This window comes from Acidovorax delafieldii, from assembly GCF_007993815.1.
Lineage (GTDB): Bacteria > Pseudomonadota > Gammaproteobacteria > Burkholderiales > Burkholderiaceae_C > Acidovorax > Acidovorax delafieldii.
The window spans coordinates 1-113,178 of record NZ_VJWE01000001.1; the positions used below are offsets into that span (position 1 = coordinate 1).

The following is a 113,178-nucleotide window of genomic DNA, read 5'->3' on the forward strand; positions in this document are numbered from 1 at the left end:
CTGGGGGTGCTGTAGTGCTGGGCGCCGTCCAGGTCAAAGGGCTGGTTCAGGCTGGCCAGGAGTTTTTCGGCGACGGTTTCTGCCTGGGTGGCGGCGTTTTGCAGGTCGGGGGCCAGGGCTTCGAGCATGACGACGAATTCGTCGCCGCCGAAGCGGGCCACGGTGTCGGCTTCGCGCACGCTGCCCACCAGGCGGGCGGCGACCTGGGCCAGGAGCTGGTCGCCCATGTCGTGGCCCAGGGTGTCGTTGAGGTCTTTGAAGTTATCGAGGTCGATGAACAGCAGGGCCCCGAGGTTCCTGGTGCGTTGGCAGGCGGCGATGGAGCGTTGCAGGCGGTCCAGCAGCAGGCGGCGGTTGGGCAGGCCCGTGAGCGCGTCGTAGAACGCCAGGCGTTCGATCTCTTGTTCTGCCAGCTTGCGATCGGTGATGTCCATGGTGAAGCCATGGGACACCACCGAGCCATCGGCCTCGCGGTGTGGAATGGCGTTGGTCATGTGCCAGCGCACGCTCCCGTCATTCATCCGCACACGGTATTCGCACTGCCAGGGCACCAGCTTGCGCACCGACATCATGGCCGAGCGCTGCACCAGCGGCAGGTCTTCGGGCACCACGCGGTGCATGAGCACGCCATGGTCGGCCGTGACCTCGTGCGGTTCCACGCCCATGAATTCGCGCACGGCATCGCTGATGTACTGCACGCTGGTGCCACCATCGGTATGCAGCCGGTATTCGTAGATGAAGCCGGGGATGCGGCTGGCAATGCGCTGAATGAACAAGAGTTGTTCGCGCAATTGCTCCGCAGCGCGGTGCTCGTCCGTCACATCCTGCACCACCCCCATGACGACCTGCACACCGTCGCGCGGCAGCGTGCGTTGAACCCGCGAGCGCATCCAGCGCACTTCGCCATCTGGTCGTCGCCAGCGGTACTCCACATCCAGGCCAGATCCCCGTTCTCGGATCTTGTCGAACACGTGCCGGTCTTCCGGCAGGATGCCACTCACCGCGCGCTCGGGGTCCACCCATTCCTGCTGCTCAAACCCGGCGATGTTGCACAGCCCTGGCGACCAGAGCAGCACCGTTTCGCCCGGGTCTTCAATGCGCCGCCAGTGGCCGGTGCGCGCCAGGCTCTCCATGGTGTTGAACACGTCGGTCTGCTCGCGCAACTCGCGCCGCACTTCTTCCAGCGCACGCTCGGACGCGGCCAGTGATACCCGCAGATTCTCGGCTTCAGAGGCATCGCGCACCGTGACAACGATGCAGTCATTGGTCACGCGGCGGGCCGACAAGTCCCAGGCCAGCAACAGACGACCGGGCTCGCGCACCACCTGGCGGCACTCCAGCGGAGCCCCCACGCGCACCACGCCGAGCAACTGGTCCAGCAGCGGCGTGTTGGCCAGCAGGTCAAACACCTCGGACGCATCCACGCCCGGATGCCGTACCGCTCCCAGCCCTGGCATGCGCCGTGCCGCAGCGTTGGCGGCCAGCAGCAGCAGGCGGCCGTCTTGCAGACGAAACTCCATGAGCGCCACCGGCACCGCGTCCACCAGCGCTTGAAGGCGCGCCTGCGCCATGGGCTCGATGAGGCCTTCCCCGGTAGGGGCGAGGAGGTCGGTCAACAGTTCGGACGAAATCACGGTCGCTCTGAAGCCTCTGAATCCTGGGGTTGAAACACCAACTCTCGACGGAGGGTGGCTCCGTTCAGGGTCAAGCTGCCAGCATACAGCCAAGAGTATGTCAAAACGTAACATCTTGGCAGAACGCAGTGGAATTGCCCAGGGGGAAACCCGATGATCGAACTGCTACAGTCCACGCCTCATTCCTGCCACCCCCTGCATGTCCGACACGCTCGAACACCACACACCCATGATGCAGCAGTACCTGGCCCTCAAGGCCGGGTACCCCGAGACGCTTCTGTTCTACCGCATGGGCGACTTCTACGAGGTCTTCTGGCAGGACGCCGAGAAGGCCGCGCGCCTGCTCGACATCACGCTCACACAGCGCGGCCAGTCGGGCGGCCAGCCGGTGGTGATGGCCGGTGTGCCCTTCCACGCTCTGGAGAACTATCTGGCGCGCCTGATCAAGATGGGCGAGTCGGTGGCGATTGCCGAGCAGGTGGGCGAAGTGGGCGCCAACAAGGGCCCGGTGGAGCGCAAGGTGGTGCGCGTGGTCACACCCGGCACGCTGACCGACACCGAACTGCTGTCCGACAAATCCGAATCGCTGCTGCTGGCCGTGCACCAGGCGCCCCGCGCGCGCTGCGGCCTGGCGTGGCTGAGCGTGACCCAGGGCCGCGTGTTCCTGGCCGAGTGCGCGCACGACGAACTCGGCGCCTGGCTGGCGCGCGTGGCGCCCAGCGAACTGATCTACAGCGCGGGCGTGACCGAGCGCTTTGAACAACAACTGCAGGTGCTGCGCCAGGGCGGCGCCTTCACCTGCCCCATGAGTCTGCGGCCCGACTGGCAGTTCGACAGTGCCCTGGGCGAGCGCAAGCTGCTCGAAAACCTGGGTGCCGCCAGCCTGCAGGCCTGGGGTGCGCAAGACCTGGGCGAGGCCCACGCCGCCGCCGCCGGGCTGCTGACCTACGCCGAACACACGCAGGGCCGCACACTCACCCACGTGCACAGCGTGCAGGTGCAGCGCAACGACGACCTCATCGACCTGCCCACCACCACGCGCCGCAACCTGGAGCTGGTGAAGACCCTGCGTGGTGACGACGCGCCCACGCTGTTCTCGCTGCTCGACACCTGCATGACCGGCATGGGCAGCCGCCTGCTCAAGACTTGGCTGCTGGAGCCGCGCCGCGACCGCGCCGAGGCACGCCAGCGCCTCTCGGCCACCACGGCCTTGCGGGGCGCGGGCGGCGCAGGCGGCGGCGCGGGCCCCTGGTCCACGCTGCGCGGCGAACTCAAGGGCGTGAGTGATGTGGAACGCATCACCGCCCGCATTGCGCTGCGTCAGGTGCGCCCGCGCGAGCTGGTCGCGCTGGGCAAAACGCTACAAAAATCAGAGCTGCTTGCGCTGAACGGAAGGGCACCAGAGCCATTTTTGATGCAGATTTTCAGCCACCTGCAACCACCCGAGGGTTGCATGGCACTGCTGCAGACCGCGATTGCCGAAGAGCCCGCCGCGCTGGTGCGCGACGGCGGCGTGATCGCCAACGGCTTCGACACCGAGCTGGACGAGCTGCGCGCCATCCAGACCAACTGCGACGCCTTCCTGCTGGACCTGGAAACGCGCGAAAAGGCGCGCACCGGCATCCCCAACCTGCGCGTGCAGTTCAACAAGGTGCACGGCTTCTACATCGAGGTCACCAGCAGCCATGTCGAGAAGGTGCCTGATGACTACCGCCGCCGCCAGACGCTGAAGAACGCCGAGCGCTTCATCACACCCGAACTCAAGACGTTTGAAGACAAGGCCTTGTCTGCCAACGAGCGCGCCCTGGCCCGCGAGAAATGGCTGTACGAGCAGATCCTGGACCAGCTGCAGCCCCACATCCCGCAGCTGACCCGCCTGGCCCAGGCCCTGGCCACGCTGGATGTGCTGTGCACGCTGGCCGAACGCTCGCTCACCCTCCACTGGTGCGCGCCGCAGTTCGTGCCCGAGCCCTGCATCGAGATCGAGGGCGGCCGCCACCCGGTGGTGGAGGCGCGCCTGGCCGAGACATCCAGCGGCAGCTTCATCGCCAACCACACGCGGCTGAACGCCAACACGCGCATGCAGATCATCACCGGCCCCAACATGGGCGGTAAATCGACCTACATGCGCCAGGTCGCGCTCGTCGTGCTGCTCGCCAGCATGGGCAGCCATGTGCCAGCCGCCAGTTGCCGCCTGGGGCCCATCGACGCCATCCACACCCGCATCGGCGCGGCCGACGATCTGGCCAATGCGCAGTCCACCTTCATGCTGGAGATGACCGAGGCTGCGCAGATATTGCACGCCGCCACGCCCCACAGCCTGGTGCTGATGGACGAGATCGGCCGGGGCACCAGCACGTTCGACGGCCTGGCACTGGACAGCGGCATTGCCACCCACCTGCACGACAAGACCCGCGCCTTCACGCTGTTTGCCACGCACTACTTTGAGCTGACTGAGCTTCCCGCCAAAGCGCGCCACGCGATCAACATGCATGTGAGCGCCACCGAGTCCGGCACCGACATCGTGTTCCTGCACGAGATCCAGCCCGGCCCGGCCAGTCGCAGCTACGGGATTCAGGTGGCCAAGCTGGCGGGCATGCCCTCGCCCGTGCTGCACCACGCCCGCCATGCGCTGGCAGCGCTCGAAGAGCGCGCGGGCGAGGATGAGTTGCAAGTGGACCTGTTCGCCGCCCCCGAGGTGCCCGAAAGCGCGGGCGCCAGCCCGCTCGAGGCCGCGCTGGCCGGCATCAACCCCGACGCCCTGAGCCCGCGCGAAGCGCTGGATGCGCTGTACCAGCTCAAGAAGATGGCAGGCTGAAGCGACGCCCACCCCGGCTGCGCTGCAGGCTGCTGACCGGGCTCTGGGCACACCGCCAGCGCATTTTTGAGTCCCAGGGGCATCAGGCGCTACTGCCATATGCCCTGGCCGCTATCATTTTTGAGTATCCACACCCCGCAACAACTGGGGGCCGCCTGCAGGGCACACAGGCCGCCCATGCCACAGGCGACTAAACTCGCGGGTTACCCCCAAACAACAACCCCCATTGCTCCATGACGTACTGCGTCGCCATCAAACTCAACGCCGGGCTGGTTTTCCTGTCCGATTCCCGCACCAATGCCGGCCTGGACCAGATCAGCTCATTTCGCAAGATGATGGTCTACGAGAAGGCGGGTGACCGTTTCATGGTGCTGCTGTCGGCGGGCAACCTGTCCATCTCGCAATCGGTGCGAGAGATCTTGCAGACCGAACAGATCAAGGACGGCGAGTCGGGCGAAGCCATCACCATCTGGAATGCCAAAAGCATGTTCGACGCCGCCCGCGTGCTGGGCGCCGCCGTGCGCCACGTGCACGAGCGCGACGGCGCGGCGCTCAAGCGCTCGGGCGTGGACTTCAATGTGTCCATGGTGTTTGGCGGCCAGATCAAGGGCGAGGGCATGCGCCTGTTCCAGGTGTACTCGGCAGGCAACTTCATCGAGGCCACATCCGAAACACCATACTTCCAGGTTGGCGAATCCAAATACGGCAAACCCGTGCTCGACCGCGTGCTCACGCCCGAGACCCCACTGGACGAGGCTGCCAAGTGCGCGCTGGTGTCGATGGACAGCACGCTCAAGTCCAACCTGTCGGTCGGCCTGCCGCTGGACCTGGTGGTGTACGAGGTGGACCGCTTTGCCACCGACAAGGTCATCTGCATCGACGAGAACAACCCGTACTTTCGGATGCTGCACGACAGCTGGGGACAAAAGCTGCGCCAGGTGTTCGACAGCATCGAAGACCCCGCCTGGACCGGCGGCGCTACCGAGGTGCCGATCATGGTCAGCCCGGCGCGCAGCAAGCCACTAAAGAAGATCACCAACCATACCGACCGGCTGATCTGACGCCCTGCAGGCCAGCGCACCCCACGGCACCCGGCCGCGTGCGCGCCTGCAGCCCGGCCCTGCCACCCCGCCATGCCCTCCATGCTCCCCATCGTTTTCTCGCACGCCAACAGCTTTCCGGCCAGCACCTACCGCGTGCTGTTCAAGCACCTCAAGACCCGGGGTTTTGAAGTCAGCGCGGTCGAACGCTATGGCCACGACCCGCAGTACCCGGTGACCAGCAACTGGCCACACCTGGTGCAGCAGCTGGCCGACTTTGCAACGGTGCAGGTGCAGCGCCTGGGCCAGCCGGTGTTTCTGGTGGGACATTCGCTGGGCGGCTTTCTGAGCGTGATGGCCGCCGCCCGCCACCCCGAACTGGTGCGCGGCGTACTGCTGATCGACTCGCCCCTTATTGGCGGCTGGAAGGCCAACGTGGTCAGCGTGGCCAAGCGCACCCAGGTGGTGGGTTCGATATCGCCGGGCCGGGTGAGCCGCCAACGGCGGTTCAGCTGGGCCAGCAACGAAGAGGCGCTGGAGCACTTTCGCAAGAAGAAGGCTTTTGCACGCTGGCACCCCGAGGTGTTGCACGATTACATCACCCACGGCCTGCAAGACCAGGACGGCAAGCGGGTGCTGGGCTTTGACCGCGCGGTGGAAACCGCCATCTACAACACCCTGCCGCACAACCTGGGCCGCCTGCTCAGCAAGCACCCGCTGCAGTGCCCGGCCGCCTTCATCGGCGGGCGCGATTCCGAAGAGATGAAGCAGGTCGGCATGGCCATGACGCTGCGTGTCACCGAGGGCCGCACCATGATGCTGGACGGCAGCCACCTGTTTCCCATGGAGCAGCCCGTGGCCACTGCAGCAGCCATTGAAGCAGCGCTGCTCAACCTGGCCATGCTCACGCCCCGCCAGACTTAAGTCGTACTGGCAGATCCCCGCGCAGGGTCTCCTGCGTTCCGCCTTACCACCGAATTCGGACCGCAAGGCGCGAAAAAACGCCCCACACCGCCCCCCGATCAGGGCAAACAGGGGACACACACGCCGCGCCAATCCCCTACACTGGCGAAATTGTTACAGCGTGATACACCCAACATGTCTGCACAGCCCCCGACGGCCGGGCGCCTACCCGCGCTCAGCTTTGCCTTGCTGGCCGCCTTTGTCATCGCAACAGCGGTGCGCACCCACAATGACACCACCATCGCCATCGTCATCGCCTCGGTGCTGATGTTTGCCTGCTGCTGGACCAGTGCAGCGCATCTGCTGGGCACCCGCGCTGCCCTGCAGTTTGTGTTGATCGCGGTCAGCCTGGGCTGGTTTGCCGAACAGATGGGCTCCAGCCGGGGCTGGTTCTTCGGGCACTACACCTACACCGATGTGCTGGGCCCCCGTCTGCTGGACGTGCCACTGGTCATTCCGATGATGTGGTTTGCACTGACGTATGCGGGCTATGTGATCAGCAACCTCATCGTCTGGCAATCGGCGGTGGACGGTGCTCCCGGCCTGGGCAACGCCGCCATGCTGTCATTTCTGGCTGCCATGATCGTGACCGCGTTCGACCTGGGCGCAGACCCCTACTTTGTTTACACCCTCAAGGCGTGGATCATGGCCAAGACCGATGGGGCCTGGTTTGGCGAAACCGTGCAGGGCTTCTTCGGCTGGGTGTTCGTGGCCTTTGTGATCATCTTCGGCTTTCGCATGTCGGCGCGCCAGCTCCCCTTGCAACCCGCCAGCCCCTTCCTGCGGCGCCACGCCATGGTGCCGCTGACCATCTACGCAGCTGGCATGGTGTTCCAGATGATTCTGGGCAGCCCGGTGGAAATCCGGACCATTGCAGCCTTTGCCATGGGGATTCCGCTGCTCTGCGCGCTGGCGGGCTTCCAACGCTGGCGCGCACCGGGTAAGGTCGCGGCATGACCAGCAAGCTCCACAACCCTCTGCTACCAGCTGCCGATCTGGCACCCATGCAGCACCACGCCGACCCTCTGGCAGACGCTACGATTGCCAGGATCCTTGGGCACTGGCCCCCCGGCGACGTCGCCGCCGACGCTCCGCAATGGGCGCACATCAACACGGTGAACCTGCTGTTCAGCCAGTGGACCGACAACGCCACGCTGGCCACCTGGCAGGCAACCGAAGGCCCGGTGCAGGTGGGGGATGGTGACAAGGCCGCCAAAGGCTATGTGACCGCCGAGATGGCCAAGGCGCTCAACGACTATGTGCAGGCGGCGCAGGTGCTGCCGCCCTGGGCCGATGCCCGCAAGATCGAGCGCGCCGAAAAACTCTTCATGGACCACGGTGCGCTGTCTTGCATCCTGCTGTTCTGTGCCAGCCTGCCCGAGTGTTACGTGGTCCCGGACCTGTCGAGCGTGTTGCACACGACCGGCCAGCTGGAACAGAACACCGAATACCGCATCCGTTCCACGGCGGCCATGATCTTCCCGGTGATGCTGCACGGAGGCCTCAGCCCACGGGGTGCCGGTGTGGCGCAGGTACTCAAGGTGCGGTTGATCCACGCCACGGTGCGCAATCTCATCCTGCACGGCAGCCCCGAACATGCCATCGCGCAATGGAAGGCTGGCGGAGACGGCCTGGTGGTGCCGCGTGCAGCCCCCGCTGGTGGTGGCCGGTCCGTGATGTACCAGACCCTGTATGCACGTGGCTGGAATCTGGCCGCCAAAGGTCTGCCCTGCAACCAGGAGGAGCTGGCCTATACGCTGCTGACCTTCGGCTACGTGTTCCTGCGCAGCATGCGTCGGCTGGGTCTCGGTCTGCCGCCCGGGGACGAAGAAGCCTACCTGCACGCCTGGAACGTGGTGGGTCACGTGCTTGGCATCGACCGCTCCCTGATGGTGGAAACGATGGCGCAGGGCGATGCACTGATGGCACTGATGCAGGCCCGTGGCCGCGCAGAGCCGGTCACGCCCGACCCGCGCCCAGCCCTGGGGCAGGCCCTGATGCAGACCATGGCCAACGCGCTGCCCTGGCGCATCGTCAAGCCCTTCCCGCAGCTCATGACCCGCTACCTGTGCGGGCGAGAAACCGCCGAGGACCTGGGGTTGAATCAGCCCGTGCCGTGGCTGTCGGCCTTGCTGTTCTGGTGCGTTCTGCTGCTGGCCCGCGCCATCGATGCGGTGGTGGGTTTGCTGCTGCCGCGTTTTTCGATCGTGCGCATGCTCACGCGGGCGCTGGGCTACCACTTCATGAGCCGGGTGTTGATGAGCCAGACGCGCCCGCTGCAACTGCCCACCGAACTGCTCAACCAGGTGGACACCGTGGTGCACAGCTGGAGCGACGACCCCCATGCCCCCGGCTGGCTCAACCGCATCGAGGATCGGCTGACCACCTCTGGCAGCTGGAGCAGGGGCCTGGCTGGCAAGGCAAAGCCCGCGCAGGCGGGCCAGACAGGCCAGGCACAGCAAGCCACATCGCCGTAGCCGCCACGCCAATGCAACCGCTGCCGCGCAACCTCCCGATGCTGGCCCGCTTTTGGCGCGCGCGTTGCGGCGTGGCAACGTGGGTGCTGTGTCTGCTGGTACTAGTAACTGCAGTCTTGCCCCGGGGCGCACAGGCGGGCGAACCCCTGGTGCTCACACAGGACAGACCGCAGGTGGATGCCTGGGAGGACATCACCCTCAAGGCCGACCCCACCTACGAGCTCTCGGTACAGGACATGCTGGACCGCCTGGACGAGTTCAAGGCTCCAGCACGGAGCAACAACTCGCTGGGCGTACACAAGGCGGCCATGTGGCTGCATATCCCCCTGGTTGCGCCCGAGGCGCTGCGCACCCCGTGGGTGGTCAGCATTGGCTACAGCTCGCTCAGGGCCGATTTGTACCTGGCCCGGGGTGGCAAGCTGCTTCAGCAGGCCCGAGCACGCCAGTCCGATCCAGCGCAGCTGGCTGGCCGCACGCCTGCGATGGCCTTCGATCTGCAGCCGGGGCAACGTTACGACCTGCTGATACGGGTCCAGGCCACCGGCCCGCTGATTCTGCCCATCACAGTCAGCGAGATGCCCATTCACCTGCGCCAGGCCCTGCGCGAGCAGATGCTGCAGGGCCTGCTCAACGGGCTGGCCTTCTGCCTCTTCGCGTACAGCCTGATCCAGTGGGTCACGCAGCGTGATCGCATGTTCGGCTTTTATGCGTTGGTGGTGCTGGGCAGTGCGGGCTTTTCGCTGCAGTTCTTTGGCGTCGGCCCGCAGTATCTTTGGCCCGACAACCCGTGGATGGACCGGTATTCGGGTCCGGCTGCAGGGCTGATGGCGCTGGCGGGATCGTTTCTGTTCCTGGGCCACACGCTGGCCGGCGACACCCCTGGCAGCCGGTATGCGCGCACCATGCGGGTGGGCGCGGCAGTCACCGCAGCGGTCTGTATCGCGTTGGTGGTGGGCTGGTTGACCGTGCCCCTTGCCATTGCCTTCATGAGTCTGGCGGGGGCCCTCCCCTCGCTCATCAGCCTGCCTGCCGCCATGGCGCGAGTGCGGGACAAGCACCCCATTGGCGCCACCCTGCTGGTGGCGTGGATCGCCTTTGGCGTGGCCGCCGGAACGATGGTGTGCCTGGTGCAAGGCTGGATTCCTGCCAATTTCTGGACACTCCACTCGTTCCAGATTGGCGCCACGCTGGACATGCTGCTGTTCTTCCGCGTGATGGGCTTGCGCGCCCGCGCGGCCCAGGCACAGGCCCAGGAGGCCATGCGCGAGCGGGATCTGATGCAGTCACTGGCCAACACCGATCCACTCACCGGCCTGAGCAACCGGCGCGGCCTGCAGCATGCTTTGCACGCTGCGCTGGCCCATTGTTCCCCGCAGCGGCTGGTCGCGGTCTACTTGATGGACCTGGATGGATTCAAGCCCGTCAACGACGCGCACGGCCACGATGTGGGCGACGACCTGCTGGTGGCCGTGGGCCACCGCCTCCTGGCCAATGTGCGGCACCAGACCGACCTGGTCGCCCGGCTCGGCGGTGACGAATTCATCATCATGGCCCGCGACCTGGCCACGCCCGAGCAGGCGGAGGACCTGGGCCGCTCGCTCCTGCGGGCCTTTGAGCACCCTTTTACGCTGAGCCATCTGCGCATCCAGGTGGGCCTGACCATCGGGTACGCGCTGGCCCCCCTCGACAGTGACGACCCGCAGGGCTTGCTGCGGCATGCAGACGCCGCGATGTACGCGGGCAAACAAGGCGGCAAGCACTCGGTGCGGCGCATCCCCGCCACGGCAGCACTGGCATGACGACGATGCATCGCAACGCACTGCTCCCCAGTCGGCCGACACCCTGGCACCCCCTGCTGTGGCTGCTGGTGCTGGCAATGTGGCAGGTACTGGCCCTGCCCACTGCGCGGGCCGCTGAACCCGGCCCGCTCGTGCTGCCAGCCGATGCCCGCCCGGTGAACGTGTGGTCGGTGGCCACGTTGCTGGCCGACCCATCTTTGCAATGGGGCGTGCAAGACGCACTGGAACGCTTGCCTGACTTTGCAGAGCCCCCCAGCCGTGGCGGCAGCCTGGGTGTGCGCAAGGAGGCCATCTGGCTGCGCGTGCCGCTGATGTCGCGCGTGGCGTCGGGCAATGAATGGATCGTGAACATCGATTTTGCGGTGCTCAACGAAGTCGACATCTACCTGACCCAGCAAGGCCGTCTGACTCAACACGCCGCGCTGGGCAACCTGCGCCCCTATTCCGAGCGCCCGCTGCGGGGCCGCACCCCAGCGATGACGCTGGACCTGGCAGCCGACACTCCCTATGAACTGCTGATCCGCGTGCAGACCTCGGGCGCGATGATCGTGCCCATCACCCTGAGCAAGGCGCCCTACCTGGTGCACCGGTCGCTGCGGGAGCAGATGTTCCAGGGCGTGCTGGCCGGGCTGGCCCTGTGCCTGGTGGTCTACAGCTTCACCCAGTGGGTCAGCCAGCGCGAAAAGCTGTTTCTCTACTACTGCATGCTGGTGGTGGGCAGTGCCGGGTTCTCGCTGCAGTTCTTCGGCGTTGGCACCCAATTCCTCTGGAGCGACCGGCTCTGGATCGAAGTCCACGCAGCTGGGGCGGCGGGGCTGCTGGCCATTGCGGGCTCGTTCCTGTTCATGGGCCATGCGCTGATGGGCCACATGCCACACAGCCGGTTCCTGAGGGTGATGCAGGCGGGGGCAGCGCTGAGCCTGGTGCTGCTCGTGGCCTTCCTGGTCGATCTGATCAACACCCGGACCACCACCGCCATCATCAGCGTCCTGGGCCCCCTACCCTCTCTCATCAGCCTGCCCATCGCCGTAGCGCGGGCACGCCGGGGGGACTCCGTCAGCACCACGTTGCTCGCGGCCTGGGTTGCGTACTTCACGGCGGCCGTGACCATGGTGTGCCTGGTGCAAGGCCTGCTGCCGGTCAATTTCTGGACGCTGCACTCCTTCCAGCTCGGCGCAGCGGCTGACATGCTGCTGTTCCTGCGGGTGCTGGGTCAACGCTCTGCCGCCTTGCGCCACGCGGCCTCTGAAGCGCTGCGCGAGCGCGACACCATGCGCTCGCTGGCCTACACCGACTCACTGACCGGGCTGTGCAACCGCCGCGGCATGCAAATGGCGCTGCAATCGGCGCTGGCGCAGGCCAGCCCCCAACGGCTGGTAGCGCTCTACCTGATGGACCTGGACGGTTTCAAACCGGTCAACGACACCTACGGCCACGATGTGGGCGACGACCTGCTGGTGGCGGTGGGCCACCGGCTGGAGGCCAATGTGCGACAGCACACCGACCTGGTGGCAAGGCTGGGCGGGGACGAATTCATTGTCATGGCGCGCGAACTGGCCACCCCCGAACAAGCCCAGGAACTGGGGCGGGCCTTGCTGCATGCATTTGAAAAGCCATTCCGGCTGAGCCACCTCTCCATCCAGGTGGGCCTGACCATCGGCTACGCGCTGGCACCGCTGGACAGTGACGATGCACAGCACCTGGTCCGGCTCGCGGATGCAGCCATGTATGCAGGCAAGGAGAGTGGCAAACACTGCATCCGCCGCAACCCGGGCGAACTGGCGCTGGCCTCATGACGTACACGCGCTTGAGTGGGTTTGTGCATCGCCCGGTTCTTGCCAGCTGGTGGCGAGTGGCCTGCCTGCTGTCGGCACTGTGTCTTCTGCTGGCAGCCCTACCGACCAGTGCGCGGGCAGCCCCTCTCGAACTGCGGGATGACCTGCTTTCCATCGAGGCCTGGCCCGCCGTCACTGTGCTGCCAGACCCCTCCGGCACCCTGCTCGTGAATGATGTCCTTGCGGAGTTGTCACGCTTTCAGGCCCCACCCGGCACCAGCGGTACCCTGGGCGTGCGGGCCGAGCCGGTGTGGGTGCGCATCCCGGTCACCGTGCCCGTTTCATCCAGCGGCCTGTGGGTGCTGGACATCGACTACCCCGTGCTGCAACGCATCGAGGTGTACCTGGCTGCAGACGGCCATGTGACCCAGCAGGCCACGCTGGGCAGCATGCAGCCTTACACCCAGCGCCCGCTGCGCAGCCGCACCCATGCACTGCCCCTGGCCATGTTGCCCGGACACACCTACGACCTGCTGCTGCGCGTGGAGACCCGGGGTGCAATGGTGCTGCCCATCACACTGAACAAGCCCACCACCTGGCACAGCAAGGCTCTGAACGAGCAGATGCTGCAAGGCATCCTTACTGGGCTGGCGCTGTGCCTGCTGATCTACAGCCTGGCGCAGTGGCTCAATCTGCGCGACGTGCTGTTCATACAGTACGCACTGCTCATTGCGGGGAGCCTGCTGTTTTCGCTGCACCTGTTCGGCCTGGGCACGCAGTACCTGTGGCGCGATATGCCATGGGTGGAGTTGCATGCAGCCAGTCTGGCTGCGCTCACGGCCACCTGCGGCTCCTTTCTCTTCATCAGCCAGGCCTTGGCGGGTGACAGGCCCCGCAGCTGGCTGCTGCGCAGCATGCGTGGCGGCGCAGTGCTGTGCGTGGTGCTGGCTGCTCTGTATGCACTTGACCTGCTCAGCACCCGCGCAGTGACAGGCATCGTCAGCATCCTGGGGCTGGTGCCAGCGCTCATGGGCATTCCGGGGGCGGTGCGCCGCGCAAGGCTGGGCGACCCGGTGGGCTCCACCCTGCTGCTCGCCTGGCTGTTGTATTTTTTGGCCACCGCCACGGTCATTGGCGTGATCCAGGGTTGGGTGCCGGTGAACTTCTGGACCTTGCACTCGTTCCAGTTTGGCGCCACGCTGGACATGCTGCTTTTCATGCGTGTGCTGGGCTTGCGCACCAAGGCGCTGCGGTTGGAGGCGCTGGACGCCAACCGCGAGCGCGACGTGATGCGCTCACTCGCCCACACCGATCCGCTCACCGGCCTGCCCAACCGGCGCGGGCTCAATATCTCACTCGCATCGGCCCTGTCGCGCTGTAGCGCAGAAAAAATGCTGGCTGTGTACGTGATGGACCTCGACGGATTCAAGCCCGTCAACGATCAGCATGGCCACGACGTGGGCGACGAGCTGCTCGTGGCCGTGACCCGGCGCCTGCAAGGCCATGTGCGCCAAAGTGACCTGGTGGCTCGCCTGGGTGGCGACGAGTTCGTGGTGATGGCTGGACAGCTGCACAGCCTGCAGCAGGCGCAAGAGCTGGGCCACAAACTGCTGGATGCATTCCGCTCACCGTTTTCACTGAACAACGTGCAGGTGGAGATCGGTCTGACCATTGGGTATGCCATCGCGCCGCACGACAGCACCGACGCCATTGGCCTGCTCAAGCTGGCCGATGCCGCCATGTACAGCGGCAAACAGGGCGGCAAGTTCTGCCTGCGGCGCAACACGGGCGACCTCGCGCTGTCCTCGTCCTGAGATCGTTTTCACGATCCAGAGGTGGCTGCCCAGCAGCGGGCTGAAAGACACGCCTGCCATTTCCCTCTGGTCAAAGCGCTCCTGCTCCGGTACACCCGGGGCTTCGCAACTTCCTGAAGGATCGCTCGCCATGGCCCATCGCAAAAGTTCGGCCCGTCTCGCCAAAGACGCACGCGTCGCGCACTTTTTATCTTTGGCGGAAAAACAGTCGGCGTTGAGCGCTGCGCAGGCCAGCACGCCGGTGCTCACATGGGAGGCGGTGGCCGCTCTGGAGGCGCGCATCGTAGGGCGCATCGTGCTGCCCTCCAGCCCCGACTACAACGCAGCGCGGCAGGAGTCAAACCCCGCCTTCCAGTCGTATCCGGAGATCATCGTCTTCTGCGCCTGCGAGAACGATGTGCTGGAGTGCCTGGCCGTAGCCCGCACCTATGGCGTGTGGGTGGCCGTGCGTTGTGGTGGCCACAGCACTGCGGGCTACTCGGTCAACAGCGGCATGGTGGTGGACCTGAGCGACTTGCAGGGCGTGGTGCTGGACCCTGCACGCGAACGCGTGCACGTGCTGCCGGGCACCGACTTCGACCACTTTAACGGCGCCATGAACCACACCGGCTGGCACGTGCCCACGGGCGCCTGTGGCAGCGTGTGCGTGGGGGGCTTTGTACAAGGTGGCGGCTACGGCTACACATCGCGCGCGTTCGGCATCCAGAGTGACCTGGTCGATTCCTTCCGTGTGGCGCTGGCCGACGGCACCATCGTCACCGCCAGCGCGCAGGAGCATTCCGACCTTTACTGGGCCCTGCGCGGCGGCACGGGCGGCAACTTTGGCGTGGTGCTGCAGGTGACCTACCGCATGCAGCGGCTGGACCAGGTCTGGGCCTGGGCCATCAGCTGGGACGCCATGCACGCGGCCCAGGTGCTCACGCTGATGCAGGCCGGCTACATGAAGACCGGTGCGCCCGACGCATTGGGCTACATGATGAACCTGGGCTTCCAGAACGGTGTGCCGGTGTACATGGTGCAGGGCATGTTCTGCGGCAGCCGCGAGGACGGGCTGGCAGCCATTGCACCGCTGATGGCCATCCCCAGCGCGCAGCTGCTGGTGGACAAGACCGGCACCTATCCGGACATGAACGTGTGGCTGGAAGACCACCCCTACACCCTGCCCGACAACCTGCCGGACGGGATCGCCGAAACCAAGGCCAGCGGATACATCAACACCCAGCTCTCGCCCGCCGACTGGCAGCGCATCATCGACTACTTCAAGACGTCACCCAACCCCTGGTCGTTGGCCTATCTGGAGCCCTATGGCGGCGCCATCAACCGCTACCCGGTGGCCGACAGCGCCTTTGTGCATCGCAATGTCGACGCCGACCTGGTGGTGGATGTGTTCTGGCGCAACCCGGCGGAGCGCGCCCAGATGGAAGCCTGGCTCGACGGCTTTATGCAGCTCGTGCGGCCCTTCCTGAACGGCCACGTGTACCAGAACTACCCGGATGCGCGGCTGGCCGACTTTGCCTCCGCCTACTGGGGCCCGGCCTACCCGCAGCTTCAGCGGATCAAGGCGGCCTACGACCCCGGCAACTTCTTCCACTTCCAGCAAAGCATCCGGCTGCCGTGATGCCGTGCCCCTGCTCTGCGGGGGCTCCGAGGGAGGAAAAGGGCTCAGGCTGTCAACGCGTAATGCAGACGGCCCTTACCCGCCCGTTTGGCAGCGTACATGGCCTGGTCGGCACGGTTCATCAGCGCGTCGATGTCTCCCTCCAGCGGAGGGTACACCGCCACACCAATGCTGGCGCCAATGCGCAGCTCGCGCCCGTCCACCGTCATGCCCTGCTGCAGGGCGTCGATGATGCGGTGGCCGATGGTGTCGGTCACTTCGCGGGTCACCTCATGGTCCAGCATCACCAGAAACTCATCACCGCCCAGCCGCGCCATGGTGTCACCCGCGCGCACCGTGCTGGCGATGCGCTGGGCCACGATGCGCAGCACCTCGTCGCCCGCGCGGTGGCCTTCGGCGTCATTCACGTGCTTGAAACCGTCCAGGTCAATGAACAACAGCGCCACCGACCCCTCGGTGTGCCGCGCATGCAGCAGCGACTGCTCCAGCCGCCCCTGGAACGCGGCCCGGTTGAGCAGCCCGGTCAGTGAGTCGTGGTTGGCCAGGTAGTGCTGCTGCCGCGCGATCTGGATCTTGGCGGAAACATCCTGAACCAGCGCCATGATGGAGGTCACCTGGCCGTCTGCGTCGGTCAGGGCAGAGTTGAACCACTCGCAGTGCACCTCTGTGCCATCGCTGCGCACAAAACAGGTTTCGGCCCGGTTCTGGGACTCCTGGCCGGACTGCAGCCGCTGCAGCGCCTGCTGCAGGCTGTCGTCCATCGAGGCAGGTGCCAGCAGGTCCGTCAGCAGCCGCCCTTCCAGTCCCGCCACATGCAGCCATCCCAGCAGCTGCACCGCGCGCTGCGAGCAATGCAGCAGCTGCAGCTGGTGGTCCATCTCCACCACGGCCAGGGGGCTGTTCTCCATGTGGGAAGACAGGCGCTGGTTGGCAGCGCGCAGCGCATTCATGGTGACCTGCAGCTCGTGCACGTCCAGCGCCGTGGTGATGAAACCGTCAATCGCGCCTTGCGGGTTGTGCCAGGGCGTCAGGCAGATGGTGCGCCACTCGTCAAAGCCGTAGGGCGTGCGCAGCATGCGCTGGTACTGCACCCGCTCGCCGTTGAGCACGCGGTTCACAAACGGCATGAACCGGGCGCAGTCCTGCTCGCCATAGACCTCCACCAGTGTCTTGCCGACCAGCTCCTCCGGCACCGTGCCGAACCAGCGCGCGTATTCGTCGTTCACATAGATCATCGACAGGCTGCGGTCGATCACAGCCATGGTGGCGCCTGCGCTGCGAGTGATTACATCAAGCAGGTCCGCCTTGGACCACACCTTTTGGCGGGCGGTCTCCAGGTGCGAGGACAACTCAGGCGCTTCTGGCGTCATGCGGCAATACCCCAGTGGGGGAAAGGATCAGCGGAGGGGCAGCTTCACACACCACGACAGGGTGATGGCACGGGGTGCGGCCGCCTGGGCGTAACTGTCTGTGAGCGGCAGCTTAGCACTTTCGCCAGGCACAACCGCTCCCGTTGAACCCTTGCTACAGCGGATGCGCCTAGCGGCAGCACCGGTAGGCCAGCCCCACGGAGACCGAATAGCCCACCGGCTGCACGGTCAACGGGCTGCGGCGCGCATCGCCCTGCAGCTGCGACACGCGGGCCGCGCCCAGCACCACCCAGTGCCGGTTGAGCGCCGTCATCACCTCCACCCCGGCATCTACGCTGTACAGCCCGCCGCGTGGCTCGAACGCTGGCAAGGGGCTGCTGCCACCGGCCGGCACCCCAAAATGCCCCCGCACGTAGGTGCGGTCCCCAAAGCTCGCGCCCGCCCCGAAGCTGACCTTGGTCTGCTCCGTCACGGGCCAGGTGTAGCCAATGCTGGTAGACCATTGCGCGCCACCGTCGCGGCCCAGGATGTCTTGCGAAACCCCGGCCCCCACGGCCCAGCGGTCCGTGATGGCATAGCCCGCGCTGATCCGTGCCCGCAGGGTGGACCGCACTGACGGCAACCCCACCAGGATGGGGGCATCCGAGCCGTCACGGCCCTTGTCAATGCGCAAGGCTGCACTCAGGCTGAAGCGGTCGCTTTGCGCCAGCGTGGCGCTGGCGCCGGACTCGCGGGGCCCCAGGCCGTGGCCCATGAAGGCGCTGCCGCGCGAAGTGCTCAGGCGAAACCGGCCGTACTCGATGGCCCAAGCTGGCCGCAGGCTGTTCTTGCGGCCATCGCCCCCGGCGTAGTCGGGGCTGCTGCCCACGATGGCACCAATCGCGTAGTTGAATTTGGGCGCTGCGGCCTGCTGGCTCTCTGCCTTGTCGGACACCGTGGTTTCGGTGCTGGCCGCCTCTGGCAAGCCCTGGGCGCCCACCCAGGGGCTGACCGACAAGCCGGCGAGCGCCAGCGCCCGCAAGGAAATCAAGGGAAAGGAGACCCGACCGGTAGTGAAACGCATGGCCCGATTATCAGTCGGCCCACTGCACCCAGCCGGTCCACGCGGTCACCAGAACGATGACGCCGAACACGATGCGGTAGTAGGCAAACGGCACAAAACTGTGACTGCTGATGTAGCGCAACAACCAGCGCACACACAGCCACGCGCTGAGGAAGGAGAACACCAGCCCCGTGGCAAACAGCGGAATGTCGGCCGCCGACAGCAGCGCGCGCTCTTTGTACAGGCTGTATACCCCGGCGCCAATCAACGTGGGGATGGCCAGGAAGAACGAAAAGTCCGTCGCCGCCTGGCGCGACAGGCCCAGCAGCATGCCTCCGATGATGGTCGCGCCGCTGCGGCTGGTGCCAGGAATCATGGCCAGGCACTGCACGAGGCCGACCTTGATGGCATCGAGCGGCGTCATTGCGTCCACGCTGTGGATGCGGGTGGCCGAGGGCGGCCGCCGCTCGGCCCACAGGATGATGAAGCCACCAATGATGAAGGTGCTGGCCACGACCACCGGTGTGAACAGGTGTGCCTTGATGGCCTTGCCAAACAGCAGCCCCAGCACCACGGCAGGCACGAAGGCGATGAACACGTTGAGCGCAAACCGCTGGGCCTGGCGCTCGGTGGGCAAGGCGACCAGCGTGGAGCGGATCTTGGCCCAGTACACCAGAATCACCGCAAAAATGGCGCCCGTCTGGATGGCAATGTCAAACACCTTGGCCTTGGCATCGTCAAACCCCAGCAGCGACCCGGCCAGGATCAGGTGCCCGGTGGAAGAGATGGGCAAAAACTCCGTCAACCCCTCGACGACCCCCATGATGGCGGCCTTGACCAGCAATACAACGTCCACGCGCACTCCTTGCAAATAGGTGCGGGATTATCCGCCGTGGGCTCCAGCCCCCCTGGCAAAAAGCCCGCCGCGTTGCTTCTGGCGGCCCAATCCGCCCACCACTCACTCCGCGTGGCGGCATTTCACGCCCGGTGGGCTGCATTTCGTCGCAGGGCTGTGGCGCCCTGGGAAGGGCATCGGCACAGTTCGTTCCATCGAACCCGCCAGGAGCCCCGCCATGCAAATCACCCCCGTCATCGCCATCCATCTTGCAGCCGCGCTGGCGGCCGTTGCCATCGGCCCCATTGCCCTGTGGGCCCGCCAAGGGGCCACGCAGCGCCCCCGCCTGCACCGCGCGGCCGGCTACGCCTGGGTCACGCTGATGGTTGCCACCGCCGTGTCAGCCCTCTTCATCACCGGCGGCCCCGGCCCGCGCTGGGGCAGCTTCGGTCTGATTCACCTGCTGATCCCCGTCACCCTGGGCATGCTGGCCATGGCCTTTGTGTTCCTCGCCCGCCGCAACATCGTCGGCCACCGCAAGATGATGCAACGCACCTACATCGGCGCCTGTGTGGTGGCTGGCGGCTTCACGCTGCTGCCCGACCGTTTTCTGGGCCACACGGTCTGGTCCGCACTCGGCCTGATCTGACCCAACCCCTCCATTCATTGTTTACAACAGGACGACCACCATGCTGCTCAACCTCCTTGTCCAACAACCCCAGATGCTGGGTCGCATCATCGAAAACACGCCCTACTGGGTCTGGGCCCTGCTGGCCGGTCTGCTCTGGCTGGGCGGCAGCCAGCTGCTGGCCCGCAACGTGAGCCTGGTGCGGGCCATGGTCATGCCGGTGGCGATGACCGGCCTGTCGGTGTATGGCATCGCCTCGGCCTTTGGCGGCGCTGGCCAGGCCCTGCTGCCGGTGGTCGCCTGGCTGGTGGCCGCCGTGTTCATCGCCAGCGTGGCGCTGTGGCTGCAACCTGCAGCGCCCCAGGGCACGCTGTACGAAAGCAAGTCACGCTGCTTCTACATTCCGGGCAGCGCCATGCCGCTGGCCCTGATCTTGGGCATCTTCCTCACCAAATACCTCGTGGGTGTGGAGCTGGCCCTGCAACCCGCCCTGGCACGCGACAGCGGCTTTGCACTGCAGATCGCTGCGCTGTATGGCGTGTTCAACGGTCTGTTTGCGGCCCGCGCGCTGCGGCTGTGGAAGCTGGTGCAACGCAGCGCCCCCTTGGCCACATCACCCGCCACCGCCTGAGCCTCCCGTAACGATCCCTCAGCACAGGAGCACACCATGCGCAACCACACCTTCACTACCGATCCCCTCGAACGTCTGGCACGCCGCCGTGCCGGGGCCAAAATGGGCTGGTATATCCATGCCAGCGTGTACCTGCTCGTCAATCTGCTGCTGGTCGCACTGTCGGTGGGCAGCGGGCGGCACTGGGCGGTGTTCCCGGCCCTGGGCTGGGGCATCGGCCTGGCCATCCATGGCGTGGTGGTGTTCGTTCTTGCGGGTGGCAGCGACCTGCACGAGCGCATGGTGCAGGCGGAACGCGACCGACTGGCTGCTGCACAAAACCCCCGCTGATCGGCTGATGATGACTCCTCCCAACAAAAACACGGCCATGACAAAAACCTGGATGGCCTGGTGCCTGGCCTTGCTGGCCGCAGCCGTCATCACGGCCAGCCCCGCCCATGCAGGCGTGGGCCTCGCAGAGTTGCCCGGGCAACAGGGCGACGGCCCCGTCACGGTGTTCTATCCGGCACAAGAGGCCGACCAGCCCGTGCAGCGCGGCCCTTTTGGGCTGCAGCTGGCCTGGCAGGGCACACCTGTGGCGGGCAACGGCCGTCTGGTGGTGGTGTCGCACGGCTCGGGCGGCAGCCCCTGGGTGCACACCGACCTGGCCCGTGCGCTGGTGCAGGCCGGCTTTGTGGTGGCCCTGCCCGAGCATGCGGGCGACAACTACAAAGACCACTCCACCCCCGGCCCGGAGAGCTGGAAGCGCCGCCCCGCCGAGGTCTCCCGCGCAGTAGATGCCGTCGCACAGGATGCGCGCCTGGCGCCGCTGCTGGCGCTGGACGAGGTGGGCGTGTTCGGTGGTTCGGCCGGAGGCCACACCGCCCTGGTGTTTGCCGGGGGGCAATGGTCTCCCGCCCGCTTCAAGCAGCACTGCGAGGCCCATCTGGCGGAGGATTTTTCGTCCTGCGTCGGCTTCACCACCCGCCTGCACGGCAACTGGCTGGACGGCATCAAGAAGGCCGTGGCCATCACCATCATCCGCCACCGCTTTGGCGACGAAACGCTGCATGCACACACCGACCCGCGCGTGGCGGCCACGGTGGCCGTGGTGCCGTTTGCGGCCGACTTCGACATGGACAGCCTGACTGCCCCCCGCATCGCGCTGGGGCTCATCACTGCGGGCAAGGACGTCAACCAGATTCCACGCTTTCACAGCAGTGCCGTGCTGGCCGCGTGCCAGGACCGCTGCACGCACATTGCCGACCTCCAGGACGGCAGCCACGGCATCATGCTGTCGCCCATGCCACCGCTGGACCGCATGAACGACCTGACCCGCGCGCTGCTGGGCGACCCGCCCGGTTTTGACCGCAGCGTGCTGCCGCAGGTGGACGCAAGCACCGTGGCATTCTTTGCCAAGCACCTGCAGCCGCTCAAGCCGGTCTCACTCACGCCACGCCCATGACAGCACCCGTGCGGACGCGTTGCTGCGCCCATTGAGCCGCCTAGAATGCAAAGCTCCATGCCCATGACACCCGAAGACCTCGACCAACTCGCCCGCCGCCGCGCCAACGCCAAGCTGGGCTGGTACCTGCATGCGATGGCCTTCGTGCTGGTCAACGCCCTCATCTTTGCCATGTCGCGCTATGCGTTTGGCACACGCCCGTGGTCGGTGTACCCGCTGCTGGGCTGGGGGCTGGGGCTGGTGCTGCATGGGGTGTCGGTGTTTCTGCTGGGCTCCGGCAGCGGCCTGCGCGAGCGCATGGTGCAGCGCGAGCGCGAGGCCCTGCAGCGCCGCCAAGACCGGCCATGAAGCTGCGCCACGAGTTCAACGGGGTCAGCAAGCTGCGGCACTACCTGCAGGTGGTGGCCTTCACACTGGTCGTGGCCACCATCCAGTGCACGTTCATGCCCGACAAGCCCTATGGGCCGCCCGTGGTGTATTCGGTGCTGATCGGCACCTTCACCTGGGCCATCATCGACCTGGGGCGGGAGTTGATACCCTCCGCCGCCGAAACGGGCTGGCCACACGGCTGGCAGGGCATTGCGCTGGTCCTGGTGGGCATCGTCGTGGGTTACCTGGCGGGCACCTTGCTGGCCGACGCGCTGTGCGTGCACTACTTTCACTTCTATCCGCCGGGGGCGTTGATCTCCGGTGCAGACCAGCGCACGTCCATCCTCATCACGGCCATTGCGGGGCTGGTGGGCACGTTCTACTTCTACGCCGTCAACAAGTCGGCCTACTTGGAGAGCAAGATGGCCGAGGCGCGCATGCACGCCAGCGAATCGCGCCTGAAGCTGCTGGAGACCCAGCTGGAACCCCACATGCTGTTCAACACCCTGGCCAACCTGCGCGTGCTCATCGGCACCGACCCGGCCCGGGCGCAGCACATGCTGGACCGCATGATTGCCTACCTGCGCGCCACGCTCAGCGCATCGCGCAGCACCCAGCACCCGCTGGCGCTGGAGTTTGAGCGCCTGCGCGACTATCTGGAGCTGATGGCCGTGCGCATGGGCCCACGCATGGCCTACACACTGGACCTGCCCGACACGCTGCGCGACGTGCCCGTGCCACCGCTGCTGCTGCAGCCGCTGGTGGAAAACGCCATCCGCCACGGGCTGGAGCCCCAGGTGGAAGGCGGCCACATCACCGTGCGTGCCAGCACCCAGGCAAGCCCCCAAGGCCTGTTGCTGGTCATCGAGGTGCAAGACACCGGGGCGGGCCTGCCCGCCACCCTGCCCGTCCCAGGCCCCGGCCAGAGCTTTGGCCTGGCCCAGGTGCGCGAGCGTCTGGCCACGCTGCACGGTGCTGCAGGCGCTCTTGAATTGATAGCAATAGAGCCAAATGGCACTAGCGCTACCGTCACGTTTCCCTTGAAATCTGCCGCCACAACATGACAGACCGAGCCCCGCGTGCCCTGATTGCCGAAGACGAACCGCTGCTGGCCGCTGCCCTGCAGCAAGACCTGGCCCGCGCATGGCCAGAGCTGCAAGTGGTGGCCCTGGTGGGCGACGGCCGCTCGGCGGTGCGGCAGGCGCTGGACGTGCGGCCCGACGTGCTGTTCTTCGACATCCGCATGCCCGGCCAGAGCGGCATCGAGGCGGCCGCCGAACTGGCCGACGCCTGGCCGCATGACCTGCCCTTTCCGGCGCTGGTGTTTGCCACGGCCTACGACCAGTACGCCGTACAGGCGTTTGAAGCGCAGGCGGTGGACTACCTGCTCAAACCCATCCAGGCCGACCGGCTGGCGCGCACCGTGGCCAAGGTGCAGGGCCTGCTGGCCCAGCGTGCCTCAGCCGTTGCAGCAACCGGTGCGCCACCCGCTGCACCTTCGACAGCGTTGTCCTCACCCGAACTCGAAGCCACCATGGCCCAGCTGCGCGCGCTGCTGGGCGCGCCCGGCGTGGGCACTGCACCCGCCGCCGCGCCTGCTACTGCCGTTACGCGGCTGAGCGTGATCCAGGCCAGCCACGGCACGCAGATCCACATGGTGCCGGTGGCGGACGTTGTGTACTTCGAGGCGGCCGACAAGTACGTGCGCGTGCTCACGGCTGAGCGTGAATACCTGATCCGCACCGCGCTCAAGGAGCTGATCGAGCAGCTCGACCCGCAGGAGTTCTGGCAGGTGCACCGCAGCACCCTGGTACGCGCCACGGCCATTGCCACCGTCACGCGCGACGAGGCGGGCAAGCAGCACCTGAGCCTGCGCGGGCGGCCCGAGCGGCTGCCGGTGAGCCGCCTCTACGCGCACCTGTTCAAGGCCATGTAGGGGCCTGACGCGGGCTTCAAGCGGGCGGCAGCGCCTCCCAGCGCCCAGCCACATTCTTCAACAGCGCATTCACTGCCGTCAGGCGGCGGCTCTTCACGTCGATCAGGCTGCGCTGTGACGACAGCACGGTGGTCTGGGCCGCGAGCACATTCAGGTAACCCACGGTGCCCGCACGGTACTGGTTCTCCACCACGTCCAGCGCACGCTGCGCAGCGGCGGTGGCCTCGCGCTGCAGTTGTTCCTCCTGCGCCAGCGCAGCGGCGGCCGTGAGGTTGTCCTCCACCTCCTGCAGCGCGGTCAGCACCGTCTGGCGGTAGGCGGCCGTGACCTGCGCGTGGTTGGCGCGGGCCGTCTCTACGGCGGCACTGCGCGCGCCGCCATCAAAAATCGACGCCGCCAGCGCAGGCCCCAGCGACCAGAACAGGTTGGGCGCGCTGAACAGGTCGGCCAGGGGCGATCCCCTGAAGCCCCCCGCTGCCGACAGCGTGAGCGTGGGGAAATACGCCGCACGCGCCACGCCGATCTGCGCGTTGGCCGCGGCCACGCGGCGTTCTGCAGCGGCAATATCGGGGCGGCGCTGGAGCAGGTCGGACGGCAAGGCCTGGGGCACGTCTGCCGGTGCGGGCAGCGCGGCGGTGGGCTCCAGCGCAAAGGCGGCAGGCGCCTGCCCCAGCAGCGCCGCCAGCGCGTGCTCCAGCTGGCTGCGCGTGGTTTGCGCCTCCAGCAGCTGCACCTGGGTGGATTTGTACTGCGCCTCGGCCTGCGCCACATCGGCGCTGGAGGCCACACCGGCCGCCTGGCGGTTGCGCGTCAGCTCCCAGCTGCGGTCGTAGGCCTTGAGCGTCTCGCCCAGCAGCGCCGCCTGGGCTTCGGCCGCGCGCAGTGAAAAATATGTCTGCGCCACAGCCGCCTGCAGCGACAGGCGCGCAGCAGCCAGGTCGTCGGCACTGGCCTGGGCGCTCGCCTGCGCGGCACTCACCCCGGCGGAGACGCGCCCCCACAGGTCCAGCTCCCAGCTGGCGGTGAGGCCCAGCGAATGGCTGGTGCTGATGCGCGCGGTGCTGCTGCCATCCCCCTGATTGCTCAGCTGCGTGCCGCTGCGCGCGCGGCTGCTGCTGGCATTGGCCCCCACGGTGGGCAAGGCGGCCGCGCCACTGCTGGTCACAGCCGCCTGGGCCGCACGCAGGCGGGCAGCGCTCTGCGCCAGGGTGGGGCTGTGGGCCTCGGCCTGCTGCTGCAGGCGGTCCAGCACGGCGTCGCCGTAAACCGTCCACCAGGTCTCTGGCAAGGCGACGGAGGCCTGCGGCTGCGCGGGCTTCCAGATGCCCTGGGCCTGGGCGGCGGTCTGCTCTTTGTAAGCGGCCGGAATGTCCATGGTGGGCCGCTCGTACGGCGGCGTCTGCGCGCAGCCTGCCAGCCACAGGCCGCTGGCCAGCAACGCAGGCATGGCAGCCCGGCTGACCTGCGCCGCAGGCCAGGTGACCTGGCGTGAAAAAGTGAAAGAGGTCATCCGTCGTTTCCTTGCAATACCACCGGGGCTACGGGCATGGCGCCCGCCGGCTTGCGGCGCCGCTGCACGGCACGCAGCACGCGCGCACGCAGCCGGTCGAGCGCCACATACACCACCGGCGTGGTGTAGAGCGTGAGCCACTGGCTTACCAGCAGGCCGCCCACAATCGCAATGCCCAGCGGCTGGCGCAGCTCGGCACCATCACCCCGCCCCAGTGCCAGTGGCAGGGCCCCAAAGATGGCGGCCACGGTGGTCATCAAAATGGGGCGCAGCCGCAGGTTGCATGCGCGGTAGATGGCCTGCGCTGCGGTGACGGGCGCCCGCCCATGCTCGCCCTGCTGGCGTTGCCGCGTGAGGGCAAAGTCGATCATCATGATCGCGTTCTTCTTCACGATGCCGATCAGCAGGATCACGCCAATGAGCGCGATGAGCGAGAACTCGGTCTTGAACAACATGAGCGCCAGCAACGCCCCCACGCCCGCAGACGGCAGCGTGGACAGGATGGTGATGGGGTGCACCAGGCTCTCGTACAACATGCCCAGCACCAGGTAGATGGTGATGATTGCTGCCAGGATCAGCAGCGGCTGGCCCGCCAGCGCGTCCTGGAACGCCCCCGCCGTGCCGCTGAACGAGCCACGCACCGACACTGGCACGCCCAGCTCGGCCACCGCATTGTTCACCGCCTCGGTGGCCTGCGACAGCGATACCCCCGGCGCCAGGCTGAAGCTGATGCTGCTGGCGGGTGTGCCCCGGTCGTGGTTGACCGACAGCGGCGTATTGGTGGTGGTGATGCGCGCAAACGCTGTGAGCGGAATCTGCTGGCCCTGGCTGTTGACGAAGAAAAATCCGCGCAGCGTCTCGGGGTTCTGCAGGTAGCGCGGCGCGGCCTCCATGACCACGCGGTACTGGTTGAGCGGGTTGTAGATCACGCCCACCTGGCGCTGGCCGAAGGCGTTGTTGAGTGTGGCGTCGATCTGCGCCATGGTCAGGCCCATCCGGGTCACGGCATCGCGGTCGATGACCAGCGAGGTCTGCAGGCCAAAGTCCTGCACGTCGCTGTTCACGTCCTCCAGCTCGGGCAGCTGGCTCAGCACCTGGCGGATGCGTGGCTCCCAGGTGCGCAGGTCGCCAATGTCGTCGGCCTGCAGGGTGTAGTCGAACGAGGCACCGCTCTGCCGCCCGCCAATGCGGATGTCACGCTGCGGCACCATGAACAGGCGCGCGCCCGGCTCGTTCTTGAGTTGCTCGCGCAGCCGCGTTATCACGGCCTCCGAACTCTCCTGCCCGGGCCCACGCTTGAGGGTCATGAACATCTGCGCCGCATTGCGCTGCCAGCCCCCCGTGAAGCCGGTCACATGCTCCACGGCCGGGTCGGCCTGCACGATGGACAGGAAACGCTGCAGCCGCTGCTCCATGGCCTGGTAGGACGTGGCCTGGTCGGCCCGGATGAAGCCCGAGATGCGCCCGGTGTCCTGCTCGGGCATGAAGCCCTTGTCGATGGCGGTGTAGAGGTACACGTTGAGCCCCACCACACACACCAGCGCCAGCAGGGCCACGGGCTGGTGGCGCAGGCACCAGGCCAGACTGCGGCGGTACAGGCGCATGCCCCGCACCTGCATACGATCCACCCAGCGACCGATCCGATGGCTGAAGGCCGCAGCCCAGCCCCTGCGCCGCGCCGTTGCCGGGCTGTGGGGCTTGAGCAGCGCGGCACACATCATGGGCGTGGTGGTGAGCGACACCACCATCGACACCAGGATGGCCGAGGACATGACGATGGCAAACTCGCGGAAAAACCGCCCCACGATGCCGCCCATGAACAGGATGGGAACAAACACCGCAATCAGCGAGATGCTCATGGACACCACGGTGAAGCCGATCTCACGCGCGCCGTCGAGCGACGCCCTTAGCGCGGTCTTGCCCCGCTCCATGTGGCGCATGATGTTCTCCAGCACCACGATGGCATCGTCCACCACAAAGCCGGTTGCCACCGTGAGCGCCATCAGCGAGAGGTTGTCGAGCGTGTAGCCCGCCAGGTACATCACGCCAAACGTGCCTGCCAGCGACACCGGCACCGCCACGCTGGGGATCAGCGTGGCACGCCCGTTGCGCAAGAACAAGAACACCACCAGCACCACCAGCGCCACGGCAATCAGCAGCGCGCGCTCCACCTCCTTGACGGAAGCCCGCAGCGTGGGTGTGCGGTCGGACACCACCTCGATGTCGATGGCCGCCGGGATGGAGGCCTGCAGCGCGGGCAGCAGCGAGCGCACGCGCTCTACGGCTTCAAGGATGTTGGCGCCGGGCTGCTTGTACACCTGCAGCAGCACCGCCGGCTTGCCATTGGCCACGCCGAAGTTGCGCACGTCCTGCACCGAGTCCACCACGTCGGCCACGTCCTGCAGGCGCACGGCCTGCCCGTTCTTCCAGCGCAGCACCAGGGGCGCGTAGTCGGCCGCCACACGGGCCTGGTCGTTGGTGGCCACCTGCCAGTAGTGGTCTTCCCGCTCCACCGCGCCCAGCGGGCGGTTGGCGTTGGTGCTGACGATGGCGCTGCGCACCTGCTCCAGCGAGATGCCATTGGATGCGAGCCGCACCGGGTCCAGCTCCACACGCACGGCAGGCAGCGCGCCGCCGCTGACCGTGGCCTGGCCCACACCCTCGACCTGCGAGAGCTTTTGCGCCAGCACGGTAGAGGCCGCGTCGTACATCTGCCCGCGTGTGAGCAGGTCCGACGTGAGCGCCAGGATCATGATGGGCGAGTCGGCCGGGTTGACCTTGCGGTAGGTCGGGTTGCTGGGCATGCCCGTGGGCAGCAGCGTGCGCGCGGCGTTGATGGCGGCCTGCACATCGCGCGCTGCGCTGTCCACGTTGCGGTCCAGGTCGAACTGCAGCGTGATGGAGGTGCTGCCCAGAATGGAGCGCGAGGTGATCTCGGTGACACCCGCGATGGCGCCCAGCGACCGCTCCAGCGGCGTGGCGACGGTGGCGGCCATGGTGTCGGGGCTGGCACCGGGCAGGCTGGCGCTGACCGAGATGGTGGGGTAGTCCACCTGCGGCAGCGGCGCCACGGGCAGCAGGAAGAACGACACCGCACCCGCCAGGGCCAGGCCCAGGGTGAGGAGCATGGTGCCGATGGGGCGATGGATGAAGGGGGTGGAGAGGCTCATGGGAGGGCTCTCCGGGTGATTTTTGGGTGTTTTTGGCTGACTGCGCTAGTGTCTATTGGTTTTTTTGCTATCGATAACGTAGCGCACGATGTGCCTTTGTTGGCGGCGGAGGCCGGGCGTCGCCCGGCTCCCGCGCTCAAACTAAGCACGCCATTCAAAAACAGCAACGCTTCAGGCATTCACAACCTCGGAACGCCCACGCCACCGCTGCGCCCACCCCTCAAAAGTGAGGTAAATCACCGGGGTCGTAAACAGCGTGAGCAACTGACTCAGGATCAGCCCGCCCACCATCGTCACCCCCAGCGGATGCCGCAGCTCGCTGCCCACCCCCGTCCCCAGCATCATCGGCAAGGCACCCAGCAAGGCCGCCAACGTCGTCATCAAGATGGGCCGGAACCGCAGCAGACACGCCTGATAAATCGCATCGCGCGCACTCAGGCCTTCGTCCCGCTGCGCCTCCAGCGCAAAGTCGATCATCATGATCGCGTTCTTCTTCACGATGCCGATCAGCAGCACGATGCCGATGATGGCAATGATGTCCAGGTCCAGCCGCGCTGCCATCAACGCCAGCAACGCCCCTACCCCGGCCGAGGGCAGCGTGGACAAGATCGTGACCGGGTGCACCGTGCTCTCATACAGCACGCCCAGCACGATGTACATGGTGACCACCGCCGCCAGGATCAGCAGCAGCGTGTTCGACAGCGACGCCTGGAACGCCAGCGCCGCCCCCTGAAAGCTCGTCTCCACCGACAGCGGCAACTGCCCCCCGGCCTGCACGGCGGCCTTCTCGCGCTCGATGGCCGCCACAGCGTTGCCCAGCGACACCCCCGGCGCGGTATTGAACGAAATGGTGGCGGCGGGCAACTGGCCCACGTGGTTGACCACCAGCGGCATGTTGCGCTCCTCGATGCGCGCCACCGATGACAGTGGCACCGGCGCACCAGCGCTCGACGGCACATAGATGCTCTGCAACGCCTCGGGCCCCACCTTGAACTGTGGCGCCACCTCCAGCACCACGCGGTACTGGTTGGACTGCGTGAAGATGGTCGAGATCAGCCGCTGGCCAAAGGCGTTGTAAAGCGCCGCGTCAATGCCAGCCACCGTCACACCCAGCCGGCTGGCCTGGGCGCGGTCGATCTGCACATAGGCCTGGCGGCCCTGGTCCTGCAGGTCGCTGGCCACATCCGTCAGCTCGGGCAAGGCGCGCAGGCGGCGCAGCAGCTCGGTGGTGCTGGTGGTCAGCTGCTGCATGTCGGGCGATGACAGCAGCCACTGGTACTGCGTGCGCGCCACCCGGTCTTCAATGGTCAGGTCCTGCACGGGTTGGATGAACAGGCGGATGCCCGGCAGGTTCTGCACGCGCTCGGCCAGGCGCTGCTGCACCACACCGGCCTTGTCGCGCTGTGCATGCGGCTGCAGGTCGATCAGCAGGCGGCCGGTGTTGAGCGTGGTGTTGGCGCCGTCGACGCCGATGAACGACGAGACGCTGCGCACGGCGGGGTCTTGCAGCAGCCGTTCGGCCACGGCCTGCTGGCGCTCGGCCATGCCAGCAAACGAGATCGACTGGTCGGCCTCGGTGGTGGCCTGCAGCGTGCCGGTGTCCTGCACCGGAAAGAAGCCCTTGGGGATGAACAGATACAGCACCACGGTGAGCGCCAGCGTGGCCGCAAACACCAGCCAGGTGGTGCCCCGGTGGTTCAGCACCCAGCCCAGCATGCGGCCATAGCCTGCGATGGTGCGATCAAAAAAATGTCCCGTGGCGCGGTACAGGCGGCCATGGCTCTCCTCGGGCGTGTGGCGCAGCAGGCGCGCGCACAGCATCGGCGTGAGCGTGAGCGACACCACGGCCGAGATCAGGATGGACACGGCCAGCGTGATCGCGAACTCGTGGAACAGCCGGCCCACCACATCGCCCATGAACAGCAGCGGGATCAGCACGGCGATCAGCGAGATGGTGAGCGAGATGATGGTGAAGCCGATCTGCTGCGAGCCCTTGAGCGCAGCCGCGAGGGGTGCCTCGCCCTCTTCCACATAGCGGGCAATGTTCTCGATCATCACGATGGCATCGTCCACCACAAAGCCGGTGGAGATGGTCAGCGCCATCAGCGTGAGGTTGTTGATGGAAAACCCCGCGAGGTACATCACGCCACAGGTGCCGATGAGCGACAGCGGCACAGCCACGCTCGGGATCAGCGTGGCCGAGGGGCTGCGCAGGAAGACAAAGATCACCGCCACCACCAGCAGCACAGCCAGGCCCAGCTCCACCTGCATGTCGCGCACCGAGGCACGCACCGTCACCGTGCGGTCCGTCAGCACCTGCACATCCAGCGACGCGGGCAAGGTGCTTTGCAGCTGCGGCAGCAGGGCCTTGATGCGGTCCACCGTGTCGATCACGTTGGCGCCGGGCTGGCGGCGGATGTTGAGGATCACGCCGGGCTTGGCCCCGGTGTCTGCCGTGCCCGCCCAGGCGGCGAGGCGGGTGTTCTCGGCATCGTCCACCGTTTCGGCCACGTCCTTCAGGCGCACGGGGGCGCCATTCTTGAAGGCAATGATGAGGTCGCGGTATTCGGCCGCCGACTGCAGCTGGTCGTTGGCATCGATGGTGGAGGCACGGGCCGGGCCGTCAAAGCCGCCCTTCGCCTGCTTGACGTTGGCGGCTGCGATGGAGGTGCGCACGTCCTCCAGCGTGAGGCCCAGCTGCGCCAGTGCCGTGGGGTTGGCCTGGATGCGCACGGCCGGGCGGCGCCCGCCCGCAATCGCCACCAGGCCCACGCCCTGCACCTGCGAGAGCTTGGGTGCCAGGCGGTTTTCCACCAGGTCGTTCACGCGGATCACAGGCAGCGATGGCGAGGTGATGGCCAGTGTGAGGATGGGCGCATCGGCCGGGTTGACCTTGCTGTACAGCGGCGGCATGGGCAGGTCGCTGGGCAGCAGGTTGCTGCCCGCGTTGATGGCCGCCTGCACCTGCTGCTCGGCCACGTCCAGTGCCATGTCCAGCGCAAAACGCAGCGTGATCACCGAAGCCCCGCCCGAGCTGGTGGACGACATTTGCGACAGCCCCGGCATCTGGCCGAACTGCCGCTCCAGCGGGGCCGTGACGTTGGAGGTCATCACGTCGGGGCTGGCGCCCGGGTACAGCGTGGTGACCTGGATGGTGGGGTAGTCCACCTCGGGCAGGGCCGAGGTGGGCAGCAGCCGGTAGGCCATCAGCCCCGCGATCAGGATCGCCACCATCAGCAGCGCGGTGGCGATGGGGCGCAGGATGAAAAGGCGCGACAGATTCATGGCGGCGGGTGCGCTGGCAAGACAGGCAGGGGAGAAACCGGGGTGCCGCTGCGCTCAGCGCGCCGGGCTGGCTGCGCCACCCTGGGACGGCGGCTGCTGTTGCAGCCGCTCGCGGATGTAGGCACGGCGCTCCTCCTGCGGTAGGGCCATCACGCGGGCGCGCTCGTCGGCGGGCATCTGGTCCAGCAGTGCCTTCACCTGCGGAGGGATGCCCCGTGGGGGGGCGGAGCTACGGTCTGCAGGCGCTGCGGGGGCGGCGGGCGGTGCAGCGCCTGGGGATGCTTGTGGTGCAGCTGCTCTGGGTGGTGCTTCGCTGCGCTGCTGTTGTGGCGCAGCAGAGGCCTGCGGGGCAGACGCAGGGGCAGCGGCGGGAGCACCCACACCCGACACCGAAGAGGCTGCAGCAGACGCCGCCGACGCTGGAGCCGCTGCGCCGCTCGCGCCCATCTGCGCTCGCCGCTCGCGCAAGAAGGCGCGACGCTCTTCGGGGCTCATCTTCTGCAGCTTTTCACGTACATCGGGGGGCAGGGATGCCATGAAGGCGCGGCGCTGCGCGGCCTGGTCCTGGGCTGCCTGGTCGGCGCGGGTGACGGCACCGGCATCGATGACGGCGACCTTGGCGCCTTCACGCAGGCGGTCGATGCCGTCCGTGACCACCTGCTCGCCCTCGCGCAGCTCGCCTTCGACGCTCACACGGTCGCCATCGGTGACGCCCACGCGGATGCGGCGCTGGGTCACGGAACTGTCTTCCTGTACCAGGTAGACATAGTTGTTCTGCACGGCCGTGGCCGGTACGGTCAGCACGCCCTGGAGCAGGTTGACCTGCAGGCGCACGTTGACGAACTGGTTGGGGTACAGGGCGCCGTCTTCATTCGCAAAAGCGGCCTTCACCTTGATGGTGCCGGTGGCGCTGTCGATGGCGTTGTCCAGCGCCACCACGCGGCCCTTGGCCAGCTGGCGGCGGCTGTCGCGGTCCCACAGCTCCACGCTCAGCTCTTCGCCTGCGGCCATGCGGCGACGCATCTGGGGCAGGTGCGCCTCGGGCACGGAGAACGCTGCGTCGATGGGCCGCACCTGGTTGATGGTGACGATGCCGTTCGCGTCGCTCGGCCCCACCACGTTGCCCCGGTCGGCCTGGCGCAAGCCCAGGCGGCCGGCAAAGGGTGCGGTGACCTGGGTGTAGCTCAGTTGCAGGCGCGCGGCGTCCACCTGCGCCTGGTCCGAGGCCACGGTGCCTTCCAGCTGCCGCACCAGTGCGGCCTGGGTGTCTACCTGCTGGCTGGCGATGGAGTCGCGCGCCAGCAGGTCCTGATAACGCTTGAGGTCGAGCTGAGCATTCTTGAGCAGCGCCTGGTCACGCTGCAGCGTGCCCTGCGCCTGCGACAGCGCCGCCTGGTAGCTGCGCGCATCGATCTCGGCCAGCACCTGGCCTGCACGCACCTCGTCACCTTCCTTGAAGCGCACCGACGTCAGCTCGCCGCCGACCTTGGCGCGCACCACGGCGGTGGCGCGTGCGCTCATGGTGCCGATGGCGCTCACCACCACCCGCACATCGCCCCGCTGCACGGTGCCTACCGACACGGGCTGTACGTTGCCCCCACCAAAGCGCCCGGGCCCACTGCCGGGCTTGCGCGCCGCGTTAGGTCCCGTGGCGGCACCGCCAGCGCTGGCCGCGGCCGATGCATCCTGGCGCTGTTTCCACCACCAGGCACCACCTCCCACCGCAGCCAGCGCCACGGAGGCCAGTAACAACGCGGAGATCCAGCGCAGCTTGCCGGACTGCAATCTTGCGGGCCTCTGTGGACGGGTCAACGAACGGTTCAGGGGCATGGTGGGGCGCAACGAGGAATGAGCGAACGGGTATGGTAGCCAGCGCACCCCCCGTGGCTGCCGCCCGGCGGGTACCCTTTACCGGGGATTTACGCGCGCTTTGGGCGGGGTTTACCGATGTATCGGCTCAGCCCCGCCAGGGGGCAGCAATCAGCGGTTGGTGGCCAGCAGAAGGCCGCCAGCACCCATGAAGAAACCGCCGGTGGCCTTGTTCAGGCGGGCCACACCGCGCGAGGTGCGGATGAAGCGGCGGATCTGGCGCCCGAAGCTGGCGTAAACGGCCGTCGAGACGAATTCGCTGCCCAGATAGATGGAGCCCAGCACCAGAAACTGGCGCGCTGCAGGCTGCGCGGGGTCGATGAACTGCGGAAAGATCGCCGCGAACAGGATGATCGCCTTGGGGTTGGTGATGCCCAGCAAAAACTCCTGCGCAATGAGAGCACGCAGATGGAACTGGACCGGTTGACCCGATGCCTGGCCACTGCCAGGTGCATCCTCCAGCGCCAGGCCGCTGAACTCGCGGCTGTGCCAGGCCTTCCAGCCCAGCCAGAACAGGTAGGCAGCACCCACCCACTTCACAGCCGTGAACGCCGCTTCGGACGCCAGCAGCATCGCCCCCAGCCCCACCGCAGACACCGTCAGAAAGATCGCGAACGCCGCTGCCCGGCCCACCGTGGCGATCATCGCGGGGCCCACGCCTGCGCGGATGCCGTTGTTGAGGCCACAGAAGTTGTTGGGCCCCGGGGTGAGCGAGATGGCGATGGCAACCGGAACAAATAGCAGCGCATCCATGGGACAGTCCTTGCAGGGTGAGGCGTGTGTGAGGGGGAACGGTCAGCACCGCAGTCTACGGCAGACCCTGCCTACACGGCCGACCCCAGGGCACATGCCCCCAAGGCGCCCTCTACCACCTCACAACGCCTTTGAACAGGTTCTTACAGATCCAGCACCGAGCCCCAGGTCACATCGGGCAGGGCTTCGTAATGCGCCACAACGGTCAGGCGGTCTGGTCTGGCCGCTTGGGATGCCAGGGCCTGCGCCAGGTAGCGAATGGAGGGCTTGTCCAGCCCGCCCACAGGCTCGTCGATCAAGGTCAACGGTGCATTCGAGGCCAAGGCCCCTGCCATGAGCACCTTGCGCTTGCTGCCGGTGGACAGGGCGTAGAAAGGCTTGTCCAGATGCTCGTGCAGGCTGAACCCGTCGATGTGCTCCACCAAGGCTGCCACATCCCATTGGGGGTAGCGTGCGGGCAGGCTGTCGAGCCAACCCCTGGCAGTGAGCGGGTCCCACTCGCTGGATCGCGGGTCCGCCCAGAAGACCCATGGTGCCGAGGCCTTTGCGGCCTGGTTCAGGTCCACCCCTTGCAGCGTGATGCTGCCAGCCTGCGCCGTCAGCTCGCCAGCCAGCAGACGCAGCAACGTCGTCTTGCCGGTGCTTTCATCACCCCGCACCAGAGCCAGGCCCGGGGGCCAGGCCAGCGACAGGTTGTCCAGCACTGCACACTCCGGGTACGCAAACCGCAACCCCTTCACCCACAAAAACACGCTCTCAGCCACCCTGTCTCCTCGATGCGGAAAGCGAACATTCTAGGAAGCTGCAGCACGCCGGGCCCACCACAAGCCTCCCACCTGGTTCACCACCAGCCCGCAGAGCACTGCGGCTGCGCCCAACCACTGCAGAGGCGCCGGGGTTTCACCCAGAAAGGCATAGGCCGCCCACAGCCCCACCACCGGCACCAGCAGCGAAAACGGCGTGACCCGCCCCGCTGCATGGCGTTGCAGCAGCTGCGTCCACAGCGTGTAGGCCAGCAGCGTGGCCAAGAAGGCCAGGTAGGCCACGGCCAAGAGCCCCGTGCCACTCAAAGACTGCAGCTGTGCCCACACGGCGGTGGAGCCCTCGCTCCACAACGCCAGCGCAAAGAACGGCCCAATAGGCACCACACTGCTCCACACGATGAACGGAAACGGCGCATACGCCCCGGCCTGTGCCGCGCGGCGCGCCACCAGATTGGACACCGCCCACATGAATGCGGCGCCGAGGGTGAGCACAAACCCCGCCAGCGTCATCTGGCCCGGCCCCTCGCCATGCGCGAGGCCGATGGTCATCAAGCCGCCGAACGCCAGCAACAAGCCCCCCCACTGCCAGGGCTTGGCACGCTCACCCAGCAACGGCGCGGCCAGCAGCAAAGTGAAGAACGCCTGGGTCTGCATCACCACCGACGCCATGCCCGCCGTCATGCCCAGCTGCAGCCCCAGAAACAGAAAGCCGAACTGCCCCAGCCCCTGCGCCATCCCGTAGCCCACCACAAAGCGCCAGGGCAAGGCCGGACGCGGTACGAACAACAAGAAGGGCAGCGATGCCGCCGTAAAGCGCAGCGCGCCCAGCAGCATGGGACTCAGGCCCTGCAGGCCGAGCTTCATCACCACAAAGTTCAGCCCCCAGATGACCACCACCGCCAGGGCACGCAACAGGTCGCCACGGCTCAAGGCCGCTGGCGTACTCATGCGGCCGCCACGGACACGCCCGCAGCTATGGGGCGGCCCTGCAGCGCCCGGGCAGCGACGAAGGCCTCAAACGCCTGGGCGCTGGTCTTGCCCGGCACATAGCCCAGCACCTCCTTGAGTGCAGTGTTCAGCAGCACAGGCCGGTAGCGCAGAAAGTCGAGCTGCTCGGGGCCGTAGCGGCTCACACCCAGCGCGGAGCCCACGGCCAGCGCGGTGCGCAGCAGCCCTGCAGGTAGCTCCAGCACGGGCTTGCCCAAGCGCTGTGCGATCTCGCGCAAGGGCAAGGCACCGTCGCCCGCCAGGTTGAAACAGCCAGCCCGCTGCGTGCGCAGCGCATGCAGGATGGCACCAGTCACGTCTTCGTCCCAGATGAACACAAACGGGCTCTCGCTACCCCGGATGGCGAGCAGGCGCGGCTTTTCAAACAAGGCGGTGATCTGGTTGTCCACCCGCTCTCCCAGGATGGTGCCGATGCGCAGCACCGTCTGCGCCAGCGCCGGGTGCTGCGTGCGGTATTGCGCCAGCATCTCTTCCACCAGCCGCTTGTGGTGCGAATAGGCAAAGACCTCGTTGCCCCGCAGCGCGTCCGTCTCGCGCAACCACGCGGGGTTGTCGGCGTGGTAGCCGTACGCCGCGCCACTGGAGCTGACGACTAACTGCTTCACGCCGGTGGCCACACAGGCATCCAGCACGTTCTGGCTGCCCAGCACGTCCACCGAATATTCAAACTCGCGGCTGGAACCCTTGCCGGGCGTAACGATGGACGCCAGGTGCACCACGCTGTCGATGGCGGTGTCTGCCAGCGTCTGCGCAAGACCGGGGTCGCGCACGTCCTGGACCCGGTAGGTCACACCGGGCAGGCGACGCTCGGCGGGCACCTCGCGCACGTCGGTCGCCACAATGGTCCCGACCCCTTCACGCGCCAGTGCAGCCACCACGCTGCGGCCCAAGAAACCGTCTGCTCCGGTGACCAGAATGCGGCGGCTTTTCCACCCCATGCCGGTCATGCGCGCTGCTCCTTGCGGGCATCGGCCGCCGGTAGTTCGGCGGGCCTGCGCCCCCACCAGCCTGCCAGTGCCAGCCCCGCGATGATGTCCCAGAAGCCCCACACGCCCGCCACCACGGCCATGCCCCCCAGCCCGCCAAAGAAGCTGAAGATCAGCACCAGACCCAGACCTGCGTTGCGGATGCCCACCTCGATGCTCACCGCGCGCCGGTCGTAGTCCGGCAAGCCGCTGAGCCGCGCGCAGGCGTAGCCGGTGCCGAAGGCCAGCGCATCGTGCAGTGCCACGGCCAGCAGCACAAGGCCCACGTAGTCCAGAAAGTAACGCCAGTTGCCCGCCACCGCGCCCACGATGAAACCGATGAGGCACAGAAAGCTGAGGATGCGCACGGGCTTGTTCACGCGCTGTGTGAAGCGCGGCAGCTTTTCTGCGCACAGGATGCCCAGCACAAAGGGCAGCCCGATGATCACCACGATGTGACCCGCCATCTCCAGCGGGTCAAGCGCAATGCTGCGCAGCAGCGGCGCCGCCGTGGGGTGCATGCCGCCCCAGAACGCGAAGTTGAGCGGCATGAGCACGATGGCCAGCGCGTTGGAGATGGCCGTCATCGACACCGACAGCGCCACATTGCCTCCCGCGCGGTGCGTGAGGATGTTGCTCACATTGCCGGGCGGGCAGCAGGCGACCAGAATCATGCCCAGCGCGATGCTGGGCCCGGGCTTGAGCAGCAGCGTGAGCACAAAGGTCACCGCAGGCAATACGATGAACTGCGCGGCAATGCCCACCGCCATGGCACCGGGCATGCGCAGCACGCGCTTGAAGTCCGCCACGCGCGTATCCAGCGCAATGCCGAACATGAGAAAACCCAGCACCACATTGAGCACCACCAGCGACGCGGGGTTGAAGTTGAGGCGTATTTCGTCCACAGGCAGCATGGCGTCAGTCCTTTCTGGCGAGGGCTGCGGCGGCAGCGCGCACCGCGTTGCGGTAGGTGTCCTTGTGCACGTAATACGCCATGCGTTCGAGCTGGAGGTACTTGAAGCCACCCGACAGATCGGGCGGCGGCCCGGCCTTGGCCTGTCGTAGCGCCTCGGCGCGCGGCGATCCCTCGGCCTGCGCCTTGAAAAAGCCCGCCACCAGCTCCGCTTGTTCATAGCGGCCCTGCCAGCCGATACCGCTGGCTTCGATCATGCCCATTACGGCCAGGTTGTCGAAACGGGGTGACAGGATGTTGAGATAGAGCTGCGGCGCCATGCCCTGCCAGTTGAGCAGGCTGTGGTCGATGAAGGGGTAGTGCAGCTTGTAGCCCGTGGCACAGAGCACCAGGTCATAGTCCTGCGCGCTGCCGTCCTTGAAGTGCACCGTATGGCCTTCAAAACGCGCGATGTCGGGCTTGACGTGGATGTCGCCATGGCCCAGGTGGTGCAGCACCAGCGAGTTGACCACCGGGTGCGACTCGTACATCTTGTAGTCGGGCTTGGGCAGGCCAAAGCGCGCAGGGTCGCCAGTGAACCATTGCAGTACCACGCTGTCCACCTTTTGCTTGAGCCAGGGCGGCATCTTGAACTTGCCGCCCAGCATGTCTGCGGGCTTGCCGAACACATACTTGGGCACGAAGTAGTAGCCGCGCCGCACCGAGATGTCCACGCTGCGCGCGTAGTGCACCGCGTCCACCGCAATGTCGCAGCCCGAGTTGCCCGCACCCACCACCAGCACACGCTTGCCTTTGAACAGCTCGGCGCTCTTGTAGGCGCTGGTGTGCAGCAGCTCCCCGTCAAAGTGCCCCTCAAAGCGCGGCATGCTGGGTTCGGCCAGCGTGCCGTTGGCAATGACCACGCCCTTGAACTCTGCCGTTTGCGCGGGCCCACCGTGCTGCGTCCACGTCACGCGCCACAGCGGCGCAGTGCCCTCCCCCACCGGTTCGACCCGGAGCACGCGCGTGCCAAACCAGAAGTGCTGGCGCAGGCCAAAGTGCTCTGCAAAGTCGAAGAAATATTGGCGCATGTCCCGGTGGCTCGGATAGTCGGCCACTTCGGGGCGCATGGGGAACTCGGTGAACTCGGTGGTGTGCTTGCTGGAGATCAGGTGCGCCGATTCGTAGACCGTGCTGCGCGGGTTGTCGATGTTCCACAAACCACCCACGTCGGTGTGTGCTTCAAAGCCCTGGAAAGGCACGCCCAGCTTCTGCAGGTTGCGCGCGGCGGCCAGCCCACTGGGGCCGGCGCCGATGAGGGCGATGTGGCCGCGCATGTCCTGTGCGAGCGGCGTCGAAGGGCTTGTCTCCAGCATCGTTGTTGTTGTCGTCATTCGGTTTTTTCTCTCTCAGGTGTCGATGTTCTTGTCTGCGCGCACTGGCAACCCCGGAATGGCGGTGGCCCCCGCCTCGCCCACGCGCGGCTTGCGCGGCTGGCCCAGCAGCAGCCGGTCGTGCAGGGCATCAGGCAACAGGTTCAACAGGCGCGCCAGCCAACCGATGCGCGCAGGCAGCACGATGTGGGTGCGCCCCCGGGCCACAGCGGCCAGCAGGGCACGCGCGGCGTCCTCGGGCTCCATCAGGCCGGGCATGGCAAAACGGTTGCCTGCCGTGAGCGCGGTGCGCAGGTAGCCAGGGCTGACCGTGCTCACCACGATGGAATCGCCGCGCAGCTCGGCACGCAGACTCTCCAGGTAACGGATGAGCCCGCCCTTGCTGGCGCAGTACGCGCCATTGCCCGGCATGCCCCGCCAGCCCGCAATGCTGGCCACCCCCACCAGCGCGCCGCGCCGCTGCGCGCGCAGGGCCGACACAAAGGGCTGGAAGGTGGTGGCGGCGCCCAGCAGGTTGATCTCCAGCATGCGCCGCATCACAACCAAGTCGTCGACCTGGGCGGTGTCAAAACCCCCGGCCACCCCGGCATTGGCGATGACGAGGTCCGGCGTCCCTCGGCGGCCCATCCAGTCGGCGGCCATGGCCTGCATGGCGGTAACGTCCGCCACATCGGGCGTATAGACAGCACAGCGCTCTGGCGCCAGTGCGGCCAACGTTTCCAGCGCGGGCCGGTTCAGGCCCACCAGCGCCACGGCGGCGCCCTGGCCGATCAGCTCGCGCGCCAGCGCCTGGCCCAGCCCGCCACAGGCGCCGGTGAGCACTACGTTCTGGAAAAAGGCGGTCATGAAGCTCCCGGTGAATTGGGTTTGCAGCTTAGCCACAATGCTGAATAATCCCGAAATGTTTTATGAATTCGTCTCGAATTCCGAGATTTATGACCAACACACCGCCCAGCCTGCGCTTGTTTGAACTGCTGGAAACGATGTGCGCCCAGGGCCAGCCCTTCAGCCTGGGCGATGCCATCGAGGCCACCGGCTGGCCCAAGCCCAGCGTGCACCGCATGCTGGGCCAGCTGGAGGCCGGTGGCCTGCTGGCGCGCGAGCCAGACGGGCGGCGCTACACCCCCGCACCACGTCTGCTGCGCCTGGCCGAAAGCACGCTGAGCGCGGGCACCCAGCATGGGGTGCGCCACGCCGTGCTGCGGCAACTGGTGGCCGACATTGGCGAAAGCTGCAACCTCACGGCGTTGAGCGGCGCTGGAGTGATCTACCTGGACCGGGTGGAGTCAGCCTTTCCGCTGCGCATGGAACTGCGGCCTGGCACCCGCGTGCCCATCCACTGCTCGGCCAGCGGCAAGCTGTTTCTGGCTCACCTGTCGCCCGCACGCCGGGCCGCCATCCTCGACGGTCTGCCCCTCACCCGCCACACGGCCACCACCCTGACCGACCGCGCCGCGCTGGAGGGCGAACTGGAGCAGATCCTGCGGCAAGGCTATGCCACGGACGCCGAGGAGTTTGTGGACGGCCTCGTCTGTGTGGCCGTGCCCGTGTTGGCCGGCGGGCGGCGCCAGGTGCGCAGCGCCGTGGCACTGCAGGCACCCTCTGCCCGCATGCCGCTGGGGCGGGCGCTGCAACTGGTGCCCCGGCTGGGAGAAGCAGCGCAGGCCTTGGGCCGGACCTGGGCTTGAGCCATCACGCAACAACCCCTGACGCATTCACCATCTGCTCTCACCATGCCACTGAACTACCTCGACTTTGACTACAGCGAAGACGCTGACGGCAACGGTACCCTGGATGCCATGGCCAGCGTCCTGCCCGCGCAACTGCCTGCCTTGCAGAACGAGATCGCTGCCGTGCTGGCCTGGGCGCATGCACACTGGCCCGGCGCCTGCGCACCGCAGGAAGACGGCGGCGCGTGGCACTATGACCTGCACGGCGTGCAAGAGGTGCAGAGCCCCTTGACCTTGTCCTTTGACGATGCGACGGGGCAACTGCACATGACTACAGGCAGTGCCGCGCCACCGCGCACCACGCTGACCCTCACCCTCAGTGGCAGCAGCGACTTCTGTACCGCTTTGCGCGAAGCCTTCGATATGGAATGAGCCTCCTCCTCATGGCCTCTTCCCCAGCCAATTCAAAGGGTTAACCCCAATTAGCGACCAAAAGCCCCACGTTGCAAACAGGTTAGTGCGCCAGCCCACGCTTTCCTGAGGTCCAGCGCTACAGTTGCGACTCGTTAGTTCAACCCGAGACTGGAGAGTTTCATGCTGTCACGCCGTCACTTCCTGGGCGCAAGCCTGGCCACCACCGTTTACGCTGCGGGCTCGTTCGTGCCCGTGTGGGCGCAGAACGCACCCAATTTCGGCACGCCCACCTTGCCCAGCCCTGGTTTCCGTCGCATGAAGGTGGGGGACGTGGAGGTGATCGCACTGAACGATGGCATCACTCGCCGCCCTTTGGGGGAAGAGTTTGTGAAGAACGCACCGCTGGCCGAAGTGCGTGCGCTGCTCGCATCACAAGGCCTGCCCACCGACTACATCGATGTGCCGTACACCCCCTTCCTGGTGGTGGCGGGCGCGCGCAAGATCCTGATCGATACCGGCCTGGGCGAGTTTGGTGGTGCCACCACCGGCAAGCTGCTGGACAGTCTGCGCGCTGCTGGCATGCAGGCCTCCGACATCGATACCGTGCTCGTCAGCCACTACCACGGCGACCACATCAATGGAATCCGCAACAAGGCGGGTGAGCTGGTGTTCCCGAAGGCCAAGGTGATGGTGCCTGCAGCCGAACATGCCTTCTGGATGGACGACGCGCGCATGGCCGCCGCCCCCGCAGGCATGAAGGGTGCGTTTGACAATGTGCGTCGCACCTTTGCCACCATGCCCGCCGATGCGCTGGTGCGGTTTGAAGCGGGCACCGAGGTTGCGCCAGGCATCCAGTCGGTGGCCGCCTACGGCCATACGCCGGGCCACACGCTGTTCGAGCTGAAGTCGGCAGGTCAGAACTTCTTCTATGTGGCAGACCTGACCAACGTGCCCGCATTGTTCGCACGCAATCCTGACTGGGCCGTGACCTTTGACATGGACGCAGAGGCTGCGCGAAAGGTCCGCCGCGAGGTGTTCCAGCGCATCACCACCAGCAGCGCCATGCTGGGCGGCTTCCACTTCCCCTTCCCTGCGTTTGGCCGCGTAGCAGCAGCGGGCAATGGCTATGCCTTCCAGCCAGCTGCCTGAGGCCGAAGCAGCCGGGGATCAGGCTGCGACGCAAGGTACGCGCGTCACACGGCGCACCTTGCTGGGCAGGGGAGCGGCAGGCGCATTAGGTAGCGGACTGGCCCTCACAGCCCTGCAGACCTGGGCAGCCCAGGAAGCGGGTGCCGAGGTCTTGCTGCGCCAGGGCGGAGTGGTGGCGTTGTTTCGCCACGCGCTGGCCCCCGGCACCTTTGATCCCCCGGGTTTCCGCCTGGGCGACTGCAGCACCCAGCGCAACCTGAACGATGAAGGCCGGGCCCAGGCCCGGCGCATTGGCGAGTGGTTCCAGACGCGGCAATTGCGTCCGGAGAAGGTGCTGTCAAGCCCCTGGTGCCGTTGCATCGACAGTGCCACCCTGGCTTTCGGTGCACCACAGGTGTGGACGGCTCTGGGTTCGCCCAGGGGCTACTCCGAGACCACGGGTGAGAGCCACCTGCGCGAACTGCGCCAGGAGCTGGCCGCAGCGTCTGCGCACAATGGCCGGTTTGAGGTGTGGTTCAGCCACATGTTTGTGCAGTCCGATCTGGCACGCGACAGCACCAGCTCGGGCGATGCGCTGATCTTGCGAGCCCCCCGAGGTGGCGACGTGCAGGTGCTGGCGAAACTCTCGGTCACCGGATCAACCTGACCAGCGCCTGCTGATGCTGGCGGCAGATCGCGCTCCCGTGCACCGTGGTGCACGGGCCATCGGACTACACGCTGGCGATGCCCTGGGGCGTATCCTGAAGATTCCCAGCCCTGCCAGATACCCCGGCGCGGCGCACACCCAGGAGCCGCCGATGACACCGTCCCACACACTGGGTGAACCCGCAGCCTGCAGGCCCCGTCGCTGAGAGCTGCTATGGCCTTCCTCTCCAGCGCCCCCCGCCTTACCACCGCGTCCAACGAGCCTGCGCGATGGCCCGCGAATGCCGGCGCGCCCCTGGCGCAGGCAATCCCAGGCAGCCAGCGTGGTGTTCGCATGGACCTGCAGATTGACCTGCGCTACGAGATCGACAGCTACGGCGCCGATTTCGTGTTCAACATCCACGCCGCACAAACACCCCACCAGATCGTCCACAACGAGCGCTTGGTGCTCAGCCAGGACATTCCCCACCAGATCCACACAGACCCTGCGACGGGTAACCGCTATCTCCGGCTGCATGGCGAGCCCGGCATGCTGGAGCTGACCTACAGCGCTACGGTGGACATCCGCCACCACCGTGCCGACCCCACCCAACTGGCCGAGGTGCCTGTGCGGCACCTCCCGCCGCATGTGATGGGCTACATCTACCCCAGCCGATATTGCCAGTCTGACCGCCTGCTGCGGCTGGCACTGAACGAGTTCGGCGCCTTGTGGCAGGGCCACAGCCGCGTGCAGGCTATCCGTGACTGGGTGAATCGGCATGTGGCGTTCACGTCCAACACCTCCAACTCCAACACTTCGGCCGTCGACACGCTGGTGGAACAGGTCGGGGTGTGCCGGGATTTCGCCCACCTGATGATTGCACTGTGCCGCGCCGTGAACATTCCAGCCCGCTTCACCACGGGCACCGACTACGGTGCCGACCCAGCGCTGGGCCCGCCGGACTTTCATGCCTACGTGGAGGTGTATCTGGGCGACCGCTGGTATCTGTTCGACCCTTCGGGCACGGCCATCCCCATGGGGCTGCTGCGGTTTGGCACCGGCCGAGATGCCGCCGACGTGGCGTTTGCCACCATCTTTGGCGGAGTGCGGGCACAGCCCCCTACCATCCACACCCGCGCGGTGGAGGACCCTGCCCAGGGGTGGGTGCTGCCGCACCACTGCGCCGAGGCGCTGTCCACCGACCAGGGGACGTCGTACGGGGCGCGTTTCGTCGCGCAATAGGGAGTTTGACCTTCCGTTTGCTGCCTCTGGCGGGTGCGGCAGAAAGGCCTGTTGGCCACCCCTGATTGCGGCTGTGGCCTAATATGCCCCTTTTCTCCACTTTCTCAGAGACCTACCATGGGCAACAAGATCGTCACCGAAGCAGACCGCAAGCGCACCCCCCAACCCAAGCCAATGCCCGGCGTGACGCTGAACACCCCTGGCCGTGGTCAGCGTGTGAGCCTGGAGCGTGGTGTCGCCACGCGCAGCAAGAAGAACCCTGGCAAGCGCTCGCGCAAGGGCGGCTGATCAGCCCTCCGGGGGCGCTGCGGCGCCCCGCCAGCACCCACAAAAAAAGCCCTCGTCTGAGGGCTTTTTTTTGGGCGATACAGCCGTTTATTGCAACGGGGCCGGCATGGTTTCCACGTGGCCTCTGGCGGGCAGGATGATGTGAAACGCTGCACCGCTGGCCGGAACGTTCTCGGCAAAGATCCGCCCGCCCATGGCCTCGACGATCTTGCGGCAGATGGCAAGGCCCAGGCCAGTGCCCCCAGATCCATCCTTGGTCTTACTGGACTGCACAAAGGCCTCAAAAATGCTCTGCAGCTCTGAAGGAGGGATGCCCGGGCCCTCATCCCGTACCACCAGATGTGTCTGGCCCTGCGGGTCCGCGTAGCCCTCCAGGGTGATCGTGCTGCCAGGCGGCGAAAACTTGATGGCGTTGGCCACCACGTTGCGGATCACCTGCTGAAACCGCAACGGGTCGGCCTTCGCCACCAGCGGAAGGTCAGGCATGCGCAAATCCATCATCAGGTGGCTGCGTTCCAGCAAAGGCTCCAGCTCCCGGATCACCGGGCGCACCACGCCGCGCAAGTCGATGCGCTCCATGTGGAACGTTCCCACCGTGCTTTCCAGTTTGGACACTTCCAGCAGGTCGTTCACCAGCGTGAGCATGCGCTGGCCAGCGGAATGGATGTCTTCAAACATGCCCGCCAGCTTGGGCTGCGCGCGACCACGCAGCATGCCCAGCTCGGCAAAGCCCAGAATGGACTGTAGCGGCGTGCGCAGCTCGTGGCTCATGTTGGCGACAAACTCCGACTTGGTGCGGGATGCCTCTTCGGCCGCGTCACGCGCCTCCCGGGTGGCGCGCTCGGCCTCACGGAACTCGCTCACATCCATCAGAATGGTGAGCACACCGGTGACTTGGCCGTGCTCATCGGCAATGGCCGCCTTGGCCAGGCGCGTGTCGCGGCGCGATCCGTCGCCATGGCGCACCTGGGTCTCGACGAGGGCACGCCCCCCCCAGCGCAGCAGCTGCTTGTTGGCCGACTTATGTACGTTTGCCTCATCTGGCGGCAGGCACTCGTCAAAGGCCTTGCCCAACACGGCGGTGCGAGTACGGCCTTTGTATTCCTCCCAGGCCTTGTTCACGCGCACAAAGCGGTTCTGCGCGTCAGTCACAGAGATGGGCAACGGGTTGGTGTCCAGCAGCAGATCCTGAAACGCAATTTGCGCCTGTAGCTGTTGTTGGGCCATCCAGCGCTTGGTCTCGTCCACCGCGCTGCCCGCAAAACCAATCACACGCCCGGCAGCCACCAGAGGCACCACTGCCACCTGGAACATCAACTCCTTGCCCTCGGCAGAGCGGGACACCACCTGGCATACCCGTACCCCATCCGGCGACCGGGGGTCGATGGCACGCGCCACATCATTGCGGCTTTGTGGCTCGACCAGGTCGTGCAGACGTTTGCCAATGGCACGGTCAGGCGCCGTGCCCGTCATCACAGTCCAATGCGCATTCACATAGGTGATCACGCCCTGCGCATCGGTGCGGAAAATCAGCTCTTGCACGCTGCGCATCAGCACCGACAGATCCCGCTCGTTGCGGGCAATGCGGGCCTGTGCAGCGTCAATGGCCAGCCGCGCCCGCTCACGGGTGCGCAGGCCACGCCACACGGCAAAGGTCAGGCCCAGCACCAGGGCCACCAGGGCCAGGCCAATACCGATCAGCGCACGGGCATCCGCCAGCCAGCTCTGCACGGCTGTTCGGTACGAGGTCTCGACCACCACCACCAGCGGCATGGCGGCAGAGGCCCGAAAACTGACGATCTGCCGCTCACCCAGCACACCCACGCCCAGGTACGTGGCGTGCTCCTGCCGGGGCAGGAACTGGCTGAAGACGGGGATGTTGTTCACCCGCGTACCTGCCAGAGCAGCTGCTGCCCCCGAAGTGGCCAACACCTGGCCGTTGTATGAGGTCACCACCGAGTCAAAAACCTCAGACTCCAGCGTCAGGTGCTGAAAGTTGGACAGTGAATCGGGATTGACCAAAGCCACCAGCACCAGCGCCTGCCCGGCTTCATTCTTGTAGCCGTGCATCACAGGGATAAAAGCGACACCCGCAGGGGCCGCCGCCGCTGCGCCTCCCAGCCGCACACTTTGCAGGCTGCGGCCCGGTGTGAGGCCGCCCTGAACCGTCCGCCCCATGGCCACCAGGGGGCCGAGCTTGGCCAGGTCCACAAAACTCTCGGCATCGCCGGGCTGGGTGCTGGCGACCACTCGCCCACCGGCATCCACCACGGCCAACCCCCGAAGAAATGACAGCGCCGCCAGCGCCTGGCCCAGGGCATCTTGCATACGCCGGGGTTCCGAGGCCACCGTCGTGAGGGCTGGAGACGTGGCCAGCGACTCCAGCGCCAGTTCGGCCGTCTGCATGGTGCGCGTGGCCTGATCCTCCAGCACCCGCGCCAGCATGGCGGCATGGTTCTGGTGGCTGGTACGCACCGTGCGAAAGTCGTTCACGGCCAACGCGCCGACGGCCACCAGTGCCGCCAATGCCGACAGCCCTCCGGTGATGAGGACCAGATGGCTGGTCTGCAACACCCACGCGCGCAGCCTGGTCCAGACCGAGGGAAGCGCCTGGAGGTCGGCCATATCAGCGCACCACGATGGCGTTCAGGCCATTTTGAGAGGCCGCGCGCTGCAGGCGGCCGTCGGCCTTGATGCGCGCCACGAAGGCATCCACCGTAGCCAGCCAGACGGCATCGCCGCGCTTGACTGCATAGCCATAGGGCAGCACCGAAAATGGTTCGGGAGACTCGATGAGCCGGGCCCAGTCAGCGTTGTCCATCAGGCGCCGGCTGTAGGGGTAGTCGGTCATGAACACGTCAATGCGCCCGGCCGTCAGTTCGCGCTCGCGGGTAGTGGGCAGCTGGATGCGCACCAGCGTGGCCTGCTTGAGGCGCTGGGCCATGATGGGTTCCATGAACGTGCCTGCCTGCACGCCCACCAACACACCCGGCTTGTCAATGTCGGCCCACTGCTTGATGACCGTGTTGGATTTGGTGGTGATGCCGTAAATGTCGCTGCGCATGTAGGGCTGGGTAAAAGCCAGCTTTTCCATCCGCTGGGGCAGCATGCCAATGGCAAACATGGCCAAATCGCAACGGTCCTGGTTCAGGTCGTCAATGAGGGTGGGAAAAGAAGAGTCCACATATTCGACCCTGGCCTTGAGGTCTCGCGCCAGCTCGGCAGACAGGTCGATGTCGATACCCGCGAGTTGCTGTGTACGCGGGTGCCTGTAGGTCACGCCGTAGTAGTCCGGCCAGACACACACACGCAACACCGACTGGATCTGGACCCGCTCGGCCACAGGCCCCGCCAGCGCGCTGGTCGCACACACGGCCAGCGCCACGCGGGTGACGGTCAAAGCCCACGGTTTCAGCCACTGCATCATCGTCATCATCATTGAGAATCCTTGGATCAATAACACCACCGTGCCCGCAGTGGCCTGCCGCTGAGCGGTCAGAAAAAAGGGGATCAGGGCGCGTCGATCAGTGCATCAAAAGACGGACATTCCTGCGTGATCTTGCACCGCAGCGCATCGATGGCTTCAGCATGCGCCAAAAACGTGTCCACGATCACCGGGTCAAAAGCACGGCCGCGCTCGGCCGCCAGCATCTCCAGCGCCACCGGCACCGCGAAGGCGGGGCGGTACACCCGGTCCATGGTCAGCGCGTCAAAAAAATCCACCACGGCGGTGATGCGGCCCGACAAAGGAATCGCCTCGCCCGACAGGCCCGCCGGGTAGCCCTGGCCGTCGTAGCGCTCGTGGTGCGTGAGCGCCACCTCGGCCGCCATGCGAAACACCGGAATGTTTGAACGCCCCAGGATCTCGGCACCCATCGCAGCGTGGCAGTTCATGGTCTGGCGCTCCTCTGGGGTGAGCTTGCCAGGCTTCTTGAGTACGCTATCAGGGGTGCCGATCTTGCCGATATCGTGCATGGGCGCGGCCTTGCGCAGCATGCGTGCGTAGCCCACCGTCTGCCCCAGAGCCAGGGCCAAGGCCTCGGCCAGGTAGCCGATGCGCACGATGTGCACGCCGGTGTCGTCGTCCTTGAGGTCGGCCGCAGCCGACAGGTGCAACAGTGCGGCATGGTGCGCGCGGGTGACCTCGCGCAGGGCTTCGTTGCGCTCTCGGTACATGCGTCCGAAATCTCGCACAAACCGCTCCATCTGCGCCGCCGCGGCCTCGTCAAAGCAGCGCGTGTCTGGCGGCACCTGAGACGCAGGCTCCAGCAATGGCAGTGAGGTCAATGCGCTGCCTCCATGCGGTAGATGGTCTCCAGCACCTGCAGGGTGCTGAAGGGCTTCATCAGATAGTCGTCGGCCCCCGCCGCGAAGCCCGCCGCCCTGTCGTCCGACTGCACCCGGGCTGTCAACATGATCACCTTGGTGTGGCGCATGCCCGGGTCGGACTTGATGCGTCGGCAAACGTCCAGGCCATTCAGGGTGCCCGGCATCATCACATCCAGCAGCACGATGTCGGGCTGCAACTCGCACGCCAGCACCCAGCCCGCATCGCCCGTAGCTGCTTCGTGGATCTCAAAGTCATCAAACTCCAGCGTCATCTTGAGCAGTTTGCGGATATCGATGTGGTCTTCGACGATCAGGATCTTTTTCATGGCGGTAGCCTTTGTGGGGCCGGGAATCGGCTTGGAATACAAAAAAACACGTTTTAACGTGATTTCTTGCCATTGATTGAATCATATCAATCATTTTTATCAAATGCAAGTCGAGTAAAAATTAAAATTAGGAGAAAATGCGCGATCTATGCAATCTGACAATTCCCTCGCGGAGCACGCCATGGCCGACCACTACACCACGCTGGAAGTCGCCAAGATGCTGGGCATGGCCGTGCGGTCGGTTCAGCTGATGGTGGACCGCAACGAACTTGAGGCCTGGAAGACCCCTGGCGGGCACCGCCGCATCTCGCGTGCATCGGTGGAACGCTGGATGACCGCCCATGGCGCCAGTGGCGCTGCCCAGGTAACCGCCGTCGGCACTCCGGTCGCCGCCCGCCCGCCCCTGGCCGCACCCGTGGGACCAGCCAAAGGGCGTGCACCACAAATCCTGCTGATCGAGGACTCCATCCATTTCCAGAACCTCGTGGGCCTCATCGTGCAGCAGCACCTGCCAGGAGTGCAGCTGCAGGTGGCGAACGATGGCATCACCGGCCTTGCGCTGTATGGGCAGATACAGCCCGAGGTGCTGATCGTGGACATCCTGCTGCCAGGCATCGACGGCGCCACCCTGATCACCACGCTGCGCTCGCACCCTCAATTTGCGCGCAGCCACCTCATCGTGGTCACCTCGCTCGACGAGCAACAGCGCGAGCCTTATGCATTTGCCTTGCAGGGTGTGAAGGTGATCCACAAGCCCCGGCTGGTGGCCGAGTTACCCAGCGCTCTGGCCGCGTGCATTCCACAGGCCCAGGTACCCGCATGAGCGCGCCCAAGGTCCTGCTCGTGGAAGACGACAGCTCCATCGCACGCTTTGTGCAGATGGCGCTGGAGGAACTTCCCATCGAGCTGGTGACCTGCGCCAACGTGCCTGACGCCATGCAGGCGCTGCATGCAGGGGGTGTGGAACTCATCATCACGGACCTCATGCTGCCGGGCGAATCCGGCATTGACCTGGTGCAGCGGCTGCTGCAGGAGCCTGTGCACGAACGCCGAATTCCGGTGGCGGTATTCAGCGCGGGCCTGACGCCGCCAGTGCGCGAGCAACTCCAGGCCATGAAGGTGTGGCGCATGCTGTCCAAACCTGCGTCGGTGGCAGAGCTGGAGGCCTGCGTGACGGATGCGCTGGCGTTGGTGGCGGATACCCCTGCCAATGCGCCAGCCACAACAGCCACGCCTGCCGATGAAGCGGCCGACGATGAGGCAAAGGCCATTGCCACCCACTTTGCGGGCGACGAGTTTCTGTTCAAGGCGTACCGCGCCAGTTGCCTGCAGCAGTTCCCCGCCGACGTGCGGCAAGGTGACACGGCCAGCGCAGCGCAAGACTGGCCGGCGCTGCGGCGCCTGGCTCACAGCCTGGCCACCGTGCTGCTCACCCTGGGCCACCCGACCCAGAGCGTGCGCGCCCGCCAGCTGGAAAACTCAGCCGCCCAGTCTGCCGCAGAGGCATGCCAGGAACATTGGCGCATGCTGCGCGCTTTCCTGCTGCAGCTCTGACCCAACGCCAGCAGCGCGGCTGGCTGAACACCCTTGCCTTGAGAACCCCGATGGCGGGCGATTGACCCACCCCATCGCCTTCTGGAAGGCGAATGTGAAGACCCATGAACAAGCCGGGGTGGGCTCTTATTTCTGAAACATAACCATTCAGAGCAAAAAATAACCAATTGGTCTAATATAGAAACAATTGGTTTCAATCGCCTCAGATGCGGTGTGAAGCTCTCCTCCACCCCCTTCTCAGGCAGCGCTCCATGGACCCCACCGTCGTTTCCGAATACCGCCCCCACCTTGTCGCCATCTCGTTCGCATTGGCGTTCATTGGTTCATTGATCGCACTAATGGTCACACGCCGCATCCGCCACAAGGACGGATCGCTCAACCGCGCAGCGACTTTGACGGCCGGCGTGGCGCTGGGCGGCATCGGGGTGTGGTCCATGCACTTTGTGGGCATGGTGGCGCTGCGGCTGGATGTGGCCAGCAGCTACGGCATCGTTGAAAGCGCTGTGTCTCTGCTGGCGGCCGTGGGCTGCACCTCGGCTGCACTCATCGTGGTGTCCAAGGCCCCCCGGGAGCCGGCACGGATTCTGGGCGCAGGACTGCTGCTGGGCCTGGGTGTGGCGGGCATGCACTACCTGGGCATGTCCGGCATGAAGATTGGCGGCTACATCCACTGGGACCTGCGCACCGTGGCGCTGTCGGTGCTGATTGCGGTGGCAGCAGGCACGGCCGCCCTGTGGCTGGCCTTCAACACCCGCCGCCTGGGCAGCCGCGTGGGGGCCTCCCTGCTGATGGCCGCCGCCGTGTGCGCCATGCACTACACCGGCATGGGCGCGGCCGAGTTCGTCTGCACCACCCCCAACCGCTTTGCCACCGTGCAAGGAGTCGGGCTGGTCAGCTCGCTGGGCCTCGGCCCCATCGTGGCCGCCTGCGCTTTTGCCATGGCCGTACTGATTTCGGTGGATCTGTATGTGCAATGGATGCAACGCTCCATCGGCCAGCAGCGCCGCCGTACGGCCTGAGCCAGACAGAACCCGCGCAAAACAAGGGCTGCACCAGGGTGCATTCGGCCCACTCTTCAATAAGATGGCGACCATGATCACCCTGCACCACCTCGAAACCTCGCGCTCGCAACGCATTCTCTGGCTGTTGGAAGAACTGGGCGTGCCCTACGAGCTCAAGATCTACGCGCGCGACAAGGCCACCAAGCTGGCCCCGCCTGCGCTCAAGGCCATTCACCCCCTGGGCAAGTCGCCAGTCATCACCGATGGTGAGGAAGTGATTGCCGAGTCGGGCGCCATCATCGAATACCTGGTGGAAACCTATGGCGAGCAGGCCCGGGGCGACCTGGCCCACCTGCAGCCAGCACCCCGCACCGCTGAGCACCGCCAGTGCCGCTTCTGGATGCACTATGCCGAGGGCTCGCTGATGAACTGGCTGGTGATGAAGCTGGTGTTCAAGACCATCCCCACGCAGCCCATGCCGTTCTTCGTGAAGCCCATTGCACGCGCCCTGTGCGGCACGGTGCAGCAAAAGCTCATCGACCCCAACGTGGACACGGCGCTGGCGTTCATTGAAGAGCACCTGGGCACCCACCGCTGGTTTGCAGGGGAGCACCTGACCATGGCGGACTTTCAGATGAGCTTTGCGGTGGAGGCGCTGATGTCACGCGCCAACGACGCAAGCCGCTGCCCGCACCTGCAGGCCTACCTGGAACGCATGCACGCACGCCCGGCCTACCAACGGGGCATCGCCAAGGGCGGCCCGGTGGTGATCGAGGCCTGAACGCACGCCACCACCATGTCTCGCTACGCGATTCTCTTCGTGTGCATGGGCAACATCTGCCGTAGCCCCACAGCCCACGGCGTGTTCCGCCACAAGATAATCCACAGCGGCCTGGCGCACAGCGTGGTGGTGGACTCGGCAGGCACGCACAACTACCACCCCGGCGAGCCGCCCGACACCCGCACCCAGCACCACGCGGCGCAGCGCGGTTATGACCTGTCAGACCTGCGGGCCCGGCAAATCATTGATGCAGACTTTGCCCGATACGACTTGATCCTGGCCATGGACTGGGACAACCTGGCCCTGGCGCAGGACCAATGCCCGCCCGCACACGCGCATAAGCTGCGGCGCATGACGGAGTTCTGCCTGCAATTCGACAGCCCGGTGGTGCCTGACCCGTACTACGGCGGCAGCCAGGGGTTTGAGGAGGTGCTGGACCTGGTGGAAGACGCGTGCGAAGGGCTGCTCAGGCACGTGCAGCGGCAACTGCAGGCGCACGCGCAGGAACCCAAAGCCCGACACTGACCTGCTTGCGTGGCTACCGCACCCCGCACACCAGAGCGCCGGGGTCGTTGTGCGCCTGCTCGCGGTCGTTCTTGGCCTGGGCCACTTCCATGTCGCGCGGCAGGGTCACGCCGTTCTTGACGGCCAGGATCTCGGCCATCACGCTCACCGCGATTTCGGGCGGCGTCTTGCTGCCGATGTAGATGCCGATGGGCCCACGCAGGCGTTGCAGGCTGGCTTCGGTCTGGTCAAAGTGCTCGATCATGCGGGCGCGCCGCGCCTCGTTGTTGCGGCGCGAGCCGATGCCGCCCACGTAGAACGCCTCGGTGCTCAAAGCCTCCAGCAGCGCCAGGTCGTCCAGCTTGGGGTCGTGCGTGAGGGCCACCACGCAGGTGCGGCGGTCGGGCTTGAAGGCCAGCACCACATCGTCGGGCATGTCGCTCACCACGGTGGCACCCGGCACGCTCCAGCTGCCCCGATACTCCTCGCGCGGGTCGCACACCGTCACGGCAAAGCCGTTGAACAAGGCCATGGTGGCCAGGTACTCGGTGAGCTGCCCCGCCCCGATCAGCAGCATGCGGTACTCGGGCCCGAAGGTGTTGGTGAGCTGCTGTGCATCCACCTTCAGATCCTCGGGTGCCTGCGCAGGCGCCAGGGTCACGGCGCCATCGGACAGGCGCACGGTGCGCTGCACCAGGCGCCCAGCGGACAGCTGGGCAATCAAATCGGCCAGCAGCGCGGGATCTGGGTCGTATTCCAGCAGCAGCTCCAGCGTGCCGCCACAGGGCAGGCCAAAGCGGTGGGCTTCGTCGGCGCTGATGCCGTATTTGACAAACGATGGCGGCCCGCTGGGGATGCGGTGCTCGGCACCGTCTGCCGCAGCGCCCGCCTGGGCATAGGCGCGGGTATGGCGGTCGATCAGGTCGTCCTCAATGCACCCGCCCGACACCGAACCCACCACCGCGCCGTCTTCGCACAGCGCCATGATCGAGCCCACCGGCCGGGGCGACGAGCCCCAGGTGCGCACCACCGTGGCCAGCAGCGCACGGCGCCCTGCGGCACGCCAGCCCTGCAGCGTGCGCAGCACGACGACGTCCAAATTTTCCATGACTCACTTCCTTCCGGTACCCATAGCACTCAACCCCGATTGAACCACCAGGCCAGCAGTACGAGGGCCGCCACGCCAACACCCCACATCCACGCAGGGATACCGCCGCCCTGGGTGGCACTCCCTCCTTCCACGGCGCCCGGCTGGGTGATGGCATCGGCACTGGCTGCTGCATCTGCCGGGGGGGCTTCTGCGCGCGGAAAGCGGCGCTGCATCTCGTCGTCAAACCGCTTGAAGAAGTCTTCGGCCATGCTCTTGGCGGCGCCGTCGATGAGGCGCTGGCCCAGCTGCGCGATCTTGCCGCCCACCGAGGCATGCACGGTGTAATGCAGCTCGCAGCTGGCCTGCCCCGCTGCATCGGCGGGCAACGGCACCAACTTGACCTGGGCATTGCCCTTGCCAAAGCCCGCCACGCCGCCGGAGCCGTCAAAGGCGATGTTGTAGCTCTCGGGCGGCACGATGTCGGACAGCGTGATCTTGCCGGCGAACTTGGCCGACACGGGCCCGATCTTGAGCGCCATGGCCACCGAATACAGGTTCTCGGCCGTGGGCTCGACCTTGTCGCAGCCGGGAATGCACAGCTTGAGCACCTCAGGGTCGTTGAGCGCCTCCCAGGCCTGTTGCTGGCTGACGGCAAGGGTTCGGCTGGCTTGCATTTCCATGGTGGGTCCTCTCGGTCTTCAATGGGTGTGGATGTCGTGGGAATTCAATCGGTCCGCTGCATGGCTGGGCTCGATGCGGTACGGGGCCGCGCCCTCATTGCCGCAACACGCTTGCCAGGCTGGCGGCCAGGTCCTTCAGGTGGCTCAGGTTGTGCACGGCCACCATGCCGTGGGCCTGGCGGTGCAGGGCCGACGCACCGCGCGCCGTGGGGGCATACCCCTCGTAGCGCAGCAACGGGTTGAGCCACAGCAGGCGGCCACAGTGGCGGCGCAGCCAGGCCAGCTCGCGCTCCAGCACCTCGGGGGCGCCCGTGTCGAGCCCGTCGCTGATCAGCAGCACCAGCGTGCGCCGCCCCACCAGGCGCCGCGCATGCTGCAGGCGTAACTGGCCCAGGCTGTCGCCCATGCGGGTGCCGCCCGCAAAGTCGGTGATGGCATGGCTGGCCGTCTCCAGCATGGCGTCGGTGTCGGCGAGGCGGAAGGCGGGCGTGAGGTCGGTCAAGCCAGTGCCAAAGGCAAACACGTCCCGGCGCACGGCAGCGCCGGTGTGGCGCGGCGCGGTGGCGGCGTGCAAGAAGGCCAGCAGTAAACGCGCGTAGCGCTCCATCGAGCCCGAAACGTCCACCAGCACCAGCAGCGGCAGCGGTTGCTGGCGGCGCTGCAGCAAGGGGATGTGCAGCACCTCGCCCCCACTGCGCGCCGCATGGAGCATGGCACCGGGCCAGTGCGGGCGGCTGCCGCGTGCGCCCGGCCGGGTGCGGCGGGCCGCGTAGTGAGGCAACGGCAAGGGCACATCGCGCGCCAGGCGCTCCACCAGGATGTATTCGCTGGCCGAGAGCTGGTTGAAATCCGCCTGCCGCAGGCGCTGCAGGTCGCTGGCCGTCATGGCGGCATCGAATTCGATCTTGTCTTCTTCGCGCGCGGGCGGTGCGTTGCGCGCGGCACGCACAGGCGCCAGTGCCTCGCTCACGCGCGGGCGGCGTTTGACGGGCTCGGCCTTGGATTCTGCGCTGGGCAGCATCTGCGCCAGCAGCTTTTGTGCGACGTTGGGATTGCGAAAGTAGGCATCGAACAGCTCGCGGAACACCATGCGGTCTTGCTCGCGGCTGACCAGCACGGCCTCCAGCGCAGCACCGAAGTCCTCGCGCTGCAGGCCCACCAGCATCACCGCCTGCTGGGCCAGCGCCATGCGGGCCGCATCCACCCGCACGCCAGCGCGGCGCAGGGTGCGGCCAAAGCCGCTCAGGTTGTCGGCCAGCTTGCCGGTGCGGGCATCGCCGAGTTGGGAGAACATCGCGCCCTCGGCCATCGGGCGGTTCTCATGCATCGGCATCGGCGGGCTGCAGCAACTGCACCGCCATGTCGCGGGTGAGCGCCGCCACATCCTCGCGCTGCTTGAACAGGATGCCTGCGGTATCGGACACCACCTCGGGGTCCACCACGATGGTGTCGAGCGCCACCAGCGCTTTGGCCCATTCCACGCTCTCGGCAATGCCCGGTGCGCGCTGGAAGGCGTTGGCAAACGGCTGGCTGCGCAGCCGCCCCACAAACTCTGCCACCTGCACGGCCAGCGCCTCGCTGGCACCGGGCACCTGCGCGCGCACGATGGCCAGCTCGCGCTCGCGCTCGGGGTAGTCCAGCCAGTGGTACAGGCAGCGGCGCTTGACGGCGTCGTGCAGATCGCGCGTGCGGTTGCTGGTGAGCAGCGTGACCGGTGTGGCCGTGGCGCGCACCGTGCCGATCTCCGGGATGCTGACCTGGTATTCGCCCAGGTATTCGAGCAGGAAGGCCTCAAAGGGCTCGTCCGCGCGGTCCACCTCGTCGATCAGCAGCACGGCGCCCGGCTCTGGTGCCTGCAGCGCCTGCAGCAAGGGGCGGCGGATGAGATAGCGGTCTTGGTAGACCTCCGCTTCGATATCGCGCGCGGCAGTGGCCATGGGCGCTACCGAGCCGCCGCCGGGCCGCCCCAAGGCGGCGAGCGCCCCCTCGGGGGGCAGCGACGACACGTCAGTGCGGAGCGTGGGGGTCAACATTTCAGCTGCCCGCATGTGCAGCAGCTGGGCGGCGTAGTTCCACTCGTACAACGCCTCGCGCTGCTCCAGGCCGTCGTAGCACTGCAGGCGGATCAGGCTGCGCGACAGCACTTCCGAGAGGGCTTTGGCCAGCGCCGTCTTGCCCACTCCAGGCTCGCCCTCCAGCAACAAAGGCCGCTGCAGCTTGAGCGCCAGAAACACCGCCGTGGCCAGGCGACGGTCGGCAAAATAGCCCACGCTCTGCAGGGCCTGCACCAGGGCGTCGATGGAAGCCGGAACCGGCGCGGCGTTCAACGAGTTCATTGCTATCCAATTCATAGCCGCCAGCGCAGATTCCTCTAGCGCTTGCAGCCAATTTCACTCAAAAACCCGCCACCGGGTGCCGTACCACGGTGGCGGGTTTGCCTTCACGTCATCCCAGCATCTGCTGCACAGCGCGCTGCGTTTGCACGCTGATGAGGTTGGCGCGGTAGGCGGCACTGGCGTGGATGTCAGCGTTCAGATCGCTCGCGTCGATCTTCACGCTGGCAGCCGACTGCGGGGTGAAGCTCTGGTTGAGCGCCGCCTCCAGCCCCGCATGGCGGAACACGCTGCTGGCCGCACCGGTCACCGCAACACGCACGCCGCTGTCGGTCTGCGCCACAAACACCCCCACCAGCGAGAAGCGCGAGGCCGCCTGCTTGAACTTCATGTACGCAGCGCGTTTCGGGATCGGGAAGCGGATGGCGGTGATGATCTCGCCCTCATCCAGCGCCGTGGTGTACATGCCCACAAAGAAGTCGTCGGCATTTATCTCGCGGCGGTTGGTGATGACCGTGGCGCCCAGGCCCAGCACCGCACTGGGGTAGCAGGCGGCAGGGTCGTTGTTGGCCACCGAGCCGCCCAGCGTGCCGCGTGCACGCACCTGGCGGTCGCCAATGTGGGCGGCCAGGTCGGCCAGCGCAGGGATGGCGGATTTCACATCCGCACTGGATGCCACGTCGGCATGGCGCGTCATGGCGCCGATGACCAGCGCGTTGCCCTCGCGGCGGATGCCCGCCAGTTCGGCAATGCTGTTCAGGTCCACGATCTTTTCAGGGTTGGCCAGGCGCAGCCGCATGGACGGCAGCAGGCTTTGCCCGCCCGCGAGCAGTTTGCCGCCCTGGGCGATGAGCTGCGCGGCAGCTGCGGTGGAGGAAGGCGCTTCAAAAGTGAATGCGTACATGGTGGATCTCCTTATGCCTTGGCGTTTTGAATCGCTTCCCAGACGCGGTGCGGCGACGCGGGCATGTCGAAGTCCTTCACACCCAGGTGTCGCAGCGCATCCAGCACGGCGTTGATCACCGCCGGTGGCGAGCCAATCGCCCCAGCCTCGCCGCAGCCCTTGGTGCCCAGCGGGTTGTGGGTGCAGGGCGTGCACACATGGCCCAGTTTGAACTCGGGGAAGTCATCGGCGCGTGGCATGGCGTAGTCCATGAAACTGCCGGTGAGCAGCTGGCCCGTTTCGCGGTCGTACACGCAGTTCTCCAGCAGCGCCTGGCCAATGCCCTGCACCAGTCCGCCATGCACCTGCCCTTCCACGATCATGGGGTTGATGATGGTGCCGAAGTCGTCCACCGCCGTGAACTTGTCCACCCGTGTGTGGCCGGTGGCGGGGTCCACCTCGACCTCGCAGATGTAAGTGCCTGCCGGGAAGGTGAAGTTGGTCGGGTCGTAGAACGCGGTTTCGTTCAGGCCCGGCTCCAGCACGTCCAGCGGGTAGTTGTGCGGCACATAGGCTGCCAGCGACACCTGGCCGAACGGGATCTTCTTGTCGGTGCCACGCACCGTGAATTCGCCATTCGCAAAGTCGATGTCGGCATCGCTCGCTTCCATCAGGTGCGCAGCAATTTTCTTGGCCTTGGCCTCGATCTTGTCCAGCGCCTTCATGATGGCCGCGCCGCCCACGCTGATGGAGCGCGAGCCATACGTGCCCATGCCGAACGGCACGCGGCCCGTATCGCCGTGCACGATGTCCACGTTCTCCACCGGGATGCCCAGGCGCGCGGCCACCACCTGCGCAAAGGTGGTCTCATGCCCCTGGCCGTGGCTGTGCGAGCCGGTGAACACCGTCACGCTGCCGGTGGGGTGCACACGGACCTCGCCGCATTCGAACAGACCTGCGCGTGCGCCCAGGGCGCCGGCGATGTTGGACGGCGCAATGCCACAGGCCTCGATGTACGACGAATACCCAATGCCCCGCAGCAGCCCTTTGGCTGCACTGGCGGCCTTGCGTTGCTCGAAGCCCGCCACGTCGGCCAGCTTGTTCGCCCCATCCATGCAGGCCTGGAAGTCGCCGGTGTCGTACTGCAGCGCCACCGGCGTCTGGTACGGGAAGGCCTTGATGAAGTTGCGGCGGCGGATCTCGTCCTGCGGCAGTCCCATCTCCCACGCGCAGCGGGTGACCAGGCGCTCCAGCAGGTAGGTGGCCTCAGGGCGGCCTGCGCCCCGGTAGGCGTCCACCGGTGCGGTGTTGGTGAACCACGAGTCCACCTCCACATACACCTGCGGTGTGCTGTACTGCCCCGCCAGCAGCGTGGCGTACAGGATGGTGGGCACCGCGCTGGCAAAGGTGCTGAGGTAGGCGCCCAGGTTGGCGTGGGTGTGCACACGCAGCGCCAGGAACTTGCCGTCCTTGTCCAACGCCATCTCTGCGTGGCTCACGTGGTCGCGGCCGTGGGCATCGCTCAAGAACGCCTCACTGCGGTCGGCCACCCACTTGATGTTGCGGTTGAGCTTTTTGGACGCCCAGGTCAGGCACACGTCTTCGGCGTACAGATAGATCTTGGAGCCAAAGCCGCCGCCCACATCGGGTGCAATCACGCGCACCTTGTGCTCGGGCAGGCCCATCACAAAGGCCGTCATCAGCAGGCGCTCTACGTGCGGGTTCTGGTTGCTGACGTACAGCGTGTATTCGTCGCTCGCGCGGTTGTAGCTGCCGATGGCCGCACGGGGCTCCATGGCGTTGGGGATCAGGCGGTTGTTGATCAGATCGAGCTGGGTGACATGCGCTGCGTTGGCAAACGCGGCGTCCACGGCGCCCTTGTCGCCGATGGCCCACTTGAAGCAGTGGTTGTCAGGCGCGATGTCGTGCAGCGCCGCACCGGCCACGGCGCCCGATGCGGCGTCGGCCACATTCACCACGGCGGGCAGCACGTCGTAGTCCACCTCTACCAGCTCGGCCGCATCGCGTGCCTGCTGCTGGGTCAGCGCCACCACCATGGCCACGTGGTCGCCCACATAGCGCACCTTGCCCTGCGCCAGGATGGGGTGTGGCGGCTCCTTCATGGGCTGGCCGTCAGTGCTGGTGATGAGCCAGCCGCAGGGCAGGCCGTTGATGTTGTCGGCGGCCACGTCGGCACCGGTGAACACGCCCAGCACGCCGGGCGCGGCCTTGGCAGCGTCAATGTTGATGCTGTTGATCTTGGCGTGGGCGTGCGGTGAGCGCACGAACACCGCATGGCTCTGCGCGGCCAGCACCACGTCGTCGGTGTACTGGCCCGCGCCGGTCAGGAAGCGGTAGTCTTCCTTGCGCTTGAGCGATTCGCCGATGTGCGGCAGCTTGGAAAAGTCGGATGCACCCATGGTCTTGTCTCCTTGGATTGTTCTGGCGTGGGGACGGCGGGCGGGCTCAGGCGCCGGCCATGGCCTTCTGGCCGACCTGCACTGCGCGCACGATGTTCTGGTAGCCGGTGCAGCGGCAGATGTTGCCTTCGAGCAGCTCGCGGATCTCGCCTTCGCTGGCGTTCGGATGGTTCTTGCACAGGTCCACCGCACTCATCACCATGCCCGGCGTGCAGAAGCCGCACTGCAGGCCATGGCACTCCTTGAACGCCGCCTGCATGGGGTGCATGGTGCCGTCAGGGGTGGCCATGCCTTCAATGGTGGTCACCTCGGCCCCCTGGGCCTGCACCGCCAGCATCGCGCAGGATTTGACGGCCCGGCCGTTCACATGCACCGTACACGCCCCGCACTGGCTGGTGTCGCAACCCACGTGGGTGCCAGTGAGCAGCAGGTGCTCTCGCAGCGCATGGACAAGCAGGGTATTGGGGGGGACGTCAACACTGGCAGCGCGCCCGTTGACCGTGAACTGGACTTGCATCTGGCTGTCTCCTGGAGTGGTTTTGGCTGGATAGGAGCGCGCTCACGATCTCGCGGAGGGAATCAGGATCACGCTCATCGCTCGCGCATCTTCTGCCGCACCCCAGCCTGCATCCCTAGGGACAACCCTAGATTTACCAGGTGCCTCGCCGGATATTCTCAAAATGAAACATGCTGCACTGCACACCGGCGCATGATGCGAGCCACCTGGAGCCCATTCACATGCTGATCTCCGTGCCCCACCCCGCTGCTGACCGCCACGCGCTGATTGCGCAGGCGCGCCAGAGCCTGCTGTCCGACGGTGCAGCGCCCGTGCGCGCCGAGGTGGAGCCGTGGATTGCGCGGTCCTGGCAACGCTGCCTGGCGCGGGGCCTGGAGCCCACACGGCGCGTGGCGTTTGACGCCGTCAGCGCCACGGCGCTGCGCCACAGCCAGGAGCAGAACCACCACCTGCTGCGCGCGGCCCGGCCGGTGCTGGAGCAGCTGACCCGGGCCATTGCGGGCATGCGCTACTTCGCCATGCTCACCGACGCGCGCGGCATCGTGGTCGATGTGCAGGGCCATTGCGACCGGAGCGACCCGCGCGCCAGCGCCATTGGCCGCGTGGGCATTGATTTATCGGAAGCAGCCGTGGGCACCACCGCCATCGGCGCCGCACTGGAAGAGCTGCAGCCTGTGTGGTTGCACCGGGGCGAGCATTTTTTTGACGACAACGCCAGCTACAGCTGCGCCGGAGCGCCGCTGTTCGACCCCCAGGGCCGCTGCATGGGCATGCTGGACCTGACGGGTGTGGATGTGCCCGAACGGCCCGAGCTGCGCCACCTGGTGGCCCGGTCGGCCCGCGCCATGGAAGACGCACTGCTGCTGCAACTGCCCCATGCCCTGCTGCTGCGCGTGAACTGGCCGGGCTGCCCGCTGGGCGGTGAAGGCGACGGCCTGCTGACGCTGGACGCCGATGGCTGCGTGGTGGGTGCCAACAGCATGGCCCGCCAGCTGGTGCCGCAACCCCTGCGCGCGCCCGGCCTGCCCGGTGCCCGCACCCACTGCAGCGACCTGCTGGCCATGCCCTGGACCATGCTGTTCGACGCGGCCCGCCAGCAACGCAGGGAGCCGCTGGATTTGCCGCTGTGGTCGGGCCTGCGGCTGCACGCGCTGGCGCAGCTGCCCGCACACGCCCGCACCGTGGGCGACACGCAAGCAGCAGCGGTGCCAGGCATTGCGTCGGCGCCTGCCCCGCTGCGCGAGGCCGAAGTGGCCATGATCCGCCGCGCGGTGCAGGAAGCGCGCGGCAACGTGGCTGAGGCGGCGCGCGCGCTGGGCATCAGCCGCGCCACGGTGTACCGCAAGCTCGGCGCCCCCAAAGGCGGGTGACGGGCCCGCGCCGCTGCCCACACCGCCGTGCAGGCGCCCGGCGACTCCATTTCAAGCCTTATCGACCGATAGCGCTAGTGCAATATGCCTGAATAGCTATAAAATATGTAGCAAATCAATCACCCAATCAACCGAGGCGCCTCGGGCCGCTCAGGCACGCGGCCGGCGCAGCCCCACCACCGGCTGCGCGCTGCGCCGCTGCTGACGCTCCAGCGCTCCATCGGCGGCGGCTTTCAGCAGGCGCTGGAAGGACGGGCACTGGGCGTGGCTCTCGGCCGGGCAGGCGGCCGCGTGCCGCAGGCCGTTGCTCATGGCCTTGAGGCGCTTGACCATGGTGTCAAGCTCGTCGGCCTTGCTTGACAGCAGCTGCCGGTCGATGTTCGGCTCGCCACTGGGCAAGAACATGGACCGGATGTCGTCCAGCGAGAACCCGGCCGACTGACCCAGCGCAATCAGCGCCAACTGGTCCATCACGCCGGGCGCAAACCGGCGGCGCTCCCCCGGTTGCCCCACCGACTGGATCAGCCCCTTCTCCTCGTAATACCGCAGCGTGGACGCCCGCAGCCCGGAGCGTTTGGCGACTTCGGCAATGTCCATGAAAAAACCTCTTGACCTCAAGTTGACTTGAACTTCTATATTCCGTTCAAAACCTTCTCCCGTCAACTTTCCGAGGTGTTTTGATGACTCTCTCACTGCAAGACATTCCCCTCGCCATGCTCCTTGGCATCGGCGCCACCGCCGTCATGGATGCCTGGCTGTTGCTGCTCAAAAGGCTGGGGGTGCCCACGCTCAACTTCGCTTTCCTCGGCCGCTGGGTAGGCCACCTGGTGCGCGGGCAAGTCGCCCATGCCGCCATCGCCAAGGCGGCCCCGGTCCGGGGCGAACTGGCCTGGGGCTGGCTCACGCACTACGCCGTGGGCGTGGCCTTTGCCGGGGTGCTGCTGTCCCTGCAGGGCGCTGCCTGGGTCCACAGCCCCACCCTGTGGCCCGCGCTGGCCGTGGGCATGGGCACCGTGGCGGCGCCGCTCCTGGTGATGCAGCCCGCCATGGGCTCGGGCTTTGCGGCATCGCGCACGACCACCCCGCTCAAGAACTGCCTGCGCAGTTTGGCCAACCACACCGTGTTTGGCCTGGGCCTGTATCTCTCCGCGCTGGTCATCGCACTGATTTCACGCTGACCTGTCCCGCGCCTTCTCCCCCGAAATCACTCCCAAGGAACCCACACCATGCAACACATTGCCATCGTTTATCACAGCGCCCACGGCCACACCGCACACATTGCCCACCACGTGCTGGAAGGCGCACGCTCCGTGCCGGGCGTCCTCGCCGAACTGGTCCGGGCCGAAGACCTGGCGCAGGCGCCCGACCGCCTGCTGAGCTACGACGGTGTCATCCTGGGTTCGCCCACCTACCTGGGCGGGGTGTCCGGGCCGTTCAAGACCTTCATGGATGCCACGGGCCGCCTGTGGAAAACGCAGCAGCTCAAGAACAAGCTGGCGGCGGGCTTTACCGTGTCGTCGCTGCCCGCGGGCGACAAGCAGTCCACGCTGATGTCGATGTGGGTGTTTGCCATGCAGCACGGCATGGTGTGGGTGGGCAACCCCATCCTGCCCGAGCAACACGCCGGGGTGCCGTACGACGAGGCGGCCAACCGCCTCGGCTCCTGGTCGGGCCTGATGGCGCAGGCGGGCCACGGGGCGGCCGCCGATGCCTTTGTGCCCGGCGACACCAAGACCGCCCGCATGTTCGGCCAGCACTTTGCCGAGACGCTGCAACGCCTGAGCGGTGTGGGCGCACGCCAGCCTGGCGAGGAGGTTGCAGCATGATCCCCGCCCGCTATGGACCGGTGCTGTTCAGCTTGATCTTGTCGGGCGTGATGTCGCTGCTGGTGTCGGGCATCTCCACCTTTCGCGCGCTGCAGCCGCAGCAGGACTTTGTGAGCCTCTGGACAGGCGCCTGGCTCTCAGGGTGGCTATTCGCCTTCCCGGCGGTGATGCTGGCAGCGCCGCTGGCCCGCAAGGCGGTGGCGTTGCTCACCACCGCCAAGGGCTGAGCACCTGCGAGCGGCTGACAAAACTCAGCGAAGCGGCCCTGGCTAGGCGTTTCGCCGCAGGCAGTACAAGCAGTACGACAAGGCGAGACAACGACGCCAGGGGAGTTTTGTCAGTCGCTCACGCCCGCTCGTACCAGCCCTTGCTGCGGTTGACGAGGTGCACCACCAGCAGCATCACCGGCACCTCGATCAGCACACCCACCACGGTGGCCAGCGCGGCGCCCGAGTGGAAGCCGAACAGGCTGATGGCGGCGGCCACCGCCAGCTCGAAAAAGTTGGAGGCGCCGATCAGTGCCGATGGGCAGGCCACGCTGTGCTTCTCCCCCACCGCGCGGTTGAGCCAGTAGGCCAGCCCCGCGTTGAAAAACACCTGGATCAGGATGGGCACGGCCAGCAGCGCAATCACCAGTGGCTGCTGCAGGATGGCCCGGCCCTGGAACGCAAACAGCAGCACCAGCGTGGCCAGCAATGCGGCGATGGACCAGGGCCCCATGCGCGCCATGACGGCATCGAACACCGCCTGCCCTTGGGCCAGCAGCGACCGGCGCAGCCACTGGGCCAGCACCACCGGGATCACGATGTAGAGCATCACCGAGGTCAGCAAGGTGTCCCACGGCACGGTGATGGCCGAGATGCCCAGCAAGAACGCCACCAGCGGCGCAAATGCAACCACCATGATGCTGTCGTTCAGCGCCACCTGCGACAGCGTGAACAGCGGGTCGCCGCCCGTGAGGCGGCTCCATACAAACACCATGGCCGTGCAAGGCGCAGCCGCCAGCAGGATGAGGCCTGCGATGTAGCTGTCCAGCTGGTCCGCAGGCAGGTAGGGCGCAAACCAGTGGCGGATGAACAGCCAGCCCAGCAACGCCATCGAAAACGGCTTGACCAGCCAGTTCACCACCAGCGTCACGCCAATGCCCCGGGCGTGCTTGCGCACTTCGCCCAGCGCACCGAAGTCCACCTTCACCAGCATGGGGATGACCATCACCCAGATCAGCAGGCCCACGGGCAAGTTGACCTTCGCGATCTCCATGCGGCCCACCGCCTGAAACACTGAGGGGAAGAATTGCCCGAGCGCAATGCCCACCACGATGCACAACAGCACCCACACGGAGAGGTAGCGCTCGAACACGCTCATGGGGGCCGGGACGGCGGCTCCGGCCGGGTTGCACTGCACCGTCATGGCGTGGCGGCGGCACGCGACAGCTCGCGCGCGGTGTGCTGCAGCAGGGTCTTTTCAAGCTTGTCGGCAGGCAGGTTGATGAGCAGCTCCAGCCGCTGGTGGATGGCGTGCAAGGTCTTGCGGAAAGCCTCGCGCTTTTCATCGTCCGTGCCGTCCCCTGCGGACGGGTCGGCGTAGCCCCAGTGCGCAGTGGCGGGGTGGCCGGGCCAGATGGGGCAGACCTCGCCGGCCGCGTTGTCGCAGACGGTGATGATGAGGTCCATCATGGGTGCGCCCGGGGCGGCAAACTCGTCCCAGCTTTTGCTGCGCAGGCCTTCGGTCGAGATGCCAGCGGCACGCAGCACCTGCAGGCCCAGCGGATTGGGTTGCTGGTTGTCGCGCGGGCTGCTGCCCGCCGAGTACGCGTGGAACCGGCCCGGTGCCATGTCGTTGAGCAATGCCTCGGCCAGGATGCTGCGGGCCGAGTTGTGGGTGCAAAGAAAAAGAACGTTCAAAGCGGTCATGCGGCGCTCTCAGCAGCAACTGGTTTTGGCGGTTGTGGCCGTGGCCGGGCCGCAGCACGCCGCACGAGGGGCCGCAGGTGCAGGGGCTGCCACCGCCGCTGGCGCGCAGCAGGCGCCCGCTGATGAAGACGGTGTGGCCTCGTTGAAGACGGGGATGTCCCCCAGGGTGTGAAAGTGCTCCCACGCAATGCCCTGCGGGTCAGTCACCCAGTGCTTTTCGCTGCGGGCGTAGCAGCAGGTGGTGTTGCCCTCGTCGAGCAAGGCCATGTCGGCAGCCTCGGCGCGCGCCTTCAGTTCGGCCAGCTCCTGAGCGTCGTCGGTCTGCATGCCAAAGTGGTCCAGGCCTGGCTTGGCGCCGCGCGTGGAGATGGCGAAATTGACGCGCGGATCCTCCAGCATCCACTTGGCGTAGTCAGCCTCCACCCGCGCGGGGGCGGCAGCAAACAGCTTGGAATAGAAGGCGATGCTCTGGGCCAGATCATCGACATGCACATGGGCGTGGAAGCGTTTCATGGGGTTCTCCTTGGGGCAACGGTGAGGAACGGTCAGCAATGGCAAGAAGCAACCGCGCCGTCAGGGGTACAGCCCTGGCCTTCGCAGCAGTTTTCAGTGAGGTAGGCCAGCAGCGCATTCATCGTGTCGAACGCGGCGCGGTAGATGAGGTTGCGGCCCTGCCGCTCCTGGCTGATGAGCCCGGCATGCGACAGCTCCTTGAGGTGAAAGGACAGGGTGTTGGGCGCCACCTCCAGCTGGGCGGCCAAGTCGCTGGGGGTCAGCCCCGCAGGGCCCGCCACCACCAGCGCACGAAAGACCCGCAAGCGGACCTCCTGGGCCAGGGCTGCGAGGGCACGGACAACATCGGTTTCTTGCATTGATCGATAATACAACGATTGTTGAATTATTGAAAGCGGCTTCCAAACACGTATTGGAAAACCACTCTTGCCACAGATGGTCGCCAAGTGCCCAAGAGCGCGTACCCGCCACAGGCCGTTACGTTTTGGCCCCACCCTACAGTCGTATGATGACCCGCGTACAAAAAAGGGCGGGAGCACGTGGACGATATGGTTTCAATCTGGCATGGCGCCATGCAGGTGTTTGTGGTGGGGTTTCCGCCACTGCTGCAAAGCCTGCTGTTCTGGGTGTTTGCGGCACTGGTCGTGCACGTGTGCCAGCAGTTGGTGGAGCACACTGCGTATTCGGTGGACCCGTCCAGCCGCCGCATCAGCGCATCCCACGCATCGCTGTGCATTGGCTCCATCGTGTGGGCGCTGGATGTGGTGGGCCTGTTCCTGTACAACGAGCTTTCGCACCATGTGCTGGAGCTGGTGCCCGCGCTCAGCGGCCTGGTCATCATGGTGGTGAGCGCGCGGCTCACCATCCCCACCCTCAGCACCGGCGCCAGCAAGCGCCGCATTGCGCTGGCCAGCTTGTGGCTGGCGATGGGCACGCTGGCAGGGCACTTCACCATCACCAGCAGCCACGTGCAGAGTTTCGGGCAGATCAACCTGCCGGCCACTGTGCTGTCGCTGGGCATTGCCACCGGCATTTCGTGCTATTGCGCCATCCGCCATCGCGCCGCCAAGCTGAGCGTGCTCAACCCCCGCTATCGGGCCCAGAACTGGGCAGACAAGCTGCTGTGCGGCGGCGCGATCCTGGTACTGCACTGGCTGTTGGTCAACACCTTTCCCATGCACCAGGGCAACCACGATGCGGCGTCCGATGGCGCTGCCTTGCTCGTTGTGATGCTGGTGTTTGCGATGGCGGTGGCCATGGAGCATCTGAGCAACCTGCGCTCGGACGCGGGGCGACAGCAGCTGCTGCGGCGCGGGTTGTCGATGATGCGCACCTCGGCATTGGCCCACAACGCCCACAGCGATATCCAACAGTCGCTGATTGCCGACCACCTGGACCGCCTGCTGCATCCCGACAACCTGGCCCTGCATTTCCAGCCCATCATCCACACCCAGCGCAGCGGGGTGCAGCTGGAGGCACTGCTGCGCCTGACAGACACCACCCTGGGCCGCATCAACCCTGAAACCTTCTTGCTGGTGTGCGAGCTGCAGGGCAAGACGGCGGAGGTGGACCGCATGATTGTGTGCAATGCGCTCGACCATCTGTGCAACTGGCGAGCGCAGGGGATGGACGCAGTGTCGATCAGCGTCAATGTGGCACCGGTCACGCTGATGCACGAGAGCTTTGCGCCCTGGCTGGGCCTGCAGCTGGCCCAGCGCGGCCTGCCCCCGCGCACCCTGAAGCTCGAAATGACCGAGCACGCCGTGATTGCGCTGGCCCCCCAGATGGTGGCGGCCATCAGCGCGCTGAGCGCCCTGGGTGTGGCCGTTTTGATGGACGACTTTGGCGCCGGGTATTCGTCCCTGGGCATGCTGGCCGAGCTGCCGATTGCGGGCATCAAATGCGACCGCCTGTTCGTACGCCAGCTGCCGCAGGACCGCCGCCGCCAGAAGCTGCTGCGGCACATCAGCTCCCTGGCGCGGGACCTGGGCCTGTCGGTGGTGGTTGAAGGCGTGGAGACGCCCGAAGAGCTGCGGGCCCTGGCGGCCGCCGGGCTGCACCACATCCAGGGCTACCTGTTCAGCCGCCCCATTGCAGCGCCTGACGTGCCCAATTGGCACCGAACGCAACTGCAGTCGCAGCGTGCCGCATTGCAAGCACTGCTGCACACGCCGGGCAGTGGCCGGGACAGCGATACCTCTTTTGTGCCCACGCAGCCCGGCATGCACTGGGCCTCGGGCGCATGACCCCCATGGCTGTAATCAAAACCCTGGTCCTGGGCGGCTACGGCAACTTTGGGGCGCGCATCTGCCGCGCCCTGGTGAGCGATGAGGCCACACGCCACCACATGGCCCTGCTGGTGGCGGGCCGGGATGCCTCGCAAGCGAAGGCCCTGGCCACTACGCTGGGCCACGGTGCACAGGGCGTGGCGCTGGACCACCAGGCGCCGGGCCTGGCCGCCACCTTGCGCGAGTGGGGTGTGGGTCTGGTGATCCACACGGCGGGCCCTTTTCAGGCGCAAGCCTACAACGTGGCCCAGGCGGCGGCCGAGGCGGGGGCGCACTACATCGACCTGGCCGATGGCCGCCGGTTTGTGTGCGACTTTCCCGCCGCCATGGAGGCTGCATTCACTGCCGCCGGGCGCACGGCCATCGCGGGTGCCAGCACGGTGCCCGCGCTGTCCTCGGCCGTCATCGACCACCTGTGTGCAGGCTGGCAGCGCATTGACAGCATCGACATCTGCATTGCCCCTGCGCAACGGGCGCCCCGGGGCCAGGCCACGCTGGCGGCGGTGCTGAGCTACTGCGGCCTGCCCATCGACGTGTGGGACGGTGGCCGGTGGCAGCCGCACAGTGGCTGGGCGCGGCCCCGCCCCGTCCAGTTTCAGCGGCTGCGCCCTCGCCTCGGGGCGGTCTGCGACATCCCGGACCTGGAGATCTTTCCCGCCCATTACCAGGCCCGCGACCGCGTCACCTTCCGCGCGGCCCTGGAGGTCGGCCTGGCGCAGAGAGCCTTCGCCACCCTGGCCGCGCTGCGCCGCTGGGGCGTGCTGCCCCACCCCGAAAAGCTGGCCTGGCTGATGCACCACGCGGGCGGCGCGCTGGACTTTCTGGGCACACCGCTGGGCGGCATGGTGGTGCGTGTGGCGGGTGCCGACGCACAAGGCCAGCCACTGCGCCGCGCATGGCACGTTGCGGCCGACCACGACCACGGCCCCGAGATTCCCTGCATGGCCGCCATCCTGCTGGCCCGCCAGCTGGCAGCAGGGCAGCCGCTACCCACCGGGGCGCACACCAGCACCAGCCTGCTGCCCCTAGAGGCCTTTGCCCCCGAGTTTGCGAAGTGGGGCATGCTGACGGATGTGGTGGAGGAATGAGCCCATGGCCCACCGGAAATTGACCTACCCCATGCCAGCGCGGGCCGACGTTGTGTTCGATGCCTTCCACTACCACGAGTGGCGGTGCCAGTGGGATTCGCTGGTGCGCCGCACCAGCGTGGAAAGCGGTGCGCCCTGCCCCAGTGTGGGCGCCACCACCGAGAACCTGGGCGCCGGCGCGTTGCGGGCGCTGTCCATGCGCACGCAGTTCGTCAGCTATGACCGCCCCGTGCTCGCAGCTGCGGCCATGGTCGGCCGGTCGTTCCCTTTCTCCCAGTGGGCCGCATCCATGCGCCACCAGGAGCAAGGCCCCCACCAGTCCCTGCTGATCTACACCTATACCTTTCAAGTGGGCCCCGCAGCCTTGCGGGCGGTCATGGAGCCTTTGGTGGACTGGGTCTTTGTCCGCAAGACGCGCCAACGGTTCCAGCGCCTGGCGCAGTTCCTGGCGGTCCGTGCTGTCGACATTGCAGCTTGGCAACAGGCGCAGGGCCCTGCGCCCTCTGCCGCGCAGAAGGCCCGCCCATGAACCACGCGTCAGCCCAACTGCTGCGCGCCAGCCTCGTGATCGTCTGGCTGGCCACCGCGGTGGTCAGCGTGTGGGAGCTGCACGGCCAAAGCCGCGAGCTGCTGGCGGGCCTGCCCACCGCGTGGACCGAGGGCAACACATCGTGGCTGCCCACCGCCATCATCCTGGCCGGGGCGGCTGCCGATGCGGTGCTGGGGCTGTGGCTGGCGCTCCGCCCCGGCCGCAAGGTATATGGTGCGGCCCTTCTGATGATGCTGATCATGACAGTGCTGGCCACAGCCATACATCCTGCATGGTGGCTGCACCCCTTCGGGCCGCTGACCAAAAACCTACCGATTGCCGCCATCCTGTGGGTGCTGCTGCAAGACGAGGCCACTTCATTGCAAAAGCCATGAGCCTGTACCTCACCCTCAAATGGCTGCACATCATCTCCAGCGTGCTGCTGGTGGGCACCGGGCTGGGCTCGGCGTTCTACATGTTCTTTACCAACCGCAGCGGTAATGTGCAGGCGCAGGCGGTGGTCACGCGCCTGGTGGTGCGGGCGGACTGGTGGTTCACCACGCCCACGGTGTTCCTCCAGCCCGCCACGGGGCTCGCCATGGCTGCGATGGCAGGCTTGCCCTGGAGCACGCCATGGCTCGCGGTATCCATTGCGCTGTACCTGGTGGCCGGTGCCTGCTGGCTGCCCGTGGTGTGGCTGCAGTTGCGCATGCGCGACATGGCGATAAAGGCGGCAGAGGCGACGCAGTCCGCGCACGGTGATGGCGTGCTGCCGCCCTTGTACTGGCGCTACGCCCGCTGGTGGGAGGCGCTGGGCTACCCGGCCTTTGTGGCCATGGCCGTGGTGTTCTACCTGATGGTGAACAAACCGGCCCTGAACTTCTGAACCTATCATCGCCCCATGCTGATCGAGACGCTGGACACCGCCCGCGACCTGGGGCGCCTGAAGGAAATTCTGGGCGTGATGGTGCGCCACGGGTTTGGCGACACCGTGCGCCGCCTGGGCCTGGCCGACCGGCTGGAGCGCGCGGGCCAGGCACTGAACTGGACCCACGCAGCAGACCTGGCCCGCGTGGAGCCGCCCGTGCAGGTGCGCCTGGCGCTCGAAGAGCTGGGCCCCGCGTTCGTCAAGTTTGGCCAGATCCTCGCGGGCCGGGCCGACCTTTTTGGCCCGGAGTGGATTGCAGAATTCGAGAAACTGCACAGCCAGGTGCCCGCTGTGCCCATCGATGCGCTGCGCCCGCAACTGCGCGAAGACCTGGGCGCCGAACCCGAAGCCGTTTTTGCCTGGTTTGACACCACGCCGCTGGCCGCCGCATCGATTGCGCAAGTGCACCGCGCACGCCTGCAGGACGGCAGCGAAGTCATCGTCAAGATCCGCCGCCCCGGCATTGCCGACACCATCCAGGCCGACCTGCGCCTGCTGCAGCGCCTGGCCGCGCTGGCCGAGGCAGAGCTGCCAGCGCTCAAGCCCTACCGGCCCCAGCAACTGGTGCGCGAGTTCGCGCGCTCGTTGCGCCGCGAGCTGGACCTGGCCGGCGAATGCCGCCAGGCCGAACGCATTGCCACCAACATGGCCGCACTGCCTCACATCGTGATCCCGCGCGTGCACTGGGCCTACACGCGCGAGCGCATCAACGTGCAGGACTTCATCGACGGCACGCCCGGCGGCGCCCTGGCCGCGCTGACGCCCGAGGCCGGTTTTGACCGCACGGTGCTGGCGCAGCGCGGCGCGCAGGCGGTGCTGCAGATGATCGTGAAGGACGGCGTTTTCCACGCCGATCCGCACCCCGGTAACGTGTTCTACCTGCCCGGCAACCGCATTGCCTTCATCGACTTTGGCATGGTGGGCCGCCTGTCGCAGCGCCGGCGCGACGAGCTGCTGCAGCTGCTGCTGGGTCTGGTGGAGCACCAACCGCAAGCCGTGGCCGATGTGCTGCTGGACTGGACGGGCGACGCGCAGGGCCTGAATCTGGGTCAGCTCGAAACCGAGATCGAAGCCTTTGTGGACCAGTACCACGGCGTGCCCCTGGCGCAGCTGAGCCTGGGACAGATGCTGGCAGATGTGACGGCCATCCTGCGTGAACACCACCTGGGCCTGCCGTCCGATCTGGCGCTGCTGATCAAGGCCTTTATCTCGCTCGAAGGCATGGGCCGCAACCTCGACCCAGACTTTCACATGGCGACCGAAGCCCTGCCGCTGCTCAAGCAGGTGGTGCGCGCACGCTACGAGCCCAAGGTGCTGGCCGGGCGGGCCTGGAGCACCTTGCGGCGCGCGCTGGCCACGGTGGAGCAGTTGCCGGACGACATCGGGCGGCTGCTGCGCAACGCGCGGCGCGGGCACCTGCAGGTGGGCATTGAGCTGGCGCACCTCAAGCGTGTGGGCGACCAGATCGACCGGTCGGCCAACAGGCTGGCGATGGCGCTGGTGATTGCCGCGCTCATCATTGGCTCGTCTATCGTGATGACCGTGAAAGGCGGGCCCACGCTGTTCGGCCTGCCAGCGTTTGGGTTCCTCGGTTTCTTTGGTGCGGTGGTGTGTGGCCTGTGGCTGGTGCGGGCCATCTGGCGCAGCAGCCACCACCGCGATGATGACTGAACGCTGCATACCACTGGTTTAAAAAGCACACGCCGCGCTACCCCACCAGGCAAACAGACGCGGCGTGTGCACACACTCGCAGCCAGACGGCCGCCCGCGTTCAGGGCAGCCCAAACCCCAACCGTTGCAATACCGCCTGCGCGGCCGGTTGGCGCAGCGCACTGGCAAACGCCTGCGCCGCAGCGGGCGCATCGGCCCGCACGGTCACGCCATACCTAGCGCCCACCTGCAGCGCGGCCGGCAGCTGCACCACATGCAGGCGCGGCACCTCGGCCTGGGCGGCCACTGCGTTGGTGCAGTAGGTCAGAAACACATCGACCTGGCGCTGGTCCATCACCCAGGCATAGGTGCCCCGGCCCGCAGGCGGCTTGGGCGAATCCGCACCGCCGGTGAGCTTCAGGGCCTTGGCGTCCAGCTGGGCATACGCACCCGGCTGAACCTTGTCGGCCTGGCGGAACAGCGCCCACGCGTAGTCGCCCGACGGGTCGGCCTTGGGCGTGGAGGTGCCCACGCGCACATCGCTGCGCAGCAAGGTGGTCAATAAGGTGTCGGGGGTGTCAGGGGTGGCGCTGATCTGCTCGCTGGTCAGCGCACACAGCGCGTTGCGCGTGAACACCACGGGCGCCTGCCAGCCGCCCCGGACCGCCAGGTGCTGCGGGTGGTCGGTGTCGGCCGAGGCAAAGACCTGTGCGGGCTCGCCCTTCTCGATGCGCTCACGCAGCAGGCCCGAGGCGCCAAAGGTCAGCGCCACCTTCTGGCCGGTGCTGGCCTCGTGGTCGCGCGCGATCTCGGTGAACGCTTCGCGCAGGCTGCCAGCGGCATACACCTGCACGGGGGCAGCGTCAGCCATGGGCGCCAGGGCGGGCGCGGCCACACAACCGGTCAGGGCCCAGGCCAGCCCGGCGGCTGCAGCGGCCACCGCCGCGGGTGAACGGTTTGCCATGGGGAGTGCTCACTGCGCCGCGTTCGGGAAGAACAGCTGCTCGCCACCAATCTTGTAGCCCGCAATCGCCTGCTGGCCGGCGGGAGACACCACCCAGTCCACAAACTTCTGCGCGTCCTGCGACTTCAGATGGGGGTGCTTGGCGGGGTTCACGACCATCACGCCGTACTGGTTGAAGAGCTTGGTGTCGCCCTCGACCAGAACGGCCAGGTCCGCGCGGTTCTTGAAGTTGAGCCAGGTGCCACGGTCGGCCAGCACATAGGCGCCGCTTGACGCCGCGATGTTGAGCGCTGGCCCCATGCCGCAGCCACATTCCTTGTAGCCGCTGCCTTTTGAGGTATTTGCAGCCTCGGCACCGGCCAGCTTCCAGTAGCGCAGCTCGGCCGCGTGGGTGCCGCTCTTGTCGCCGCGCGAGATGAAGTTGCCATTGGCGGCAGAGAGCTTCTGCAGCGCTTGCACGATGTCTTTGCCTTTGGTACCCACCGGGTCGTTCTTGGGGCCGATGAGGATGAAGTCGTTGTACATCACGGGGTAGCGCTTCACGCCCCAGCCATCGGCCACAAACTTTTCTTCGGCCACCTGGTCGTGCACGAACAGCACGTCCGCGTCGCCCCGGCGTGCCATATCGAGCGCCTGCCCCGTGCCCAGCGCCACCACCTTGATGTCCAGGCCGCTGGCCTTCTTGAACTCGGGCAGCAGGTAGCCAAACAGGCCCGACTGCTCGGTCGAGGTGGTGGAGGCCATGGTGATGCTCTGCGCAAACGCTGAACCCGACGCTACCAAAACAATAGCTGTCAGCGCTTTGGACACTAGCGCTACCGCGCGAAAAGGCTTGAAATTTTTCATCGCCGGGCCGCCCCAAGATGAAAAGGCCCCCTTGGGGGGCAGTGACCACACGAAGTGGGAAGCGTGGGGGTCAATTCGCGTCATACCAGCTCTCCTTTGACAAACAATCGGGCGGCCTCCGGCAGGGGGCCATTGAAAAAGTCGTGCACCGGCAAGTCCGCCACCAGACGGCCGTGCTCCATGTAGATCACGCGGCTGGCCAGGCGCTTGACCTGGCCCAGGTTGTGGCTGCTGAACACCATGGTCACGGGGTGTGCCGGGCCGGCCGCGCCGTGGCTGGCCGCAAAGTCGGCCATCAGGGCCTCGACCTCGCGCTTGGCATGGGGGTCGAGGCTGGCGGTGGGCTCATCGAGCAGCAGCACATCGGGCCGCAGGGCCCATGCACGGGCCAGCGCCACACGCTGCTGCTGGCCGCCCGACAGGGTGCGCGCGTTCTGCGCTGCAATGCCCTGCAGGCCCACCCGCTGCAAGGCCGTCAGGGCCAGCGGGCGCGCATCGCGCCAGCGGGTGCCGCGCAGCCACAGGGCCAGGGCCACGTTGTTCTGGGCACTGGTGCGCAGCATGTGCGGGCGCTGGAACAGCATGGCCTGGCGCAGCGACGCATCGCATTGCAGGCCGCCCCCATGCGTGTCGGCCAGGCCATGCAGCACGCGCAGCAAAGTGCTCTTGCCACTGCCATTGGCGCCCACCAGCGCCACGCGCTCGCCGGGTGCGATGCGCAGCGTGACCTGGTCCAGCGCCTGCACGCGGCCGTAGCGCACGGTCACCTGCCGCAGGTCCACCCAGGGGGTTGGCAAAGGCCCGCTCATGCAGCCACTCCCACCGGCGTGCTGGAGGCCGAGCCATCCACCCGCTCGCGCCAGCGCCTCAGCAACGCGATCAGCACATTGAGCGCCAGCACCACGACCAGCAGGATCATGCCCAGCGCCAGTGCCAGCGGCAGGTCACCCTTGCTGGTCTCCAGCGCGATGGCGGTGGTCATCACGCGCGTGAAGCCGTCGATGTTGCCACCCACGATCATCACGGCGCCGACCTCGGAGATCGCGCGGCCAAACGATGCCAGCAGCACGGTGAGCAGCGCATACCGCTCGTCCCACGCCAGCAGCAGGCTACGCAGCAGCGGGCCGGCGCCCATGGAGCGCAGCTGCTCGCCATGCGCGCGCTCGGCGTCTTCCACCGTCTGGCGCGTGAGCGCGGTGACCACCGGCAGCACCAAAATGGCCTGCGCCAGCACCATGGCCTTGAAGCTGAACAGCCAGCCCAGCGACCCCAGCGGCCCGCTGCGCGAGAGCACCAGGTACACCACCAGCCCCACCACCACCGAAGGCACGGCCAGTAAGGTGTTGAGCACCGCCAGCACGGCGCCACGGCCAGTGAAGCGGGCCACGCCCAGCCAGGCGCCCAGCACCAGGCCCACCCCGCAGGCCATCAGACAGGCGGTGGCGCTGACAGACAAGGAACGGCCCACGATGGTCCAGAGGACAGGGTCGGACGAGAGGGTGAGTTCAAGCGCTGTGCTCGCGCTTTCGGTGAGGGTGGACATGGGCCAGGGGATCGGTTTGGGCTATCGTAGGCACCCATCCAATATCCAGCGATATGAACTCCCGTGCATAGGGTCCAACTTCACTACACACTCAGCCGCGACGCGGGCACTGCGCTCATCCGCAATCCGTTGCCCGAGCTGTTGCAGGCGGTGGCCGAGCGTGGCTCCATCTCGGGCGCTGCGCGCGCGCTGGACCTGTCCTACCGCCATGTCTGGGGCGCCCTCAAACGCTGGGAAGACCAGCTGGGCGGCGAATTGATCATCTGGGGCAAGGGCCAGTCGGCGCAACTCAGCGAGTTCGGCAGCAAGCTGCTGTGGGCCGAACGCCAGGCCCAGGCCCGCCTGGCGCCCCAGATTGCCGCGCTACACGCCGACCTGGAGCGCGCGTTTGCCGTAGCCTTCGACCCCAACGCCCATGTGCTCACCCTCTACGCCAGCCATGACGATGCATTGGCGGCGCTGCGTGCACATGCCGCAACGCAAACCGATGCAGGCGCGCTGCACCTCGACATCCGGTTCACCGGCAGCGTGGACGCCATCCGTGCGCTGAACGAGGGGCGTTGCACCCTGGCGGGCTTTCACACCGTGGCTGACGCAGCCGCACAGTCGCTCACCGCGCGCACCTACCAGCCACTGCTACAGCCCGGGCTGCACAAGATCATTGGATTCGCACAGCGCACCCAAGGGCTCATCGTGGCCCCCGGCAATCCGCTGGGTCTGCGCAGCCTGGCCGATGTGGCCCGCACCGGCGCCCGCTTCATCAACCGGCCGCTGGGCTCGGGCACGCGGGTGCTGCTGGACGACCTGCTGGCCCAGGCCAGCATGGACCCAGGGAGCATCGTGGGCTACGCGCTCAACGAACCCTCCCACACCGCCATCGCCCAGGCCGTGGCTGCAGGGGCTGCCGATGTGGGCATGGGCATCGAGCTAGCGGCCCGCGCGCGCGGGCTGGACTTTGTCCCCCTGGTGCACGAGCGCTACCACCTGGCATGCCTGAAAGCCAGCCTGGACCAGCCCGCCACGCTGGCACTGCGCACCCTCTTGCAAACACCTGAATGGCTGGCACACATGACCACACTGCCGGGTTACACCGCCTGGCACTGCGGCGAGGTGCAGGCCATGAGCACGGTGTTGCCGTGGTGGCAATTTGCGCGGAAAAAGCGTGCTTCCACGCCTAGGAAGAAACCCTAATTGCTGCAGTTTTGATAGCTGAAGAATGAGCAGCTGCTGCGGGATAACACCGTCACGCTGCTGTCAGACTCCGCCTACAGTGCTCCGTAGAATCGCGCCGTCGTCAAAGTGTGCCCTGCCTCAGCGCCTACCCGCGCGGGGCCCGGGCATCTCGCACACACAGCCTTTTTATTGGAGACACCATGCAGGCTCTATTGAAGTTATCAAGAGGGATCGACTGGATTAACACCCAGGTCGGCAAGTACGTGGTCTGGCTGATCCTGGCCTCCACGGTCATCAGCGGCGTGAACGCCGTGGTGCGCAAGGCGTTCAACATCAGCTCCAACGCATTCCTGGAAGTGCAGTGGTACCTGTTTGCTGCATCGTTCCTGCTGGCAGCTGGCTACACGCTGCTGCAGGGCGAGCACGTGAAGGTCGATGTGATCTCGAGCCGCTTTTCCAAGCGCACACAGATCTGGATCGACGTGTTCGGCTACATCGTCTTTCTCACCCCCATGTGCCTGGCCGTGCTCTGGTATGGGGTTCCGTTCTTCACGCGCGCACTGGCATCGGGCGAAATGTCCAACAACGCAGGTGGCCTGATCCGCTGGCCCGTGTACCTGATGATGCCCCTGGGCTTCACGCTGCTGTGGCTGCAAGGCATTTCTGAACTCATCAAGCGCCTGGGCTTCCTGCAAGGCCTGATCGAAGATCCGACGGTCAAGAAGGTCGAAAAGACGGCCGAGGAAGAACTGGCTGAATCCATCCGCAACCTGGCCGAAGCCGCCAAGGGCAACGGCAAGAACAAGGCCGAGGCTCACTGAGCGGCCCTACCAAGCGGAGCACACACCATGGAATTTTTGACCCATAACCTCGCCCCCATCATGTTCGCGGGGCTCATCTGCTTCTTGCTGGTGGGCTTCCCGGTCGCATTCAGTCTGGGCGCCTGTGGACTTTTCTTCGCCTTTATCGGCATTGAATTGAACGTACTTCCCGAAGCGCTGCTGCAAGCCGTGCCGCTGCGCATCTTCGGCATCATGCAGAACGACACCCTGCTGGCCATTCCGTTCTTCACGCTCATGGGGCTCATATTGGAGCGAAGCGGGATGGCGGAAGACCTGCTGGACACCATTGGCCAGCTGTTTGGCCCCATCCGGGGTGGCCTGGCACTGGCCGTGATCTTTGTGGGCGCGCTGCTGGCAGCCACCACGGGCGTGGTGGCCGCGTCGGTGATATCGATGGGCCTGATCTCGCTGCCCATCATGCTGCGCTATGGCTATGACCGCCGACTGGCTGCGGGCGTGATTGCCGCGTCCGGAACCCTGGCGCAGATCATTCCGCCGTCGCTGGTGCTGATCATCATTGCCGACCAGATGGGCCGCAGCGTGGGCGACATGTACAAGGGCGCCTTCCTGCCCGGCTTGATGCTCACCGGCTTCTATGCGCTGTACGTCATCCTGCTGGCAATCTTCAAGCCCCAATGGGTGCCTGCGATCCCGCCCGAAGCCCGTACGCTGCGCGACGACAACGGCAAGAGCGGTGTGACCTCCCTGCTGGTGCTGACCGGCATCTGCGTGGCAGCCTCGATGTATGTGGCCAAGAACATGGCCGCCCTGCACACCTGGTGGTCGGGCGAGGCGGTGGAACGCGTGGCGCTGGACGAAACCATCGTGGTGGCCATGTGCTTTGGCGTGGCCCTGGCCTTCGTGGTCGCCAGCGTCAACAAGATCACCCGCCTGGGCCTGCTGTCCAAGGCTGCGGAACGCGTGACGTTCGTGCTGATTCCCCCGCTGCTGCTGATCTTCCTGGTGCTGGGCACCATCTTCCTGGGTGTTGCAACCCCCACCGAAGGCGGCGCCATGGGCGCGCTGGGCGCAGGCATCATGGCCATCATCCGTGGTCGCCTGAGCCTTTCGCTGCTCAAGCAGGCCGTAACTACCACCACCAAGCTGTCGTGTTTTGTGGTGTTCATCCTGGTGGGCGCGACCATGTTCGGCCTGACCTTCCAGGGCGTGGACGGCCCGCTGTGGGTGGAACACCTGCTGACCGGCCTGCCCGGTGGCCAGCTGGGCTTCCTGATCGTCGTGAACATCATGGTGTTCTTCCTGGCGTTCTTCCTGGACTTCTTCGAGCTGTCCTTCATCGTGGTGCCCCTGCTGGCCCCGGTGGCCAACAAGCTGGGCATCGACCTGATCTGGTTTGGCGTGCTGCTGGCCGTGAACATGCAGACCTCGTTCATGCACCCACCGTTCGGCTTCGCGCTGTTCTACCTGCGCAGCGTGGCCCCGGCGAAGGAGTACCTCGACAAGGTCACCAAGAAGATGATTGCGCCGGTGACCACGCCGCAGATCTACTGGGGTGCCATCCCGTTCCTGGTCATTCAGCTGATGATGGTGGGCCTGATCATCGCCTTCCCAGGCATCGTCTCCAGCGGCCTGGACAAGGCCGAGGTGTATGACCTGGACAAGGTCCGTATGGAAATGGAAGCCACCATGCCTGACGCTGCCGGAGCCCCCGAGGCAACCGACCCCACGGCTGGCATGGAAGGCGCTGGAGCTGCCCCTGGCGATACTGCGGCCCCCGCTGCAGACAACCCACTCAAGGCCCTGCAGGATTCGCTGGCCAACGAGAAGAAGTGATCCGAACCGCACAGGGCTGTTGACCAGCCCCTGAAGCAACCAGAGCCCCGGCAGACGTCATCTGCCGGGGCTTTTTTCATGGGCCTATGGCGTGCAGAGCGTGCTCAAAGACAGGACCGTCAACGAACGGCTCGACGTCGCCCTCCCCAAAACCTAAGGACCTACAGCAAAACGACCGCCACGCGTTGAGACGTTGGCTTCTTCGCGCCACTTAACCCGCTGGCAAGCGTCTGCCTATGGCGATAAACGGACTTTGCACACCACGGGAAGCGATGGCCTCAACCACCCCTGGTATCCCATCAGAAACGTTTGCGCCGAGGGATCACGCAGACCTGCCGATCACAGCAACAAGGGCGACACCTTGAGCGCCAGCCGACCGAACATCGCCGGGCATCCCGGCGGCATCATCTGCCCCGCAGTACGGCGGGACCGAGCACCCCACCCCATACCACCCACCAGACGCAAAAAAACCCGCCAGGCGAACCAGGCGGGTTTTCTGATCGACATGCCCTGCGGCTTGCGCCGCAGCCGGGCTATCAGATCTTCTGTGCGGACATGAAGGTGTCGTAGCGGGCTTCGGCAAAGCGGAACCAGAGGATCTGGTCGCGCTGGAAGGCACGCATGTCGGCGTAGATCTTCTTCCACTCGGGGCTCTTGGCGTCGTTCTCGGCGAACACTTCCATCGAAGCCTTGAACGAAGCGTCCATCACAGCTTGCGAGAAAGGCAGCACCTTGGTCTTGGCAGCCACGAGTTGCTTCAGGGCCGTGGGGTTCAGCGCGTCGTACTTGGCCAGCATGTCCACGTGGGCCACGTTGGTCGCGGCTTCGATGATGGCCTTGTTCTCAGCCGACAGGCCGTCGAACGCCTTCTGGTTGACGAAGAAGTCCACTTCAGGACCACCTTCCCACCAGCCGGGGTAGTAGTAGAACGGAGCGACTTTGTTGAAGCCCAGCTTCTGGTCGTCGTACGGACCCACCCACTCGGCGGCATCCAGCGTGCCCTTTTCGAGGGCTTGGTAAATTTCGCCGCCAGGGATGCTCTGGGGCACAGCACCCAGCTTCTGCATCACTTCACCGATCAGGCCTCCACCCAGGCGCATCTTCATGCCCTTGAAGTCGGCAGGCGACTTGATTTCCTTGCGGAACCAGCCACCCATCTGCGTGCCGGTGTTGCCACCTGCGAAGCTGATCATGTTGAAGCCGCCGTAGAACTCGTTCATGAGCTTGCGGCCGTTGCCATGCAACATCCAGGCGTTCATCTGGCGGGCATTGAAGCCGAAAGGCACTGCCGAGCCCAGCGCGAAGGCGGGGTTCTTGCCGTAGAAGTAGTAAGGCACGGTGTGTGCCATTTCCACGGTGCCTTGCTGCACGCCGTCCACCACGCCGAAGGGAGGCATCAGCTCGCCACCAGCGTGCACGGAGATTTCAAACTTGCCGCCCGACATGGCCTTGACGGCCTTGGAGAACACATCAGCGCCGCCATAGATGGTGTCCAGCGACTTGGGGAAGCTGGAAGCCAGACGCCAGCGAATGGCAGCCTGGGCGTGGACGGCGGGCGCAGCGCCTGCAGCCAGCACACCGGCAATGCCAGCATGCTTGATGATTGAACGACGATCCATGAGGTTCTCTCCGATATATTGATTGCAAAACTTGGTGCGCACGCGTTGTGCACGGCCGACCAAGGACATGTTTCAGCCGGGACCATTGTAGGAACATGACCCCCAGGACTTTTGCGGGTTTTCCCGCGAAATTCCGGCGCCAACACACACCTTCAGGGTTCTGCAAGCATCTGCGCGACAGCAGTGCGAAAGCCCTCACGGCACCCCCGGCCAGCGCGACGCGCTGCCCACAGCCCGCCTCCGTTCAGCCCGCGTTGCCAGGCAAAAACCGAGCGGTAATCGATGCGCGAATACCTGCCGCATCCAGCCCTTGCAACTCCAGCAACTTGGCCGGGTCGCCATGTTCGATGAAGACATCGGGCAACCCCAGCTGCAGCACGGGGCGCAAGATGCCCATGGCGTTGAGCGCTTCGGTCACTGCACTGCCCGCACCGCCCATGATGGCGCCCTCTTCCACCGTCACAAGCGCATCGTGGCGTTCCGCCACCTCGCGCAGCAAGGCTTCATCGATGGGCTTGGCCCAGCGCATGTTGACCACGGTGGCATCGATCGCCTCGCCCACTTCGAGCGCGGGATACAGCAAGGTGCCAAACGCCAGGATGGCAATGCGGGGCGCCTTGCCGTCCGCATCAACCTTGCGCTCGCGGCGGATCTCGCCTTTGCCGAACGGCAGGCCATCGAGCGCAGCCAGCGGCGCCACACCCGCGCCGCTACCACGCGGGTAACGCACGGCCACGGGGTGGTCCTGTTCAAACGCACTGCTGAGCAACTGGCGGCATTCGCGCTCGTCGGCGGGGCAGGCCATGCTCATGTTCGGAATGCAGCGCACGAACGGGATGTCATAGGCGCCTGCGTGCGTGGCACCGTCGGCGCCCACCAGGCCCGCACGGTCCAGTGCAAACACCACGGGCAGGTTCTGCAAGGCCACGTCGTGAATCAACTGGTCGTAGCCACGCTGCAAAAACGTGGAGTAGATGGCAACCACGGGCTTCACACCCTCGCAGGCCATGCCCGCAGCGAACGTGACAGCGTGCTGTTCAGCAATGCCCACGTCGTAGTAGCGGTCCGGAAAACGCTTTTCGAACTCGACCATGCCCGAGCCCTCGCGCATGGCGGGCGTGATGCCCACCAGGCGCGAGTCCTGCGCCGCCATGTCACACAGCCACTGGCCGAACACCTGGGTGAAGGTCTGCTTGGGCGGCGTGGCGGGCTTGGTCAGGCCCACGGAGGGATCGAACTTTCCGGGGCCGTGGTAGGCCACGGGGTCGGCCTCGGCCAGCTTGTAGCCCTGCCCCTTCTTGGTGACCACGTGCAGGAACTGCGGACCCTTGAGGCTCTTGATGTTCTCCAGGGTAGGGATCAGCGAATCGAGGTCGTGCCCGTCGATGGGGCCGATGTAGTTGAAGCCGAATTTCTCGAACAGCGTGGCGGGCACCACCATGCCCTTGGCCTGTTGCTCGAAGCGCTTGGCAAATTCGAGCAGGGGCGGCACGGGGCGCAAAACGGTCTTGCCCACGTTCTTGGCGGCGGCGTAGAACTGCCCGCTCATCAGTTGCGCGAGATAGCGGTTGAGCGCGCCCACGGGCGGGCTGATGCTCATGTCGTTGTCGTTCAGCACCACCAGCAGGTTGCAGTCGGCTACACCCGCGTTGTTGAGCGCCTCGAACGCCATGCCGGCACTCATCGCCCCATCTCCAATGATGGCCACGGCATGTCGGTTGTCGCCCTTGCGCTTGGCAGCCAGCGCCATGCCCAAGGCTGCCGAGATGCTGGTGCTGGAATGCGCTGTGCCAAACGTGTCGTAGATGCTCTCCGCCCGTTGCGGAAAGCCCGAGATACCGCCCATCTGGCGCAGCGTGTGCATGCGGTCGCGGCGGCCGGTCAGGATCTTGTGCGGGTAGGTCTGGTGGCCCACATCCCATACCAGGCGGTCTTCCGGGGTGTTGAAGACATGGTGCAAAGCCACTGTCAGCTCTACCGTGCCCAGGTTGGAGCTGAGGTGGCCACCGGTCTGCGACACGCTCTGCAGCACGAACTCGCGCAACTCGGTCGCCAGCACCTTGAGGTCCGCGCGCGAGAGCCGGCGCAGGTCTGCCGGGTCATTGATGGTCTGCAGCAAGGGGAAGGGTGTCGTGGACATTGACTATTCTTTTGATAGCTACGAGCGCAAGAGATTCAAGCACCAGCAGGCATTTGGACATTGAGAGAGTCGCCAGGGACCAGGGCCGGGCTCAGTGGGAGCGGCGCACGACCATGTCCGCCAGGGCTGCCAGGGCACGGGTGTCGGGCAAGCCACTGCGACCCAGGGCCGCATGGGCCTCGGCCAGCAGCTCCTGCGCGTAGGCCTGCGCACGCTCCAGACCGAGCAACGATACGTAGGTGGGTTTGTCTGCGGCCGCGTCCTTGCCCGCCGTTTTCCCCAGGGTGGCCGAGTCCGCCACCACATCCAGGATGTCGTCCACCACCTGGAACGCCAGCCCCATGGCAGCGCCATAGTCTGACAGGGCCTGGTAGGCGGTGGGCGCCGCGTGGCCACACAGGGCCCCCATGAGCACGCTGCCCTGGAGCAAGGCGCCCGTCTTGAGGCGGTGCATCTGGCGCAGTTGCGCTTCGGTCAGCGCCACGCCCACGCTGGCCAGGTCAATCGCCTGACCGCCCGCCATGCCGGCCGAGCCCGCAGCCCGCGCCAGCAGCCGGCACAAAGCCGCCTGCATGGCAGCGGGGATCAGGGTGTTGTCGGGGGTCAGCAGTTCAAACGCAAAGGCCTGCAGCGCGTCGCCCGCCAGCAGGGCCTGGGCTTCGCCAAACTGCACATGCACCGTGGGTTTGCCACGGCGCAGCACGTCGTTGTCCATGCAGGGCATGTCGTCGTGGACCAGCGAATACGCGTGGATCAGCTCCACCGCGCACGCGGCACGCAGGGCAGCTTCGTTCAGAGCTGCCTGAACCGCCGCGCCCTCGGGTGCCACGGAGTCCGAGGTGCCGCTGCGCGCCGCCTCGTAGGCAGCCAACACCAGCAAGGGTCGCAGGCGCTTTCCGCCGTCCAGGACGGCGTAACGCATGGCGTCGCCCAGCCCTGCCGGAGCGCCGTCGCCCACCCACAAGGACAGCGCCTGCTCCACACGGGCGAGGTGATTCTGGCTCCAGAGATTCGTATCCAGGGGCGGGTTCAACGCCGTCGAGGAAGTCATCGGCAATGCGCTCATTCCTGGTTCCATGGTTGCAGCTGGCCGTCGTCCAGCACCTTGATCTGGTCCTGCACGGCATCGAGCCGGTGGCGGCAAAAAGCCAGCAAGGCGGCGCCGCGCTGGTAGCCAGCCAGCATCTGGTCCAGCGGCAACTGGCCCGATTCAATGCGGGCCACGAGTTGCTCCAGCTCCTCCAGGGCCGCCTCGTAGCTGGCAGGTTCGGCGGGAGGAGCAGGGGTTGCGGGGGCCTTGGGCATGGAGGGGGCGGCAGTGCGCGGGTGAAAAACCGGTGATTTTAGGCGCAGCGCTGTGGCGCCCGTGTCAGACAGTGGCCGATCCGTGGGAGGTCTCTATTTTTCCGGAACCGGTGTTTTCTATTCACGTAGCGGGGGTGCGGGAATAACCCCACCGCCTATAATCCCATTCCCGTCGAGCCGGCTACCCACCCTAGCCGGTTTTCTTTTTCCAGATGCGCCTTCACGGGCGCACCTCCCGCACTCTCTCTGTGGGGAGTCTTTAGGTCAGGTCACCCATGTCTGATTTAAGTCTTCAACTGCAGCAGGCCGCAAGCCAACTACCAGTTTCGAGCTACTTTGATGATGCGCTGTTCCATCGCGAGCTGGAGACCATCTTCCAGCGCGGGCCCCGCTATGTGGGGCATCAATTGGCTGTGCCCAACGCGGGCGACTACTACGCACTGCCCCAGGAGGGCGAGGGCCGCGCGCTGGTGCGCAACGCCCAGGGCGGTATCGAGCTGGTCTCCAACGTCTGCCGCCACCGGCAGGCGGTCATGCTCAAGGGCAAAGGGTCGCTGAACACCCAGCAAAAGGGCAGCGCGGGCGGCAACATCGTGTGCCCACTGCACCGCTGGACGTACAACCCCAAGGGCGAGCTGCTGGGCGCACCGCATTTCGCGCACGACCCGTGCCTGAACCTGAACAACTACAAGCTGCGCGAGTGGAACGGCCTGCTGTTTGAAGACAACGGCTACGACGTGGCTGCCGACCTCGCCCAGATGGGACCACGCGCCGACCTGGACTTTGACGGCTACGTGCTCGACCACGTGGAGCTGCACGAGTGCAACTACAACTGGAAGACCTTCATCGAGGTCTATCTGGAGGACTACCACGTGGGCCCCTTCCACCCGGGCCTGGGCAGTTTTGTCACCTGCGACGATCTGCGCTGGGAGTTCGGCAAGAACTACTCCGTGCAGACCGTGGGTGTAGCCAACCGCCTTGGCAAGGCCGGCAGCCCCGTGTACGAACGCTGGCACGAAGCCTTGCTCGCCTACCGCGAGGGCAAGCCGCCCAAGCATGGCGCCATCTGGCTCACGCTGTACCCGCACATCATGGTGGAGTGGTATCCGCATGTGCTCACCGTGTCCACGCTGCACCCCATCAGCCCGACCAAAACACTGAACATGGTGGAGTTCTACTACCCCGAAGAAATCGCTGCGTTCGAGCGCGAGTTCGTCGAGGCGCAGAAGGCCGCCTACATGGAGACCTGCATCGAGGACGACGAAATCGGCGAGCGCATGGACGCGGGCCGCAAGGCCCTGATGGCACGCGGCGACAACGAGGTGGGCCCCTACCAAAGCCCCATGGAGGATGGCATGCAGCACTTCCACGAGTGGTACCGTGAGGCGATGGGCTCGGACACCATCGACCCGGCCACGCCAAAACGCTGAATACGGCGGCAAAACCCTGCCAATCTGCAGGCCCGCCGTGGTCTGCTCTCATTACAATAGCTGCCAGTGCTTAAAAAATAAGCGCTGGCAGCTATTTTCATTTTTGCGCCCCACGGCGCGCTTCAAAAGATCACAACCCGATGCAAGCCCTCTGGATGGTGTTGGCCGCGTTCCTGTTTGCCAGCATGGGCGTGTGCGTCAAGATCGCCTCGGACTTCTTCAACTCCGCTGAGCTGGTGTGTTACCGGGGCCTCATCGGCATGTTGATTCTCTGGCTGCTGTCACGCTCGCAAAAAGTGACGCTGTCCACGCGGTACCCCGGCATGCACGCCTGGCGCAGCCTCGTGGGGGTGGCGTCGCTGGGCGCCTGGTTCTACGCCATTGCGCACCTGCCGCTGGCGACCGCCATGACGCTCAACTACATGAGCAGCGTGTGGATCGCGGCCTTCCTGGTCGGCGGCACGCTGCTGGCCTGGCGACCATCCGCCGCCACGCCCCGGCCTGCGCTGCAAGGCCCGCTGGTGCTGACGGTGCTCACCGGGTTCGTGGGCGTGGTGCTGATGCTGCGCCCCAGCCTGGACCAGAACCAGGCGTTCGCCGGGATGATTGGCCTCATGTCCGGCTTGTCAGCCGCATTTGCCTACATGCAGGTGGTGGCGCTGTCGCGCCTGGGCGAGCCTGAGTCGCGCACCGTCTTCTACTTTGCGGTGGGCTCCGCGGTGGCGGGCGGCTTTGCTATGCTGTTCACCGGCATGTCGGACTGGCCGGGCTGGCAAGCGCTGTGGCTGCTGCCCATCGGGGTGCTGGCGGCTGGCGGGCAACTGTGCATGACCAAGGCTTACGCCAGCGCCAAGACCCAGCGCGGCACGCTGGTGGTGGCCAATCTGCAGTATTCGGGCATCGTGTTTGCCGCCGTCTACAGCGTGCTGTTGTTTGGCGACAAGATCCCGCCCATCGGCTGGATCGGCATGGCCCTCATCGTGGGCAGCGGCATTGTGGCCACCATCTTGCGGGCCCGGGCCGCGCCCGGCGCACCGGCCGAAGAACACTGACCGATACAAAAACCAATGCGCGCAGGCGAGGACAGTCCCCATCGGGATGGCCACAATGGAGGCCTCCCCGCCCAACCGGTTGCTTTGCACCTGATCTGCCGATGACCACCTACACCACGCTCATCTCCGCCCCCGACCTGCAAGCCCTCATCGCCAGCGGTGCGCCGCTGATGGTGTTTGACTGCAGCTTCGAACTCATGCAACCGACGGCCGGCGCGCAGCAATATGCGCAAGCCCATATCCCCGGCGCCGTGTACGCCAACCTCGACAATGACCTCAGCGCCAAGCATGGCGCACCTGGGGCCACCGGCACTGTGACGGCGCAGGAGGCTGACCAGCCCGCATCCGGCGGCCGCCACCCGCTGCCCAGCCGCGAACGTTTTGCCATGTGGCTGTCCAGCGTGGGTTTTGCCAACAACATGCAGGCCGTGGTGTACGACCGCCAGGGCGCCAACTACTGCGGCCGCCTGTGGTGGATGCTCAAATGGGCAGGCCATGACGCCGTGGCTGTGCTCGACGGCGGACTGCAGGCCTGGCAGGCCGCAGGTGGTGCGGTCCACAGCGGAGAAGAGCCGTCGCACTTCCAGTCCCACTTTGCACTGAACGAGCCCTTGCGCCAGCTGGCCACGGCCAGCGATGTCCTGGCCCGCCTGCAGCGCCCCGCAGACCAGACCGTGATCGATGCCCGCGCCGGCGCCCGCTACCGGGGCGAGGTGGAGCCGCTGGACCCGGTGGCCGGCCACATTACGGGCGCGCTCAACCGCCCCTTTGCCGAGAACATCGGTGCCGACGGCCGCTTCAAACCCGCAGCCACGCTGCGCGCAGAGTTCGACGCCCTGCTGGCGGGCCGTGACCCGGCGACCGTGGTGCACCAGTGCGGCAGCGGTGTGAGCGCCGTCCCCAATCTTCTGGCCATGGAGATTGCCGGCCTGGGGCACACCGCGCTGTTCGCGGGCAGCTGGAGCGAATGGTGTTCAGACCCCACGCGCCCAGTCGAAAAAGGATGAACAACGCCCACTGCGGCGTCTAAGAGCGTGTTCACGGTCTTTTCAAGGCCGCGCAAGCACCTTGCCGGGATGGGATGCAAGGCGCGGTGCGCAGCCAATAGCCCGTGCTATTGGCAAGCCCCGCAACGCCGCAGACCGCCCGGCAAGGCACTTGCCCGAAGGGTTGGAGTGAAATCGGGCGATTGGACGCCCCGGCCGCTTGCATGGGCATAAGCCCATGCGGCGCATCCGAAGCATCCACTCATCCCGATTGCACTCCAACGCGGCCCTGAAAAGACCGTGAACACGTTCTAGCGAACGCCGCCGGTTGCAAAAGCGCAAAAAAGATGGTTTTGCAGGCGCTATCAAAACCATGAGCAGAATTCGGGGACCGGTGCCTGCCAACGCAGCAGATGCACCCCTCTTGAAAGCCAGCAGACGCCTGATCTGCTTGTAGGGCAAATTCCTACACAGCCCACCGCGAAACCAGACACGCGGCACAGCCAAACCCCGACTTAATTTCTGATTGGGGCGGTTTCACAATCCATTTCAACGGATCACGCAAAACCTGCAGTCAGCAGGCCACGCAAGACCCGGTACTGGAAAAAAGGAAGCCGCCATGACCAACGAACAAATCCTCGCTGAAATCCGCGAAGCCAACCTCACCTACCTGATGCTGGCCCAAACCCTGATCCGTCAGGACAAGGCCGAAGCGGTTTTCCGTCTGGGCATGAACGAGGAGTCTGCCGATATTCTCGCTTCGCTGTCGGCAGCGCAAGTGATGAAACTGGCCTCCCGCAACACGCTACTTTGCAGCTTCCGCGTGGACGACAACCTGGTGTGGAGCTTGCTGACCAACCACTCGGCCAAGAAGGTGGGCAACGACGCCACCAACACCCTGCACGCCAACATCCTGATGGCCAGCCGCGTGTCGGAAGTGCTCTGAAGCACTAGCCCGCAGCGTTGTCCCGTTCTCACCGAAAGCCCGCCATGTCCTCCACCACCACCGCCGCCGCCAAAGCCCCTGTCAAAAGCGTTCTGAATGAATCCAAGCAGATCGAACGCGCAGCCATGCTGATCCAGATGGGCGCCCGCATGCAGGTGCTGGAGTCCGAGACCACGCTGTCGTATGAGCGCCTGATCCGCCTGTACAAGGAGATCGCGGGCAAGTCGCCCTCCAAAGGCCAGCTGCCCTTCTCCACCGACTGGTTCCTGACCTGGCAAGAGAACATCCACAGCTCGCTGTTTTTGAACATCTACGAGTACCTGTCCAAGGGCGTGGACCTGGATTCGGTGGAGCTGCTGACCAAGGCCTACCGCCTGTACAACGAACAAGTCGCCACGGCCGAGATCGAACCACTGCTGTCCTTCACCCGCGCCTGGCGCCTGGTGAAATTCGTGGACGCCGGCATGTTGACCCGCACCAAGTGCAGCCAGTGCAGCGGCCAGTTCGTGACCGAGCTGTACGAAAACCGCCATTTCACCTGCGGCCTGTGCAACCCGCCCGCCCGTGCCGGCAAGAGCAAGACCGCCGGCGCGCTGATGCTGCATTGACACCTTGGCGTGATTTTTGAGCGCAAAGCGCCCGATGCGCTAGTGCATATTGCCGCTCTAGCTATTGATTAGATAGCAAACAAATAAGGCCCTATTCGGGGCCTTTTTGCTGTCTGCTTTCTGCTGTCTGCCGATGGAATGTGGTGCGAGGGAGAACGCCGAGCCACCCATCAACGCCCCGCAAGCAAGGTGCGCACGTTCTCGTCCACGGGCACCGCATAGTTGTGCGCCGCAATCACATGGTTGCCCACCGGGTTCACCAGCTTAAGGCTGATGTACACCACCGAGGCCGACACCGCGTACGTGCCCACGACTACGGCCTGCGCGTTCTGCGCCTGGCTGACCTCCCGCACCTCGCGCGACAGCAGCAACTCGCCCTGTTCGCGGTGCAGCACCAGGTTGTCGCGCAGCTTCACCTCCGTCACGCGCAGCCCACGCTGCACCATGCGCCCCGCGATCTGCTCCGAAAAGATGCGCCCCAGCCGCGACGACTCGTTGAGCCGGTCCACATTGACCAGGGTGGCCACCAACAGCGGCTGGCTCGCGTCCAGCGGCGCGTTGAGCAGCAAGGCATCCGTTGCCCGGTCGTTCACCTCGATCAGGTCGGTGCGCGACACGCCACCCGCACTGTTGCCGTAGTAATAGCTGTGGACCGGGTTGGTCGAGCAGCCCTGCACCGCCAGGGCCGACACCACCACCATGCCCAAGCACCACGCGGACCTGAGCTTGCCGGGATGGAAACGGCGCATCATGGTGCCACCACCCGCCAGGTTTTAACGGGGGTGGGTGGGGGTGCGGGCACCAAGACCTCTGGCTGGTACAGCGCAGCATCTTCCCGCTCGATGTAATACAGGTCTGCGGAACCAGCCAAATAACGGTCACGGCTCTTGAGTGTCGTAGTGATCAGAACTTCAGTCCGCGTAGGCCCTCCCGCTGCGGCACCTTGCGTATACAGATGGGCCATGTCCAATGCCAAGCCCGCTCCCACCCCCAGTGCTGTCGCAACGCCTGGGAGCAAAGTGCGATCCGAATAGTGCACCTTCCAGTCACGCCATACCCCCACGCCGGTCCCGATGAGGGTCCCAGCGATCGGGACAGGGAAATTGGGCGGAACACCGGCCAGGTGTTGAACCACCTGGGTCTGCACCTCCAGCTCCACCGCAGTAGGAACCGTGGAAAGGACAACGCCGCGGTTCAACAAATGCACTGTCAGCAGTTTGAGGAAACCCGCGTTGAAGCTGGATTTGTCCGCCACCGTCACGTGAATGGGGTACTCGCCTGCAGGCCAGGACGCGATCTTCTCGGCAACTCGCCCAGCCACATCCCCAGCCAGCACATCCCAGTGGTGCACGGCGCGGGCCTTTTTCTGGCCAGTAGCAGGATAGTTGTCGGCGCGTGGCACGTCCAGGGTGCCGCAGCCAGCCAGCAGCGTTGCTGCCAGCAACGGCACAACGGTCGAAATGCGCAGGAGGGAAGATCGCATGGAGCCATGTTAGTGGCGCCAGCCATCCGTGATCGGCACAACAAAGCCGTCTTTCCCCACCTTAAGCCGCGATTTCAGCGCTTGGTGACGCCACTACAAGCACTCACAATAGCCGTACACCCAATAAACCCCGGAAGACCATGCACACCAAGAACACGACACAACGCCTCGCGTCCCTGCTGGCCTTGACCGCCGCGCTGGCTGGCTGCGGCGGCGGATCGGACAAAACTGCCACGCCCGCGCCGCCTGCACCGCCACCTCCGCCTGCTGCGGCCCCCGTCAGCGTGAGTTTCGTGCTGTCCGCCAACAACGTGCTTGAACCCAGCAGCTCGGAGCCTCTGTCCGTCAATGTCTCTACGAACGGCAGCGCCGCGCCAAACGGCACCGCTGCCACCTTCGCCGTGAACCCCAGCACTGCCGGCACCCTGGCCCCTGTGGCACCCACAACGGTTGGTGGTGTCGCCAGCACCACCTTGACGGTCAGCAGCCTGCCGCCCACCGCGACATTTCAGGTGACAGCCACTGCCACCAGCAGCGCCAACTCGGCCAGTGACAGCCTGACGTACTATGTGCGCCCCGCTCACAAGCCGCTGCAGGTGTTGGTCCCCGCCTATTTCACGGCCACCGGTACATCGTCCCCTTGGGCCACGCTGACGAGCGGAGCGACCAGCTATCCCGATGTCCAGATCAACGTCATCGCCAGCACCAACAGCGGCATCCTGACAGCTTCCACCAAGGAAGACACCGACCTCACCACCGCAGTCAAAGCCTTCAGGGCGGTGTCAGGCACCAGCAACCGCGTGATCGGGTATGTGGCAACCTCATCGAGCAGCGGCGGCACGCTCTCCGTCGCCGACGTCAAGGCCACCATCGACAACTACATCAGGCTCTATCCCAAACTGCTTGATGGCTTTTTTCTGGACGGCATGGCCACCGACAGCGCGCGGGTCGCTTACTTCCAGGACATCTACAACTACGTCAAGGGATTGACCTCGGGCATGAGTACGGGTGCCAGCGCTCCGGGCACCCCTCTCCTGGTTGGCAATCCTGGCACCTACCCTGTCCCGGCCTACGCCGCGGTTGCTGACACTCTGGTGACCTACGCAGGCAATTCAGCCGCGTACCAGAACGTGGATCCACAGCCGTCGAGCACCTGGGTCTATGCCAAGGCCAACACAGCGCAAGCGATGCTGGTGCACTCGGCCAGCACCTGCACCGAGATGCAAGCAGCCGTGAAGAATGCGAACCGCCCACGCCTGAACACGGGCATGGTGTACGCCACCAACCTGGCTATCGGAGCCCCATGGTCGGCCCTGCCCACCTACTGGCCACAGTTGCTGGGCACCGTAGATGCCCTCAACAAGGAACGCACCTTGCCGCTCTGCTGAGGACCGTGGGCCATGCCGTACCAAGCGCTGAACGCCTACATGCATTGTTTGTAGGCCCCCTCACAATCGGCGCATGACGACTGAGCCCACTTCCACGCCCTCCTCGCAAACTCCCCTGGAGGAGGGGCAAGCAACAGCCGCGTCGGCAGCAGACGCTGCACCCCGCCAGGACTCCGATGCCCCTGAAATAGCAGGGTACGCCCCGGCAGCCGGTCCGGCGTCCCACGCAGCCCCTCTCATGCTCCACATGCCCGTGGACGTGCGCAACCTCTCCCTCGCGTTGCTGGCACTGTTCGCCAGCGTCGCGCTGCTGCACTGGGCCAGTGCGGTGTTCATCCCGATCATGCTGAGCTTGTTGCTGACCATTGCGCTGCGGCCAGCGGTGGAGATGATGGCCCGGCGGCATGTGCCGCGGGCGCTGGGGGCGGGCTTGTTGCTGGTGGCCATCGTCGCCGGGCTGGCCAGCACGGCCTGGTCGCTCAGCGACGGGGCGGCCCAACTGGTGGACTCGGTCCCTGTCGCCGCCAAGAAGGTCCGCGACAACCTCAAGGCACGCGCGGGTGGCAGCAGTCCGCTGGACACTGTGCAGAAGGCGGCCACCCAGATCGAGCAGGCCGCCAACGAAAACAGCGCCGCCAGCGCAGCGCCCCGCCGGGGCGTGCAGCGGGTGATCGTGGAGCGCCCGCCCTTCAACATCCGCGACTACCTGTGGAGCGGCACCATGGGCCTGATGTCGGCGCTGGGGCAGCTGATGGTGGTGGTGTTCCTGACCTACTTCGCCCTCGCCTCGGGCAACCTGTTTCGCGACAAGCTGCTGCGCATTGCGGGCACCAGCCTGGAGCGGCGCAAGGTCACCATCCATGTGCTGCAGGACATCACCCAGCAGATACAGCGTTATCTGCTGCTGCAGGTGTTCACCAGCGTGCTGGTCGGCCTGGCCACCGGCGCGGCCTATTGGGCATTGGGGCTGGAAAACGCCGCCGTATGGGGGGTGGTGGCCGCCGTGCTCAACCTCGCGCCATACATCGGCTCGGCGCTGGTCACGGGGGCCTCGGCCCTGGTGGCTTTCTTGCAGTTTGGCACGCTCGACATGGCCATGGCCATTGGCGGTGCCTCGCTGGTCATCCACACGCTGATCGGCAACCTGCTGACCCCCTGGCTCACCAGCCGCACCAGCAGCATGAGCCCCGTGGCCGTGTTCATCAGCGTGCTGGCCTGGGGCTGGCTGTGGGGCCTGTGGGGACTGCTGCTGGGCATCCCGGTGATGATGGCCGTGAAGGCCGTGTGCGACCGGGTGGAAGACCTGAAGGCCGTGGGCGAGTTGCTGGGCGACTGAGCGACTTGGCCACCGAGCGACGCAGCGTCTGCCACTGACGCCGTCACTGCGGCTCGGGCCGTCTGGATCTCCGCACCTTTCCACACGTGGACTCTGGCCTCGCACCAGAGATGCAGCTCCCCGAATTCCCGAACACCAGAGCGCAACTGCGCCACCCAACTGTCGTTGGTGATTGTTTCCAATACTGGAACAGTTAGTTTGCGACTGGGTGGTTTTTCTCTGAACACCATCGGCGTACAGTTCATCCCATCGATGAGCCGAACCCGCAAGGCGACTCACCGAACCCGGTTCAGAAATGGTTTTTGACCCGGCTTTTTTGAGACGCTTTTTAACTTTCAAGGATTTTCATCATGAACAAGACCGCCCGTTTCCTCTCCGTCGCTGCTGTTGCCGCTTTCGCCGCTTTTGGTGCCCATGCTGACGAAGCCGATGGCTCGCAATTTGCCCTGAAGTTCGACACGAGCCGCACCCGCGCTGAAGTGGCTACCGAAGCTGCCACCGTGGCACAAACACGCAGCATCGAGCCAGCAGGTTCGCGTGTGGTGACCTACAAGTCCACCGCTGACCGCGCTGCCGTTCGTGCACAGGCTGCTGAAGCCGTGCGCACCGGCCAAATCCCTTCGGGCGAATTCAGCGCCATGTAATTCCATGGATTGATTGACACAGTTGCGGGACTTCCCATGGTGGTGGCACTTCGCGCAGTGCGGATGCTGCTGCCATGGGAGGTGTTTTAGACACGCAGTTCCACACTGGCCAAACAAACTGGGCTCCCATTGGGAGCCCTTTTTGTTGTGGGTGCCCGCGATGGCAGCAGGCCGGAAAGTGCGGGTTCGGACCGCTGTGCCCGCAGATCAGCCCGTATTGCGCAGCCCCGCTGCAATCCCGTTGATGGAGATGTGAATCCCGGTCTGCACCCGCTCGTCGCCCTGCCCTGCGCGCCAGCGGCGCACCAGCTCGACCTGCAAGTGGTGCAGCGGATCGATGTACGGGAAGCGGTGCTTGATGGACCGCGCCAGCGCCGTGTTGTGCGTCAGGCGCTGCTTGTCGCCCGTGATGCGGGTGAGTGCATCGGCCGTGCGGTGCCACTCGGCCTCGATGCTGGTGAACACCTTTTTGCGCAGACGCGCGTCGGTCACGAGTTCGCTGTAGCGTGACGCCAGGGCCAGATCACTCTTGGCCAGCACCATGTCCATGTTGGACAGCAGGGTGCGGAAGAACGGCCACTGGCGGTACATCTTCTGCAGCAGCGCCAGCTGGGCCTTGGGGTCCTTGCCTTCGGTGTTGATGAAGGCTTCCACCGCCGAGCCAAAGCCGAACCAGCCGGGCAGCGTGAGGCGGCACTGGCCCCAGCTGAAGCCCCAGGGGATGGCGCGCAGGTCTTCGATCTTCTGGCTGGCCTTGCGGCTGGCAGGGCGCGAGCCGATGTTGAGTTCGGCGATCTCGCGGATGGGCGTGGAGTTGAAGAAGTAGTCGGTGAAGCCCGGGGTCTCGTACACCAGCGCACGGTAGCTGCCCATGCTGGCCAGCGAGAGCTGCGCAGCAGCATCCAAAAACGCCTTGGTTGCGGGCTTGGTGGGCTGCAGCAGGGTGGCTTCGAGCGTGGCGGCAACGAGCGTTTCCAAATTGCGCCGGCCGATCTCGGGGTTGGCGTATTTCGAGGCAATGACCTCGCCCTGCTCCGTCAGACGGATCTGGCCGCGCACGGTGCCGGGCGGCTGCGCCAGAATGGCCTGGTAGCTGGGGCCACCGCCACGGCCCACGGTGCCGCCCCGGCCATGGAACATGCGCAGCTGGATGCCGTGGGTGGTGGCGAGTTCATCGAAGAGTTCGACGAGGGCGATCTCGGCGCGGTACAACTCCCAGTTGCTGGTGAAGATGCCGCCATCCTTGTTGCTGTCGCTGTAGCCCAGCATGATGTCCTGCTCGCCGCCGCTGCGCTGCACCAGCGCGGCCACGCCGGGCAGGCTGTAGAACTCGCGCATGATGGGCGCGGCATTGCGCAGGTCTTCGATGGTTTCGAACAGGGGCACCACGATAAGGTGGTTCTTCGACTCGGCATCCAGCGTGCCGTTCATCAGCCCCACTTCCTTTTGCAGCAGCAGCACTTCGAGCAGGTCGCTCACCGTTTCGGTGTGGCTGATGATGTAGTGGCGGATGGCCTCGTGGCCAAAGCGCTCGCGCATCACACGGGCAGTTTCAAAAATGGCCAGCTCGCCTTGGGCGTGGGCCGAATATTCCGCGCCCACCACGCGCAGCGGACGCGCGTCGTTCAGCAGCTTGATCAGCAGTGCGCGCTTGGCGGCCTCTTGCAGGTTGGCATAGTTGGGCTCGATACGGGCCTTGGCCAGCAGCTCGGCCACAACCTCTTCGTGCTTGTCGGAGCTTTGGCGCAGGTCCACCGTGGCCAGGTGGAAGCCAAACACTTGCACCGCGCGGATCAGCGGGTGCAGTCGCTCGGCAGCCAAGGCCTGGCCATGGTGAGACTGCAGCGAGGCCTCGATCACCCGAAGGTCGGCCAGGAACTCCTCGGCGCTGGCATAGGCGTTTTGTGGCGCCACCGCATGGCGCGCGGCTTCGCCACCGGTCAGATCCTTGAGCGATGCTGCAAGGCGCGCATAGATGCCAGTCAGCGCACGGCGGTAGGGCTCGTCCACGCGGTGTTCGTTCGTGTCGGGCGAGCGCTGGGCCAGGGCCTCCATCTCGGCGGACACCTGCACCAGGCGGGCCGACAGCGACAGCTCGCCGCCCAGGTAGTGCACTTCCGTAAGGTAGTGGCGCAACGCCACCTCGGCCTGGCGGCCCAGGGCGTATTGCAAGGTCTGCGCGGTCACATTGGGGTTGCCATCGCGGTCGCCGCCAATCCACTGGCCCATGCGCAAGAAGCTGTGCACGGGGTACTGACCGAGTTCGCTTTCGAGGTCGGCGTAGATCTTGGGGATCTCGCGCAGGAAGGTCGCTTCGTAATACGACAGCGCGTTCTCGATCTCGTCGGCCACGGTGAGCTTGCTGTAGCGCAGCAGGCGCGTCTGCCACAACTGCGCCACACGGGCCCGCAGCAGGGCTTCGTTGGCAGCCAGCTCGCGCGGGGTGAGCGCGTCCTTGGCACTGTTGTAGAGCTGGGCGCGCACCTGGATGTCGTCGCGCGTGGCCAGCAACTGGGCGATGTCTCGCTCGGCGTCCAGAATGCTCTTGCGCTGCACCTCGGTGGGATGGGCCGTGAGCACGGGGGCCACGTAGCTGCCCGCCAGCGTCTGCGAAATCGTCTTGGGCGCAATGCCAGCCCAGCGCAGGCGCGACAGGGCGACCTCGATGCTACCCTCTTGCGTGTCGCCTGCGCGCTCGTGCACAGCGCGGCGGCGGATGTGGTGGCGGTCTTCGGCCAGGTTGGCCAGGTGGCTGAAATAGGTGAAGGCGCGGATCACGCTCACCGTCTGGTCGCCCGACAGGGACTTGAGCAGCTTCTTGAGCGCGCGGTCGGCCTCCTGGTCGGCGTCGCGGCGGAAGGCCACGGAGAGCTTGCGGACCTGCTCGACCAGCTCATAAGCCTCCACCCCCTCCTGCTCCCGGATCACGTCGCCCAGAATGCGGCCCAGCAGGCGGATGTCATCAATCAGGGGCTGGTCCTTGTCGGATCGTTTCATGCAGGAGTCTCCGGGATGGGTGGGATGGCCTGGCGCGTTGAGCCCGCATGGCCGCAGGCCGCACCAGCCCCAGTGCGGGCGCATGCTAGCATCCTGCGCCGCTGAATAATTACAAACAGGTTACGAACTTGAGCCCCTCGCCAACGCCCCCCATCGTCATCGCCACCCGCGAAAGTCGCCTTGCGCTGTGGCAGGCCGAGCATGTCAAAGCGCTGCTCGAAGCCCGTGGCCACAGCGTGCAACTGCTGGGCATGACCACCAAGGGCGACCAGATTCTGGACAAGTCCCTCAGCAAGGTGGGCGGCAAGGGCCTGTTTGTGAAAGAGCTGGAAGTGGCGCTGGAAGAAGGCCGCGCCCACATTGCCGTGCATTCGCTCAAGGACGTGCCCATGGAGCTGCCCGAGGGCTTTGCCCTGGCCTGCGTGATGGAGCGCGAAGACCCGCGCGATGCCTTTGTCTCCCCCCGCTACGAGAACCTGGACGCCCTGCCGCAGTGTGCCGTGGTGGGCACGTCGAGCCTGCGCCGCCAGGTGCTGCTGCAGGCTCTGCGGCCTGACCTGAAGATCGAGCCCCTGCGCGGCAACCTCGACACCCGCCTGCGCAAGCTGGACGAAGGCCAGTACGACGCCATCGTGCTGGCCGCCGCAGGCCTCAAGCGCCTGGGGCTGGAAGCCCGCATCCGCACCACGTTCGAGCCCAGCGCCATGCTGCCCGCTGCAGGCCAGGGCGCGCTGGGCATCGAGGTGCGCAGCGACCGGCAAGACCTGATCGACGCGCTGGCACCGCTGGCCCACCAGACCACCTGGCTGACCGTGGCCGCAGAGCGCGCCGTGAGCCGCGCCATGGGGGGCAGCTGCTCGATGCCCCTGGCAGCGCACGGCACCTTCACCCACGGCGTGCTGCAGCTGGACGCCGCCTGGGGCGACCCCGAGGACAAAGCCCCGCTGGTGCGCGCCCAGGCCTCTGCCCCGGTCACCACACTGGCGCAGGCAGAAGCCCTGGGCGACGCGATCGCGCAGCGCCTGCGTGCTGGGGGTGCGCGCGGCATCACCCCGGCCTGAGATGGGCACCTCAGCGCCCCGGGTCATCGTCACACGCCCTGCCCGCGAAGCGGCGCATTGGGTGGCGCAACTGGGCGCACACGGCATTGAGGCCGTGGCACTGCCCCTGATTGCGATTGGTCCCTGCACGGACACCACCATGAAACAGGCGCTGGACTTGGCCCGCGCCAACGTCGGCACCTACCGCGCTCTGATGTTTGTCAGTGGCAACGCCGTGGCGCACTTCTTTGAGCCAAATCACCCTGTAGCGCTGGATATTCATGCCCTGGCAGCTACAAAAACAAGAGCATGGGCGCCCGGCCCAGGCACCACCCGCGCGCTGGAGCAGGCCGGCGTGCCGTCCAACGCCATCGACGGGCCCGCGCCCGATGCACCGCAGTTCGACTCCGAGGCTCTGTGGCAGCAGGTGGCCCCCCAGGTGCGGCCTGGCGACCGCGTGCTGATCGTGCGCGGTCGCTCCGCCACGCCGCAGGACGCACACGAATCGCCCCAGGGCAATGGCCGCGAGTGGCTGGCCCAGCAGATCGAGGCGCGGGGCGGTCACGTGGAGTTTGTGGTGGCCTACCAACGCGGCGCGCCCCGCTTCACGGCCCAGGAGGTGGCGCTGGCGCAACAGGCGGCGCACGACGGCGCTGTCTGGCTGCTGAGCAGCTCCGAGGCGGTGGCCCACCTGGCCGAGGCCCTGCCCGGCCAATACTGGGGCGCAGCACAGGCGCTGACCACCCACCCGCGCATCGCCGAAGCAGCCCGCGCAGCGGGCTTTGGCACCGTGCGGGAATGCCGTCCGGCGCTGGAAGACGTGGTGGCCTCGATAGAATCGGCCGCATGAGTTCTGCGCCCCCCGACGATCTGCCCTCCACGCCCCCTGCAGCCGCTGTGGGCGCGCCAGCAGTGAGCCCGGCCCCCTCGGCCGCTGCCACCGGCCGCAGTGGCGCCATGACCTTGCTGTTGGGCACCGTGGCGGTGGCCGCATTGGTCAGCAGCGGCCTGCTGTGGCAAAAGCTCAGCGCCATCCAGGAACAACTGGCCCGGCAGTCCGCCGATTCGGGCGCCCTGGCCATCGAAGCCCGCACCATGGCCCGCCAGGCCGAAGAGTTGGTGCGCGACACGGCGGCTCGCCTCTCAGTGGCGGAGGCCCGCGTGAGCGAGGTTGCCCTGCAGCGCAGCCAGCTCGAAGAACTCATGCAAAGCCTGTCGCGTTCGCGCGATGAAAACCTGGTGGTGGACATTGAGTCGGCCATCCGCCTGGCGCAGCAACAGGCCCAGCTCACCGGCAGCCTGGAGCCGCTGGTGGCAGCGCTCAAAAGCGCCAACCAACGCATCGAGCGCTCTGCGCAGCCCCGCCTGGCCCCCGTGCAGCGCGCCATCGGCCGCGACCTGGACCGCCTGACCCGCGCCACCGTGACCGACACCGCCGGCCTGCTGGCCCGCCTGGACGACCTGGTGCGCCAGGTGGACGACCTGCCCGTGCTCAATGCCGTGGCCCAGGCCGCCTCAACCAAGCGCCTGTCCGCCGGCACCGCAGCCCCTGGCAGTGCCCCCGCCCCCACCGAGGGCCTGGCCTGGTGGCAAGCGGCCCTGCAGCGCAGCTGGGAGGTGGTACGCGACGAGGCCCGCAGCCTGGTGCGCGTGAGCCGCATCGACCAGCCCGAAGCCATCTTGCTGGCCCCTGAGCAGACCTTCTTTTTGCGCGAGAACCTCAAGTTCAAGCTGCTCAATGCACGCCTGGGCATCCTGGCACGCCAGTTCGAGTCGGCCCGTGCCGACCTGACCGCGGCCACCGCAGCGCTCAACAAGTATTTCGACCCCGCATCGCGCCGCACCCAGAACGTGGCCTCCACCCTGCAGCAGGCCCAGGCCAGCATGAAGGCGGCCGAGCTGCCGCGCCTGGACGAAACCCTGTCGGCCCTGGCCACCGCCGCTGCGGGACGTTGACAATATGCGCGCTGCACTCTGGCTTTTGGCGTTGTTTGGCGTGGCGGTGGCGGCCGCGCTGTTTGCGGGCAACAACCAGGGCACCGTCACCCTGTACTGGCCGCCTTACCGCATCGACTTGTCGCTCAACATGGTGGTATTGCTGCTGGTGGGCGGTTTTGTCACCGTTTATGCGGCGCTGCGGGCCCTGGCGGCGCTGCTGGCGTTACCGCACCAGGCACGCCGCTGGCGCGTGCAGCAAAAAGAGCGTGCCATGCACGGCGCACTGCTCGACGCGTTGACCCACATGCTGGGCGGCCGGTTCATCCGCTCGCGCAAGGCCGCTGTGGCCGCGCTGTCGCAAGAACACGCGCTGGAGGCCAGCGGCGAGGCCGTGCCCCACGGCAAGCAGCTGCGCGCGCTGGCCCACATGATCGCCGCCGAGGCGTCACACGCCCTGCAAGACCGCGCCACCCGCGAAAGCCATCTGCAGGACGCACTGCAGGAAGCCCCCATGCGCGGCTCCATCAACGAGCAGGAAATGCACGAAGGCGCCCAGATGCGCGCCGCCCGCTGGTCGCTGGACGACCGCGATGCCAACGCGGCGCTCGACCGCCTGGCAGCCCTGCCCCAGGGAGCCGCGCGGCGCACCCTGGCGCTGCGCATCAAGCTCAAGGCCACCCGTCTGGCGCGCCAGACGCAAGAGGCGCTGGACACCGCACGCCTGCTGGGCAAGCACCGTGCGTTCTCACCCAATGCCGCACAGAGCATCGTGCGCGGCCTGGCCACCGAACTCATCAACAGCGCGCACGATGTCGCTCAGTTGCAGCAGATCTGGCTGTCTCTGGAGACCAGCGAGCGCAACATGCCCGAGCTGGCCATCCACGCCGCCCAGCGGCTGGCTGCACTGGGCGGCGATGCCACGCAGGTGCGTGCCTGGTTGCTGCCCGTGTGGGAACGCATGGTGGAGCTGCCCGATGCCTTGGCCGAGCAACACGCCCTCAAGCTGGTGCGTGCGCTGGAGGCGGGGCTGGATGCGCTCGACGGCCCCTGGCTGGCCCGCATCGAGTCCGCCCAGCAAGCCAACCCACGCGACGCCCGCCTGCAATACCTGGCGGGCATGGCCTGCCTCAAGCGCCAGCTGTGGGGCAAAGCCCAGCAGCTGCTGACCCAGGCAGCCCAACAGCTCAACGACGCTCCAATGCGCGCCAGCGCCTGGCGCCACGTGGCCGAACTGGCCGAGCAACGCGGCGACGACAGCGCCGCCGTCAGCGCCTGGAAACAGGCCGCGCTGGCCCGATAACCCGGGCATCGCGGGTTGCTCTGGCGCCCCGCCCCCGTACCGCCCGCCATCGCTGCACTTGATGCAGCCACGCCACCTCCTCCATTCGCCAAGGTGTCTCCACAGGGGCACCGGCGCACCAGCAAGGTCCATGCAGGCGCCACGCCGGTGCCCTGCGGATGCCAGCAAATAGCCGCTCCGCAGAAATTGCACAGCATTGGGGAACTTTGAGCGCTCAAGGCATATCGATTCAATAAATTTGAATCAAGGCATCAATCTGCCTGAAGCTGATCACAGCCAGCGCTTCCTACACTGCGCCATCGCCCAGCGCGTTGTGCCGCCAAGTCCGGCGGCCCTTGCAGCCTTCGCTCACCTCATTTTTACACCGACCTCCAGATTCGCTGATGACAGCCACTTCCACGACGACCCTCGACACCCCGCGCCGGTACACGCGCACCGCCATGCTGTTGCACTGGGTGCTGGGCCTGGCGCTGATCGCTCTGTTTGGCGTCGGCGTCTACATGGCTGACCTGCCCTTTTCGCCCCAACGGCTGAAGCTGTACAACTGGCACAAATGGGCCGGCGTGACCATCCTGGTGCTGTCGGCGCTGCGCCTGCTGTGGCGCGCCACGCACCGCCCACCGGCGCTGCCCAAGGCGATCGAGAAGACCATGCCCGGCTGGCAGAAGCTGGCACACCACGGCACCCACCACCTGCTGTACGTGCTCTTCTTCGCCGTGCCCCTGATTGGCTGGGCCTACAGCTCGGCGGCGGGGTTCCCCATCGTGTTCCTTGGCCTGTGGCAGCTGCCCGACCTTGTGCCGGTGAGCAAGGACCTGGCCGAGGCCATCAAGCCCTGGCACCAGTACACCGCGTTTGCATTGGCCGCGCTGGCGCTGCTGCACATCTCCGCAGCGCTCAAGCACCAGCTGGTCGACCGTGATGGCCTGCTGCACCGCATGCTCCCCGGGAAATAACCAGCCTCCACCTCCAGGGCGCCATGGCAACCCCTGGTGGGTACCTTGCCCACCTCAAAGGTCGCTCGCCCCCTGCGACCACCGCTTCCACCTTTTGTGAATTGAACGGAGTTTCTGCATGCATCTGTCTTCTACCTTGTCCCGCATCGTGATCGGCGCTGCCCTCGTTGCGGGCGCGCAAGCCGCCCTGGCCCAGCAGCAGCTGGTGCCCGCGCAGAGCGAGGTGCAGTTCACCGCCCGCCAGATGGGCGTGCCACTGGAAGGCCAGTTCAAGAAGTTCAGCGCCCAGGTAGCGTTTGACCCGGCCAAACTGGCCACCAGCAAGATCGCCTTCACGGTGGACACCGGCAGCGCCACGCTGGGCTCCCGCGAGACCGATGCAGAGCTGCCCAAGCCCGCGTGGTTCAACGTGCCCAAGTTCCCGCAGGCCCAGTTCGTGTCGTCCAGCATCAAGGCCCTGGGCGGCGGCAAGTTTGAAGTGGCGGGAGCGCTCACCATCAAGGGCAACAGCCAGAACGTGGTGGTGCCCGTGACGCTGACCCAGAACGGCACCACCACCACCGCCACAGGCGCGCTGCCCATCAAGCGGCTGGCCTTCAAGATTGGCGAAAACGAGTGGGCCGACACCTCCATGGTGGCCGACGACGTACAGGTCAAGTTCAAGCTCGCGCTGACCGGCATCGGCAAGCTCTGAGCGCTGCGCCCCTCTGCATTTGGCCGCCGCTGCTAGCGACCTCCCCTTTCCCTTTGTCCTTTCCTTTTTGACCCATCAGGAGTTTCCATGCGCAAGTCCCTCTTCGCCCTGGCTGTCGCCGCCACCCTGTTCGCCGGTGCTGCCCAAGCCCAATCGGCCAACTATGCCATCGACCCGACGCACACCTTTGCCTCGTTCGAGATCAGCCACTTTGGCGCCGCCGTGAACCGCGGCCGCTTCGACAAGAAGGAAGGCACCGTCCAGCTCGACAAGGCTGGCAAGTCGGGCAAGGCCGAGATCACGTTCGACGTGACCTCGGTGAACACGGGCACCCCCGCGTTTGACAAGCACCTGCAAAGCGCCGACCTGTTCGACGCTGCCAAGCACCCCACGATGAAGTTTGTCTCCAGCAAGTTCGTCTTCAACGGCGACAAGGTCGCCAGCGTCGAAGGCCAGCTCACACTGCTGGGCAAGACCGCCCCCTTGACCCTCAAGGCCAACCAGTTCAACTGCTACGACAGCCCCATGCTCAAGCGCGAAGTGTGCGGCGGCGACTTTGAAGCCACCATCGACCGCACCCAGTGGGGCATGAACTACGGCGTGGAATGGGGCTTCCCCAAGAACGTGCGCCTGGTGGTGCAGATTGAAGCCGTGAAGCAGTAAACCAGGCCGAGCGGACCTGGGGTGCAGCGGGCTGACTTGCTCCGCCCCGCCTCCGGCTGCTTGCGACCAGCCACCCGTGCGCCTTGCGCCGGGTGGCTTTTTTTTGGGGCCAGCCCGTCCTCATCTGCCAGCCCTCTGGGTATAAAAATTAACTTAACGTAAATCAATTACGAATAGTAGAATTGCGTTCACCGATTTGAGGAGACTCTGCATGAACGCCGTTCTGAACCCGACCGACCTGGCCAACCTGCCGGCACCCGCCGCCATCCAGCAGTTGCACCACTACGCCTACAAGGCCCGCGACGCCGAGGAAACGCGCCAGTTCTATGAAGACATCCTGGGCTTGCCGCTGTACCACATCATCCAGAGCGACTATGTGCCCAGCACCGGCGAGTACTGCCCCTACACCCACTTCTTCTTCCGCCTGCAGGACGGCTCGTTCATCGCCTTTTTCGACCTGGGCGACGACGTGAAGGCCGAGCCCTCGCCCAACACGCCCCTGTGGGTCAACCACATCGCGTTCCGCGTGAACACCGTGCAGGAGCTGGAGAACACCAAGCAGCGCCTGGAGGCGCATGGTGTGGAAGTGCTGGGCGTGACGGACCACCACATCTTCAAGAGCATCTATTTCTTCGATCCCAACGGCATTCGCCTGGAGCTGTCGGCCCAGCTGGCCAACGACGAGCAGATGGAAAAAGACAGCACCGTGGCCCACGCCCGCCTGCGCGAGTGGACGGCGCGCAAGGAGCAATGGCGCAAGGAACGCGCCGAAGGCAAGGTGGATGCGCCGCTCAAGCCCCAGCAAAACGACCGGCCGGAGTTTGTGCGCAAGTAAGCCGACCTGACCCCAGGCCTCCACGGTCCACGGGGTCGGCTGCACTGGCTGTGGTGCGCAGCCCCGTCCAACGGCCCTCCCACCGCTTTGCGATGGGATTTTTGGCCCTACAGCGCTGAAGCGCCACATCACATTGCCCCAACAGCTATACAAAAGATAGCAACTATCCCGCTGCCTGTTGCTGCGCCCGCATGATCTGGTGGCGCTGCCAGTAGTGGCTGACCACGGCGTTGAACTGGTCCTTGTCCTTCTTGAGGCCGGGCAGCTTGATCTTGCTGGTCTTGGCGCCCAGGCCCAGGGCGTTCTTCTCGGGGTGGGTCACGATCAGCGCGTTGCCAAAGCTGCTTTCCTTGAATTCCAGCCCCTTGATGGCATCCCAGAACACCGTGGTCTCATCGGCCGAGGTGCGGATACCGTCGATACTCACCTCCACCGTCGCATCGCCCTTGAGGGCAAACACCACGGGCGGGAAGTACTGCAGCACCAGGGCCCGCTCCTCGTCGTTGGCGGGCTCGTAGCGGTAGGCCAGGCTGCGCTCGTGGTCTTGCGCAAACTGCTGCTCGTAGGCGCTCCACAGCCGCTGCTCGATGGCGTCGGCGGTCAGGATCTCCTGCACCCAGGTGGTGGCGGGCACGCGCACGGCGATGGCGCCGTAGTCGCGCTCTTTCAGGGCCATACCCACGTTGCGCAGGCGCTCGGGCATGGCGGGATGTGAGTCGAAGGGGTGCGGCACATTGGCCGTCTTCATCGCATCCACAAAGTCGGGCGATGCCGCGTAGGGCGCCAGCCCCTGGGCCACAAAACTGGCAATGCCCAGCGTGCTGTTGTCGTGCCGCTCGTTGCGGCCAAACAGTTCGTCCTCGATGCGGTAGCGGTATTGGGCGTAGGCGGCAATCTTGACCAGCGACTGTGCAATCGCCGCCGGGCTCACCAGCTTGGCCGCCAGGCGGTCGGCCTTGAACTCACGCTCGCGGCTGTCGCTGGCCAGGGCGATTTCGAAAATGGTGCGGTACAGGTCCAGCAGCGGCGACGCCATGGCCGACAGCCCGCCCGTGCGGATGGCATGGCGGTAGTGGTCAAACTGCACCAGCTTGGGCCCCAGCTGTGCGCTGCGCCGCGTGTCGCCCCCGCGCAGGTGGGCTAGTTCATGGCCCAGCACGGCGTCGGCCTCAGTCTGGTCCAGAATGCGCAGCAGCGGCAGGCTCACAAACAGCGTGCGGCCCGTGAGGGTCTGCTGACCCACGGTGATCGGGGCCTCGGTCACGAAGAAGTTGGCATCAATGCCAGCCACGATGTGCCGGGGCGGCTCTGTCTTCAGGCGCTGCGCCAGGTGGCGGATGCGCTGCCACAGCAGCGGCGCATCGGCCTCGGCCACCAGCTCGCCCACCACCTGGTTGCTGGACTGCACCCGCTTGAAGATGCCCGCCACCGCCACCAGCACCCCCGCCGCCACGGCAAGCCCCACAAACAGCACCAGCTTGGGCGAGTACTTGTGGAAGAAAAACGCCGTCACCCAGAAGGACAGCCACACCGCCATCGTCCCTTGCACCACCAGCGCCGTGGCACTGGCCCAGGACGTCAGCCGCCAGCCCGCCACAAAGCTCACGTACTGCAGCGTGCGGTCGGCAAACGCCAGCGCCCCCAGCCCCAGTACCGCCAGCAGCAGCGCCGCGCTGGCCACCAGCGTCCACAGCGACAGCTTGCGCGCCATGTGGAACTGCCAGACATCGGAGAAGGCGTCGCACAGCGCATCGCGGTACTCGCGGGCCTCGGGGTCTGCATTGCTGCAGATGGTGGACGGCGGGTTGCTGCGGTAGTAGTCCTTGCGCGCCTGTTTCTCGTCGGCGGGCAGGCCCTTTTCGGCATCGATACGCTGGCTGATGCCGGCCACAAAACGGGCGTCCTGGTCGGTCTGGGCATAGCGGGTGAACACATAGGTCACCGCAGGCACCAGAAACAGCGCAAGCAGCGCATAGGCAAAGACCTTGACCAGGCCCAGGCGCCAGGCAGATTGAAACGTCATAGGTTCGGATGGTTGTGACGGCCCGGCTCTATGGCGCCGGAGGGTTGAACATCCCCCGCAAGCCACTGCACCAGTCCTTGTTGTAGATCGTGATCCGTAAGCGGAGCCTGGTTCACGTTGCCGCGCCCTTCCCACTCCGCCGGCCGGGATTATCAGGACGCATTCACCCGCGCCCCCAGGCACAAGGTAACCATTGGAAAGAATCGGCCGACAGACGGTGAGCAGCCCCCGAACGGGCGAAGGCCCTGCGGGGCCAGCGCCGGGGTGGCGGTCCCTTAAAATGTGCGGTTAACCCTCTTGTTCGTCGGAGCGCTCCCTGCGGCCGCTCCGCCCCACTGCCCCCACTGCGACACCCCATGAGCACGCCCCAACCACAACCCGGCCTCGAAAGCCTGTCCAAGTCGTTTGAACCTGCTGCACTGGAAGCCCACTGGGGCCCCGAATGGGAAAAGCGCGGGTATGGCACCGCAGGCCACCGTGGCACGGGCCAGCCCCAGGCGGGCGAGCCCGCCTTTTCCATCCAGTTGCCCCCGCCCAACGTGACTGGCACGCTGCACATGGGCCATGCGTTCAACCAGACGATCATGGACAGCCTCACGCGCTACCACCGCATGAAGGGCTTCAACACCGTATGGGTGCCGGGCACCGACCACGCAGGCATCGCCACGCAGATCGTGGTGGAGCGCCAGCTGCAGGAGCAGGGCATCAGCCGCTACGACATGGGCCCCACCCCGCCCGAGGCGCGCAAGAACTTCGTGAGCAAGGTGTGGGAGTGGAAGGAAAAGTCCGGTAACACCATCACCACGCAGATGCGCCGCATGGGCGACAGCGTGGACTGGAGCCGCGAATACTTCACCATGGACGACAAGCTGAGCGCAGTCGTCACCGACACCTTCGTGAAGCTGTACGAACAGGGCCTGATCTACCGCGGCAAGCGCCTGGTGAACTGGGACCCCAAGCTGCAGTCCGCCGTATCCGACCTGGAAGTCGAGAGCGAAGAAAAAGACGGCTCGCTGTGGCACATCGCCTACCCGCTGGCCGATGGATCGGGCAGCCTGACGGTGGCCACCACCCGCCCCGAGACCATGCTGGGCGACGTGGCGCTGATGGTGCACCCCGAGGACGCGCGCTACACGCACCTCATCGGCAAGATGGTCAACCTGCCACTGTGCGACCGCCAGATCCCGGTGATCGCCGACGAGTACGTGGACAAGGAATTCGGCACGGGCGTGGTGAAGGTGACGCCTGCGCACGACCAGAACGACTACGCCGTGGGCCAGCGCCACAAGCTGCCCATGATCGTGGTGCTGACGTTGCAAGCCACCATCAACGAGAACGCGCCCGCCAAGTACCAGGGCATGGACCGCTTCGTGGCCCGCAAGGCCGTGGTGGCCGACCTGGAAGCCATCGGCGCGCTGGTCGAGGTCAAGAAGCACAAGCTCATGGTGCCGATCTGCACCCGCACCGGCCAGGTGATCGAGCCCATGCTGACCGACCAGTGGTTCGTGGCCATGAGCAAGGTGTCCGACCAGGACCCCACCGGCAAGAGCATTGCGCAAAAGGCCATCGACGCCGTGGCCAGCGGCGATGTGAAGTTCGTGCCCGAGAACTGGGTGAACACCTACAACCAGTGGATGAACAACATCCAGGACTGGTGCATCAGCCGCCAGCTGTGGTGGGGCCACCAGATCCCGGCCTGGTACGACGAAGACGGCAACGTGATCGTCGCCCGCACCGAAGCCGAGGCGCAGGCCAAGGCCCCGGGCAAGCAGCTGCGCCGTGACGAGGACGTGCTGGACACCTGGTACTCGTCCGCGCTCGTGCCCTTCAGCACCATGGGCTGGCCGAACCAAGGCACCGCCGAGACCGACGACTTCAACCTGTACCTGCCCAGCACCGTGCTGGTCACGGGCTACGACATCATCTTCTTCTGGGTCGCCCGGATGATCATGATGACCACGCACTTCACGGGCCGCGTGCCGTTCAAGCATGTGTACATCCACGGCCTGGTGCGCGACGCGCAGGGCAAGAAGATGAGCAAGTCCGAAGGCAACGTGCTCGACCCGGTGGACCTGATCGACGGCATCGCGCTGGAGCCCCTGCTGGACAAGCGCACCACCGGCCTGCGCAAGCCCGAGACCGCGCCCACGGTGCGCAAGAACACGCAAAAGGAATTCCCCGAGGGCATTCCCGCCTACGGCGCCGATGCGCTGCGCTTCACGTTTGCCGCATTGGCATCGCTGGGCCGCAGCATCAACTTCGACAGCAAGCGCTGCGAGGGCTACCGCAACTTCTGCAACAAGCTCTGGAACGCCAGCCGCTTCGTGCTGATGAACTGCGAGGGCCAGGACTGTGGCCTGAAGGAGCACACCAAGGAAGAGTGCCAGCCCGGCGGCCCGGCCCACGGCTACATGCAGTTCAGCCAGGCCGACCGCTGGATCAGCTCGCTGCTGCAAAAGACCGAGGCCGAAGTCGCCAAAGGCTTTGAAGAGTACCGCCTGGACAACGTGGCCAACACGATCTACGACTTTGTCTGGAACGAGTACTGCGACTGGTACCTGGAGATCGCCAAGGTGCAGATCCAGAACGGCACCGAAGCGCAGCAACGCGCCACGCGCCGCACGCTGATCCGCACGCTGGAAGCCATCCTGCGCCTGGCCCACCCCATCATCCCGTTCATCACCGAGGCCCTGTGGCAGGTGGTGGCACCTGTGGCCGGCATCCCGGGCGAATCGGTCAGCATTGCGCGCTACCCCCAGGCCCAGCCCGAGAAGATCGACGAGGCCGCGATTGCCCACATGGGCCGCGTGAAGGGCCTCGTGGACGCATGCCGCGCGCTGCGGGGCGAGATGAACGTGTCTCCCTCCACCCGCCTGCCCCTGTACGTGGTGGGCGACACCGAGTTCATGCGTGGCGTGGGCCCGGTGCTGCAGGCGCTGGCCAAGCTCAGCGAGGTGAAGGTGTTTGACGACGAGTCCGCCTGGGCCGCCGCCGCACAGGCCGCGCCCGTGGCCGTGGTGGGTGACGCCCGCATGTGCCTGTACATGGAGATCGACGTGGCGGCTGAGAAGGCGCGCCTGTCCAAGGAAATCGCGCGCATCGACGGCGAGATCACCAAGGCCAACAACAAGCTGTCCAACGAAGCCTTTGTGGCCAAGGCCCCCGCGGCGGTGATCGAGCAGGAGAAAAAGCGCATTGCCGACTTCGGCGCCACGCTGGGCAGATTGCGCGATCAGCTGACACGGCTGGGCTAAAACCCGGGCCATACTGCGCCATGGCAGCCCGTCCCGTAAGGGCTGCCCGCCCCGTTTTCATGTTTTGCCGGTGTGGGTTGCGGGCTGCAGTGCAGCCCGGGCACACCGCCACCCATCCGTCCAGAGGAGCCCCATGACTGTTGCCACGACCGTTCGCAAAGCCGTTTTCCCCGTTGCCGGACTGGGCACGCGTTTTCTGCCCGCCACCAAGGCCAGCCCCAAGGAGATGCTGCCCGTGGTGGACAAGCCGCTGATCCAGTACGCAGTGGAAGAGGCCTACGCCGCCGGCATCCGCCACATGATTTTTGTGACTGGCCGCAGCAAGCGCGCCATTGAAGACCACTTCGACACCGCCTACGAGCTGGAGGCCGAGCTGGAAGCGGCCGGCAAGAAGGAACTGCTGGAGCTGGTGCGCTCCATCCAGCCCAGCGACATGGACTGCGCCTTTGTGCGCCAGCCCCGCTCCCTGGGCCTGGGCCACGCAGTGTTGTGCGCGGAGCCCCTGGTGGGCAAGGAGCCCTTTGCCGTGCTGCTGGCCGACGATTTGATGGTGGGCCCTCAGGGCGGTCAGCCCGTGCTGGCGCAGATGGCGACCGCGTTCCGCCAGCAAGGCCGCTCGGTGATCGCAGTGCAAGAGGTGCCCGAGGACCAGGTGCACAAATACGGCATCGTGGCGGGCGAGCCTGCCGGTGGCCCGTTGATCCGCATCCAGCGCATTGTCGAAAAGCCCAAGGCGGCCGATGCCCCCTCGCGCATGGGCGTGGCAGGCCGCTACATCCTCACGCCCGGCGTGTTTGACGAGATCCGCAACCAGCCGCGCGGCGTGGGCGGCGAGATCCAGCTCACCGACGGCATTGCGCGCCTGATGAACAATGAAGCCGTCTACGCCTTCCAGTACGAAGGCAAACGCTACGACTGCGGCAGCAAGGAAGGGTTTCTGGAAGCGACGGTGGAACTGGCCCTGAAGCACCCGCAGGTGGGGGCGCACTTCCGGGACTACCTGAAGAACCTGGCGCTGTAAACGCGGCCGGCCAAGCCCTCTGACACTTCAAAATCGATAGCTGCCCGTGCTTATTGGATAAGCGCTGGCAGCTATTTTTACGTTCAACGGCGGCGCAGGATGTGGATGAACTCCTCGCCCACGGTCTGTTGCTCCACCAGCTCGTTGCCGGTCTGCTTGGCAAACGCCTGAAAGTCGCGCAGCGATCCGTTGTCTGTCGCCACCACCTTGAGCAGCTGGCCGCTGGCCATGTCCGACAGCGCCTTCTTGGCCTTGAGGATGGGCAAGGGGCAGTTCAGGCCCCGGGTGTCGATTTCTTTGTGAATGTCCATGGTCATCAATCCTTTGGCGGCGTCGCGGCCGGGGCTTGTTCGTCCAGCCCACGGCGGCGTTCTGCATTTTCTTCGGCCGTGAAAAACACGGGCTCGTGGCCCCGGGTGCGCAGCCAGTCGGCCAGCGCGTAGCCCGTGCCCGCAGGCCAGCATTTGAGGTCTGGCAGATCGTACAACCGGTAGTCCACCAGCTCCGGCGAGAGTTGCACCTGCCCGGTGGCCACCACGTGGTAGGCAATGATGACCTGGTTCATGCGCAAAAACTCGTAGGCCCCCACCAGGGTGGTGGACTGCACATCGAGGTTGGTCTCTTCCTTGACCTCGCGCGCAATG

At 66.1% G+C, this 113,178-nt stretch carries 103 protein-coding genes (1 of these 103 only partly in view); 58 read left to right on the top strand and 45 right to left on the bottom strand.

Annotated elements, in window-relative coordinates:
• Positions 1–1,634 (bottom strand): diguanylate cyclase domain-containing protein (locus tag ATF69_RS00005; protein WP_244303607.1); only part of this gene is annotated, 1,634 nt, incomplete at its 3' end.
• Positions 1,635–1,833: 199 nt separating this feature from the next.
• Here ATF69_RS00005 and mutS point away from each other — a divergent pair.
• The 9 genes from mutS to ATF69_RS00050 all read left to right on the top strand — a co-directional run bounded on the left by mutS (position 1,834) and on the right by ATF69_RS00050 (position 15,938).
• Positions 1,834–4,452 carry a DNA mismatch repair protein MutS gene (gene mutS, locus ATF69_RS00010; protein WP_146869496.1) on the top strand — a complete coding sequence of 873 codons (2,619 nt, stop codon included), beginning with the start codon at positions 1,834–1,836 and terminating at the stop codon, positions 4,450–4,452.
• 233 nt (positions 4,453–4,685) lie between these two features.
• Positions 4,686–5,513, top strand: coding sequence for a proteasome-type protease (locus ATF69_RS00015; protein ID WP_056067065.1), 828 nt, complete (start codon positions 4,686–4,688; stop codon positions 5,511–5,513).
• A gap of 81 nt (positions 5,514–5,594) precedes the next feature.
• Positions 5,595–6,416 carry an alpha/beta fold hydrolase gene (locus ATF69_RS00020; protein WP_146869497.1) on the top strand — a complete coding sequence of 274 codons (822 nt, stop codon included), beginning with the start codon at positions 5,595–5,597 and terminating at the stop codon, positions 6,414–6,416.
• A gap of 174 nt (positions 6,417–6,590) precedes the next feature.
• Positions 6,591–7,412 carry a carotenoid biosynthesis protein gene (locus ATF69_RS00025; protein WP_146869498.1) on the top strand — a complete coding sequence of 274 codons (822 nt, stop codon included), beginning with the start codon at positions 6,591–6,593 and terminating at the stop codon, positions 7,410–7,412.
• Positions 7,409–8,932, top strand: coding sequence for an oxygenase MpaB family protein (locus tag ATF69_RS00030; RefSeq protein ID WP_146869499.1), 1,524 nt, complete (start codon positions 7,409–7,411; stop codon positions 8,930–8,932). Before ATF69_RS00025 ends, ATF69_RS00030 begins: the two co-directional genes overlap by 4 nt.
• Positions 8,933–8,970: 38 nt before the next feature.
• Positions 8,971–10,731 carry a diguanylate cyclase gene (locus ATF69_RS00035; RefSeq protein ID WP_146869500.1) on the top strand — a complete coding sequence of 587 codons (1,761 nt, stop codon included), beginning with the start codon at positions 8,971–8,973 and terminating at the stop codon, positions 10,729–10,731.
• Positions 10,732–10,736: 5 nt separating this feature from the next.
• Positions 10,737–12,527: a diguanylate cyclase gene (locus ATF69_RS00040; RefSeq protein ID WP_056748118.1), complete on the top strand. Its 1,791-nt coding sequence runs from the start codon at positions 10,737–10,739 to the stop codon at positions 12,525–12,527.
• The gene (locus ATF69_RS00045; protein ID WP_146869501.1) at positions 12,524–14,320 is read left to right on the top strand and encodes a diguanylate cyclase; all 1,797 of its coding nucleotides are present in this window, start codon (positions 12,524–12,526) and stop codon (positions 14,318–14,320) included. Before ATF69_RS00040 ends, ATF69_RS00045 begins: the two co-directional genes overlap by 4 nt.
• Before the next feature lie 130 nt (positions 14,321–14,450).
• On the top strand, positions 14,451–15,938 hold the full coding sequence (locus ATF69_RS00050) for an FAD-binding oxidoreductase (RefSeq protein WP_146869502.1): 1,488 nt from the start codon (positions 14,451–14,453) through the stop codon (positions 15,936–15,938).
• Between the two features lie 44 nt (positions 15,939–15,982).
• On the opposite strand, the gene ATF69_RS00055 is transcribed toward ATF69_RS00050, so the two are convergent.
• The 3 genes from ATF69_RS00055 to ATF69_RS00065 all read right to left on the bottom strand — a co-directional run bounded on the left by ATF69_RS00055 (position 15,983) and on the right by ATF69_RS00065 (position 19,206).
• Positions 15,983–17,308: a diguanylate cyclase domain-containing protein gene (locus tag ATF69_RS00055; protein ID WP_146869503.1), complete on the bottom strand. Its 1,326-nt coding sequence runs from the start codon at positions 17,306–17,308 to the stop codon at positions 15,983–15,985.
• A 169-nt stretch (positions 17,309–17,477) separates the two neighbouring features.
• Complete coding sequence (locus ATF69_RS00060; RefSeq protein ID WP_121942313.1) at positions 17,478–18,371, bottom strand: MipA/OmpV family protein; 894 nt, start codon at positions 18,369–18,371, stop codon at positions 17,478–17,480.
• Positions 18,372–18,381: 10 nt separating this feature from the next.
• Entirely contained in the window at positions 18,382–19,206 is an 825-nt protein-coding gene (locus ATF69_RS00065) for an undecaprenyl-diphosphate phosphatase (RefSeq protein WP_056067100.1), read from the bottom strand.
• A gap of 217 nt (positions 19,207–19,423) precedes the next feature.
• On the opposite strand from ATF69_RS00065, the gene ATF69_RS00070 reads away from it, so the two are divergent.
• From ATF69_RS00070 to ATF69_RS00100, 7 genes are read left to right on the top strand one after another with little or no spacing between them, the layout of a single operon-like run.
• The gene (locus tag ATF69_RS00070; RefSeq protein ID WP_056067036.1) at positions 19,424–19,834 is read left to right on the top strand and encodes a DUF2306 domain-containing protein; all 411 of its coding nucleotides are present in this window, start codon (positions 19,424–19,426) and stop codon (positions 19,832–19,834) included.
• A gap of 40 nt (positions 19,835–19,874) precedes the next feature.
• A complete protein-coding gene (locus ATF69_RS00075; protein ID WP_056067033.1) occupies positions 19,875–20,444 on the top strand; it encodes a DUF6622 family protein in 570 nt (189 codons plus the stop codon).
• Between the two features lie 36 nt (positions 20,445–20,480).
• Positions 20,481–20,774, top strand: a complete 294-nt coding sequence (locus ATF69_RS00080) for a 2TM domain-containing protein (RefSeq protein ID WP_108499812.1) — start codon at positions 20,481–20,483, stop codon at positions 20,772–20,774.
• 37 nt (positions 20,775–20,811) lie between these two features.
• Complete coding sequence (locus tag ATF69_RS00085) at positions 20,812–21,888, top strand: alpha/beta hydrolase family protein (protein WP_425291755.1); 1,077 nt, start codon at positions 20,812–20,814, stop codon at positions 21,886–21,888.
• Positions 21,889–21,945: 57 nt separating this feature from the next.
• Complete coding sequence (locus tag ATF69_RS00090) at positions 21,946–22,236, top strand: 2TM domain-containing protein (protein WP_056748347.1); 291 nt, start codon at positions 21,946–21,948, stop codon at positions 22,234–22,236.
• Positions 22,233–23,321 (top strand): sensor histidine kinase, encoded by a 1,089-nt coding sequence (locus tag ATF69_RS00095; RefSeq protein ID WP_056748135.1) that lies wholly within the window; start codon positions 22,233–22,235, stop codon positions 23,319–23,321. Before ATF69_RS00090 ends, ATF69_RS00095 begins: the two co-directional genes overlap by 4 nt.
• Positions 23,318–24,193 (top strand): LytR/AlgR family response regulator transcription factor, encoded by an 876-nt coding sequence (locus tag ATF69_RS00100; protein WP_146869504.1) that lies wholly within the window; start codon positions 23,318–23,320, stop codon positions 24,191–24,193. The genes ATF69_RS00095 and ATF69_RS00100 overlap by 4 nt, the downstream gene beginning before the upstream one ends.
• Positions 24,194–24,209: 16 nt before the next feature.
• Here the strand turns inward: ATF69_RS00100 and ATF69_RS00105 are convergent, their stop codons facing one another.
• The 11 genes from ATF69_RS00105 to ATF69_RS00155 form a co-directional block, all read right to left on the bottom strand.
• Entirely contained in the window at positions 24,210–25,640 is a 1,431-nt protein-coding gene (locus ATF69_RS00105) for an efflux transporter outer membrane subunit (RefSeq protein ID WP_056748349.1), read from the bottom strand.
• 59 nt (positions 25,641–25,699) lie between these two features.
• Positions 25,700–28,873: an efflux RND transporter permease subunit gene (locus ATF69_RS00110; RefSeq protein ID WP_056748139.1), complete on the bottom strand. Its 3,174-nt coding sequence runs from the start codon at positions 28,871–28,873 to the stop codon at positions 25,700–25,702.
• A 171-nt stretch (positions 28,874–29,044) separates the two neighbouring features.
• Positions 29,045–32,158 carry an MdtB/MuxB family multidrug efflux RND transporter permease subunit gene (locus ATF69_RS00115; RefSeq protein ID WP_146869505.1) on the bottom strand — a complete coding sequence of 1,038 codons (3,114 nt, stop codon included), beginning with the start codon at positions 32,156–32,158 and terminating at the stop codon, positions 29,045–29,047.
• 54 nt (positions 32,159–32,212) lie between these two features.
• Positions 32,213–33,988, bottom strand: coding sequence for an efflux RND transporter periplasmic adaptor subunit (locus ATF69_RS00120; RefSeq protein ID WP_146869506.1), 1,776 nt, complete (start codon positions 33,986–33,988; stop codon positions 32,213–32,215).
• Positions 33,989–34,138: 150 nt separating this feature from the next.
• Entirely contained in the window at positions 34,139–34,780 is a 642-nt protein-coding gene (locus ATF69_RS00125; RefSeq protein ID WP_099730879.1) for a LysE family translocator, read from the bottom strand.
• A 143-nt stretch (positions 34,781–34,923) separates the two neighbouring features.
• Positions 34,924–35,544 (bottom strand): ABC transporter ATP-binding protein, encoded by a 621-nt coding sequence (locus ATF69_RS00130; RefSeq protein WP_146869507.1) that lies wholly within the window; start codon positions 35,542–35,544, stop codon positions 34,924–34,926.
• A 30-nt stretch (positions 35,545–35,574) separates the two neighbouring features.
• Positions 35,575–36,492, bottom strand: coding sequence for an EamA family transporter (locus ATF69_RS00135; protein WP_056748148.1), 918 nt, complete (start codon positions 36,490–36,492; stop codon positions 35,575–35,577).
• On the bottom strand, positions 36,489–37,499 hold the full coding sequence (locus ATF69_RS00140) for an SDR family oxidoreductase (protein ID WP_146869508.1): 1,011 nt from the start codon (positions 37,497–37,499) through the stop codon (positions 36,489–36,491). Before ATF69_RS00140 ends, ATF69_RS00135 begins: the two co-directional genes overlap by 4 nt.
• Positions 37,496–38,431: a bile acid:sodium symporter family protein gene (locus ATF69_RS00145; protein ID WP_146869509.1), complete on the bottom strand. Its 936-nt coding sequence runs from the start codon at positions 38,429–38,431 to the stop codon at positions 37,496–37,498. Before ATF69_RS00145 ends, ATF69_RS00140 begins: the two co-directional genes overlap by 4 nt.
• A gap of 4 nt (positions 38,432–38,435) precedes the next feature.
• Positions 38,436–39,803, bottom strand: a complete 1,368-nt coding sequence (locus ATF69_RS00150; protein WP_244303608.1) for a flavin-containing monooxygenase — start codon at positions 39,801–39,803, stop codon at positions 38,436–38,438.
• A gap of 15 nt (positions 39,804–39,818) precedes the next feature.
• Positions 39,819–40,649 (bottom strand): SDR family oxidoreductase, encoded by an 831-nt coding sequence (locus tag ATF69_RS00155; protein WP_146869510.1) that lies wholly within the window; start codon positions 40,647–40,649, stop codon positions 39,819–39,821.
• 89 nt (positions 40,650–40,738) lie between these two features.
• On the opposite strand from ATF69_RS00155, the gene ATF69_RS00160 reads away from it, so the two are divergent.
• The 6 genes from ATF69_RS00160 (at position 40,739) to ATF69_RS23130 (ending at position 45,191) form a co-directional block, all read left to right on the top strand.
• A complete protein-coding gene (locus ATF69_RS00160; RefSeq protein ID WP_146869511.1) occupies positions 40,739–41,491 on the top strand; it encodes an IclR family transcriptional regulator in 753 nt (250 codons plus the stop codon).
• A 45-nt stretch (positions 41,492–41,536) separates the two neighbouring features.
• Positions 41,537–41,905: a hypothetical protein gene (locus ATF69_RS00165; RefSeq protein ID WP_056748156.1), complete on the top strand. Its 369-nt coding sequence runs from the start codon at positions 41,537–41,539 to the stop codon at positions 41,903–41,905.
• Positions 41,906–42,067: 162 nt separating this feature from the next.
• Positions 42,068–43,036 (top strand): MBL fold metallo-hydrolase, encoded by a 969-nt coding sequence (locus ATF69_RS00170; RefSeq protein ID WP_146869512.1) that lies wholly within the window; start codon positions 42,068–42,070, stop codon positions 43,034–43,036.
• A complete protein-coding gene (locus tag ATF69_RS00175; protein ID WP_244303609.1) occupies positions 43,008–43,682 on the top strand; it encodes a histidine phosphatase family protein in 675 nt (224 codons plus the stop codon). Before ATF69_RS00170 ends, ATF69_RS00175 begins: the two co-directional genes overlap by 29 nt.
• 333 nt (positions 43,683–44,015) lie before the next feature.
• Positions 44,016–44,903 (top strand): transglutaminase-like domain-containing protein, encoded by an 888-nt coding sequence (locus ATF69_RS00180; protein ID WP_146869604.1) that lies wholly within the window; start codon positions 44,016–44,018, stop codon positions 44,901–44,903.
• A gap of 117 nt (positions 44,904–45,020) precedes the next feature.
• Positions 45,021–45,191 carry a hypothetical protein gene (locus tag ATF69_RS23130; RefSeq protein ID WP_008902830.1) on the top strand — a complete coding sequence of 57 codons (171 nt, stop codon included), beginning with the start codon at positions 45,021–45,023 and terminating at the stop codon, positions 45,189–45,191.
• A gap of 87 nt (positions 45,192–45,278) precedes the next feature.
• On the opposite strand, the gene ATF69_RS00185 is transcribed toward ATF69_RS23130, so the two are convergent.
• The 4 genes from ATF69_RS00185 to ATF69_RS00200 form a co-directional block, all read right to left on the bottom strand.
• Positions 45,279–47,816 carry a PAS domain S-box protein gene (locus tag ATF69_RS00185; RefSeq protein ID WP_146869513.1) on the bottom strand — a complete coding sequence of 846 codons (2,538 nt, stop codon included), beginning with the start codon at positions 47,814–47,816 and terminating at the stop codon, positions 45,279–45,281.
• A gap of 1 nt (position 47,817) precedes the next feature.
• Positions 47,818–48,630, bottom strand: a complete 813-nt coding sequence (locus ATF69_RS00190; protein ID WP_146869514.1) for an ABC transporter substrate-binding protein — start codon at positions 48,628–48,630, stop codon at positions 47,818–47,820.
• A gap of 71 nt (positions 48,631–48,701) precedes the next feature.
• Entirely contained in the window at positions 48,702–49,478 is a 777-nt protein-coding gene (locus ATF69_RS00195; protein WP_199737465.1) for an HD-GYP domain-containing protein, read from the bottom strand.
• Positions 49,475–49,846 (bottom strand): response regulator transcription factor, encoded by a 372-nt coding sequence (locus ATF69_RS00200; protein ID WP_116747678.1) that lies wholly within the window; start codon positions 49,844–49,846, stop codon positions 49,475–49,477. The genes ATF69_RS00195 and ATF69_RS00200 overlap by 4 nt, the downstream gene beginning before the upstream one ends.
• 148 nt (positions 49,847–49,994) lie before the next feature.
• On the opposite strand from ATF69_RS00200, the gene ATF69_RS00205 reads away from it, so the two are divergent.
• The 5 genes from ATF69_RS00205 (at position 49,995) to ATF69_RS00225 (ending at position 53,707) form a co-directional block, all read left to right on the top strand.
• Complete coding sequence (locus ATF69_RS00205) at positions 49,995–50,669, top strand: excisionase family DNA-binding protein (RefSeq protein WP_208758672.1); 675 nt, start codon at positions 49,995–49,997, stop codon at positions 50,667–50,669.
• Positions 50,666–51,400 carry a response regulator gene (locus ATF69_RS00210; protein WP_146869515.1) on the top strand — a complete coding sequence of 245 codons (735 nt, stop codon included), beginning with the start codon at positions 50,666–50,668 and terminating at the stop codon, positions 51,398–51,400. Before ATF69_RS00205 ends, ATF69_RS00210 begins: the two co-directional genes overlap by 4 nt.
• Before the next feature lie 251 nt (positions 51,401–51,651).
• Positions 51,652–52,419, top strand: a complete 768-nt coding sequence (locus ATF69_RS00215) for an MHYT domain-containing protein (RefSeq protein ID WP_146869516.1) — start codon at positions 51,652–51,654, stop codon at positions 52,417–52,419.
• A gap of 73 nt (positions 52,420–52,492) precedes the next feature.
• Positions 52,493–53,182, top strand: a complete 690-nt coding sequence (locus tag ATF69_RS00220; RefSeq protein ID WP_208758673.1) for a glutathione S-transferase family protein — start codon at positions 52,493–52,495, stop codon at positions 53,180–53,182.
• Positions 53,183–53,197: 15 nt separating this feature from the next.
• Complete coding sequence (locus ATF69_RS00225; protein WP_146869518.1) at positions 53,198–53,707, top strand: low molecular weight protein-tyrosine-phosphatase; 510 nt, start codon at positions 53,198–53,200, stop codon at positions 53,705–53,707.
• A gap of 13 nt (positions 53,708–53,720) precedes the next feature.
• Here ATF69_RS00225 and ATF69_RS00230 read toward each other — a convergent pair whose 3' ends face one another.
• From ATF69_RS00230 to ATF69_RS00260, 7 genes are all read right to left on the bottom strand, one after another.
• On the bottom strand, positions 53,721–54,794 hold the full coding sequence (locus ATF69_RS00230; RefSeq protein ID WP_121942290.1) for an XdhC family protein: 1,074 nt from the start codon (positions 54,792–54,794) through the stop codon (positions 53,721–53,723).
• 29 nt (positions 54,795–54,823) lie between these two features.
• The gene (locus ATF69_RS00235) at positions 54,824–55,456 is read right to left on the bottom strand and encodes an SRPBCC family protein (RefSeq protein ID WP_146869519.1); all 633 of its coding nucleotides are present in this window, start codon (positions 55,454–55,456) and stop codon (positions 54,824–54,826) included.
• A 94-nt stretch (positions 55,457–55,550) separates the two neighbouring features.
• Positions 55,551–56,765 carry a vWA domain-containing protein gene (locus ATF69_RS00240; RefSeq protein WP_146869606.1) on the bottom strand — a complete coding sequence of 405 codons (1,215 nt, stop codon included), beginning with the start codon at positions 56,763–56,765 and terminating at the stop codon, positions 55,551–55,553.
• Between the two features lie 10 nt (positions 56,766–56,775).
• Entirely contained in the window at positions 56,776–57,792 is a 1,017-nt protein-coding gene (locus tag ATF69_RS00245; RefSeq protein ID WP_146869520.1) for an AAA family ATPase, read from the bottom strand.
• A 109-nt stretch (positions 57,793–57,901) separates the two neighbouring features.
• Positions 57,902–58,693: an FAD binding domain-containing protein gene (locus tag ATF69_RS00250; protein ID WP_146869521.1), complete on the bottom strand. Its 792-nt coding sequence runs from the start codon at positions 58,691–58,693 to the stop codon at positions 57,902–57,904.
• An 11-nt stretch (positions 58,694–58,704) separates the two neighbouring features.
• Positions 58,705–61,092, bottom strand: a complete 2,388-nt coding sequence (locus ATF69_RS00255; RefSeq protein ID WP_146869522.1) for a xanthine dehydrogenase family protein molybdopterin-binding subunit — start codon at positions 61,090–61,092, stop codon at positions 58,705–58,707.
• Between the two features lie 46 nt (positions 61,093–61,138).
• The gene (locus ATF69_RS00260) at positions 61,139–61,609 is read right to left on the bottom strand and encodes a (2Fe-2S)-binding protein (protein WP_056748178.1); all 471 of its coding nucleotides are present in this window, start codon (positions 61,607–61,609) and stop codon (positions 61,139–61,141) included.
• Between the two features lie 221 nt (positions 61,610–61,830).
• On the opposite strand from ATF69_RS00260, the gene ATF69_RS00265 reads away from it, so the two are divergent.
• Positions 61,831–62,979, top strand: coding sequence for a helix-turn-helix domain-containing protein (locus ATF69_RS00265; RefSeq protein ID WP_146869523.1), 1,149 nt, complete (start codon positions 61,831–61,833; stop codon positions 62,977–62,979).
• 150 nt (positions 62,980–63,129) lie between these two features.
• Here ATF69_RS00265 and ATF69_RS00270 read toward each other — a convergent pair whose 3' ends face one another.
• Complete coding sequence (locus ATF69_RS00270; protein WP_015015242.1) at positions 63,130–63,576, bottom strand: helix-turn-helix domain-containing protein; 447 nt, start codon at positions 63,574–63,576, stop codon at positions 63,130–63,132.
• Between the two features lie 116 nt (positions 63,577–63,692).
• Here ATF69_RS00270 and ATF69_RS00275 point away from each other — a divergent pair, with 116 nt between their 5' ends.
• Genes ATF69_RS00275 through ATF69_RS00285 form a run of 3 tightly spaced genes read left to right on the top strand, consistent with a single transcriptional unit; the run spans position 63,693 to position 65,032 of the window.
• The gene (locus ATF69_RS00275) at positions 63,693–64,157 is read left to right on the top strand and encodes a DUF2938 domain-containing protein (RefSeq protein WP_146869607.1); all 465 of its coding nucleotides are present in this window, start codon (positions 63,693–63,695) and stop codon (positions 64,155–64,157) included.
• Between the two features lie 48 nt (positions 64,158–64,205).
• Positions 64,206–64,805 (top strand): flavodoxin family protein, encoded by a 600-nt coding sequence (locus ATF69_RS00280; RefSeq protein WP_146869524.1) that lies wholly within the window; start codon positions 64,206–64,208, stop codon positions 64,803–64,805.
• A complete protein-coding gene (locus ATF69_RS00285; RefSeq protein ID WP_146869525.1) occupies positions 64,802–65,032 on the top strand; it encodes a DUF2798 domain-containing protein in 231 nt (76 codons plus the stop codon). The genes ATF69_RS00280 and ATF69_RS00285 overlap by 4 nt, the downstream gene beginning before the upstream one ends.
• Before the next feature lie 118 nt (positions 65,033–65,150).
• On the opposite strand, the gene arsB is transcribed toward ATF69_RS00285, so the two are convergent.
• From arsB to ATF69_RS00305, 4 genes are read right to left on the bottom strand one after another with little or no spacing between them, the layout of a single operon-like run.
• Complete coding sequence (arsB, locus tag ATF69_RS00290; RefSeq protein ID WP_146869526.1) at positions 65,151–66,215, bottom strand: ACR3 family arsenite efflux transporter; 1,065 nt, start codon at positions 66,213–66,215, stop codon at positions 65,151–65,153.
• Complete coding sequence (locus ATF69_RS00295; RefSeq protein WP_146869527.1) at positions 66,212–66,718, bottom strand: arsenate reductase ArsC; 507 nt, start codon at positions 66,716–66,718, stop codon at positions 66,212–66,214. The genes arsB and ATF69_RS00295 overlap by 4 nt, the downstream gene beginning before the upstream one ends.
• 9 nt (positions 66,719–66,727) lie before the next feature.
• Positions 66,728–67,231 (bottom strand): ArsI/CadI family heavy metal resistance metalloenzyme, encoded by a 504-nt coding sequence (locus ATF69_RS00300; RefSeq protein ID WP_146869528.1) that lies wholly within the window; start codon positions 67,229–67,231, stop codon positions 66,728–66,730.
• A 32-nt stretch (positions 67,232–67,263) separates the two neighbouring features.
• Complete coding sequence (locus ATF69_RS00305) at positions 67,264–67,590, bottom strand: ArsR/SmtB family transcription factor (RefSeq protein ID WP_146869529.1); 327 nt, start codon at positions 67,588–67,590, stop codon at positions 67,264–67,266.
• A gap of 189 nt (positions 67,591–67,779) precedes the next feature.
• Between ATF69_RS00305 and ATF69_RS00310 the strand changes: the two genes are divergently transcribed.
• The 6 genes from ATF69_RS00310 to ATF69_RS00335 are packed head-to-tail and all read left to right on the top strand — an operon-like array spanning position 67,780 to position 73,735.
• Positions 67,780–69,477, top strand: coding sequence for an EAL domain-containing protein (locus tag ATF69_RS00310; protein ID WP_244303612.1), 1,698 nt, complete (start codon positions 67,780–67,782; stop codon positions 69,475–69,477).
• A gap of 5 nt (positions 69,478–69,482) precedes the next feature.
• Entirely contained in the window at positions 69,483–70,607 is a 1,125-nt protein-coding gene (locus ATF69_RS00315) for a saccharopine dehydrogenase NADP-binding domain-containing protein (protein WP_146869531.1), read from the top strand.
• Positions 70,608–70,611: 4 nt separating this feature from the next.
• Positions 70,612–71,136, top strand: coding sequence for an SRPBCC family protein (locus ATF69_RS00320; protein WP_146869532.1), 525 nt, complete (start codon positions 70,612–70,614; stop codon positions 71,134–71,136).
• On the top strand, positions 71,133–71,531 hold the full coding sequence (locus ATF69_RS00325; protein ID WP_146869533.1) for a DoxX-like family protein: 399 nt from the start codon (positions 71,133–71,135) through the stop codon (positions 71,529–71,531). Before ATF69_RS00320 ends, ATF69_RS00325 begins: the two co-directional genes overlap by 4 nt.
• Positions 71,528–72,022, top strand: a complete 495-nt coding sequence (locus ATF69_RS00330; RefSeq protein WP_116747699.1) for a DUF2269 family protein — start codon at positions 71,528–71,530, stop codon at positions 72,020–72,022. Before ATF69_RS00325 ends, ATF69_RS00330 begins: the two co-directional genes overlap by 4 nt.
• A gap of 15 nt (positions 72,023–72,037) precedes the next feature.
• Positions 72,038–73,735, top strand: a complete 1,698-nt coding sequence (locus tag ATF69_RS00335; protein WP_146869534.1) for an ABC1 kinase family protein — start codon at positions 72,038–72,040, stop codon at positions 73,733–73,735.
• A 100-nt stretch (positions 73,736–73,835) separates the two neighbouring features.
• Here ATF69_RS00335 and ATF69_RS00340 read toward each other — a convergent pair whose 3' ends face one another.
• The 4 genes from ATF69_RS00340 to ATF69_RS00355 form a co-directional block, all read right to left on the bottom strand.
• On the bottom strand, positions 73,836–74,678 hold the full coding sequence (locus tag ATF69_RS00340; RefSeq protein ID WP_146869535.1) for a molybdate ABC transporter substrate-binding protein: 843 nt from the start codon (positions 74,676–74,678) through the stop codon (positions 73,836–73,838).
• 9 nt (positions 74,679–74,687) lie between these two features.
• Complete coding sequence (locus tag ATF69_RS00345) at positions 74,688–75,524, bottom strand: ABC transporter substrate-binding protein (protein ID WP_146869536.1); 837 nt, start codon at positions 75,522–75,524, stop codon at positions 74,688–74,690.
• A gap of 80 nt (positions 75,525–75,604) precedes the next feature.
• Positions 75,605–76,333, bottom strand: a complete 729-nt coding sequence (locus ATF69_RS00350; RefSeq protein ID WP_056066886.1) for an ABC transporter ATP-binding protein — start codon at positions 76,331–76,333, stop codon at positions 75,605–75,607.
• Positions 76,330–77,067 carry an ABC transporter permease gene (locus ATF69_RS00355; protein ID WP_056066880.1) on the bottom strand — a complete coding sequence of 246 codons (738 nt, stop codon included), beginning with the start codon at positions 77,065–77,067 and terminating at the stop codon, positions 76,330–76,332. Before ATF69_RS00355 ends, ATF69_RS00350 begins: the two co-directional genes overlap by 4 nt.
• A gap of 63 nt (positions 77,068–77,130) precedes the next feature.
• Here ATF69_RS00355 and ATF69_RS00360 point away from each other — a divergent pair, with 63 nt between their 5' ends.
• The 3 genes from ATF69_RS00360 to ATF69_RS00370 all read left to right on the top strand — a co-directional run bounded on the left by ATF69_RS00360 (position 77,131) and on the right by ATF69_RS00370 (position 80,876).
• On the top strand, positions 77,131–78,258 hold the full coding sequence (locus ATF69_RS00360; RefSeq protein WP_056066877.1) for a substrate-binding domain-containing protein: 1,128 nt from the start codon (positions 77,131–77,133) through the stop codon (positions 78,256–78,258).
• 182 nt (positions 78,259–78,440) lie between these two features.
• Positions 78,441–79,061: a TRAP transporter small permease subunit gene (locus tag ATF69_RS00365; protein WP_056748212.1), complete on the top strand. Its 621-nt coding sequence runs from the start codon at positions 78,441–78,443 to the stop codon at positions 79,059–79,061.
• Between the two features lie 27 nt (positions 79,062–79,088).
• Entirely contained in the window at positions 79,089–80,876 is a 1,788-nt protein-coding gene (locus ATF69_RS00370) for a TRAP transporter large permease (RefSeq protein WP_146869537.1), read from the top strand.
• Between the two features lie 536 nt (positions 80,877–81,412).
• On the opposite strand, the gene ATF69_RS00375 is transcribed toward ATF69_RS00370, so the two are convergent.
• The 4 genes from ATF69_RS00375 to xseB form a co-directional block, all read right to left on the bottom strand.
• Entirely contained in the window at positions 81,413–82,495 is a 1,083-nt protein-coding gene (locus tag ATF69_RS00375) for a TRAP transporter substrate-binding protein (RefSeq protein ID WP_015015263.1), read from the bottom strand.
• A 244-nt stretch (positions 82,496–82,739) separates the two neighbouring features.
• The gene (gene dxs / locus ATF69_RS00380) at positions 82,740–84,635 is read right to left on the bottom strand and encodes a 1-deoxy-D-xylulose-5-phosphate synthase (protein WP_146869538.1); all 1,896 of its coding nucleotides are present in this window, start codon (positions 84,633–84,635) and stop codon (positions 82,740–82,742) included.
• 91 nt (positions 84,636–84,726) lie between these two features.
• Positions 84,727–85,701 carry a polyprenyl synthetase family protein gene (locus ATF69_RS00385; RefSeq protein ID WP_146869539.1) on the bottom strand — a complete coding sequence of 325 codons (975 nt, stop codon included), beginning with the start codon at positions 85,699–85,701 and terminating at the stop codon, positions 84,727–84,729.
• On the bottom strand, positions 85,698–85,940 hold the full coding sequence (xseB, locus tag ATF69_RS00390) for an exodeoxyribonuclease VII small subunit (protein WP_056066864.1): 243 nt from the start codon (positions 85,938–85,940) through the stop codon (positions 85,698–85,700). The genes ATF69_RS00385 and xseB overlap by 4 nt, the downstream gene beginning before the upstream one ends.
• Before the next feature lie 275 nt (positions 85,941–86,215).
• Between xseB and ATF69_RS00395 the strand changes: the two genes are divergently transcribed.
• The 5 genes from ATF69_RS00395 to flhC all read left to right on the top strand — a co-directional run bounded on the left by ATF69_RS00395 (position 86,216) and on the right by flhC (position 90,962).
• Positions 86,216–87,370: an aromatic ring-hydroxylating oxygenase subunit alpha gene (locus ATF69_RS00395; protein ID WP_146869540.1), complete on the top strand. Its 1,155-nt coding sequence runs from the start codon at positions 86,216–86,218 to the stop codon at positions 87,368–87,370.
• Between the two features lie 140 nt (positions 87,371–87,510).
• Positions 87,511–88,422: a DMT family transporter gene (locus tag ATF69_RS00400; protein WP_099730920.1), complete on the top strand. Its 912-nt coding sequence runs from the start codon at positions 87,511–87,513 to the stop codon at positions 88,420–88,422.
• A 101-nt stretch (positions 88,423–88,523) separates the two neighbouring features.
• Positions 88,524–89,429, top strand: a complete 906-nt coding sequence (locus ATF69_RS00405) for a sulfurtransferase (RefSeq protein WP_146869541.1) — start codon at positions 88,524–88,526, stop codon at positions 89,427–89,429.
• 598 nt (positions 89,430–90,027) lie between these two features.
• Positions 90,028–90,354: a flagellar transcriptional regulator FlhD gene (gene flhD, locus ATF69_RS00415; RefSeq protein WP_015015270.1), complete on the top strand. Its 327-nt coding sequence runs from the start codon at positions 90,028–90,030 to the stop codon at positions 90,352–90,354.
• A gap of 44 nt (positions 90,355–90,398) precedes the next feature.
• Entirely contained in the window at positions 90,399–90,962 is a 564-nt protein-coding gene (gene flhC / locus ATF69_RS00420) for a flagellar transcriptional regulator FlhC (protein ID WP_015015271.1), read from the top strand.
• A 170-nt stretch (positions 90,963–91,132) separates the two neighbouring features.
• Here flhC and ATF69_RS00425 read toward each other — a convergent pair whose 3' ends face one another.
• Positions 91,133–91,714: a FlgO family outer membrane protein gene (locus ATF69_RS00425; RefSeq protein ID WP_146869542.1), complete on the bottom strand. Its 582-nt coding sequence runs from the start codon at positions 91,712–91,714 to the stop codon at positions 91,133–91,135.
• Positions 91,711–92,445, bottom strand: a complete 735-nt coding sequence (locus ATF69_RS00430) for a hypothetical protein (protein WP_146869543.1) — start codon at positions 92,443–92,445, stop codon at positions 91,711–91,713. Before ATF69_RS00430 ends, ATF69_RS00425 begins: the two co-directional genes overlap by 4 nt.
• 140 nt (positions 92,446–92,585) lie before the next feature.
• Here ATF69_RS00430 and ATF69_RS00435 point away from each other — a divergent pair, with 140 nt between their 5' ends.
• The 3 genes from ATF69_RS00435 (at position 92,586) to ATF69_RS00445 (ending at position 95,813) form a co-directional block, all read left to right on the top strand.
• On the top strand, positions 92,586–93,833 hold the full coding sequence (locus ATF69_RS00435) for a spherulation-specific family 4 protein (protein WP_146869544.1): 1,248 nt from the start codon (positions 92,586–92,588) through the stop codon (positions 93,831–93,833).
• 238 nt (positions 93,834–94,071) lie between these two features.
• Positions 94,072–95,169, top strand: a complete 1,098-nt coding sequence (locus ATF69_RS00440; RefSeq protein ID WP_146869545.1) for an AI-2E family transporter — start codon at positions 94,072–94,074, stop codon at positions 95,167–95,169.
• A 350-nt stretch (positions 95,170–95,519) separates the two neighbouring features.
• A complete protein-coding gene (locus ATF69_RS00445; protein WP_146869546.1) occupies positions 95,520–95,813 on the top strand; it encodes a DUF4148 domain-containing protein in 294 nt (97 codons plus the stop codon).
• Positions 95,814–96,020: 207 nt separating this feature from the next.
• On the opposite strand, the gene ppc is transcribed toward ATF69_RS00445, so the two are convergent.
• Positions 96,021–98,810 (bottom strand): phosphoenolpyruvate carboxylase, encoded by a 2,790-nt coding sequence (gene ppc / locus ATF69_RS00450; protein WP_146869547.1) that lies wholly within the window; start codon positions 98,808–98,810, stop codon positions 96,021–96,023.
• Between the two features lie 128 nt (positions 98,811–98,938).
• Here ppc and hemC point away from each other — a divergent pair, with 128 nt between their 5' ends.
• The 8 genes from hemC to ATF69_RS00490 all read left to right on the top strand — a co-directional run bounded on the left by hemC (position 98,939) and on the right by ATF69_RS00490 (position 106,236).
• Positions 98,939–99,871, top strand: coding sequence for a hydroxymethylbilane synthase (gene hemC, locus ATF69_RS00455; RefSeq protein ID WP_146869548.1), 933 nt, complete (start codon positions 98,939–98,941; stop codon positions 99,869–99,871).
• 1 nt (position 99,872) lies between these two features.
• The gene (locus ATF69_RS00460; RefSeq protein ID WP_146869549.1) at positions 99,873–100,700 is read left to right on the top strand and encodes a uroporphyrinogen-III synthase; all 828 of its coding nucleotides are present in this window, start codon (positions 99,873–99,875) and stop codon (positions 100,698–100,700) included.
• A complete protein-coding gene (locus ATF69_RS00465) occupies positions 100,697–101,806 on the top strand; it encodes a uroporphyrinogen-III C-methyltransferase (RefSeq protein ID WP_146869550.1) in 1,110 nt (369 codons plus the stop codon). The genes ATF69_RS00460 and ATF69_RS00465 overlap by 4 nt, the downstream gene beginning before the upstream one ends.
• Before the next feature lie 4 nt (positions 101,807–101,810).
• Positions 101,811–103,088 carry a heme biosynthesis protein HemY gene (locus ATF69_RS00470; RefSeq protein WP_056066830.1) on the top strand — a complete coding sequence of 426 codons (1,278 nt, stop codon included), beginning with the start codon at positions 101,811–101,813 and terminating at the stop codon, positions 103,086–103,088.
• A gap of 383 nt (positions 103,089–103,471) precedes the next feature.
• A complete protein-coding gene (locus ATF69_RS00475) occupies positions 103,472–104,044 on the top strand; it encodes a cytochrome b (protein WP_056748240.1) in 573 nt (190 codons plus the stop codon).
• 118 nt (positions 104,045–104,162) lie between these two features.
• Positions 104,163–104,738 (top strand): YceI family protein, encoded by a 576-nt coding sequence (locus tag ATF69_RS00480; RefSeq protein WP_056748242.1) that lies wholly within the window; start codon positions 104,163–104,165, stop codon positions 104,736–104,738.
• 87 nt (positions 104,739–104,825) lie between these two features.
• A complete protein-coding gene (locus ATF69_RS00485) occupies positions 104,826–105,401 on the top strand; it encodes a YceI family protein (RefSeq protein WP_146869551.1) in 576 nt (191 codons plus the stop codon).
• Positions 105,402–105,612: 211 nt separating this feature from the next.
• Positions 105,613–106,236 (top strand): VOC family protein, encoded by a 624-nt coding sequence (locus ATF69_RS00490; protein ID WP_099730933.1) that lies wholly within the window; start codon positions 105,613–105,615, stop codon positions 106,234–106,236.
• A 163-nt stretch (positions 106,237–106,399) separates the two neighbouring features.
• Here the strand turns inward: ATF69_RS00490 and ATF69_RS00495 are convergent, their stop codons facing one another.
• Entirely contained in the window at positions 106,400–108,259 is a 1,860-nt protein-coding gene (locus ATF69_RS00495; protein WP_146869552.1) for a M48 family metallopeptidase, read from the bottom strand.
• Between the two features lie 356 nt (positions 108,260–108,615).
• Here ATF69_RS00495 and ATF69_RS00500 point away from each other — a divergent pair, with 356 nt between their 5' ends.
• Positions 108,616–111,513 (top strand): valine--tRNA ligase, encoded by a 2,898-nt coding sequence (locus ATF69_RS00500; RefSeq protein WP_146869553.1) that lies wholly within the window; start codon positions 108,616–108,618, stop codon positions 111,511–111,513.
• 133 nt (positions 111,514–111,646) lie between these two features.
• Positions 111,647–112,534 carry a UTP--glucose-1-phosphate uridylyltransferase GalU gene (galU, locus tag ATF69_RS00505; RefSeq protein ID WP_146869554.1) on the top strand — a complete coding sequence of 296 codons (888 nt, stop codon included), beginning with the start codon at positions 111,647–111,649 and terminating at the stop codon, positions 112,532–112,534.
• 83 nt (positions 112,535–112,617) lie between these two features.
• Here the strand turns inward: galU and ATF69_RS00510 are convergent, their stop codons facing one another.
• Both ATF69_RS00510 and ATF69_RS00515 read right to left on the bottom strand, forming a co-directional pair.
• A complete protein-coding gene (locus ATF69_RS00510; RefSeq protein WP_056067086.1) occupies positions 112,618–112,845 on the bottom strand; it encodes a sulfurtransferase TusA family protein in 228 nt (75 codons plus the stop codon).
• A gap of 5 nt (positions 112,846–112,850) precedes the next feature.
• A protein-coding gene (locus ATF69_RS00515; RefSeq protein WP_056748250.1) for an NUDIX domain-containing protein crosses the window boundary here: on the bottom strand, positions 112,851–113,178 show its 3' portion. Its footprint extends 257 nt past the window's final position; the window shows 328 of its 585 coding nt (coding positions 258–585); its start codon lies off the right edge, out of view — the gene reads right to left on this strand; it ends in the stop codon at positions 112,851–112,853.

What these genes read in the sequence shown, in the direction of transcription:
- mutS (WP_146869496.1), top strand. Translation starts at nt 1,834, where the DNA reads ATGTCCGACACGCTCGAACACCACACACCCATGATGCAGCAGTACCTG.
- ATF69_RS00015 (WP_056067065.1), top strand. Translation starts at nt 4,686, where the DNA reads ATGACGTACTGCGTCGCCATCAAACTCAACGCCGGGCTGGTTTTCCTG.
- ATF69_RS00020 (WP_146869497.1), top strand. Translation starts at nt 5,595, where the DNA reads ATGCTCCCCATCGTTTTCTCGCACGCCAACAGCTTTCCGGCCAGCACC.
- ATF69_RS00025 (WP_146869498.1), top strand. Translation starts at nt 6,591, where the DNA reads ATGTCTGCACAGCCCCCGACGGCCGGGCGCCTACCCGCGCTCAGCTTT.
- ATF69_RS00030 (WP_146869499.1), top strand. Translation starts at nt 7,409, where the DNA reads ATGACCAGCAAGCTCCACAACCCTCTGCTACCAGCTGCCGATCTGGCA.
- ATF69_RS00035 (WP_146869500.1), top strand. Translation starts at nt 8,971, where the DNA reads ATGCTGGCCCGCTTTTGGCGCGCGCGTTGCGGCGTGGCAACGTGGGTG.
- ATF69_RS00040 (WP_056748118.1), top strand. Translation starts at nt 10,737, where the DNA reads ATGCATCGCAACGCACTGCTCCCCAGTCGGCCGACACCCTGGCACCCC.
- ATF69_RS00045 (WP_146869501.1), top strand. Translation starts at nt 12,524, where the DNA reads ATGACGTACACGCGCTTGAGTGGGTTTGTGCATCGCCCGGTTCTTGCC.
- ATF69_RS00050 (WP_146869502.1), top strand. Translation starts at nt 14,451, where the DNA reads ATGGCCCATCGCAAAAGTTCGGCCCGTCTCGCCAAAGACGCACGCGTC.
- ATF69_RS00055 (WP_146869503.1), bottom strand. Translation starts at nt 17,308, where the DNA reads ATGACGCCAGAAGCGCCTGAGTTGTCCTCGCACCTGGAGACCGCCCGC.
- ATF69_RS00060 (WP_121942313.1), bottom strand. Translation starts at nt 18,371, where the DNA reads ATGCGTTTCACTACCGGTCGGGTCTCCTTTCCCTTGATTTCCTTGCGG.
- ATF69_RS00070 (WP_056067036.1), top strand. Translation starts at nt 19,424, where the DNA reads ATGCAAATCACCCCCGTCATCGCCATCCATCTTGCAGCCGCGCTGGCG.
- ATF69_RS00075 (WP_056067033.1), top strand. Translation starts at nt 19,875, where the DNA reads ATGCTGCTCAACCTCCTTGTCCAACAACCCCAGATGCTGGGTCGCATC.
- ATF69_RS00080 (WP_108499812.1), top strand. Translation starts at nt 20,481, where the DNA reads ATGCGCAACCACACCTTCACTACCGATCCCCTCGAACGTCTGGCACGC.
- ATF69_RS00085 (WP_425291755.1), top strand. Translation starts at nt 20,812, where the DNA reads ATGACAAAAACCTGGATGGCCTGGTGCCTGGCCTTGCTGGCCGCAGCC.
- ATF69_RS00090 (WP_056748347.1), top strand. Translation starts at nt 21,946, where the DNA reads ATGCCCATGACACCCGAAGACCTCGACCAACTCGCCCGCCGCCGCGCC.
- ATF69_RS00095 (WP_056748135.1), top strand. Translation starts at nt 22,233, where the DNA reads ATGAAGCTGCGCCACGAGTTCAACGGGGTCAGCAAGCTGCGGCACTAC.
- ATF69_RS00100 (WP_146869504.1), top strand. Translation starts at nt 23,318, where the DNA reads ATGACAGACCGAGCCCCGCGTGCCCTGATTGCCGAAGACGAACCGCTG.
- ATF69_RS00105 (WP_056748349.1), bottom strand. Translation starts at nt 25,640, where the DNA reads ATGCCTGCGTTGCTGGCCAGCGGCCTGTGGCTGGCAGGCTGCGCGCAG.
- ATF69_RS00110 (WP_056748139.1), bottom strand. Translation starts at nt 28,873, where the DNA reads ATGAGCCTCTCCACCCCCTTCATCCATCGCCCCATCGGCACCATGCTC.
- ATF69_RS00115 (WP_146869505.1), bottom strand. Translation starts at nt 32,158, where the DNA reads ATGAATCTGTCGCGCCTTTTCATCCTGCGCCCCATCGCCACCGCGCTG.
- ATF69_RS00120 (WP_146869506.1), bottom strand. Translation starts at nt 33,988, where the DNA reads ATGCCCCTGAACCGTTCGTTGACCCGTCCACAGAGGCCCGCAAGATTG.
- ATF69_RS00125 (WP_099730879.1), bottom strand. Translation starts at nt 34,780, where the DNA reads ATGGATGCGCTGCTATTTGTTCCGGTTGCCATCGCCATCTCGCTCACC.
- ATF69_RS00135 (WP_056748148.1), bottom strand. Translation starts at nt 36,492, where the DNA reads ATGAGTACGCCAGCGGCCTTGAGCCGTGGCGACCTGTTGCGTGCCCTG.
- ATF69_RS00140 (WP_146869508.1), bottom strand. Translation starts at nt 37,499, where the DNA reads ATGACCGGCATGGGGTGGAAAAGCCGCCGCATTCTGGTCACCGGAGCA.
- ATF69_RS00145 (WP_146869509.1), bottom strand. Translation starts at nt 38,431, where the DNA reads ATGCTGCCTGTGGACGAAATACGCCTCAACTTCAACCCCGCGTCGCTG.
- ATF69_RS00150 (WP_244303608.1), bottom strand. Translation starts at nt 39,803, where the DNA reads ATGACGACAACAACAACGATGCTGGAGACAAGCCCTTCGACGCCGCTC.
- ATF69_RS00155 (WP_146869510.1), bottom strand. Translation starts at nt 40,649, where the DNA reads ATGACCGCCTTTTTCCAGAACGTAGTGCTCACCGGCGCCTGTGGCGGG.
- ATF69_RS00160 (WP_146869511.1), top strand. Translation starts at nt 40,739, where the DNA reads ATGACCAACACACCGCCCAGCCTGCGCTTGTTTGAACTGCTGGAAACG.
- ATF69_RS00165 (WP_056748156.1), top strand. Translation starts at nt 41,537, where the DNA reads ATGCCACTGAACTACCTCGACTTTGACTACAGCGAAGACGCTGACGGC.
- ATF69_RS00170 (WP_146869512.1), top strand. Translation starts at nt 42,068, where the DNA reads ATGCTGTCACGCCGTCACTTCCTGGGCGCAAGCCTGGCCACCACCGTT.
- ATF69_RS00175 (WP_244303609.1), top strand. Translation starts at nt 43,008, where the DNA reads ATGGCTATGCCTTCCAGCCAGCTGCCTGAGGCCGAAGCAGCCGGGGAT.
- ATF69_RS00180 (WP_146869604.1), top strand. Translation starts at nt 44,016, where the DNA reads ATGGACCTGCAGATTGACCTGCGCTACGAGATCGACAGCTACGGCGCC.
- ATF69_RS23130 (WP_008902830.1), top strand. Translation starts at nt 45,021, where the DNA reads ATGGGCAACAAGATCGTCACCGAAGCAGACCGCAAGCGCACCCCCCAA.
- ATF69_RS00185 (WP_146869513.1), bottom strand. Translation starts at nt 47,816, where the DNA reads ATGGCCGACCTCCAGGCGCTTCCCTCGGTCTGGACCAGGCTGCGCGCG.
- ATF69_RS00190 (WP_146869514.1), bottom strand. Translation starts at nt 48,630, where the DNA reads ATGATGATGACGATGATGCAGTGGCTGAAACCGTGGGCTTTGACCGTC.
- ATF69_RS00200 (WP_116747678.1), bottom strand. Translation starts at nt 49,846, where the DNA reads ATGAAAAAGATCCTGATCGTCGAAGACCACATCGATATCCGCAAACTG.
- ATF69_RS00205 (WP_208758672.1), top strand. Translation starts at nt 49,995, where the DNA reads ATGCAATCTGACAATTCCCTCGCGGAGCACGCCATGGCCGACCACTAC.
- ATF69_RS00210 (WP_146869515.1), top strand. Translation starts at nt 50,666, where the DNA reads ATGAGCGCGCCCAAGGTCCTGCTCGTGGAAGACGACAGCTCCATCGCA.
- ATF69_RS00215 (WP_146869516.1), top strand. Translation starts at nt 51,652, where the DNA reads ATGGACCCCACCGTCGTTTCCGAATACCGCCCCCACCTTGTCGCCATC.
- ATF69_RS00220 (WP_208758673.1), top strand. Translation starts at nt 52,493, where the DNA reads ATGATCACCCTGCACCACCTCGAAACCTCGCGCTCGCAACGCATTCTC.
- ATF69_RS00225 (WP_146869518.1), top strand. Translation starts at nt 53,198, where the DNA reads ATGTCTCGCTACGCGATTCTCTTCGTGTGCATGGGCAACATCTGCCGT.
- ATF69_RS00230 (WP_121942290.1), bottom strand. Translation starts at nt 54,794, where the DNA reads ATGGAAAATTTGGACGTCGTCGTGCTGCGCACGCTGCAGGGCTGGCGT.
- ATF69_RS00235 (WP_146869519.1), bottom strand. Translation starts at nt 55,456, where the DNA reads ATGGAAATGCAAGCCAGCCGAACCCTTGCCGTCAGCCAGCAACAGGCC.
- ATF69_RS00240 (WP_146869606.1), bottom strand. Translation starts at nt 56,765, where the DNA reads ATGGCCGAGGGCGCGATGTTCTCCCAACTCGGCGATGCCCGCACCGGC.
- ATF69_RS00245 (WP_146869520.1), bottom strand. Translation starts at nt 57,792, where the DNA reads ATGAACTCGTTGAACGCCGCGCCGGTTCCGGCTTCCATCGACGCCCTG.
- ATF69_RS00250 (WP_146869521.1), bottom strand. Translation starts at nt 58,693, where the DNA reads ATGTACGCATTCACTTTTGAAGCGCCTTCCTCCACCGCAGCTGCCGCG.
- ATF69_RS00255 (WP_146869522.1), bottom strand. Translation starts at nt 61,092, where the DNA reads ATGGGTGCATCCGACTTTTCCAAGCTGCCGCACATCGGCGAATCGCTC.
- ATF69_RS00260 (WP_056748178.1), bottom strand. Translation starts at nt 61,609, where the DNA reads ATGCAAGTCCAGTTCACGGTCAACGGGCGCGCTGCCAGTGTTGACGTC.
- ATF69_RS00265 (WP_146869523.1), top strand. Translation starts at nt 61,831, where the DNA reads ATGCTGATCTCCGTGCCCCACCCCGCTGCTGACCGCCACGCGCTGATT.
- ATF69_RS00270 (WP_015015242.1), bottom strand. Translation starts at nt 63,576, where the DNA reads ATGGACATTGCCGAAGTCGCCAAACGCTCCGGGCTGCGGGCGTCCACG.
- ATF69_RS00275 (WP_146869607.1), top strand. Translation starts at nt 63,693, where the DNA reads ATGCTCCTTGGCATCGGCGCCACCGCCGTCATGGATGCCTGGCTGTTG.
- ATF69_RS00280 (WP_146869524.1), top strand. Translation starts at nt 64,206, where the DNA reads ATGCAACACATTGCCATCGTTTATCACAGCGCCCACGGCCACACCGCA.
- ATF69_RS00285 (WP_146869525.1), top strand. Translation starts at nt 64,802, where the DNA reads ATGATCCCCGCCCGCTATGGACCGGTGCTGTTCAGCTTGATCTTGTCG.
- arsB (WP_146869526.1), bottom strand. Translation starts at nt 66,215, where the DNA reads ATGACGGTGCAGTGCAACCCGGCCGGAGCCGCCGTCCCGGCCCCCATG.
- ATF69_RS00295 (WP_146869527.1), bottom strand. Translation starts at nt 66,718, where the DNA reads ATGACCGCTTTGAACGTTCTTTTTCTTTGCACCCACAACTCGGCCCGC.
- ATF69_RS00300 (WP_146869528.1), bottom strand. Translation starts at nt 67,231, where the DNA reads ATGAAACGCTTCCACGCCCATGTGCATGTCGATGATCTGGCCCAGAGC.
- ATF69_RS00305 (WP_146869529.1), bottom strand. Translation starts at nt 67,590, where the DNA reads ATGCAAGAAACCGATGTTGTCCGTGCCCTCGCAGCCCTGGCCCAGGAG.
- ATF69_RS00310 (WP_244303612.1), top strand. Translation starts at nt 67,780, where the DNA reads ATGGTTTCAATCTGGCATGGCGCCATGCAGGTGTTTGTGGTGGGGTTT.
- ATF69_RS00315 (WP_146869531.1), top strand. Translation starts at nt 69,483, where the DNA reads ATGGCTGTAATCAAAACCCTGGTCCTGGGCGGCTACGGCAACTTTGGG.
- ATF69_RS00320 (WP_146869532.1), top strand. Translation starts at nt 70,612, where the DNA reads ATGGCCCACCGGAAATTGACCTACCCCATGCCAGCGCGGGCCGACGTT.
- ATF69_RS00325 (WP_146869533.1), top strand. Translation starts at nt 71,133, where the DNA reads ATGAACCACGCGTCAGCCCAACTGCTGCGCGCCAGCCTCGTGATCGTC.
- ATF69_RS00330 (WP_116747699.1), top strand. Translation starts at nt 71,528, where the DNA reads ATGAGCCTGTACCTCACCCTCAAATGGCTGCACATCATCTCCAGCGTG.
- ATF69_RS00335 (WP_146869534.1), top strand. Translation starts at nt 72,038, where the DNA reads ATGCTGATCGAGACGCTGGACACCGCCCGCGACCTGGGGCGCCTGAAG.
- ATF69_RS00340 (WP_146869535.1), bottom strand. Translation starts at nt 74,678, where the DNA reads ATGGCAAACCGTTCACCCGCGGCGGTGGCCGCTGCAGCCGCCGGGCTG.
- ATF69_RS00345 (WP_146869536.1), bottom strand. Translation starts at nt 75,524, where the DNA reads ATGAAAAATTTCAAGCCTTTTCGCGCGGTAGCGCTAGTGTCCAAAGCG.
- ATF69_RS00350 (WP_056066886.1), bottom strand. Translation starts at nt 76,333, where the DNA reads ATGAGCGGGCCTTTGCCAACCCCCTGGGTGGACCTGCGGCAGGTGACC.
- ATF69_RS00355 (WP_056066880.1), bottom strand. Translation starts at nt 77,067, where the DNA reads ATGTCCACCCTCACCGAAAGCGCGAGCACAGCGCTTGAACTCACCCTC.
- ATF69_RS00365 (WP_056748212.1), top strand. Translation starts at nt 78,441, where the DNA reads ATGCAGGCTCTATTGAAGTTATCAAGAGGGATCGACTGGATTAACACC.
- ATF69_RS00370 (WP_146869537.1), top strand. Translation starts at nt 79,089, where the DNA reads ATGGAATTTTTGACCCATAACCTCGCCCCCATCATGTTCGCGGGGCTC.
- ATF69_RS00375 (WP_015015263.1), bottom strand. Translation starts at nt 82,495, where the DNA reads ATGGATCGTCGTTCAATCATCAAGCATGCTGGCATTGCCGGTGTGCTG.
- dxs (WP_146869538.1), bottom strand. Translation starts at nt 84,635, where the DNA reads ATGTCCACGACACCCTTCCCCTTGCTGCAGACCATCAATGACCCGGCA.
- ATF69_RS00385 (WP_146869539.1), bottom strand. Translation starts at nt 85,701, where the DNA reads ATGAGCGCATTGCCGATGACTTCCTCGACGGCGTTGAACCCGCCCCTG.
- xseB (WP_056066864.1), bottom strand. Translation starts at nt 85,940, where the DNA reads ATGCCCAAGGCCCCCGCAACCCCTGCTCCTCCCGCCGAACCTGCCAGC.
- ATF69_RS00395 (WP_146869540.1), top strand. Translation starts at nt 86,216, where the DNA reads ATGTCTGATTTAAGTCTTCAACTGCAGCAGGCCGCAAGCCAACTACCA.
- ATF69_RS00400 (WP_099730920.1), top strand. Translation starts at nt 87,511, where the DNA reads ATGCAAGCCCTCTGGATGGTGTTGGCCGCGTTCCTGTTTGCCAGCATG.
- ATF69_RS00405 (WP_146869541.1), top strand. Translation starts at nt 88,524, where the DNA reads ATGACCACCTACACCACGCTCATCTCCGCCCCCGACCTGCAAGCCCTC.
- flhD (WP_015015270.1), top strand. Translation starts at nt 90,028, where the DNA reads ATGACCAACGAACAAATCCTCGCTGAAATCCGCGAAGCCAACCTCACC.
- flhC (WP_015015271.1), top strand. Translation starts at nt 90,399, where the DNA reads ATGTCCTCCACCACCACCGCCGCCGCCAAAGCCCCTGTCAAAAGCGTT.
- ATF69_RS00425 (WP_146869542.1), bottom strand. Translation starts at nt 91,714, where the DNA reads ATGATGCGCCGTTTCCATCCCGGCAAGCTCAGGTCCGCGTGGTGCTTG.
- ATF69_RS00430 (WP_146869543.1), bottom strand. Translation starts at nt 92,445, where the DNA reads ATGCGATCTTCCCTCCTGCGCATTTCGACCGTTGTGCCGTTGCTGGCA.
- ATF69_RS00435 (WP_146869544.1), top strand. Translation starts at nt 92,586, where the DNA reads ATGCACACCAAGAACACGACACAACGCCTCGCGTCCCTGCTGGCCTTG.
- ATF69_RS00440 (WP_146869545.1), top strand. Translation starts at nt 94,072, where the DNA reads ATGCTCCACATGCCCGTGGACGTGCGCAACCTCTCCCTCGCGTTGCTG.
- ATF69_RS00445 (WP_146869546.1), top strand. Translation starts at nt 95,520, where the DNA reads ATGAACAAGACCGCCCGTTTCCTCTCCGTCGCTGCTGTTGCCGCTTTC.
- ppc (WP_146869547.1), bottom strand. Translation starts at nt 98,810, where the DNA reads ATGAAACGATCCGACAAGGACCAGCCCCTGATTGATGACATCCGCCTG.
- ATF69_RS00460 (WP_146869549.1), top strand. Translation starts at nt 99,873, where the DNA reads ATGGGCACCTCAGCGCCCCGGGTCATCGTCACACGCCCTGCCCGCGAA.
- ATF69_RS00465 (WP_146869550.1), top strand. Translation starts at nt 100,697, where the DNA reads ATGAGTTCTGCGCCCCCCGACGATCTGCCCTCCACGCCCCCTGCAGCC.
- ATF69_RS00470 (WP_056066830.1), top strand. Translation starts at nt 101,811, where the DNA reads ATGCGCGCTGCACTCTGGCTTTTGGCGTTGTTTGGCGTGGCGGTGGCG.
- ATF69_RS00475 (WP_056748240.1), top strand. Translation starts at nt 103,472, where the DNA reads ATGACAGCCACTTCCACGACGACCCTCGACACCCCGCGCCGGTACACG.
- ATF69_RS00480 (WP_056748242.1), top strand. Translation starts at nt 104,163, where the DNA reads ATGCATCTGTCTTCTACCTTGTCCCGCATCGTGATCGGCGCTGCCCTC.
- ATF69_RS00485 (WP_146869551.1), top strand. Translation starts at nt 104,826, where the DNA reads ATGCGCAAGTCCCTCTTCGCCCTGGCTGTCGCCGCCACCCTGTTCGCC.
- ATF69_RS00490 (WP_099730933.1), top strand. Translation starts at nt 105,613, where the DNA reads ATGAACGCCGTTCTGAACCCGACCGACCTGGCCAACCTGCCGGCACCC.
- ATF69_RS00495 (WP_146869552.1), bottom strand. Translation starts at nt 108,259, where the DNA reads ATGACGTTTCAATCTGCCTGGCGCCTGGGCCTGGTCAAGGTCTTTGCC.
- ATF69_RS00500 (WP_146869553.1), top strand. Translation starts at nt 108,616, where the DNA reads ATGAGCACGCCCCAACCACAACCCGGCCTCGAAAGCCTGTCCAAGTCG.
- galU (WP_146869554.1), top strand. Translation starts at nt 111,647, where the DNA reads ATGACTGTTGCCACGACCGTTCGCAAAGCCGTTTTCCCCGTTGCCGGA.
- ATF69_RS00510 (WP_056067086.1), bottom strand. Translation starts at nt 112,845, where the DNA reads ATGGACATTCACAAAGAAATCGACACCCGGGGCCTGAACTGCCCCTTG.